The sequence below is a fragment of the Pseudomonas sp. NPDC087614 genome, from assembly GCF_044743485.1.
Taxonomy (GTDB): Bacteria; Pseudomonadota; Gammaproteobacteria; order Pseudomonadales; family Pseudomonadaceae; genus Aquipseudomonas; species Aquipseudomonas baetica_A.
The window spans coordinates 1-113333 of the sequence record NZ_JBIUWN010000003.1; the positions used below are offsets into that span (position 1 = coordinate 1).

A 113333-nucleotide genomic window follows, 5' to 3' on the forward strand; every position below is an offset into this window, starting at 1 on the left:
GCATCATGGCGTGCTGGCTCCTGAAAGAGATCGGGAGCACAGCATCCAGAATCAAATGGCGGCTTTGAATGTGGGGTTCGTGGATCGGTTACAGTGGTCGCGATATGGACGCCTTGCCGACCTCTATATACCACGGCCCAGAACCGCTCATCCCTACCCAGAAGAACGCTTCGCGTCACGTACCTGAGGCAGGAGCCGTATGCGGTAGTTCCGCACGTACGGATCTGTGCGGGGGGTGGCAGGTAACTGCCATCCCTACCGCGACCAATCCAATCCCCCGCAGGCCACTGAAAACATTTGCCGTGGGCATGGCAGGGGAGCAATTTTTAATTGGACCGGTCTAGATTGGACTGGTAGGAGCAGTTTTTTGAGCTGCTGACGACCATTGCGCTCATATCTCACTAACTGACGTTGTTGAGTTTAACTGCAATGCGTTTACCATTTTTAGTAATGACCAGAATCTAGAGCTCCCCACTCGGAGCTAATTCGTGAACAAAGCTACGAGCAGCAATAAGGTCAGCGGCTGTGTCAACCTCCGCAAGGTTCAGCAGCTTCCCCTCAAGCGGTAGTTGTTCAATTAGTCGTTCGAATACATAACCCGACGCGTCAACTAGTAAATTGGCTGGTCCACTTACAACGTTAGCCCATTCGAAGATACTGTTTTGACTTCGGGAAAATGAATTGATCGTAAGTTCATCTTTGTTGTCTTGACACTCTGCAAAAACAGCGTTTTCGCTTTTGGCGTCAGTTAGGCCCACCAGTATTTCTTTGTTTGCTGCCGATTGCAGAAAGCTGCTCAAGCTCACCGGCGAAATCAATAGATCGCCATCAAGATAGATAACTTTTCCGGATACATTTGCTGCCCCCTTCGCGAAACTATAAGCGGTGTTGGTAGTTCGGTAGTCTTGATTTCTTACCAGTACTACATCGCGGTGGTGTTGAGCACAATACTCGATGACCATCTCCTCTCGATACCCGACTACAACATTAATCAGGCTAACGTGTGGGCGTAGCATATCAATCAGCCTGGTTAATATGGTTTTGCCCTCTATCTCGATCATGCACTTTGGCATGCCGAGACCAATTCTGGTGCCCATGCCTGCTGCTGCAATTACAGCGCACGTAACATTTTGCATAACGTAGCCCCTTCATGGACAATATATTGAGATGCATTTTTTGCCGCGGTAGAGGGAGTATGAACACCACCAAAAGCAATTGAAATATCAGCGGTCGATAACATGGGGGCGTCATTAGCACCATCGCCAACTGCGATAATGCGGTTGTAGCCCATGGCACGGATTCTAACTATTGCGGAAGCTTTGTTTAGTACCTTCTTGATATTGATGGTGTCATTTTCGTATATGCCTTCTGAAGAGATTACATTGCATCCACACAGGTCCAATATTGGCTGAATCCAGATATCAAGGTTTCCGGTGACAATAAAAGTATCGTCTTTGTTTTCCTGTATGAAAGACAATATTTCGTTGTCAATTGGAATCTCTTTGGCAATACTTCGAATTCGTGAAGGTTTAACCCGGCTCAGAATTAAACAGCGTAAGCGAAATGACGCCTCGAATGAAATCAAGCCATCCATGGTTGCCCGGGTTAATGTTGCAATTTCATCGGCGACACCCAGTTCGGAGGCGATGCAAGGGAGGATTTCGGTGCTTGTGACTGTTCCGTCGAGGTCAAAGCAAAAGGCTGTCTTCATTGGTTAACACTTCTCCCACAAAAACCATTTTTGCTTGGTTTCAGTTCGATTGTTCAACGTGGCATCTGGGTAGACATCATTTGCGTCCACCTGAGCAAATGTATTACCAAATACGGTTTTTATAAGTGAGAGTAGCTCTTGTTCGGTTCTGTAAATTGCGCTGTATTGTTGATCCATATCATCGGAGAAGTGTTCCAGAAGTGTGAGTCTATTTTCCAGCGCTATGGGTTCTCGGAACATTATGCGGGAGCCAGTTGCAACGAGGTCCGCATAACCACGCAGAGCATCTAGAATTTCATCATCATTCAAGTAGATGAAGACGCCAAACGAAAGGATGTGAGTGAAGGGCTGGTCTGCGCCAATTTTATCTTTTGAAAGGGCATCTATCGGGCAAACTGCGAACTGGGCGTTGTTGTGATCGCCAAATCGTTCTACTGCAACTTTGATCAGGCCAGGGCTGACATCTACTCCAAAATATGAAGCGCATTGAGGAATCAATATTTCCGCCCAGCGACCCGTGCCACAACCGGCATCCAGGATTCGACTAGAGTTGTCTACTTTCATCAGCGGCAGGAGGAGAGCTTTTTCAGCAGCATCCCGTCGTTCAGCTAGATCGGCGTTCTTGTCCTGATAAATCACTGCGCGAGTTGGACCTAGTGTGTTGACTTTTTCTGCGCGCTTCTCAAAAAACTCCAGCACAGAAGTTTTGTCAATTTTTGGTTTTTTATCTTCAGATTTTGTGTAAATTCTTGCCATGTCGAGTTCACTGTGTCGGGACAGGGTTGGCTTTATCTTGCGTATTTTACAAGTCGCAAGGCTTCATAATAAATAATTTGTTTGTCAGGTTTCTTTCTTTAACTTCTGTGATTGTTATTTCCCTTTGAACTGCAAAGCCAGCTCTTCGAAACAGTATCTTGTAATCTTCAATTGATCTGTACTTTGCCAAATACCCTGATTGATCCTCAGCGTTTTGCTCATTTGCCGTTGAAATGGTGTCAATCATCAATAGGTCGCCGGCAGTTTTGGAGAGTTCCCGTAGTTTTTGCAAGAAAAAAATAAACTTGGAGTCATCAATAATGCAGCTGGTAACCCCCATGCAAGATACAACATCAAACTTTTCAAATGGGACGATACAGTCGATTTCTTGTTGGATGAAGACAACGTTGTTCGCTTCTGCATTCAATGCGTTTTCCCTCGCCTTCTCGATAAGTTCCGGCGAGATGTCATACGCCTGGATGCGTTTTACGTATTTGGCGAGTTGCAGGGTAAATTTTCCATCTCCGCAGCCAATGTCAATTGCACTGATGGGTGAGCCGAGTTTTGGTAGTTCTTCATCAAGGACTACTGCTTTCTTTTCATAATAATCGGGGGGGGCCAAATACGTCGTAGTAGCGTTTTCCCAGTATTCTTCGGAGCGTTGCTGGAGGGTAGATTTTTCATCGCGCAGTCGAGGGAACCAAGTGTCTCCAGTGGTTAAACTGCTGACGATGTCTCGACAAATGTTGGCGCCAATATTATCTTCTAGGCCAAACAGATATTCTGATTTAATTGAATCTCTTTCTGCTTTACGCGAGTCCGTATCGTTTTTTATGATGTCAACAAAATCAGTGATATCACGATTCGACGTCGCTCTATATAGCGATTTAGTCACTGCTTCATCGTCGTTCATCCCCAAACCATCAGGGTGATGCAGATACAATAGGGGTTTTCCCGTTGGCAGGTATTCAAGTAAAAATGAACCAACATCGGACATCAACGCATCGGACAAAGAAAACGCAGGGTGATAATCTGAACTTTCGTCCAGCGCAATGTTTTTGCTATTCTTGATTTTTTCTCTGAACTGAGTCTCACCTGTTTCATCCCACAAACCATTTTGCACCATGGATTTGAAAAACAGGGGGTGAGGTCGCAATAACAGAAAAATATCTTGTTGTTGCGCAAACGTTGAAAATATAACGTCATTGTAGATTCGGTAAGTTGACCAAGATGGGATCTCGGTCACGGAAAAATGCGGAGTCCACAAAATAACCTTGCGGCCATCAATTTTGTTTGTTGTTTCTTCTGGGAGTGATTGATCCAAGTTGTAATTAATCTGATCAAATTTAGGATGCCCTGTAACCACGACGTGACTGTTGCCAGACCGACAGTACTTTGCGAACATTTTTTTATGGCGTTCCGAGCGTGCGAAGATTCTCCACGCTATTCTATGAATAGGCAGGTCGAACTGTGCTGTCAGATTCCAGGCGCCTCCCCCCATTTCTAGTCCGTATGGTACGTAAGCGACTCTCGAACCTGCTCGGGTGAGATTTTCTGACCTCAAAAAATCAGGTCTGGTTTCATCGTACGGATTTTGTAGGAAAACGACATGTGGGCGGAAATTTTCAAGATTCAGCGCTTCAGCAGTACAAAAAGGAACGCCAGCTTCTATCAAACACCTTCTCATATTATCCATAGTGACAGCAGATGATGAGTAGGGGTGCAAAAAGGGTGATAAAACAACCTTCGCAACAAATGCAGGGTCATTTTTCATGGCTTGCCAGATACTTCTCCAGCTTGCCCAAATCGATGGATGTTGAGCAACAAACAGCACTTTTATGGCTGTGCCCGGTTGAAAGCTGTAAAGTACATCTGGCTGATCGGACTGCACCGTCGCTATCTGCATTACCTCTACCTCATTCTGTGCTGTTTCATGCTCGACGTTAATAGGTGTATCAATAGTTTTCGGGGTACCTTCTTCTGTTGAAAGTGGCTCTTCAACTGTTGCGGCTAGCTCTTGAAATGTTGTTTCGACGGGCTTATAGCGTAAAGCATTGGCTATTCTTCGTATGCCAGTGTGTCCGAGAAAAATATTTCGAGCGGAATTAAAACGCTTATAAAGTCCATTCATGTTTTTTCTTTTTGATTGTTTAAGCAGGTTGTTAATCTGGCTGTGCCAGCATTTTTCGAAATTACGGTATTTTCAATCTCGGACAACGTAGGCATTTTGGCCGACTTTTCGTTTTCCAGTCAATCAACTGGGTGCAATGGGAAGTGCTCGATCAACCTGCGTCACATTCCCATTCGTCTGCAGGAAGCCACAAGCGCGTATTTTCTGTCCATCAATCCCGTCGGCATCGATAAAACTGGCCTTGGCATCCTTATTTGCGCTGTCATGTATACAACTCACCCGATCCATCAACCGATTTTGAACTCATTACAGGTTCGGGAGGGCAAACGGCATGGCCGGCTGCCGCAACGGCTTTTTTCTGTGCGACGGGACGTTTTCAATGATGCAAGCGAGATTTACCGCGTTGTTTAGCTCTGTCAGCAGCGTATTCAAGCGTCCCCATGAACGGCAGATAGCCTGGGCGGATAAAGCAAGACTTTGGGTCAGGAGTAAGGTCACGTTGCGGAGTTTTTCCGTTAAAATCATCATTTTTCTCTTCCTCTAGGTGATTTTTCTGTGACGAGCATCCTGACCTACGTACAATGAATTTTGCCGATTAACCAAGGGAGTAGGCGGGATTGGTAAAGGGATATATGGCTAAATTGCGAGCGTTTTTGTTGGCACTGCCACGTCGACAGAAGCGGATGATTCAGGTTCTTACAGACGTACTGCTCGTCTGGGCAGCACTGTGGCTCGCATTTATTGTGCGCCTCGGCATTGACGATTTGTACAACCCTGTCCTGGTGCATTTCTGGCTTTTTATCTGCGCGCCGGTTATCGCTATCCCTCTCTTTATACGCTTTGGCATGTACCGTGCTGTTATGCGTTATTTTGGTAATGATGCACTCATCGCCATCATCAAGGCCGTCAGCCTTTCGTCGTTGATCCTGGCACTTGTCGTCTACTGGTACAGCAACCACGAAGCCGTCGTCCCTCGGTCCATCATCTTCAATTACTGGTGGCTAAGCCTCGTCATCATCGGTGGTCTGCGCCTCTGCATGCGGCAATACTTCATGGGCGATTGGTTCACTGCGGCGCAGCACATGCTGTTTACCAGTCGCGATGATGGTCTGACCAAGGTCGCTATCTACGGTGCCGGTGTCGCGGGCAACCAATTGGTCGCAGCACTGCGCATGGGCCGAGTCATGCGTCCTGTAGCATTTATTGATGATGATCCGAGCATCGCGGATCGCTCGATTGCCGGGTTGCAAGTCTTCAAACCCAAACACATCCAACAGATGATCGACGTAACTGGCGCGCAGGAAATTCTCCTGGCTCTGCCGTCATCTACACGCGCACGTCGTAGGGAAATTCTCACAATGTTGGAGCGTTTTCCGCTCCACATCCGTAGCGTTCCAAACTTCACCGATCTGGCCAGCGGCCGGGTCAAGGTCGAAGACATCCAGGAAGTGGATATCGCCGACCTCCTGGGACGCGACTCGGTCCCAGCGCAACCGGACCTGCTCGAACGTTGTATCAAAGGCAAGACAGTCATGGTCACGGGCGCTGGCGGATCGATTGGTGCGGAACTGTGCCGGCAGATCTTTTCGCTTGGCCCTATCACGCTTTTGCTGTTCGAGCACAGTGAATTCAACCTCTACAGCATTCTGTCGGAGTTGGAGCAGCGCGCCAGCAGGAAGTCGGTTCCTGTTCGTCTGCTTCCTATCCTTGGCTCGATCCGCCACCAAGACAAACTTCTGGACGTGATGAAGACCTGGGGCGTGGACACCGTCTACCACGCTGCCGCTTATAAACACGTCCCAATGGTCGAGCACAACATTGCCGAAGGCGTGCTTAACAACGTCATTGGCACGCTCAACACTGCTCAGGCTGCGTTGCAGTCGGGTGTGTCCAACTTTGTGTTGATCTCCACCGATAAGGCCGTACGCCCCACGAATGTCATGGGCAGTACTAAGCGTTTGGCCGAGTTGACCCTGCAGGCGCTCAGTCATGAGATTGCACCGGTGCTGTTCGGCGATAATGCCAATGTGTCTCGGGTCAACAAGACCCGTTTCACTATGGTGCGCTTTGGCAATGTGTTGGGTTCTTCCGGTTCAGTGATCCCGCTGTTCCACAGCCAGATCAAATCCGGTGGTCCGTTGACGGTCACGCATCCGAAAATCACGCGCTATTTCATGACCATCCCCGAAGCCGCGCAACTGGTGATCCAGGCGGGTTCCATGGGGCAGGGCGGTGATGTGTTTGTCCTGGACATGGGCGAGCCGGTGAAGATTGTCGAGCTGGCGGAGAAGATGATTCACCTGTCGGGCTTGAGCGTGCGTTCGGAGAAGAATTTGCATGGGGATATCTCCATCGAGTTCACCGGGCTACGTCCCGGTGAGAAGCTTTATGAGGAGTTGCTGATCGGCGACAACGTGGCAGCGACCCAACATCCGATGATCATGACGGCCAACGAAGATTATCTGTCGTGGGATGTGCTCAAGGGGTGTTTGTCGGAGTTGCTGTTGGCCGTCGATCAGGACGATTACGCTCGCGTCCGCCAACTCCTGCGCGAAACCGTCAGCGGCTACACCCCCGACGGCGAAATCGTCGACTGGATCTACCAACAACGTCGCCTCGAGCCCTGATTGTTTCACATCCTGTAACGCACGCATTTTTGACATGGCTCCACCATGACCTAAGTTTGGAGAGCAGCTTCGGAAAAGCTGCTTTCTAAAACGATGATGGAGCGTCACTTATGCGTACCGGTTACTTCTATTCCATGATATTCGCGCTGCTCACCAGTGGTTCGATTGCAGCGATTGCTGCACCGATTGTACCTTCGGAGGCCACTAAGACGCCGATCGTGATGGACGCGGCGGTATCTTCCCAGAGCGCAAAAATCGATCTCAATGAAGCCGACTCGGCGACGCTGCAAAAAGAACTTGCGGGAGTCGGCGAGGCCAAGGCCAAGGCGATTGTTGCATATCGCGAAACAAATGGGCCGTTCGCGTCAGTGGATGAGTTGTTGGAAGTGAAGGGGATCGGCAAGGCGATTCTGGATCGCAATCGCGACAAGCTGGAAGTGAACTAAGCTGATTGTTCAACGCCAAGGGGCCGGTCATTGACCGGCCTTTTTGTTTTTCTGTTCGCGGGTTTGGCAGGGAAGGCGAAGGGGACGCTCGTCGGATAGCAAAAAATTACGGCTATCATATTAGTGTTGGATTATGCCTATAATAATTTCCGTGCGATCTGCATCATCAAGATCCGGATGGCGATCCCTCAAGCATCTCAGGAGTACTGTCATGAATTCTGTAGCAACCCAAGGTACGGCTCTGGTCACTGGCGCTTCGTCCGGTATCGGTGCGATTTACGCTGAGCGGTTGGCAGCACGCGGGTTCGATTTGTTGTTGGTCGCCCGTGATCAGGAGCGGCTGGAGAGCTCCGCCAACCAATTGCGCGAGGCCCATGGCGTTCAGGTGGAAGTGCTCAAGGCGGATCTGACACAGAAAGATGATGTGCTCAAACTTGAGCAGCGCCTGCGCAGTGATTCAAGCATCACCCTTTTGGTCAACAACGCTGGTGTTGCTGCCGACGGTCTTTTGGCCAATGCCGATCTGGATAAGCTGGAGCGTTTGATCCAGCTCAATATCACCACGGTCACCCGACTGGCCTCCGCCGCTGCCGCAAGTTTTGCCAAGGCAGGTCGCGGCACGATCATCAACATCGCCTCGGTGGTGGCGCTGTTTCCTGAGCGCTTCAATGCCACTTACAGCGCCAGCAAGGCTTACGTGTTGAGCCTGACCCAATCGCTGAATGCCGAACTCGACGGCACCGGGGTCAAGGTGCAAGCGGTACTGCCCGGGGTTACCCGCACGGAAATCTGGGAACGCTCGGGTATTGACGCCAGCGGCATCCCGGCAGAAATGGTGATGGAGGCCGGCGAAATGGTCGATGCCGCGCTGGCAGGTCTGGATCAGGGCGAACTCATCACCATCCCTTCGTTGCCGGATGCGGGCGAATGGCAGGCGTTTGTGGCCGCGCGTCATGTGATGGCACCGAACCTGTCGCGCAGTTCGGCAGCGAGTCGTTACAAGTAAGCTTTTCTGAATCGGTCAGAGGTACACGCGGTATGAATCAGCGTCGAGTAGTCGTCACGGGCATGGGCCTGGTTTCACCTTTGGGCAGCGGAGTCGAAGTTGTCTGGCAGCGCCTGCTGGCCGGGCGTTCGGGATTGCGCAGCTTGCCAGAAGCGATGGTCGCTGATTTGCCGGCAAAAATCGGTGGGGCTGTGCCGTCTCTGGAGGATGACGCCGAGGCCGGGTTCGATCCGGATCGCGCCACGCCCCCCAAGGAACAGAAGAAGATGGACCGCTTCATCATGTTCGCCATGGAGGCTGCACGGCAGGCATTGGAGCAGGCCGGTTGGCATCCGGCGGAGGAAAAGGATCAGGAGCGCACCGCGACCATTATCGGTTCCGGTGTCGGCGGATTCGGTGCCATTGCCGACGCGGTACGCACAACCGACAGTCGTGGCCCGCGCCGGCTGTCGCCGTTCACCATTCCTTCGTTTCTGGTCAATCTGGCTGCCGGTCATGTATCGATCCAGCATGGTTTGAAAGGTCCATTGGGCGCTCCGGTGACAGCGTGCGCCGCCGGAGTTCAAGCGATTGGTGACGCCGCTCGATTGATCCGAGCCGGTGAGGCCGATATTGCCGTTTGCGGCGGGGCAGAGGCGGCGATTGATCGGGTCAGCCTTGCGGGTTTCGCAGCGGCGCGGGCGTTGTCCAGTGGCTATAACGACACACCTGAACGCGCCTCACGTCCATTTGATAGCGGTCGTGATGGTTTTGTCATGGGTGAGGGGGCCGGACTGCTGGTGATCGAGTCTCTGGAACACGCCTTGGCTCGCGGCGCGAAACCCTTGGCCGAACTGGTCGGTTACGGCACGACTGCCGATGCTTATCATCTGACGGCCGGGCCTGAAGATGGCAGTGGTGCGCGGAGGGCGATGGCGTTGGCAATGGCTCAGGCTGGCGTCACGCCCGATCAGATCCAGCATCTGAACGCTCACGCTACCTCCACGCCGGTCGGCGATCTAGGCGAGTTGGCAGCAATCAAAGCGCTGTTCGGTGTGCAGAATAAAATCGCCGTGACCTCGACCAAATCCGCCACGGGCCATTTGCTGGGCGCTGCGGGCGGGCTTGAAGCGATCTTCACGCTGTTGGCCATTCGTGATCAAGTGGTACCGCCCACCCTCAACTTCGACAATCCCGATCCTGCCAGCGAAGGGGTCGACATCGTCCATGGTCAGGCGCGCTCGATGCCGATCGAGTATGCATTGTCCAACGGGTTTGGCTTTGGTGGGGTGAATGCGAGCGTGCTGTTCAAACGCTGGCAGGGCTAATGTCGTCGGGAAACCAATGAAAAAGGTGGCTGGACCTCTGCGTCCATCAAACCGGCAGACAGGTTCAGTGCAGAGCTGAAAAACCAACCCCGCCGATTCAGGCGGGGTTTTTCGTTCATCGATCCTGCGCGTCCTTGATGTCCGCTTCGGCATTGCGCTGCGCAACACGTTTACTCTCTTCATCGGTCAGTTCGACCTTGTTGGCGGTGTCGCGCAACATCATCAATCCGCCAACGATCGAGCCGATTGCAACCACCAGAATCAACCAGGCATACCAAGGCATAACGGCTCTCCTTAAGGGCAGATCGACAGGCGAGGATTTCGCCGTGCGATGCTGCATACCACATTGGAGCGAAGCGACTTCGCAGTGGTTCCATTCTAGGCCTGTTATGCCCGGCGTACCCGAAGTCCCTTAATGCCCGGTCAACATCGCATCGGCCGGTGCGTTGGCCCGCAACTGTCCGGTGAGCAGGAAGTAGCCGAAACCCACCGCCATAAAGCCGAGGAAAATCAGTCCGATCAGCGCGTTGAACCACGCCATGGCCACCAGGCACACCACCGCGAGCACCAGTGCGATCATTGGCACCAGCGGATAGCATGGCGCGCGAAAGGTGCGCTCCAGATTCGGCTCGGATTTACGCAACTTGAACAGGCTAAGCATGCTCATGATGTACATCACGATGGCGCCGAACACGGCCATGGTGATCATCGCCGCCGTGAGGGTCATGCCGCCGAGGTTGATCAGGCCATCGCTGTAGATCGCGGCGATGCCAATGATGCCGCCGACAATGATGGCGCGGTGCGGGGTCTGGAAACGCGACAGTTTGGCTAGTGAAGCAGGCAGATAACCGGCGCGGGCGAGGGCGAAGAACTGGCGCGAATAGCCAAGAATGATCCCGTGGAAACTCGCCACCAACCCGAACAGGCCAATCCACACCAGCATATGCAGCCAACCGGAATTGTCGCCGACCACCGCTTTCATCGCTTGCGGCAGCGGGTCGTTGATGTTCGCCAGCGTGCGCCAGTCACCCACGCCACCCGCGAAGAACATCACGCCCATGGCCAATAACACCAGGGTCAGAATGCCGCTGATGTAGGCCTTGGGAATCGTGCGTTTCGGGTCCTTGGCTTCTTCGGCAGCCATGGCGGCGCCTTCGATGGCGAGGAAGAACCAGATCGCGAACGGGATGGCAGCGAACATGCCGGCAATGGCGGGCGCACCAAACACATCCGAACCGGCCCAGCCATTGAGCGCGAAATTACTGAAGCTGAACGCCGGCGCGACCACGCCCATGAACACCAGCAATTCGGCCACTGCCAGTACACAAACAATCAGCTCGAACGTTGCCGCCAGTTTCACGCCGAGAATGTTCAGGCCCATAAACACAATGTACGCGCCAACCGCCGCGTGTTTCGGATCGAGCGCCGGAAACTGCACATTCAGATAAGCGCCAATCGCCAAGGCGATCGCCGGCGGCGCGAAGACGAATTCGATCAGCGTGGCCAGCCCGGCGATCAGCCCTCCTTTCTCACCGAATGCCCGGCGACTGTAAGCAAACGGTCCGCCCGCGTGAGGGATTGCGGTAGTGAGTTCGGTGAAGCTGAAGATAAAGCAGGTGTACATGGTGGCGACCATGAACGAGGTCACCAGAAAGCCCAGCGTACCGGCCACGCCCCAGCCGTAACTCCAGCCGAAGTATTCGCCGGAAATCACCAGCCCGACGGCAATGCCCCACAGGTGCAAGGTGCCCAGCGTGGGTTTGAGTTGTGTGTTCATGTGCATGCTCCCTGAACGGTTTGTAAAGCTCGGGGGAGGGTGTGTGCAGTGGGCGTGCCAGTCTTTGAGAACAGGTCGTAATGGGCTGAAAGCTGTCGTATCGGGGATGTTCGCTGCTCGATGGGCGCATTTTTGTGCGCCAGTTGGGTGCGATGGTGGCTGTGCTGCCGTCTTCGCGAGCAAGCCCGCTCCCACAGGGGGGCGCGAAGGGGCCGGCCCTGCTGGTGCAAAAACCACCTGTAACGCCCGCATAAACCCACTCTTTACGCTTTCTTTATGCCCAGCCAACCCCCTCGCTCTCGTTCCTTTACAGCCTCCTTTCCGACAATGCCTGCACACACGGCAATACGCCGTAACACGGAGATCTTCCATGAGCGTTCTGGACGGGGTGTCACTGTTTTTGGCAGTGGGGCTGTTCACTTATCTGTTGGTTGCGCTGTTGCGCGCGGATCGGAACTAGGAGCGGCTATGCACAGTTATGACTATTGGCTGATCCTCGCGTTTTTCGCGGTGGTCTTGCTGCCGGCGCCGTTTCTCGGGCGCTTCTACTACAAAGTGATGGAAGGCCAGCGCACCTGGTTGACGCCGATTCTTGGCCCGGTCGAGCGCGGTTGCTATCGCGTCGCCGGGGTCGATCCGCAGGCTGAACAGAGCTGGCAGAAGTACGCGCTGGCGCTGCTGGCGTTCAACCTGGCCGGTTTCCTTGTGCTGTTCTCGCTCCTGTTGTTCCAGGATCATCTGCCGCTGAACCCGCTGAACCCGCAGAACCTGCCGGGCATGGAATGGACACAAGCGTTCAACACCGCGGTCAGTTTCATGACCAATACCAACTGGCAGTCCTACAGCGGCGAAGCGTCTCTGAGCTACCTGAGTCAGATGGTTGGCCTGACCGTGCAGAACTTCGTCAGCGCCGCGACCGGCCTGGCCGTGCTGGTGGCGCTGTGCCGTGGTATCGGTCGCAAGTCGGCGAAAACCCTCGGCAACTTCTGGGTCGACATGACCCGCGCCACCCTCTACGGCCTGCTGCCGCTGTGCCTGCTGCTGGCACTGTTTCTGGTCTGGCAGGGCGTGCCGCAGACCTTCGCGCATTATGTGAATGCGGTGACGATGCAGGGCGTTGATCAAGTGATCCCGCTCGGCCCGGCCGCCAGCCAGATTGCGATCAAGCAACTGGGCACCAACGGTGGCGGTTTCTTCGGCGTCAACTCGGCGCACCCGTTCGAGAACCCGAGCGCCTGGAGCAATTTGTTCGAGGTGTCTTCGATCATTTTGATTCCGGCAGCGCTGGTCTTTACCTTCGGCCACTACGTCAAAGACCTGCGTCAGAGCCGCGCGATCATCGCCTGCATGCTCGCTCTGTTTCTGATCGGCGGCGCGACTTCGTTGTGGGCCGAGTACCAACCCAATTCGGCGCTGAACAACGTCGCCGTCGAACAGACCGCACCACTGGAAGGCAAGGAAGCGCGCTTTGGCACCACCGCCACGGTGCTGTGGTCGGTAACCACCACCGCCGCGTCGAACGGTTCGGTCAACGGTATGCATGACAGCCTCAGTCCGCTCAGCGGCATGGTTGCGCTGGTCAACATGATGGTCGGCGAAGTGATCTTCGGCGGTGTCGGTGCGGGTCTCTACGGCATGTTGCTCAACGTGCTGATCGCGGTGTTCCTCGCCGGCCTGATGATTGGCCGCACACCGGAATATCTGGGCAAGAAACTCCAGGCGCGCGAAGTGCAGTTGTTGGTGGTCACGTTGCTGGTGATGCCGATTGGCGTGCTGGTGCTCGGTGCGATTGCCGCGAGCCTGCCAGGTCCGGTGGCCGCAGTGACGAACCCCGGGCCACACGGTTTCAGCCAGTTGCTCTACGCCTACACCTCGGCCAGCGCGAACAACGGTTCGGCGTTCGCCGGCTTCGGTGCCAACACCCCGTATCACAACCTGATGCTGGGCTTTGGCATGTTGCTCGGCCGCTTCGGTTACATCCTCCCGGTGCTGGCACTGGCTGGCAGCCTGGCGATGAAGAAGACCGCACCGATTAGCCAGAACAGCTTCCCGACTCATGGCCCGCTGTTCGTGACCCTGTTGACCGTGACCATTTTGCTGGTGGGCGGCCTGACCTTCTTGCCGACCCTCGCATTGGGCCCAATCGCCGAACATTTGAGCATGGCTGCCTTTGGTATAGGGAGCTGAGGAGTCAATGATGAATATGCCCGCAATCAAACCCGTTGCCGTCAAAGCACCGGAACAAGCGAAAACCGCGATCTCGGCCCTGTGGCGCCCGGCGCTGGTGCAAGCTTTCGTCAAGCTCGACCCTCGGCAGTTGGCGCGTTCGCCGGTGATGCTGGTGGTCGAACTGACCGCCATTTTCACCACCGTGCTGTGCTTCATTCCAGACAGTCAGGTGCCGACCTTCGTTGCCGCGCAGATCGCCCTGTGGCTGTGGTTCACCGTGCTGTTCGCCAACTTCGCCGAAGCCTTGGCTGAAGGTCGCGGCAAGGCCCGCGCCGACAGCCTCAAGGCCGGCAGCGAAGGCCTCAGCGCCCGGCGCAAACAGGCCGATGGCAGCTTTCAGGTCGTCCCGGCCACCAGCCTGCGCAAAGGCGATGTGGTGCGCGTCGATGCGGGGGAGATGATCCCCGGCGACGGCGAAGTCATCGAAGGGATCGCCGCGGTCAACGAAGCGGCAATTACCGGTGAATCGGCCCCGGTGATTCGCGAGTCCGGCGGCGACCGCTCAGCCGTCACCGGCAACACTCGCCTGGTGTCCGACTGGCTGCTGGTGGAGATCACCGCCAACCCCGGTGAATCGACCCTCGACCGCATGATCGCACTGGTCGAAGGCGCCAAGCGCCAGAAGACGCCGAACGAAGTGGCGTTGGACATCCTGCTGATCGGCCTCACCCTGATCTTCCTGTTGGTGGTGGTGACCCTACAGCCGTTCGCTCACTTCGCCCACGGCAGCCTGCCACTGGTGTTCCTGGTGGCGCTGCTGGTCACCTTGATTCCGACCACCATCGGCGGTTTGCTCTCGGCCATCGGTATCGCCGGGATGGATCGTCTGGTGCGGTTGAACGTGATCGCCAAGTCTGGCCGTGCAGTCGAAGCGGCAGGCGATGTGCATGTGCTGCTGCTCGACAAGACCGGTACCATCACCTTCGGCAACCGTCGTTGCAGCGCGGTGTATGCAGCGCCAGGCGTCAGTGCTCGCGATCTGGCTGAGGGCGCTTTGTTTGCCTCGCTGGCGGACGAAACCGCCGAAGGCAAGTCCATCGTTGAGTACCTGCGTGGTCTGCATCCGCAGCCTGAGCCGGCGCCGGAAACCCTGACCGCCGTGCCGTTCAGCGCCGAAACCCGCTTGTCCGGTGTCGATTATCAGGGCCGCGTGTATCGCAAAGGTGCGGTCGATTCGCTGCTGAGTTTCCTCGGGCAACCACGCGCCGATCTGGCCCCGGCCCTGTCGCGGGAAATCGACAGGATCGCCCAGAGCGGCGGTACGCCGTTGCTGGTTTGCGTCGACGGCAGGCTGCTTGGCGCGATCCATCTCAAGGACGTGGTCAAGCCGGGCATTCGCGAGCGCTTTGCCGAGCTGCGCAAACTGGGGATTCGCACGGTCATGGTTACCGGTGATAACCCGCTGACCGCTGCGGCCATCGCGGCTGAAGCGGGCGTTGATGACGTGCTCGCCGAAGCCACCCCGGAGAAGAAACTCGCGCGTATCCGCCTTGAGCAGAACGACGGTCGTCTGGTCGCGATGTGCGGCGACGGCGCCAACGACGCCCCGGCGCTGGCCCAGGCTGACGTCGGCATGGCGATGAACGACGGCACGCAAGCCGCACGCGAAGCAGCCAACATGGTCGATCTCGACAGCGACCCGACCAAGCTCTTGGACGTGGTGCAGATCGGCAAGGAATTGCTGGTGACACGCGGTGCGCTGACGACCTTTTCCATCGCCAATGACGTGGCCAAGTACTTCGCGATCCTGCCGGCGCTGTTCGCCTCGATCTACCCGCAACTGGGCGTGCTGAACATCATGCACCTGACCAGCCCGCAGAGCGCGATTCTGTCGGCCATTGTGTTTAACGCCTTGATCATTGTGGTGCTGATTCCGCTGGCCTTGCGTGGCGTACGCGTGCAGGCGGCGAGTGCGGCGGCGTTGCTGCGGCGCAATCTGTTGATCTATGGATTGGGCGGGATTGTGGTGCCGTTCGTGGCGATCAAAGCCATCGACATGCTGTTGACGGCGCTGCATCTGGTTTGACCCCTTGGCCAGCAGGCAGGCTCCCGCCTGTGCGATGCATTCCCTGTGGGAGCCCGTCCGCTGGCGATGAGGTCAACGTGTTCCACCTGACTTAACGCGGTATCTGCTGTTTGAATTCGAGGAATTTGAAATGTCCACAATGATACGTCCGGCCCTGAGCCTGCTGGTGCTGATGACCCTGGTTACCGGCGTTGCCTATCCGCTGGTGGTGACCGGTGTCGCGCACGTTGCGTTCCCCGATCAGGCCAACGGCAGTCTGGTGCACGATGCCGATGGCAAGGTGCGCGGCTCGTCACTGATCGCCCAGGATTTCGTCGGTGATGCCTGGTTCCATCCACGTCCTTCGGCGGGCGCGTTTGCGACCGTGTCCAGCAGCGCCAGCAACCTCGCGCCGAGCAATCCGGCGCTGGCCACGCGGGTGATCGACGACGCCAACAAACTGCAAGTTCCAGGGCAAGGCCCGGTGCCGCTGGCGCTGCTGACCACCTCCGGCAGCGGCCTCGATCCGCACTTGCCACCGGCGGCAATTGCCTATCAACTGGCGCGTGTCGCGGCAGCCCGCAACCTGCCGGTAGCGACCGTGCAGCAACTGCTCGATGCCCATATCGAACAGCCGCTGGTGGGGCCGCCGGTGGTGAACGTGCTGGAACTGAACATGGCGTTGGAAAAACTCTGAACCGGCGGCGCGGCCCTTCGCGAGCAGGCCACAACTGGCAACACATAAACATCTTACTGAAGAGATCAAGCATGAGCGACTCCGGCCGCGCCGACGCGCTGTTAGCAGACCTGCCTCGCGACGGCCGTGGCCGGCTCAAGGTTTTCCTCGGCGCCGCCCCCGGCGTTGGCAAGACCTACGCCATGCTCCAGGCCGCCCACACCCAACTGCGCCAAGGCGTGAAAGTCATTGCCGGTGTCGTCGAGACCCACGGTCGCGCTGAAACCGAAGCGCTACTCGGCGGCCTGCCGCAGCAACCGTTGGTGCGCTCGGAATACCGTGGCGTGATGCTCGAAGAAATGGACCTCGATGGCCTGCTTGCGGCCAAACCGAAACTGGTGCTGGTCGATGAACTGGCCCACAGCAACGCCCCCGGCAGCCGTCATACCAAACGCTGGCAAGACATCCAGGAACTGCTCGCCGCCGGCATCGACGTGTTCACCACGGTCAACGTCCAGCATCTGGAAAGCCTTAACGATCAGGTGCGCGGCATCACCGGCGTGCAGGTGCGTGAAACCTTGCCGGACTGGGTGCTGCAAGAGGCCTACGAACTGCTGCTGATCGACTTGCCGCCGCGTGAGTTGCTCGAGCGTCTGCGCGAAGGCAAGGTCTACGTGCCGGAGCAGGCGCGGGCCGCCATCGATGCCTTTTTCACCCAGACCAACCTCACCGCGTTGCGCGAATTGGCCATGCAAACCGCGGCGGCGCAAGTCGATAACGATCTTGCCCAAGGCTATCGCCAACTCGGCCAGGCCGCCCCGGCGGTTCGCGGTCGTTTGCTGGTGGGCGTCGATGGCGATACGCAGGCCGAACGCTTGGTGCGTCACGCCAGTCGGGTCGCGCAACGTCGGCATTTGCCGTGGAGTCTGGTGCACATCGACAACGGCGGTGTGCGCGACGAGCAATCGCGCTTGCGCCTGCAAAGTGCTCAGCAATTGGCCGAACGTCTGGGCGGTGAAGTGGTGTTGCTGCGTGCCGGTGAGGTGGCGAAAACCCTGATCCAGCATGCCGCCGAACGGCGTGCGAGTCTGTTGCTGGTTGGCCAGTCCCGCCCGCGTCTGCGTCGTCGTTTATTCGGGGGAGGGCTGGCCGCACGGTTGTTGCGTCAGGCCCCTGGCCTGGAAATCAACGTCCTCGACAGCGATCAGCAACAGCATCAACCACGCTTGCGATCAGCGCCGACATGGGTCTGGTTCGACTATGCGCTGGCGCTGTTGGCGACGGTGTTGGCCAGTGCCTTGGCGTGGGCGGTGTCGAGTGTGTTGGCGCTGCCGAACATCTCGCTGGTGTTCCTCGCGGCGGTGTTGTTGGTGGCAGTGCGCAGCAGCCTTGGCCCGGCGCTGGCCTGTGCGGCGCTGTCGTTTCTGACCTATGACTTTCTATTCATACCGCCGAATTTCTCTTTCAGTATTCAGCGTGAAGAAGACGTGCTGACGTTGCTGTTCTTCCTGCTGATGGCGGCGCTCACCGGCAACCTCGCGGCGCGTCAGCGTCGACAGTTGCAGGCGTTGCGCGACACGCAGGAAGAGACCAGCGAGCTGCTCGACCTGTCGCGCAAACTGACCGCCGCCACCGATCGCCAAGCGGTGGTTAACGCCGCCGCGCAGCACCTCAATGGCTGGAGCGATTTGCAACTGTGCCTGCTCAATCGCGACGGGCAGGGCGTCTGGACAGTCGAAACCGGCGCCCCGCTCGAATTGACCGAGTCCGAACGCGCTGCCGCCGATTGGGCCTGGCAGCACGATCAACCGGCCGGCATGGGCACCGGCACCCTGCCGCTCGGGCGTTGGTGGTGGTGGCCGCTTTCCGTCGAGGACGGCCCCTTGGCGTTGCTCGGTGTCTGTGCCAAAGAAGGCCAAACGTTGAGCGGGCAGCGGCGGCGCTTGCTGACGGCGTTGAGTCAACCGCTGGCGCAAGCGTTGGCCCGGGCGCAATTGGCCGATGATCTTGAAGCGGCGCGCTTGCACGGCGAAACCGAACAATTGCGCAGCGCCTTGCTGGCCTCGGTGTCCCACGACCTGCGCACGCCGCTGACGTCCATGCGCGGCAGCATCGACAGCCTGCTGGCGCTGGGCGAAGCGATCCCGCTGGAGGATCGCCGCGAACTGCTCGAAGGCACCCGCGATGAAGCCGAACGCCTCGACCGCTACATCCAGAACCTGCTGGACATGACGCGTCTGGGCCATGGTGCGTTGAAGCTGGCGCGGGATTGGGTGTCGCCGGCCGACATCGTCGGCAGTTCGCTCAATCGTCTGCGCGCCGTGCTGGCGCCGTTGCAGGTCAGCACCGATGTGCCGTCCGAGTTGCCGCTGCTGTTTGTGCATGCCGCGCTGATCGAGCAGGCACTGGTCAATGTGCTGGAAAACGCCGCACGGTTCTCGCCAAGCCACGGTCGCTTGCAACTGAGTGCGGGAGCGAATGACGACGAGATTTTCTTCTCGGTCAGCGATGAAGGGCCGGGTATTCCCGAAGACGAGCGGGCGAAGATTTTCGACATGTTCTACACCGCCGCCCGCGGTGATCGGGGCGGGCAGGGCACCGGTCTGGGGTTGGCGATTTGTCAGGGCATGGTCGGCGCTCACGGCGGGCGCATCAGCGTTGCCGACGGTATCGACGGACGCGGCACCTGCATCACCTTGCACCTGCCGTTGCAGACGCAACCGGGGATGGACAGTGAAGCCTGAATCCGACTGCGCTACTCTCTTGCCAATCCTTTGTGTTGATGTGAATTCATGAGCCAGACCGCGACCATTTTGGTCATCGACGACGAACCGCAGATCCGCAAATTCCTGCGCATCAGCCTGGCTTCCCAAGGCTACAAAGTGCTGGAGGCCGGCACCGGCGCCGAGGGGTTGGCGCAGGCGGCGCTGAACAAACCCGATCTGCTGGTGCTCGACCTCGGCCTGCCGGACATGGACGGCCAGCAAGTGCTGTGCGAGTTTCGTGAGTGGGCGACGACGCCGGTGCTGGTGCTGTCGGTGCGCGCCAGTGAAGGGCAGAAAGTCCAGGCGTTGGATGGTGGCGCCAATGACTACGTGACCAAGCCGTTCGGCATTCAGGAGTTTCTCGCCCGGGTGCGTGCATTGTTGCGTCAGGCGCCAGCGGGAGAGGTGCAGCAGGCCGCGCTGAGTTTCGGCCCGCTGACGGTGGATCTGGCCTACCGGCGCGTATTGCTCGACGGCGTCGAAGTGGCGCTGACCCGCAAGGAATACGCAGTGCTGGCGCAACTGGCGCGGCATCCGGGGCGGGTGATCACCCAGCAGCAATTGCTCAAGGACATCTGGGGGCCGACGCATACCGAGGACAGTCATTATCTGCGGATTGTCGTTGGGCATTTACGCCAGAAACTGGCAGATGATCCGACGCGGCCGCGGTTTATTGTGACGGAGGCGGGGGTGGGTTATCGGTTGCTGGAGCCGGAGGGCTCAATTGCTAGTGAAGGTTGCTGAGTAAAAGCTGAGCGTATTCTCCCCTATGCCATTCATCGGGACTGTCATTTCTATCAGGTGCCAATTGTCCATTGCCGGTTGTAGGTTCTTCTTGTCGAACTCGCCACACTCAAACAGTGTGCGAATCGGTGATGAACTCAATCAGCGTAAAGCGGAGCACCTATGGACGGCCTAAAAAAATTTGAAATGGATGAATCTGATGCTTCCATAACAGGATCAGCTCATTCTTTGCAGGCTCATTCTGGTTTGATGCCTCAAGCATCTCCGGATACGATTTTTCAGCGCAAGCCTACCGGCGGCAAAGAACCGTACACCTACAAGGTTCGCGATCCACGCATTGCACATGTTGATGATCAGGGGCTTGTCACCGCACTCAGTTCGGGTCAGGTCAGAGTGACGGCTTCAGATGCGACAGGGCAGGAGAAAAGCTACGTATTGAGCATTCCTAACGGTTATCGCTATTTCTCTTTTGGCGCGGGGCGATTGAGCAACTTACAAAGCGATGCGAACCGCGAAAGAGTCAGGTTGGCAGATATCAATGAGTTGAGGATTCTTTATCAGCGCTTTGGCTATGCGTGGCCGTTGAACGATGGGCAGTTCTGGTCGACGACGGGATCTGCTGATAAGCCAGAGCCTGCGCCTCCATATCCCATTGAAACGGGGAACAATGTGTACACGAAAAACATGAAAACCGGTGTCGAGCAGACAAATGACACGGGTCATGTTTTTGATTCCCTGGGCAGAAACCTGTAACGGTTTGCTTTCGGTGAGTGAACGCTGTTCAGGGAGCTGGTAACCAGGCCCCTGAACCATGCATTGCAGCTGCGTCGGTGCGCTCATCCCTGCTCGCTGTCATATCGATCCAGCGTATCCCGAGCAATTTCTCTGCCCAGTGCGATCAACTCCGGCGCTTTGTAGAACTCGAAAAACCGGCAAACCCGCTTCGGTACGTTGATCAGGATATCCGGTGGGTACCCGGCGATCTTGTACTGCGCCAGCGAGGTCTGCATCACCTCGAAGCTCTGGTTGATCAAGTCCAGCAATGATGCCGGTCCGACGTTATCGATGATGAACGAGCCAGTTGCGGATTTCGGTGCGCCTTCGCGTTCGGGCGCGGCAGCGGGTTGTTGGGCTTCGGGTTCGGCACCTTCGAGCCACGGATTGATGTCCGCCGCTTCGGCCCTCAGGGCTTCCTGTTCCAGGCGCAGTAATTGTTCGGCCTGGGTGCGACGGAACGGCATCTTCGAACCCAGCGAACTGATCAAACTGTCGAAGCGCGAGCGAAACGCCGGCGGACGCTGGATCACCGGCAGTTTGTAATGCCCCTGGTTGGTCGAGTTGAGATTGACCGCGATGATCAGATCACAGTGGCTGGACACCACCGGCACGATCGGCAGCGGATTGAGAATCCCGCCATCCACCAGCATGCGGTTGCCCTGCATCACTGGAGTGAACAGGCTGGGAATCGCCGCTGAGGCACGCATGGCCTGGTGCAGGCAGCCTTCCTGGAACCAGATTTCCTGTTGATTGGTGAGGTCGGCGGCGACGGCGGTGTAGGGGATGCGCAGGTCTTCGATGTTGATTTCGCCGACGATCTTGCGGATCTGGCCGAAGACTTTCTCGCCACGAATCGCTCCCAGGCGAAAACTCACGTCCACGAGCCGCAGCACGTCGAGGTAATCCAGCCTTTCGATCCAGTTGCGATATTCGTCGAGTTTGCCGGCGGCGTAGATACCGCCGACCACGGCCCCCATCGAACATCCGGCAATGCAGGCGATTTCGTAGCCGCGCTTTTCGATTTCTTCAATGACGCCGATATGGGCATAGCCCCGGGCACCACCGGAGCCCAGCACGAGTGCGACACGCTTTTTCATCAAACTTCCTCCCGACAAGTGGCCACAATGCACTCATCGAGCGGGCGGCTCAATCGCCAGGGTCGTTCAGTGCGCCGGGAGCGTCGTTTTTTGCGGCGGCGTGTTCCTCTGGCGCTATTCTCTTTACCCGCGCGGTTTCATATGCAGGTCAGGCACTTTTTCGCGGCCTGACCGTCTTAACTGCACGACTGTTGACCTAACCTTGAGGTGTGAGTGATGAAAGCCTGGATCTGTGTGCCGTTGATTGCATTGGCATTGGCATTGGCATTGGCCGGTTGCGCCGGTAAAACCGCTTACCGCGACAGTTGCGGCAGCCAACTCGACACCGCTTGGCATGAGCTGGACCTGGCCAAGGCTGAAGGCTTTGCCGGTACCGTCAGTTACTCCAAAGCCTTGTCGCTCCTGACAGCCGCCAAGACCCAGCAACAATTCGAGGGTTTCGAGGGTTGCAGCAAGAAAGCCGAGAAGGCGCGTTTCTATATTCGCGAATCCCGTGCCGGACGCTAAGCTGCTGACATAGCGCAGGGAGGCGGTTTTGCCATGTCGGCAGACGCTTCCCCCGAGCCATTTGAATCAGGAGCAAGTGATGTCAGCGTTGGTTGACCGGTTGGTGGCCCATGTTCTGAGCCTGGAAGTGCGACTGCTGGCCTGTCAGGCGCGGTTGACTGCCCGGACCGACCCCGAGGCGTTGCACGATTTGCGCACGACGGTGCGCCGCTTGCGCAGCCTGTTGCGGCCCTTGCGTGGCTTGCCGGGTGTGGAGCAACTTGAGGGCGCCGCTTCGGCCGTCGGTCAATTGACCACGCCGTGGCGTGACCGTGAGGTGCTGGCGGCGTACTTGCTCCAGCACGATCAACCCGAAGCCGCGCAACGGCGCATGGCAAAGATGGCCGAGGCCTATCCGACGCTGGCGGCGAGCAGCGAGGTGGCTTCGCTGTTGATGATTCTCGACGCGTTCCCGCGTTTTCTGCGTGCGTCCCAGCGTCAGGGGTTGCTCAAGGGGCTGGAAAAACGCATCGAAAAACGCCTCGGCAAGCAATGGAAAAAACTCGATGAGGCGCTGCACGATCCGGCCCACGACCGTCATCGCCTGCGCTTGCTGATCAAGCGTGTGCGTTATGGCATCGAGGCCTACCCTGAACTGGACCGTTTGCCGCAAGCGGCGCTGGCGCGCTTGAAGTCGGCGCAAGGCGCCTTGGGCGATTGGCACGATTGCTGGCAGTGGCTGGCAAAAGCCGAACAGGAAGCGGATCTGCAGCCCTGCGTCGCGACGTGGCGGGCGACCATGATCAAAGCCGAGAGCAAGGCCGATCGCGTACTCGAAAAACTCAGTTCAACCTGCTTCAAATAATCCTCAAACCTGCCTGCATCCACTGTCACTGTGTGGGCGGGCTTCATCCTGTCCGAGATGTCAGTCTATTTGACCGGAATAGACGCTGCGGCGCTCTGCCTGGCTGGTTAAGATCCCTGCATTCACTTTTCGTTTTCTGAGGTTGCCATGCGCTTTTGCGATTTGCTCGAAGCGGTCCGCCGCGAACCGGAACTGACCATCCCTGCCGAATGGGCACAGGGCCGCGCCAGTTTCGGTGGCCTGGTGGCTGCGCTGCAATACGAAGCCATGCGCGCGAAGGTGCCTGCCGATCGCCCGGTGCGTTCGCTGGCGATCACGTTTGCCGGTCCGGTCGAGCCCGAAGTCCCGGTGACTTTTCAAGTCGATGTGCTGCGTGAAGGCAAAGCCGTCAGCCAGGTGTTGGGCCGGGCCATGCAGAACGGTCAGGTGGTGACGCTGGTGCAAGGCAGCTTCGGCGCCTCGCGAGCGTCGGAAGTGGCCGTGCCAGCCCTTCCTGCCCCCGAGATGAAGCCTTTGGACGACTGCCAGGAACTGCCGTACATCAAAGGTGTGACCCCTGAGTTCATGCGCCACCTGGCGATGCGCTGGAGTGTCGGTGGCCTGCCATTCACGGGCAATACATCGCGAGACATGGGCGGTTGGGTGCGTTTGCGTGGCGATGTGAAGGACGAACCTGTCACTGAATCGCACATTCTGGCGCTGGTGGACGCATGGCCGCCGTCATTGTTACCGCACCTGAAGAAAGTGGCGGCGGGCAGTACGCTGACCTGGACCGTCGAATTCGTGCAGCCGTTGCGCGATGTAAGCACGCTGGACTGGTGCAAATATCGGGTGGAAACCGAGTACGCCGCCGACGGTTACGGGCATGCCGCCGCCAAGCTCTGGAGTGCTGAAGGGGAACTGATCGCGATGAGCCGCCAGACCGTCACGATTTTTGCCTGAAGCCCGCAACGCGGGCTTACGCCTCCAGGTTGTGGTTACGGCGCTGCAAACCCAGTGCCGCAACGACGCCAACCACGCCAATGGCCACGTTGGCCAGGCTCAAGCTGAACACCCCGGACACGATCAAAAGAAACGCAACGATAAACAAAGGTACGGCAATCAGTTGCAGCGCCTGGTGGGTCGATTGCTGCTGATTGGTCGGGTACACGCGCCATTGCCACGCGGGAAGGTTGGGATGACGTTTGCCCATGTTGACTACTCCTCGATCCATGTTGAACACATGGGTTGAAGCATAGGCCGGAGTGGGAAGGTCGGCGAATCAAGCTTGGCTATGGACGCGATAGGGACGACGCCGGGATGCGATGTTGGCCGATCTGACGCCTTCGCGAGCAAACCCGCTCCCGCAGGGAACTGTGTCGTTCACAAGTTCAATGTGGAAGCGAGCTTGCTCGCGAAGAGGCCCTCAGAGTTTCAACTGCCCAATCGCCTTGCTCAGCTCTCCAGCCAGTTTCGCCAGCTCATTACTGGTCGTCGCTGAATCCACGGTCTGCTGCACGGTGTTTTCGGTCACATCACGGATACTCACCACCGCGCGATTCATGTCCTCGGCCACTTGGCTCTGTTGCTCCGCCGCCACGGCGATCTGCGTATTGCTTTCACGCATCTGTGCCACTGCGCCGGTGATATGCGCCAATGCTTCGCCAGCCTCCTGCGCTTGCTGCACACAGTCGTCGGCCTTGTACGAACTCTCCTGCATGAAATCCACCGCATCGCGCGTGCCGGCCTGCAAAGCGCAAACCATGGTGGTGATCTCGTCGGTCGAGGTCTGCACCCGTTTGGCGAGGTTGCGAACTTCATCGGCCACCACGGCAAAACCACGGCCCATTTCGCCGGCCCGTGCAGCCTCAATGGCGGCGTTGAGCGCCAGCAAATTGGTTTGCTCGGCGATGCTGTGAATCACGCTGACCACGCCGTTGATCTTTTGACTGTCCTCGGCCAGGCGCTGGATCATCTCGGCGGTCTGTTGTACACCGCTGGACAGGCCGGCAATCGAATGCTGCACCCGTGCAACCACTTGCTGACCGCTACCAGCCAGGCCGTCGGCGGTCTGCGACAGATCGCGAGTGGCGCCCGCGTGCTGGGCGATGTGATAAACCGTGGCAGTCATCTCGTTGATCGCGGTGGCCGCCTGATCGGTTTCGCTTTGCTGGCCGAGCATGCCGTGGCGCACTTCGTTCATGCTCGACGCCAGACGCGCAGCGCCGACATCCAGTTGCTGCGCAGTGTTGGCAACGGTGGTGACGACGCGCTGATAACCGGCCTGCATCGCGTTGAACGCGTTGGTCATCTGCCCGACCTCATCCTTTCCGGCCAGCGGTACACGGGCTGAAAGATCGCCGCTTTTTTCAACGTGCAACATCACGTCTTTCAACGTGTTGAGCTGGCTGAGCAGGAAGCGGATCAACAACTGCGAAGCGCCGAGCATCGCCAGCATCAGGATGAACACCGCCACGGCATAGTTGGCGAAGCGCTCGCCGAACACTTGCGTCAGGCTTGGGCCGTAGGCGATGACTGCTACTTGCTGGCCGTCGGCACGGCTGAACACTTCGGCGCCCATCAGCGGGTTGTCGCCGAACAGTGGCAGGTGGTTGATCTCGTTCCAGCCGTTGTTGTCGGTGATCTCCAGCAGCGGTTGATCGTGGAGGCGTGGCGCCTCCCCGCGTTTGAAGGTCAGCACTTGATCGGCCTGGGGCAGCGCCTGCCCGGCCGGCCAGGCCTTGAGCAAGTGCGCCTGGGCTTGCGCCGACGCTTGTGACGCGAGACTGCGGGCCTGTTGTTCGAGCTGTACGGCGTACAACACCAGCAACAGGGTGGTGACGAAGGCGACCGCGTTGACCGCCCAGAATTTGTATTTCAGCGAGATATTGCTAAGCCAGGCACCCATGGAGGTTTTCTCTGATAGCGGAAACAGCATTGGCAAGGTGCCAGCATTGTGCCGCTATGCAGCTCTGGAAATCTTGATGTGTGTCAACAGCCGATGCTGTCCGGCTGTGCTCGCAAAAGCGTTGTGTCAGTCGCTATTTATTTATCTGACTCAGCGCTCTCGCGAGCAAGCCCGCTCCCACAATGGTTGTTGTGTGTGTCAGGGGAGGGAGGGGAGGTTGAAGAATGCCCGGGCACAAGCGGTCGAATGCGCGGCGAGGTCTTCCTCGGTTTCACCCCGGTGCAACGCCACTTCGCGCAGCACTTCGGTCAGGTACGCCGGTTCATTGCGGCCATTCTTCGGTTTCGGGCGCAGGGTGCGCGGTAACAAGTAAGGCGCATCGCTTTCCAGCATCAGCCGGCCGCGCTTGATCTCTTTGACTAATGGATGCAAGTGCGTGCCCCGGCGCTCGTCGCAAATCCAGCCCGTGATGCCAATATGCAGATCCAGATCGAGGTAGCTGTACAACGCCTTCTGCTCGCCGGTAAAGCAATGCACCACGGCCGCAGGAAGTTGATCGCGGAAGTCCTTGAGTATCTCCAGCAGGCGCACACTGGCGTCGCGCTCATGCAGGAACACCGGCAATTGCAGCTCAACGGCCATTGCCAGATGTTCTTCGAGGACTTTTTCCTGTTGGGTGCGCGGTGAGAAATCGCGGTTGAAATCCAGTCCGCATTCGCCCACGGCGACCACGTTGGCTTCTTTGAGCAGGCTGCGCAGGCGCCGGGCGCTGTCGGCATTCCAGTCACTGGCTGAGTGCGGGTGAATCCCGGCCGTTGCAAACAGCCGTTGCCCACTGTCATCCAGTTGCTGGCACAGTTCCAGTGCCTGTTCGCTCCCCTCGACACTGGTGCCGGTCAGCACCAGTTGGCTGACCCCGGCGGTGTAGGCGCGGTCGAGTACGGCCTGGTGTTTGTCGGCGAAACTTGGGTTGGTCAGGTTGACGCCGATATCGATGAGTTGCATGGTTGCTACCTCGGGCCGAAGGCCGGAAAGCATACCAGAGCTGTAGATTCATCATAAAAGCCAAGAACTACAACGGCTTATGACTGTCTGTTGAGGCCGCTAGACGGCTTGTGTTGGTATGGTGGCCACTACTGTGCCACTCTCTCGCACTTTGCCAGCGCTCCTGGCGCTCTGTTTTCGTCGGCGATTTTGCCTCTCAGCGGTGAAATCGCCCCGTATTCTTTCCGGAGAGTGGATGATTCGTCCCTCGGTTTTGCTGCTGTTGTGTGGATCGTTACTGCTGCCGATGGCGGCGGTAGCGCGCCTGCCCGGGCCGCTGCAAGCCGTGCCGGCCGCCAAGGTGCGTGACTTGTCCGAGATTCGCGGCAGTCGCGTGCTGCGGGTGCTGGTCAACCAGAGTCGTAACAGCTCCGGCGAAGTCCAGGGGCAGGCCATCGGCGTCGAATACCATCGCCTGCGCGCCTTCGAGCAATACCTCAACGGCCATGCGCGTGACGGCCAGGAAATCACCCTCAAGATCATTCCCAAAGCCAAGGATCAACTGCTCGGTGCCTTGCAGCGCGGTGAGGGTGATCTGGTGGCGCCCGGTGAATTGCTTGATTTGCAAGCCGGCCGTGCGGTCGCCAGCAGTGAGCCGATAGCCAGCGACGTGCCGCTGGTGCTGGTCGGCATCAAGGGCGAGCGGCGCTACACCAGGCTTGAGCAACTCGCCGGCAAAACCCTCGCCTTGCCCACCGGCAGTGCGGCCGGGGAAGCGGTCAGCCAACTCAATCAGAAGCTGGCGCTGCATAAGCTGGCGCCGATCAAGATTGAATGGGTCGATCCGACACTGGCGGTCGAGGATGTACTGGAAATGGTCCAGGGCGGCATCTTTCACCTGACCATCGTCGAGCAACCGATTGCCGAGCGCTGGGGCAAGATCCTGCCCAAGCTGCGTGTTGAGCGGCAACTGAGGATCGGCGATCCCGGCGAGGAATACTGGTTCGTGCGCCGGGATGCATCGATGCTGCGGGCGAGCATTGATCGCTTCCTCAGCGGTTACAAGAAGCCGTCGAACGAAGATGTAGCGTTTCTGCGCATCTATCGCCGTCTGTATAAAGTCCACTATCCATTGGCCAAGGCCGACCGTCAGCGTCTGGAGAAACTGCGCCCCGTGCTGCAAAAGCATGCCACGGCGCAGAACATGGACTGGCTGAACCTGGCAGCGTTGGCATTCAAAGAGTCGCGCTTGCAGCCCAGTGCCCGCAGCGGCAGTGGCCCGACCGGGCTGATGCAGATCACCCCGTCCGCAGCGCGGCGGGTCGGTGTGAACAATATTCAGAATCTCGATGCGAATGTGCAGGCTGGGGCCAAATACCTGGCGATGATCCGCCGCAAGTTCTTCGCCAGCCCCAAGCTCAATGAGCGCGAGCGCATGGCGTTCACGCTGGCGGCTTACAACATCGGGCCGGAGCGGGTCCAGGGTATGCGTGCCGAGGCCCGGCGGCGGGGGCTAAATCCTGATCAGTGGTTCTTCCAGGTCGAGCGCATTGCCATGGAGCAGGTGGGAATGGGGCCGGTCAGCTATGTTAATAGCGTGAACAAGTATTACTTGGCCTTCGACCGGGAGCGGGAATCATTGGAGCTCGGTGGGCCGAAAGTTGTCTCACGCAAATAATCTAATAATTCGATTGTTATGGCGAAATATTTGCGCTTTTAACATAGAATTTACTGATTAATATAGCGGCCAATCCACACACACTTCTCGCAAAACAAGGAATGCCCCATGAGCTCTCTGATCAATAAGGTTCTGTTCACCCGCGCAGGCTACGGCTTGACCCTTCTGCGCATCGCTGTCGGCGTGATCTTCGCTGCCCACGGCTCGCAGAAACTCTTCGGTCTGTTCGGCGGTTACGGTCTGGCTGGCACTGCGCAGTACATGGAAAGCCTGGGTCTGACGCCTGGGTATGTGATGGCCACGCTGGCCGGCGGTACCGAGTTCTTCGCCGGTCTGGCCTTGATCATCGGCCTGCTGGTTCGTCCGGCGGCGCTGGGCCTGACGTTCCTGTCGCTGGTTGCGATCTTCACCGTGCACATCAGCAACGGTCTGTTCATGGCCAACAACGGTTACGAGTTCGCTCTGGCGTTGCTCGGTGGCAGCCTTGCCGTTCTGATCGAAGGTGCTGGCAAGCTCTCGGTGGATCGCGCCATCGCCGGTTGAGCGCTCTGACTCACGCCTAAGGCTCGCATTGTGCGAGCCTTTTTTGTTGCGGCTGATTCTTGACACTGATCGGTCACGTTCTCTAGGATGCTGCTCATGCGCCGATTTAAACAGCTACTTGCGGGGCGCCAGGTGACTACAACAGTTGCCGTCAGAAGCCGGAACAGGGCTTCGAAATACCGCTAAAGCGCTGGTTCGGTGTTGCCTCTCACCTGCCACGCAGACTTTTGAGGCAGAGACACGACACGATGAATGCACTACGCCCTCCAGCACGTCCCGCGCCGATCACGGCACATATCACCCAACGCAATCCAAAAATCCTGCTTGGCGGCAAACATCAGCCGACGCTGTTGCGTTATCTCGATGGCTGGCCACGTCGCAGCGGCGGCCCCGCCGCGTTCCTGATCCAGTTTGTCGAGGACGGCGAGTCGCTGGCACGGTTTGCCACTGACAGTTTTGATCTGGCCGTGATTCAGGCGCCGAGCCAGGAAGACGTGCCGCACATGATCACGCAACTGGTTCGCGTCGCACGGCAAGGCTTGATTACCCGTCGCTAGGGTTTTCAGGGGTAGTCGATGGCCACGATGTACACGAACTGTTCGCCAGTCGGTGTCTGTACCCGCACTTCTGCGTCGAGCGCCTTGCCGATCAGGGCGCGGGCCAGCGGCGAGTCGATGCTGATCAGGCCCAGTTTCAAATCCAGTTCATCCGGGCCGACGATGCGGTAGCGCGATGGCTTGCCGTCTTCGTCTTCGATGGTCACCCAGGCGCCGAAGTAGACCTTGTTCGGGTCGCTGGGCTTTTCGCTGACAACCTTCAACGCTTCCAGCCGTTTGGTGAGGAAGCGCACACGGCTGTCGATCTCGCGCAGCATCTTTTTGCCGTAGGTGTATTCAGCGTTCTCCGAGCGATCACCCTGAGCCGCCGCCTCGCTGACCGACTGCGTGACCTGTGGACGGCGCACATGCCACAGTTCATGGAATTCAGCGCGCATCCGCGCTTCACCTTCGGGGGTAATCAGCGCGGTGCCGGCGGTACGGGGAGGGCGATAACGGCTCATGGCAATTTCTTGTGAGTTAGACGGCTGGAGTCTATCAACCCTCGCGCAACACTGTCAGCGGACTTGCGTTGAGTGCCCGACGTGTACCGAAGACGCCCGCGCCCCCGATCAGCGCCGCGCCAATCAGCGGTAGCACCAGCAGCCACGGGTGCGGATGCCACGGCAGATCGAAGGCGTATCGATACAGCACCAGGCTCACCGCTTCCGAACCAATGGCCGCGAGCAGTCCGCTGACCGCGCCGAGCAAACCGAACTCAATGCGACGTGCCTTGATCAGCAACTGCCGCTCCGCGCCCAGTGCTCTTAGCAATGCACCTTGGCGAATACGCTCATCCAGCGTTGCCTGCAACCCGGAAAACAGCACTGCCATTCCCGCCGCCAACACAAACAACAACACGTACTCCACAGCCAGCGTGACCTGGGCGAGAATGCTGCGCAGTTGTTCGAGCAGGGCTTCGACCTGAAGAATGGTCACAGCCGGGAAGGCCCGCGACAGATCGACGATCTGCTGGTCGTGTCCAAGCGCCAGATAGAAGCTGGTCAGGTAGGTCGCCGGCAAATCCTTCAATGTGCCAGGCTGGAAGATCATGAAGAAGTTCGGCTGGAAATTGTCCCAGTTGATCTCGCGCAGGCTGGTGACCTTCGCTTCTCGATTGACCCCGCCAACGCTGAACACCATGTGATCGCCGAGTTTGAGCTTGAGGCTCTCGGCGACCTTGCCTTCCACCGACACCCCGGGAACATCGTCAGAGGGCTGTTCAGTCCACCACGACCCGGCGGTGAGCTTATTGCCGGGCGGCAAGTCGGCGGCCCAGGTCAGGCTCAAGTCGCGTTGAATGGCGCGGTCGCCAGCAGAGTCCTTGCTGACGATCTGCTGCACCGCTTCGCCATTGATGCTGATCAGGCGCCCCGGCACCACCGGATACAGCGGCGCCGCTTGCGCTGACACGTTGATCAGGTGATCGGTAAAGGCCTGTTTGTCGGCTGGCAAAATGTTCAGGGCAAAATAGTTGGGGGCATTTTTCGGCAGTTGATTTTGCCAGGTGTCGAGCAGTTCGCCGCGCAGCAGGGCGATCAAGGCCATGGACAGCAGGATCAGCCCGAATGCCAGCGATTGGCCGGCTGCTGCGAGCGGATGACGCAGCAATTGACCCAGGCCCAGACGCCACGGCAAAGAAGCACGGGCGAGCATGCGCCGCAGGCTTTTGAGCAACAACAGAAGCAAGCCACCCAACACCAATGCGGCGACCACGCCACCGCCGAGCAAGGCAAACGTCAGCAACAGATCAAGGCTCAGGCGCCACATGATCAGGCCCAGCGCGCCGAGCGCCGCGCCATAGACCATCCAGGTGCTCGACGGGATCGGGAGCATGTCGCGGCGCAAGACTCGCAACGGCGGCACTCGTCCCAACGCCGCCAGTGGCGGCAGCGCGAACCCGGCCAGTGCCACCAGCCCGGTCGCGATCCCGGCAAGGGCCGGAAACAGGCCACCTGGCGGAACATCACTCGGCAGCAGATCATGCAACAGCGCGAACAAGCCCAGTTGCGCCAGCCAACCGAGTAACGCACCACTGAGGGCGGCGAACAGCCCAAGTGCCGTCAGTTGAATACTGAACAGCAACATGGTTTCCTGTCGCGACAAGCCGAGGCAGCGCAGTAATGCACTGGCATCGAAACGGCGACTGGCAAAACGGTTTGCCGACAACGCCACCGCCACGCCAGCCAGCAGCACCGCGACCAGGCTGGCCATGTTCAGATAGCGCTCGGCCTTGCCCAGCGCGCCGCCAATCTGCCGATTGCCGTCGCGGGCATCTTGAATCCGCTGATTCGCTGCCAGCCCTGGCTTGATCAGTTGTCGATAGGTTTGCAGTGCTTGCGGTTCGCCGCGCCACAGTTCGCGATAGCTCACTCGGCTACCGGGCTGCACCACGCCGGTCGCGGCGAGATCGTCGAGGTTGATCAGCACGCGTGGCGTCAGGCTATAAAAGTTACCGGCTCTGTCCGGTTCGTAAGTCAGTACCCGTGTCAGCTTCAGGGGCTTCATGCCGACGTCGATGCTGTCGCCGATCTTCAGGTCCAGCGCGGTCAGCAGGCGTGACTCGACCCAGGCTTCGCCGGGCTGGGGTTCGCCTCCGGGCTCTTCAGTTGCGAAGGGGGCCGGGGCGCTTTTCAGTTCACCGCGTAATGGATAGGCGCCGTCTACCGCTTTGATGCTCGACAACTGAATGCCGTTGTCGGTCGCGATGACACTGGAAAATTCCACGACCTGCGCGTGATCAAGGCGTAATTCGGTGCCGATTCTGATTTGTTCCTGACGGGCCGGTGAGCTGCCTTCCAGTACCAGGTCGGCGCCGAGAAACTCGGTAGCGCGCAGCATCATGGCGCCATTGAGGCGGGCACCGAAATAGCCGATGGCGGTACTTGCCGCTACGGCGACCACCAAGGCGAAGAACAACACCCGCAGTTCTCCGGCGCGGGCATCGCGCATGAGTTGACGGATGGCGAGACTCAACAGACGCAACAGCGGCAGGCGTGCCATCAAGGCTCCAGAGGGGCGACCAACAGCCCGGCTTCAAGTCGGATCAGGCGCCGGCATCGATGGGCCAGGCGTTCGTCGTGGGTCACCAGCACCAGTGTGGTGCCGCGCTCCTTGTTCAATTCGAACAGCAAATCGCTGATGCGCTCGCCGGTGTGGCTGTCGAGGTTGCCGGTGGGTTCGTCAGCGAACAGCACGTCAGGCTCGGCGGCAAAGGCTCGGGCAATCGCCACGCGCTGTTGTTCGCCGCCCGAGAGCTGGCGCGGCGAGTGAGTCAGACGCTGGCCGAGGCCGACCCGTTGCAGCAATTCAGTGGCGCGCTCGCGGGCATCTTTACGGCCATCAAGCTCAAGCGGCAGCATGACGTTTTCCAGCGCGTTGAGACTGTCGAGCAATTGAAACGATTGAAAGACGAAACCCACATGTTCGGCACGCACCCGAGCGCGCTGGTCTTCGTCTAGATTACCCAGACTCTGGCCGGCGAGGGTGACTTCGCCGCGGCTCGGTAAATCGAGACCGGCAAGCAGGCCGAGGAGGGTGGATTTGCCGGAACCGGACGCGCCGACGATGGCCAGGCTGTCGCCCTTGTTCAGTTCCAGGCTGAGTTCGTGCAGGATAGTCAGTTCACCTTCCGCGCTGGGAACCACTTTGCTGAGGTTCTTCGCGGTGAGAATGCTGCGCCCATGGAGAATCCGATGCGTGTGTGGTTTTTGAGTGCTGGCCTGGCCTTGATGTGCATGGCCCAGAACGCAGCGGCGGGTACTGTCCTGATCGTTGGGGATAGTATCAGCGCCGGTTTCGGGCTGGATACCCGCTTGGGATGGGTCTCGTTGCTCGAGCAACGGCTCAAACAGGAGGGTTTCGACGACAAAGTAGTGAATGCCTCCATCAGTGGTGACACCAGTGCCGGAGGCCAGGCGCGGCTGCCCGCGCTGCTTGCAGAGCATAAGCCCGACCTGGTGATCCTCGAACTGGGTGGCAACGATGGCTTGCGCGGAATGCCGCCAATTCAATTGCAACAAAATCTTGCTTCGATGATCGACAGCTCCCGCCAGAGCGGTGCCAAGGTGCTGTTGCTCGGCATGCAACTGCCGCCCAATTATGGCAAGCGTTACACCGACGCTTTTGCCCAGGTGTACGGCAAACTCGCCGACGCAAAAAAGATCCCGCTGGTACCGTTTTTCCTCGACGGCGTGGGCGGTCATCCAGACTTGATGCAGGCTGATGGTTTGCACCCGGCAGTCGGGGCTCAGGGCAAGTTGCTGGAAAATGTCTGGCCTACGCTAAAACCGTTGTTATGAGGCTTTTCTAGCGGCAGGCTTTCGGCTAATGTGGCGCCCCCTTATTCGGAGCCCCCAATGCCACGTTCTGCCTGGTCTCTTTTTGCCTACCAACTGATCGAGCCTGACGAACAGCTGGATCTGTTCGCCTGCCAGGAAGTGCGGGTGCATCTGGTGACCCGTCAACTGGAACTCGGTGGTTCTGCGGATCGGACCCTGTGTGGCAGCCTGCTACCGGCGCAGCCGCGCTGGTCGAGCGTAGATCGTCGGGTGTTTCAGGATCAGCGCCTGTGCTCGCTGTGCCGGGCGATTCTGGAGTCGCAGAAGCGCGGCACCTCACCTATCTGGCCTGAGTTGCGCTTCGAACTCTAAAATCTTGAGTCAATAGGTTGACCGCGTCTTGAGAGCCAGCCTCCTCGCCGCAGGTCTTGTGGCTCCCCGAATTCCCGAGGTGCGGTGTACAATCGCGCGCTCATACCCTTGTTGATCATGCGAAGGATGTTCCGGATGTTGCCGCGCTTTCCTGCCGTCGCCCGCTGCCTGTCTCTTGCCGCCCTGTGTGTGGCCGGTCCCGTTGCTGCATTGGAGTTTCCCCTGCCACCGCCTGGTGAAGACATCATTGGTCAGGTGCAGGTGATCAAAGCCAAGTACGAAGACACTTTCGCTGATCTGGGCACCGCCTACGATCTGGGCTATTCGGAAATGCTCGCGGCCAACCCGGGCGTCGATGCCTGGTTGCCCGGCGCCGGCACCGAGATCGTTCTGCCAACCCGTTTCATTCTGCCGCCGGGTCCGCGTGAAGGCATTGTCATCAATCTGGCCGAATACCGTCTCTACTATTACCCGAAAGGCCGGAACGTGGTGTACACGTTCCCGCTGGGGATCGGTCGTGAGGGCTGGGGTTCGCCAATCGCGCACACATCGATCATTGCCAAGACGCCGAACCCGACCTGGACGCCTCCAGCCTCGATCAAGGCTGAACACGCTGCTGATGGTGATCCGCTGCCCAACGTGGTGCCGGCCGGTCCGGACAACCCGCTGGGACCTTTCAAATTCACCCTCGGCACGCCGGGCTATCTGATCCACGGATCGAACAAGAAATTCGGCATCGGCATGCGTACCAGTCACGGCTGTTTCCGCATGTTCAACAACAACGTGCTTGAGATGGCCAGCATGGTGCCGGTCGGTACCTCGGTGCGTATCCTCAATGAGGCCTACAAGTTCGGGAGCAGTGGCGGCAAGGTTTACCTTGAGGCGCACACGCCGATCGACGACAAGGGCGATCCGTCGGTGGTCGACAAGCACACAGCGGTGATCAACGCGATGCTCAAGCGTGATGACATTACTAACAACCTGCGCGTGAACTGGGATGTGGTGCGTGATGTGGTAGCGGCCGAGGATGGTCTGCCAACCGAAATCGGTACGCCAAACACGTCGGCGCCGATTGTTTCGAACACGCCGATCGACCCGCTGCAGTAAGGTCGGATCCGAACCCGTCGAGCCTTGAGGCATCGACGGGTTTTTTATTGCCAGGACAAAAGTACCGGCAATAAAAAAGCCGACCCAAAAAATGGGTCGGCTTGATAATAATCCCGAAGGACTATTACTTGCGGCTAGCCTTGTCGAGCATGCGCAGAGCGCGCTCGTTAGCTTCGTCAGCAGTCTGTTGTGCTTTTTGAGCAGCAGCCAGAGCTTCATCAGCTTTACGGTAAGCTTCGTCTGCACGAGCCTGGGAGCGAGCAGCTGCGTCTTCAGTAGCGGTCAGACGTGCTTCGGTTTCTTTCGATACGCTGCTGCTACAGGTAGCCAGAACTGCGGCAAGAGCCAGAGCAGAGAATTTCAGAACGTTGTTCATCGTGTTCCCCTTCAAGGACTTTCAATTAAGTGGCTGTCTCCTCGGATTGAGGAAATAGCCGGCGTACATACTACCCATTACTTGTAGTAAGTAAACTGACGTAGCGCAAGAAGCAAAAAAAATTGTAGGCGCTGATTCTTTTTCGAGCAACTTTTAACTGCCCTGTATAAAAAACATCCAGCTACAGGCCCCGCGCTGAGCGAGTCAATGAGAAAAAGTTCCCGTTGTCATGTGCTGTTTTTGCAGAGTTGTCTAAAGTCTTTCTAGATGAATTCGTCCATACTTTTGTTCCGATTCTGCGTGCTGCTTCGCTTATCTTTGTTCATGTTGAGGTGACTTTATAAAAGGCGGCACGTCTTAAGTCTCAACATCCGGCAATGTTCAGGTGAGCGGCCCGGGAGATATCGTCTCCAGGCCATCCCTGCGTCCATCGGAGCAGCCCCCCCCGTCAAGCCGCTTGATGACGAGCGTACCTTGAGCATTTTTGCCAATGGTGCCTACTATTTACAGGTGCTCGATTGCGTGGGATCGGTGTGGCTCTTCTCGTTGTCCATCAGGCACGGGGTGGCGTAGATGTTCCTTCGCCGGAAAAACATCGGTAAGGTAGGGGTCAAAATTCAAGACCCGCGAGGAGTAGTGATGAGCGAGGCGTTGTCCATCCACCATGACCAGGCTGGTCATCAGTTCGAGACCAATGTGGACGGTCATCGTGCCTACCTGACCTACATGGATCTGGGTAAACAGACCCTGGATATCTATCGCACGTTTGTGCCCAACGCCCTGCGTGGCCGTGGCATTGCCGCAGCGCTGACAGAAAGCGCGTTGCAATACGCCGAGGAAATGGGCTACACGGTGATCCCGTCGTGCTCCTACGTCGAGCGCTACATGGAGCGTCATCAGCGCCGCGCTGCGAAAATCTGAACAGCACACACAAAAACGCCGGGCAATGAATGCCCGGCGTTTTTTTATGCCTGTAAAACGCGGATCAACTGCGCTCGCGTTTGGGCAACACATCCTTGAGCTTGGCGTGCATGCTGCGCAGGGTGCTCTCGGTGGCGGACCAGTCGATGCAGGCATCGGTGATCGACACGCCGTATTGCAGGTCGGCGAGGTCTTTTGGAATCGCCTGGCAGCCCCAATTCAGATGACTCTCGACCATCAGACCGATAATCGACTGGTTGCCTTCGAGGATCTGGTTGGCCACGTTCTCCATCACCAGCGGTTGCAGGGCCGGATCCTTGTTGGAGTTGGCGTGGCTGCAATCGACCATGATGTTCGGCTTGATCTTGGCCTTGTTCAGCGCCTGCTCGCACAGGGCGACGCTGACCGAATCGTAGTTCGGCTTGCCGTTGCCGCCGCGCAATACCACATGACCGTAGGCGTTGCCTTTGGTGGTGACGATCGATACGCCACCTTCCTGGTTGATTCCGAGGAAACGATGCGGGCTGGACACCGACTGCAGGGCGTTGATCGCTACCGTCAGGCCGCCGTCTGTGCCGTTCTTGAAGCCGACGGCCGAAGACAGGCCCGAAGCCATTTCACGGTGCGTCTGGGATTCGGTGGTGCGCGCGCCGATAGCCGACCAACTGATCAGGTCCTGCAGATATTGCGGGGAGATCGGGTCGAGGGCTTCGGTGGCAGTCGGCAGGCCTTTCTCGGCCAGATCCAGCAGCAATTGACGACCGATGTGCAGACCGTCCTGGATCTTGAACGAGTCGTCCAGATACGGATCGTTGATCAGGCCTTTCCAGCCGACGGTGGTGCGCGGTTTTTCGAAATACACGCGCATGACCAGGTACAAGGTGTCGCAGACTTCCTCGGCCAGCACCTTCAGGCGTTCGGCGTATTCGTGGGCAGCCTTGATGTCGTGGATCGAGCACGGACCGATCACTACGAACAGGCGGTGGTCGGTGCCATCAAGAATGTTGCGAATGACTTCGCGACCCTTGGTGACGGTGCGCAGGGCCGCGTCGCTCAGAGGGATATCACGCTTGAGCTGATCAGGAGTGATCAGGGTCTCGTTAGAGGCGACGTTTAGGTCGTTGATCGGTAAATCAGCCATCGTTTACTCGTCAGGTCACGGGTGCCGGCCGCCAGCGATCCCCGCGCGGCGGAACACAGCAGATTTAAGCGCGTCGGGGAGCGGAACCTTAGCGCGTTAGACGCCTGCTCGACAATGGGCACGTCACTGTTTAAAACAGAGCCTAATCCAGCAATGGCTGCGCGAAAGCCTTGCGAACGCTGTCGTGGGAGAACTCGTCGGCATGTTGCTCGACCCAGTGCAGGGCCAACGCCTGAATATCCTGCAGGGCATCGTGAGCATCGTTTATTCGGCAATAGCGTTCGATCTGACACACTTGCTCACCCATTCGCGCACTGAACAGCGCCTGTTCATCGGTGAAGGCGATGCCCACCAGATACCCCTTTTTACGCCGCAGACACCACGCCACATAGCCCGGATAACAGATATCGGCATTGAGCGTCGGCATGCGGATTTGCAGCGCCGTGCCATGGCGCCAGGCGCGGTGATAATTGCAAGCGATCCCGCCGAGGCTGATAGTGTGCAGCTGTTGTCTGGAAATACACTCAGGCTTGAGCAAGGTTAATTCAACCGGCACTTCGTCCGGATGAGGAATGAAACGTCCCATGAGCACAGACTCCCTGTGTCGGCCATTTGACATTGTTTCCCCCAGTATAGTGGTCGAATCGCAGCTGACCGATTTCGACGCTGACCAGCGGCTGTTGGCGATGAACGGCGTTTCGCTGGTGATTTTTACCAGCGTCGGTTGCGCCAGTTGCCGCTATGCCCGTGAGGTCTTGCCCGGTTTGGATCTGACGGTGGATCGCTTGTGCTGGATCGACGCCGGCGAAAACGGTGGCCTGGTGGCGCGGTATCAGGTCTTTCATTTGCCGGCGCTGTTTGTCGTGCGTGACGGCGAGTTCTTTGGGGCATTGCACACGCGCCTGACGGTCGATGCGCTCAACGAGGCATTGGCGCAGGCCTTGGTTCGAATAGCAGAGGAGTTGCCATAAATGGGGACAATCAGCAAACCGGTGGTGGGGATTATCGGCACCGGCGCAATAGGTGGTTTCTACGGTTTGATGTTGGCGCGCGCTGGGTTCGATGTGCATTTTCTGTTGCGCAGCGAGTTCTCGTCGGTCGCCGAACGGGGCTTGCACGTTAACAGTGCGGTGCATGGCCCGCTGACGTTGAGCCCTGTGCAGGCTTATTCTTCGGCCCAGGACATGCCGCCGTGTGACTGGTTGTTGGTCGGCGCCAAGACCACCAGCAATGTGGGTCTTGCCCCCTCGATCATTCAAGCCTCGAAGCCCGGCGCGAAAGTGCTGCTATTGCAGAATGGTCTGGACGTCGAGGACAGCCTGCGTGAACAGTTGCCCGATTCGCTGCACCTGCTCGGAGGTCTGTGCCTTATCTGTGTACACCGCGAAGGGCCTGGGCAAATAACCCATCAAGCTTTGGGTGCTGTGAATGTCGGTTACCACAGCGGCCCGGCCATCGATGATGCCGGACGCATGGCGATTGTCGAAGAGGGCTGCACTTTGTTCCGCGCCGCGGGTATCGACTCGCAGGCGATGCCCGATCTGCAGCAGGCACGCTGGCAGAAACTGGTCTGGAATATCCCCTACAACGGTCTTTCGGTGTTGCTCGGCGCGAGTACCACGCCGCTGATGGCCGACGCCGACAGCCGCGCGTTGATCCAGGCGTTGATGACCGAAGTGGTGCAGGGGGCCAAGGCCTGTGGGCACGACATGCCGCCCGGTTACGCCGAGTACCTGTTCATGATGACCGAGAAAATGCCGGACTACTGGCCGAGCATGCACCACGACTTTTTGCACAAGCGTGCGCTGGAACTCGAGGCGATTTATGCCCGGCCACTGTCGGCCGCGAAAGCGGTGGGCTGCGAGCTGCCACGTATCGAAGCGTTGTATCGCACGTTGGGTTTTATCGACCGCCGCAACGTTTAAGTTTTTTTGTGAAAGGGCGGGTAGGCATGGCCAAGAACATCGATGACAAACTGGTGCTGGCGATTTCATCGCGCGCCTTGTTCGACCTGAGCGAGAGCCACAAGGTCTACCTGTCGAGCGGCGTTGAAGCCTATCGGCAATATCAGATCGAGCACGAAGACGAGATTCTCGCACCCGGTGATGCCTTCCCGTTGGTGGAAAAACTCCTGAGTCTTAACAGTCGCCTCGGTCGTGCTCGGGTCGAGGTGATTCTGGTGTCACGCAACAGCGCCGATACCGGCCTGCGAGTGTTCAACTCGATTCACCATTACGGTCTGGCGATTTCCCGTGCGGCGTTTGTCGGCGGGCGCAGTCCTTATCCGTATCTGAAAGCGTTCGGCTGCGATCTGTTTCTCTCCACCCATGCCGAGGATGTGCGTGCGGCACTGGATGCCGGTTTCGCCGCCGCGACGATTCTATCCGGGGGCGCCAGCCGTGCGGCCAGCGATGAGTTGCGCATCGCCTTCGACGGTGACGCGGTGATCTTTTCCGACGAGTCTGAACGCGTCTATCAGTCCGGCGGGCTGGAGGCGTTTCAAGCCAAGGAACGTGAGTCGGCCCGTGAGCCTTTGCGCGGAGGGCCGTTCAAGGGCTTTCTCGCCGCGCTCAATTTGCTGCAGCGCGAGTTCCCTGACGACGACTGCCCGATCCGCACGGCGTTGGTGACGGCGCGTTCGGCGCCGGCGCATGAACGGGTGATTCGCACGTTGCGCGAGTGGGATATCCGCCTCGACGAATCGCTGTTCCTCGGCGGCCTGACCAAGTCGGCGTTTCTTGAGGCCTTTGCTGCCGATGTGTTCTTTGATGATCAGACCGGCCATTGCGAACTGGCCCGCGAAGTCGTCGCTACTGGCCACGTGCCTCATGGCATCAGCAACGAACCGTCGATCTAAAGCCCCGGTGCTTCAAGACGTTGCGTCACACGTCGTACTCGCCAAGGCACTGCTAAGCTGAATCAAATCTGCGCCATGTTGGCTTGCGAGGGGGTCATATGATTCGTTCGATGCTGTATGCCACTGACCTCGGTCTGTACGCACCGTTAGTGATGCAGCACGCCTTGGCTTTGGCGCGAACGTTCGATGCCGACCTGTACGTCGTGCATGCGGTGGAGCCGATGGGGTTGTTTGCCGAATCGGTGTTGCAGAGTTATCTCGACGAGCAGGCTTTGAACGAATTCCACAGCCAGGGTTTGAAAACAGTCATCGCCAATATCGAGCAGCGGGTACTGGAAAGTTTTCGCGAAGAACTGGGGGACGAGGGCGAGCTGGATCTGCAGCGCATTCGAGCGGTGCGCGTGCTGCAGGGCGATCCGTCGCAGGTGATTCTTGATCAGGTACAGAAACTCTCTGTCGATTTGCTGATCGTAGGAAGTCACAGCCACGGGGTGGGCGCGGAAACGCCGTTGGGGCGCACGGCCGCTCGAGTCCTGCAATTGGCCAAGGTGCCGGTGTATCTGGTGCCACTGGTGGAGCGTCGGCGGCGGGAGGATCGCTAAAGCAGGAATAATGGCGCTTTGATAAAAAAGTTCTAGATTTATTATTCGAACCATTAATATAGTTATATATCGTCGCTGATGCCCGTGGCGTCTACCTGCTTTGAGGGATACATATGAAGCTTCAACAATTGCGCTACATCTGGGAAGTGGCGCACCACGACCTCAACGTTTCCGCTACAGCCCAAAGCCTCTACACCTCGCAACCGGGCATCAGTAAACAAATCCGTCTGCTGGAAGACGAACTCGGCGTCGAAGTGTTTGCCCGCAGCGGCAAGCACCTGACCCGCGTCACGCCAGCCGGCGAGCGCATCATCACCACCGCCGGCGAGATTCTGCGCAAAGTCGAAAGCATCAAGCAGATCGCCCAGGAATTCTCCAACGAGAAGAAAGGCACCCTGTCGATCGCCACGACTCACACCCAGGCGCGTTATGCACTACCGCCGGTGATCAGCAATTTCATCAAGCAATACCCGGACGTGGCGCTGCACATGCACCAGGGTTCGCCGATGCAGATCGCCGAAATGGCTGCTGACGGCACCGTCGACTTCGCTATTGCCACCGAAGCGCTGGAGTTGTTCGGCGATCTGGTGATGATGCCGTGCTACCGCTGGAACCGCTGCGTGGTGGTGCCGCAGGGCCACCCGCTGACCAAGCTGCCGAAGCTGACCCTCGAAGCGCTGGCTGAATACCCGATCGTGACTTATGTGTTCGGTTTTACGGGACGTTCGAAGCTCGACGAAGCCTTCAGCCATCGTGGCCTGTCACCGAAAGTGGTATTCACCGCCGCCGACGCCGACGTGATCAAAACCTACGTGCGCCTGGGGCTGGGCGTAGGCATCGTGGCGAAGATGGCGGTCGACACCAAACTCGACAACGACTTGGTGGTGCTCGATGCCAGCGAGCTGTTCGAATCGAGCGTGACCAAGATCGGTTTCCGTCGTGGTACTTTCCTGCGCGGGTTCATGTGCGACTTCATCGAGAAGTTCGCGCCACACCTGACCCGCGAAGTGATGGCCAAAGCTATCCAGTGTCACAACAAGCAAGAACTGGAAGATCTGTTCGACGGTGTCGAACTGCCCGTTCACTAAGCGCCCGCCTCAGAGCACCTCGGTGACAGTGAACTGTTGCCGGGTGCCCGCCACCAGAATCTCGACCTCATCACCTTCCAGCTTGCCTAGCAGGCTTTTGCCCAGTGGCGAGCGTGGGGTAATGACGGTAATTGGCTGACCCACCACATCGACTTTCAGGCCAGCCGCATCCGGGGCCAGAAACAGCCACTGCTCGCGCCCCTTTTCATCTTCCAGGCCGAGCAGGGCGCCCACTTCTATACCTCGGTTTTCGTCGTGCGCGCGCAGCGTCAGGTTCTGGCACAGCGCCAGTGACTGGCGAATTTCCTCGACCCGTTTCGCTTGCCCTGCCGCCAGATACGATGCCTCAAGCCCGAGGGTGTCGTACTTGTTTTCGGCGATGTTTTCTTCGTGGGTGGCGGTTTCGTAAGCGGTTTGCGCAGCGCGTTCGGCGATGTCGAGGTCGATGCGCAGTTTGTCGAGAATCAATTGGTGGACAGTGTGCTTGTTCATGATCAATCGCAGAATTGTAAAACGTTGGCGCGGCTTTTTTCGCTTGGCGCGGTCTGGTCCTGTTGCAGCCAGAACTGGCATTTCGGGTTTGACTGGTTGCGGCCGCTGCTGCGTGCCTGATCAAGGCGATTTTGCTGCTCGTTCTTGCGCAGGTTTTCTTCGTACTGCTCAAACAGCGGACTCTGCGGTGCAATGTCCGGTTGTGTCCGGACGGCTGGCGGGTTGGCCAATTGCTGTACAGCCTGGGCGACCGGCGCCAGTTGTTCGTTGAACAGAACGCGTGAAGCCAGCCAGCACGTCAGCGCAATGGCAAGAAAACCCAGCCATATGCCCAGGGCAATGCTGCCGGTCAAATGCAGCACGCTCAGTTGAACCGGCAAGGGGCGACGCGGGTTAGGACGGTAGGGCATGGCTGCCTCCTGGCGGATGGGTGCGGGCAAGTGGTGATTGTCGCACGAAGATTAATCGCCGTCGGCTCTTCTGCATGAGGTCATTTATGCGGACAATCGGTGTTTTGCCAACGGGAGTCTTGAATGCCGGAACCGAAAACCCGCTGGGATATTTTTTGCACCGTGGTCGATAACTACGGCGACATTGGCGTGACCTGGCGCCTGGCCCGGCAACTGGTGGCCGAGCATTCGCTGACAGTGCGGTTGTGGGTCGATGACTTGCGCGCATTCGAACGCATTTGTCCGCAAGTCGATATCAACGCCGCGCAACAATGGCAGCAAGGTGTGGAGGTGCGACACTGGCCAGGCGAATGGTTAGAGACGGACGCCGCTGATGTGGTGATCGCCGCGTTCGCCTGCCAACTGCCGAGTGATTACATGAGCGCCATGGCCGAGCGGGAACAACCGCCGTTGTGGATGAACCTCGACTATCTCAGCGCCGAAGACTGGGTCGTGGGTTGCCACGGCCTGCCATCGGTGAAGTATAAGTCGGTGCAGAAGATATTCTTCTTTCCGGGATTCCGTCCAGGAACGGGCGGATTGTTGCGTGAGCGAGGTTTACTCGAACGGCGTCGGCAGTTTCAGCAAGATCCCCAAGTGCAGCGAGAATTCCTGCACGGTCTTGGGATCGACCGCGCGCCTGAAGCTCAGCTGATTTCGCTGTTTGCCTATGAGAACGCCGGTTTGGCCAGTTGGCTCGATGTGCTGGCAACCGATGCAAAGCCAACCCATCTGCTGGTGCCTGAAGGTCGGATACTCGGCGACGTCGCGCGATGGCTTGGGATGGAAAATCTCGACGTCGGGGCGATTCATATTCGTCAATCGCTGACGGTGCAGGTGCTGCCGTTCGTCCGCCAGGATCAATACGATCATCTGCTCTGGTGCTGCGATTTCAATGCGGTGCGCGGGGAAGACTCGTTCGTGCGGGCGCAATGGGCGGGGCGGCCGATGCTCTGGCACATTTATCAGCAGGACGAAGACATCCATCTGGGCAAGCTCGATGCCTTCCTCGCGCTCTACACAAAAGGCCTGTCACCGGCCGCTGCCGAGGCGATGAGCGGTCTCTGGCGAGCCTGGAGCGCCGGTCAGCCGATCGGCGAACACTGGCTCACGGCCCGTCATCATTGGCCAGAACTGCAGAAAAATGCCGAAGCGTGGTGTCTGGAACAAGGCTTGCAGGCCGATCTTGCCGCGGCGCTGGTACAGTTTTACCTAAATTGGATATGATACGCGGCCTAGATTTTTGTAAATCCCATCCAAATTCGGATATTCGCAATGAAAACTGGTAAAGAACTGAAACCCGGTACCGTGATCCGTCTCGAAAACGATCCTTGGCTGGTTCAGAAAGCTGAATTCACCAAGTCGGGCCGTAACAGCGCGATCATGAAGACCAAGCTGAAAAACCTGCTGACCGGTTACAAGACCGAGATCGTTTACAGCGCCGACGACAAACTGGACGACGTAATCCTCGACCGCAAAGAAGCGACCCTATCCTTCATCAGCGGCGACACCTACACGTTCATGGACACCACTGACTACACCATGTACGAGCTGAACGCTGAAGACATCGAAGCCGTTCTGCCTTTCGTTGAAGAAGGCATGACCGATGTTTGCGAAGCGATCTTCTTCGAAGAGCGTCTGGTTTCCGTAGAGCTGCCGACCACCATCGTGCGCGTAGTTGACTACACCGAAGGTTCGGCTCGTGGCGACACTTCCGGCAAAGTCATGAAGCCAGCCAAACTGAGCAACGGTACCGAGCTGCAAGTTGCCGACTTCATCGAAATCGGTGACAAGATCGAGATCGACACCCGCGAAGGCGGTTCCTACAAAGGCCGTGCCAAATAAGCACTGCTTTTTGCGGAAAGAAAAAACCCGACCATTGAGTCGGGTTTTTTTGTGCCTGCGATTTGTGCTGTTGCTCATCCTCTGTGGGAGCGGGCTTGCTCGCGAATACGTTGTTGCATCCAGTGAAGGGTTGACTGACAGGACGCCTTCGCGAACGAGCCCGCTCCCACAGGTTTTTGCGTTTATCTCAAACGGTGGTGTGCAAACGTACATCAACATTGCCACGGGTGGCGTTGGAGTACGGGCAGACTTTGTGCGCCGCTTCGACCAGGCTTTGCGCGTCGGCCTGATCAAGGCCCGGCAGGCTGATGTGCAAATCGATGTCCAGACCGAAACCGCCTGGGATCTGGCCGATGCCGACGTGGGCGGTGATCGAAGCGTCGTCCGGGATTTTGCGTTTGGTCTGGCTTGCGACGAATTTCAGCGCGCCGATGAAGCAGGCCGAGTAACCGGCGGCGAACAGTTGCTCAGGGTTGGTCGCTGCGCCACCGGCACCGCCGAGTTCTTTCGGGGTTGCGAGTTTGACGTCGAGGATGTTGTCGCTGGAGATTGCGCGACCATCACGGCCACCGGTGGAAGTTGCGATTGCAGTGTAGAGAGTTTGCATGGTGTGAGCCTCGTTCAGTGTCGTTTTTTGCGCTAACTGTTTGCGCGCTAAGTAAGTGCGAGATGAATGTAGCTCGCCAATATTTTGCGCACAAGATAAATTTTCAAAAAATGTCGGTCCTGACGTGTGAACAGTCCACTAATCGTCAAAAGTGCATGATCTGAAAGGAATTTTTGAGTTGGCGCAGAAACATTGTGGACGCGGGATTGCTCGCGAAGGCGTGGTGTCTGTCAACGAACAGGAATTTGACACCCCGCTTTCGCACGCAGCCCGCTCCCTCATGGGGGGAGGTAATGGATTCAGGTGAGGCTGTCGTGCAGATGGCTGCGAAGTGCCTGCAACTCAGCTTGCAGATTCTGCAGGCGCTCCAGGGTGAAACCGCTGGCGCCTAGAATGCATTGCGGAACTGTTCTGGCTTGTTCCTTCAGTGCCCGGCCCTGTGCGGTCAATTCGACAATCACCACGCGTTCGTCTTCACGGCTGCGGGTGCGGCTGAGCAAGCCTTCGCCTTCCAGGCGTTTGAGCAATGGCGTCAACGAACCCGGATCCGTCAGCAGTCGTGTGCTGATTTCTCCGACAGTCAGACCGTCCTTCTCCCACAGCACCATCATCGCCAGATACTGCGGATAGGTCAGGCCCAGCGCTTGCAGCATCGGTTTGTAGACCTTGGTCATCATCAGTGAGGTCGAGTGCAGGGCGAAGCACGCCTGATTGTCCAGCAGCAGGTCTTCGCAGGTGTCGCGTTCGGATGTCATGTCAAAGCCTTGATCGGTGATGGTCATGAATCTAGCGTCCGAATGTTTAATGCGCCAGATAATTCTCCAGTTCTAGTGGCGGCCCAGATCACGCAGGAGTGCCAGATCCCACGGCGGTACGGGGCTGAATCGGGTCTTGAGGTATTCCAGCAACAAATGACTGCGCGAATGGGTTTGCCGTTCCATGCGCAACGCGTAGATGCCCGCGGATTCCGGCGCAGGCAGGCCGTGCTCGCAGAACAGCGGCAGCAACTCGCCGCGCAACAGGTACTCGCTGGCGAGCCAGGTTGGCAGGTGCGCAATCCCCAGCCCGGCCAAGGCGCCACACACCAGTGCCTCGGCGTTGTTGGCGCTCATGCGAATGCGTGCGGGACGATGCAGTTGCATCTTCCCGTCTGCCTCGAAACGCCAGGCAAAGGGCGGGGCGAGACCTTCCCAGTCCAGACCGTCGTGTTCACTCAATTGCGCGGGATGGTCTGGCACGCCTCGGCGTTTGAGATAGTCAGGGCTGGCGCAGGCAATGCGCACTATGCTTGCCAGCGGAGTGGCCACCAGCCGTGTGTCGGCCAGTTGTCCGGCCCGCAGCACCAGATCCACTTTGCCCAGGTTCGAACCGCTCATATCGACGAAGCTGTCGATCAGGTGCAACTGCACATCCAGCCCGGGATACAGAACGAGGAAGTCAGCAATGACCGGTGCCAAGTGTCGCCGCCCGAACGCGGCCGGGGCGTCGATGCGAATCAAGCCTTCCGGCGCACTGCTCAGGGAAACGGCTTCGGCGCGGGCCAGTTGCAGTTCGGCGACGATCCGTCGCGCCCGTTCGGCAAAGGCCAGGCCTGCGGGGGTGGCGCGCACGGCGTGTGTGCTGCGGATGAACAACTGGCTGCCGACCGCGCTTTCAAGGCTGTCGATGCGTCGAGCGACTGCCGAAGGCGTCAGTGGATGAAGACGTGAAGCGGCGGAAAAACTGCCGCTTTCCAGCACATCGAGAAACAGCCCGAGTTGATCTGTCAATTGATTGGGATTCATATCGGTTCAACGCTTTTGCGAAATCGGCATAGCCATTGTGCGTTGCTGTGCGTTTCCCTGCCAGCCGCGACTGCGTAGGATGAATCGCCTGACGTAAGAGGAATTTAGCTGTGATGGACTTCTTGTTGTACCTGCTGTTCGGCGCGGCCCTCGGCACACTCGGTGGCATCTTCGGCATCGGTGGCGGCCTGATTGCCATTCCTTTGCTGGGCGTGTGGTTCGGGCTCGACCAGCAGATTGCCCAAGGCACCGCGCTGGTGATGGTGGTGCCGAACGTGATGCTGGCGCTGTGGCGTTACCATCAGCGCAATCGCATCGAACTGCGGCATGCGTTGCCGCTGGCCGTCATGGGCTTCTGTTTTGCCTGGATCGGCTCGATCTGGGCGGTGGGCATCGATGCACAGACGATGCGCATCGGTTTTGTCGCCTTTCTGGTCGTTTTGTCCGTCTATAACCTGGTGCGCATACTAGGCGCGCGGCCAGCGACGACACCCCGGATGCGTTATTCCTGGCCATGGCTGGGTGTACTTGGTGCGGCGTCCGGAACCATGGGCGGGTTGTTTGGTGTCGGCGGAGCCGTGGTGGCGACGCCGGTGCTGACCAGCGTGTTCGGAGCCACTCAGGTGGTTGCTCAAGGCCTGTCGCTGGCGCTGGCGTTGCCGAGCACTGGCGTCACCCTGGTCACCTACGCGGTGCATCACGAAGTTGACTGGATGATCGGCCTGCCACTGGCCATCGGCGGTCTGGCGAGCATCAGTTGGGGTGTGAAAGTTGCCCACGCGATGCCGGAAAAAATTCTGCGTGGGCTGTTCTGCGGCTTTCTGGTGCTGTGTGCGGTGATGCTCGCGATTAAAGTTTGAAGCCGTCGACGATGTGTTCGGCCAGGCACTCGGTAATCGGCGAAGGTTTGTTCAGGTTGCGGATCAGCATGATGCTCGCCTCGGGCAGCAGCGGCAGGTTTTCGTCGGCACCGAGAATACGCATGTCCGGGGTGATCAGGCTTTCCAGTTGGGCGGTGATCGCCAGACCCGCGCTCACCACCGCCATCAGCGCCGACAGGCTGGTGCTGTTGTAGGCGATGCGGTAATCGCGGCCCATTGCGTCCAGCGCATTGCATGCCCACAAGCGACAGAAACAATCACTGTTGAACATCGCCAAAGGCAACGGCGTCTGTTCGTGGGCGCTGAAGTTTTGCGCCTCGGCCCAGACGAAGCGCTCCTTGCGCAGCAGTTGACCAATCTCGTTGCCCGGCTCGCGGGTCACGATCGACAGGTCCAGGTCGGTGCGCTGCAATAGCTGTCTGGTCGATTCGCAATGCACTTCGATCTGGATCAGCGGATAGAACTGCGCAAACCGCGACAGGATTCCCGGCAGAAAGCGCATCACGTAATCATCCGGCGTACCGATGCGCACGGTGCCGACCATGTGCGGCTCGCGCAAGGTGTTGAACACTTCGCTATGCAGTTTGAGGATGCGCCGCGCGTAACCGAGCAGAACCTGACCTTCTGCAGTCAGTCGCACCTGACGGCCATCACGCTCGAACAGTTGGCGCTGCAACACGTCTTCTTCCAGCCGCTTCATTTGCATGCTCACCGCTGATTGCGTGCGGTTGACCATCTCCCCAGCGCGGGTGAAACCGCCCTGATCGGCAATCGCGACAAAGGTGCGCAGGACATCGGTATCGATACTGGGGTAGGCCGACAATTGATGAATCTCCGTGATGAATGCCATCAGAAACATTCGTTGGATTGATCTTAGCGCCAGCGCGAGACTGGGGCCATCCACAACGGAGGGCAATACGATGAAAGGTCAAAAAGTCTATGTAAGCGATGAAAGAGTTCCTGTTCATCTCATCTCGGATCTGCTGCACAAGTTTAGTCGCTGGTACGAGCTTCACCGCGAACGCGAGTTGCTCGCCAGTCTGAGTGACGAAGCGCTGAAAGACATCGGCGTCAGTCGCGCCGACGTCGAACATGAGTCGGTGCGGCCATTCTGGGACGATCCGATGCACAAATGATCAGGGCATTACTACACAAACCACTTTCAGGTGAGGTAGGTTGCGAGCAGACAAGGAGATGCTCATGCCCGCGACACTGTCCTTTTCCCTTAAACAGGCTCGACGTCTGGCGCTGGCTGCCCAAGGGTTCAACGGGCGCCAGCCGCCGACCGTCAAGGCATCGCACCTTAACCGGCTGATCGAACGGCTGGGCCTTTTGCAGATCGACTCTGTCAATGCCGTGGTGCGCTCGCACTATCTGCCGCTGTTCTCCCGTCTCGGTTCCTATTCTTCTGACTTGCTCGACCAGGCGGCCTGGAGTTCGGGACGGCGTCGCACGTTGTTCGAATATTGGGGGCATGAGGCATCGTTGCTGCCGCTGTCGATGTATCCGTTATTGGCGTGGCGGATGCAGCGCGCCAAACGTGGCGAAGGCATCTATCAGCAGTTGGCGAAGTTCGGTCGCGAGCAGCAGGGCACGATTCGTCGGGTGTTGGCGTCTGTTGAAGCACAGGGTGCTTTGGGGGCCGGCAGTCTGTCGACCCGCGAAGACAAGGCTGGGCCTTGGTGGGACTGGAGTGCGGAGAAGCATGCGCTGGAATGGTTGTTCGCCGCTGGCGAAGTGACAGTGGCGGGGCGGCGCGGATTTGAGCGTTTGTATGATTTGCCCGAGCGGGTAATGCCGGCGTCGATCCTGCAGCAGACCCTGCCTGATGAGGCCCAGGCGCAGCGCGGATTATTGCTGCATGCCGCTGAAGCACTGGGCGTCGGCACGGAAAAAGATCTGCGTGACTACTTTCGTTTGAATCCGGCGGATGCCCGTCCGCGTCTTGCCGAACTGGTTGAGGCCGGACAGTTGCTCACCTGTGAAGTGGCCGGTTGGCGGCCAATCGCCTATTGCCTGCCGGAGCCGAAAGTCCCGCGCAAGGTAGCGGCCAGCGCGCTGTTATCACCGTTCGATTCGTTGATCTGGGAGCGTAGTCGCACCGAGCGTCTGTTCGATTTCCGCTATCGACTGGAGATCTACACGCCTCAGGACAAACGGGTTTACGGGTACTACGTGTTGCCGTTTCTACACAACGAACGGATTGCTGCGCGGGTCGATCTGCGTTCCGAGCGGGCATCGGGGCGATTGGCGGTGCAGGCGGTACACGAGGAGGCGGCGGGGCTGGATGACGAGGGGATGCTGGCGCTGGCGGTGAACTTACGGCGGATGGCGCATTGGCTGGGGTTGGAGAGGGTGCAGCTTAATTGTCAGCGCGAGAGTGCAGGGCGGTTGCGGGTGGCATTGGCGCAAATTGATGTTGATTGATTGGGCCTTTTCGCGAGCAAGCCCACACTGGATTGGTGTTGTTCACTAAACCAGTGTGGGAGCGGGCTTGCTCGCGAATGCGACCTGTCAGACGCTAGATGCCTGACTGATTCAACGGCGAACCTGCTTCAGCGTCTCGGCAATCAAAAACGCCAGTTCCAGCGACTGATCGGCATTCATCCGCGGGTCACAGTGCGTGTGATAACGATCCGACAAGCCATCTTCAGTGATCGGCCGCGCCCCGCCAATGCACTCGGTGACATTCTGCCCGGTCATCTCGATATGAATCCCGCCGGCATAAGTGCCTTCGGCTTCGTGTACCTGGAAGAACTGTTTCACCTCGCCGAGGATCTGCGCAAAATCACGGGTCTTGTAGCCGCTGCTGGCCTTGATCGTGTTGCCGTGCATCGGGTCGCAACTCCATAGCACCTGCTTGCCTTCGCGCTGCACCGCACGGATCAGTGCTGGCAGGTGATCGCCAACCTTGTTCGCGCCCATTCGCGCGATCAGGTTCAGGCGACCCGGATCGTTGTCCGGGTTGAGCACGTCGATCAGGCGGATCAAATCGTCGGGGTCCATGCTCGGGCCGACTTTCACCCCGATCGGGTTGTTCACACCGCGCAGGAATTCGACGTGAGCGCCGTCGAGCTGACGGGTGCGGTCGCCGATCCACAGCATGTGCGCCGAGCAATCGTAGTAATCGTTGGTCAGGCTGTCACGACGCACGAAGGCTTCTTCGTAGTTCAGCAGCAATGCTTCATGGGCGGTGAAGAAACTGGTTTCGCGCAATTGCGGCGAGCTGTCCATGCCGCAAGCGCGCATGAAGGCCAGGGTTTCATCGATGCGGCCAGCGAGGTGGCTGTACTTCTCGGCCAGCGCCGAGTTGGCGATGAAATCGAGATTCCATTTGTGCACTTGATGCAGGTCGGCAAAACCGCCCTGGGCGAAGGCGCGCAACAGGTTCAGGGTCGCGGTGGACTGGTGATAGGACTGCAGCAGGCGTTCCGGGTCCGGCACACGGCTTTTTTCGTCAAAACCGATGCCGTTGACGATGTCGCCACGGTAGGCCGGCAGGGTCACGCCGCTGATGGTTTCGTCGTTGGCTGAGCGCGGCTTGGCAAACTGGCCGGCCATGCGCCCGACCTTGACCACCGGGCAACCCGCGGCGAAGGTCATGACGATGGCCATTTGCAGCAACACTTTAAACGTGTCGCGAATTTTCGCCGCGGAAAATTCGGCAAAGCTTTCGGCGCAGTCACCGCCCTGCAGCAGGAACGCCCGCCCCTGAGTCACCTCGGCAAACTGACGACGCAGTTCGCGTGCTTCGCCGGCAAACACCAGTGGCGGATAGCTGGCCAGCGTCTGCTCGACCTGGCGCAAGTGCGCGGCGTCGGGGTATTGGGGTTGTTGCTGGATCGGCAGGGCACGCCAGCTTTCAGGGCTCCAGGGTTGGTTCATCACGGTCTCTAAGGTTCTGCGCACGGAAGGCCATGGTATCAGCAAATTAGTGCGTGACCTGTTCCTGCCCCTTCGCCGACAATCGCCGCTTTGCCACGGCGCCAAAGCGGTGCCATCGCGTCACCGCGCCCGGTGACCATCAGGAGACGAAATGACTGAGGAGCGCGTCGAGCATCTGCTCGCCGAAGTACAGGATGAGTTCGGCGTGATTCGCGTGCTGGAAGTGGCGGATTACCGCTTTCTCGAATTCGGCGATGCAATCGAGCAGAGCTGTGTGTTCACCGCTGATCCGAGCTGGCTGGAATACGACTACACCCGGGCGATGCTGATTGGCGCGTTGTGCCATGAGCGCCCGGAGAGTGCGCTGTTCCTCGGACTGGGCGCCGGTACGCTGACTCAGGCCTGCCTCAGGTTCCTGCCTCTGGAGGATGTCGAAGCGATTGAGCTGCGTCCCGATGTGCCGCGTCTGGCCGTTGAATACCTTGGGCTGGATGATGATCCGCGTCTGTACATTCGCGTTGGCGATGCGCTCGAGTTGCTGCCAACCGCCGAGCCGGCGGATCTGATTTTTGTCGACCTCTATACCGATGTCGGGCCGGGCGTCGGGCACCTTGCCTGGCGTTTCCTGGGTGACTGTCAGAAGCGTCTGAATCCGGGCGGCTGGCTGGTGATCAATCAGTGGGCCACCGATGACGGCAAGCCGCTGGGTGCGGCGTTGTTGCGCGGGCTCTATCACCGGCATTACTGGGAGTTGCCGGTGAAGGAGGGCAATGTAATTCTGATTGTCCCGGCGGATCTCGATCAGGCACTGGACATGCAGGCGCTGACGGCCCGGGCCGAAGCACTGGCGCCGCAGTTGGGGTATTCGTTGCAGTCGTTGATCAAAGCCATTCGTCCGGCGACTTGAGTCTTCAGTGCTGACCCCTTCGCGAGCAAGCCCGCTCCCACACTTGAAATGCATTCCAAATGTGTGAGCGGGCTTGCTCGCGAAGAGGGCCTGAAGAGCACCACATTTCTCAGATCCCTTTGAAGATGCCCGGGCGCCGTTCAACCAGCGACTTGATACCTTCCTTGGCATCATCACTACTCAGCAACTTTTTCACCAGCGTCGGCAACCCCTGCGCCGCCGCCGTCTCACCTTCATTGCGCGCCTGTCGCGCCGATTGCAACGTCGCCTGTACCCCCAACGGCGCCTGTCGGGCAATCCGCTCAGCCAGTTCAATCGCCCGTGGCAGCAGATCTTCGCTGGCCATCACTTCCTGCACCAACCCCAGCCTTAATGCGTCGTGGGCATCAAACTCATCCCCGGTCAGCAACCAGCGCATCGCATTGCCCCAGCCGGCCACCTGATGAAAACGTAAAGTCGCGCCACCAAAAGGAAAGATCCCACGCTGAACTTCCATTTGCGCGAAGCGGGTATTGCTCGCACACAGGTTGATATCCGCTGCCAGCATCAACTCGATACCAATGGTCAGGCAGTAGCCCTGCGCTGCAACAATCACCGGTTTGCTCACCCGTGGCCCGACGAAAACGCCCCAGGGATCGCAACCGCCGGTCGGAACCTGCCAGCCTTGCGCAAGGGCGGCGCTCGCATCCACCAGGTCCAGACCGGCGGTAAAGTGTTCGCCATGCCCGAACACCACCGCTACCCGCGCCTCGCTATCCGCCTCGAACTCGCCGTAGGCCAGGCTCAGCTCATTGAGCAGGTCGAGGTCGAACGCATTGCGCTTGGCCGCTCGGTCGAGGCCGATCAGGTGGACATGACCACGACGTTCTCGGCTGACGCGGCCGGGGCAGGGCTGGTTCATGGCTAAATCCTCAGGCAGGAAGGGCGGGGCAGCGACGGTATGCCGCACATCGGTGAATCGTTTTAGCGTCATCACCCGTAGGGCCGGGCCTTTGAAAAATAGACCTTGGCGCGATTATCCGCAAAACCCCATTACACAGCGGTGACGCACGGATTCAGGCGATAAAAAAAGCTCCCTTTTTGGGCAAAATCCGGTATAGTGCGCGCCGGCCTTTAACCAGGCCGCGTTTAGGTAGCGCAATTTCCCGAAGTCAGCTTCGGCTGCACGTCCGCATTGCGGGCTCTTCCCGGACGATTCTTTTTCTCATTCATTCGTTTTCGCAAATCCCCGCCGACAAAGCTGCCAGGGCGACTCTTGAGTCTCAACACGGCATGCGCAGCTTTGGAGCATGGGTCTTTGCGGATGCACTTAGAGGCAGACCCATGACCCAGGAAACCGGCGGATTCGCCGCTTTTAATCTTAATCCGAATATTCTTGCAGCCGTCGCAGCGACCGGCTACGAAGAGCCTTCGGCGATTCAGCAGCAATCGATCCCGATCATCATGGCCGGCCAGGACATGATTGGCCAGGCGCAAACCGGTACCGGTAAAACCGCCGCGTTCGCACTGCCTATTCTGCACCGCATCGATCCTGCCAAGCGCGAACCGCAAGCCCTGATCCTGGCGCCAACCCGAGAGTTGGCGCTGCAAGTAGCAACCGCTTTTGAAACCTACGCCAAGCAAATGCCAGGCGTCACCGTTGTCGCCGTTTACGGCGGCGCGCCGATGGGCCCGCAACTGAAAGCAATCCGTAACGGCGCACAGATCGTTGTCGCCACTCCGGGCCGTCTGTGCGACCACCTGCGTCGCGACGAGAAAGTGCTGTCGACCGTGAACCACCTGGTTCTCGACGAAGCTGACGAAATGTTGAAACTGGGCTTCATGGATGACCTGGAAGTCATCTTCAAGGCTCTGCCAGCGACCCGTCAGACCGTTTTGTTCTCGGCTACCCTGCCGCAGTCGATCCGCGCCATTGCCGAACGCCACCTGCGCGATCCGCAACACGTCAAGATCCAGACCAAGACCCAAACCGTTACCGCGATCGAACAGGCTCACCTGTTGGTTCACGCTGACCAGAAGACTTCGGCCGTTCTCAGCTTGCTGGAAGTGGAAGATTTCGACGCTCTGATCATGTTCGTGCGCACCAAGCAAGCGACCCTGGATCTGGCCAGTGCCCTCGACGCCAAAGGCTACAAAGCCGCTGCGCTGAACGGTGACATCGCCCAGAACCAGCGTGAGCGCGTTATCGACTCGCTCAAGGATGGCCGTCTGGACATCGTTGTTGCGACCGACGTTGCTGCTCGTGGTCTGGACGTTCCGCGCATCACTCACGTTTTCAACGTGGACATGCCGTACGATCCAGAGTCCTACGTTCACCGTATCGGCCGTACGGGTCGTGCCGGTCGCGAAGGTCGCGCACTGCTGCTGGTGACTCCGCGTGAGCGTCGCATGCTGCAAGTGATCGAGCGTGTAACCGGTCAGAAAGTGGCTGAAGTACGTCTGCCGGACGCTCAGGCTGTTCTCGATGCGCGCATCAAGAAGCTGACCAACAGCCTCTCGCCGCTGGTGGCTGATGCCGAGTCGACTCACGGTGAACTGCTGGATCGTCTGACTGCCGATATCGGCTGCACGCCGCGTGCTCTGGCTGCTGCTCTGCTGCGCAAGGCCACCAATGGCCAAGCGCTGAACCTGGCTGCAATCGAGAAGGAGCGTCCACTGGTGCCGAACAATGCACCGCGTGGCGACCGTCCTGAGCGCACCGGTGATCGTCCAGATCGTGGTGACCGCGAGCGTCGCGCGCCAATGCCTTTGGGCGAAGGCCGTGCTCGTTGCCGTACCGCGCTGGGTGCGCGTGACGGTATCGCTGCGAAGAACCTGCTGGGCGCTATCCTCAATGAAGGTGGTCTGGCCCGTGAAGCGATCGGTCGCATCCAGGTGCGTGACAGCTTCAGCCTCGTCGAGCTGCCGGAAGATGGTCTGGACAAACTCCTGACCAAACTGAAGGACACTCGCGTTGCCGGTAAGCAGCTGAAACTGCGTCGCTACCGCGAAGATTGATCCGCTCCTGGCTGATTGATCGAACATAAAAAATCCCCGACTGGTTCGGGGATTTTTTTTGCCTGTTTTCTGGATTCACATCAATCCATGTGGGAGCGAGCGTTCTCGCGAAAGCGTCAGCCGAAACGATATATATCCATCCCCAACGCCCCCATCGTGAACCCCTTGTGCGCCACACTGAACTCGCCTCCGGCACCTCGCGCAAAATACAGCGGCAGCAAATGCTCATCACTCGGATGGCTTCGCACCGCGTTGGGCGCCTGCTGACGGTAGTCGTGCAGCGCAGCCTCATCGTTGGCTGCAAGTTTGTCGATCATCCAGTCACGGAAGGCCTTGGCCCATGGCTCGACACTTTCCGCACCGGCATGCCAGTCCAGCTCACGCAGGTTGTGAGTGATGCTGCCAGAGCCGATCAGCAGAATCCCTCGTTCGCGCAGGCTTGCCAGCGCACGGCCGACGCGTGTTTGCAGTGCCGGACCGCCGCGACTCGGTAACGAAACTTGCACCACTGGAATATTTGCCTCGGGATACATCAGGGACAGCGGCACCCAGACGCCGTGATCGAACGGGCGCTGTGGATCGAGGCGCGCGGGTAGGCCTTTAATGGTCAGCAGATCGGCGACCTCGGCAGCCAGTTGCGGATTGCCCAGCGCCGGGTACTGCACTTCAAACAGGGCGCGCGGGAAACCGCCGAAGTCATGCAATGTCTCGGGTTGCGGATGGCTGCTGACCAGCAATTCGTGACTCTCCCAGTGTGCGGAGACAATCACGATGGCTTCGGGCCTGGGCAATTCGGCGGCCAGTCGTGCGAGGGCTGGGCCGCTGGCGCCGGGCTCCAGCGCGAGCATGGGCGATCCATGGGAGATAAACAGGCTGGGAAGCATGGACGGGTTCCTGAGCGGTAAGATGGGCCATCTTCAGTCAGTTCATTGATCTAAATCTAATATAAGTTTTAACGCTTTTTGATCGATTTTTTAGGAGCGACACATGCAGCCTGATTTTTGGCACAAGAAGTGGGCATCTGACCAGATCGGCTTTCATCAGCCTGAGGTGAACCCCCATTTGCAGCGGCACTGGCCGGATCTGTCGATCCCTGTATCGGCCCGCGTACTGGTGCCACTGTGTGGGAAAAGTCTGGATTTGCTGTGGCTGGCCGGGCGTGGCCACAAGGTTTTAGGGGTTGAGCTGTCGGAAAAAGCTGTCGAGGATTTTTTCAGCGAGCAGCGGGTGTCCCCGCAAATCAGCGAGAGGGGCGTATTCAAGGTATATCGCGCTGGATCTATCGAGCTTTGGTGTGGTGATTTCTTTGCACTGAAAGCGGACGATGTCGCCGATTGCGCAGCGCTGTACGACCGGGCAGCGATGATCGCGCTCCCGTCACCGATGCGTGAGCAGTATGCGGCGCACCTTCAGCAGATCTTGCCGCAGGGCTTGCAAGGATTGTTGATTACGCTGGATTACGATCAGTCACAGATGTCCGGGCCGCCGTTCGCGGTGTTGGACGATGAGGTGCAGCGGTTGCTGGGCGGCGGTTGGCAGGTGCAAGTGCTCGAACAGCAGGATGTGCTGGGGGAGAGCTGGAAGTTCTTGCAGGCGGGCGTGACGCGGTTGGAGGAGAGGGTTTACCGTATTTCCGGTCATTAGTTGTTTTTCGGCAGTACTGACGTTATCGCTGACTTGCCAGCGATGACGTCAGCCAGAGCAGCCCATGACTCGAAGCAATAAAAAAGACCCGCATCACTGTGGGCCTTCTTTTTTTACGTGAGCTGGATCAACCGCGACGACGCAAAGCGTCGATACGCTCTTCCAGAGGCGGGTGGCTCATGAACATGCGGGCGAAGCCCTGCTTGATACCACCGTTGATGCCAAACGCACTCAGGGTGTCCGGCATGTGTACCGGCAGGCCCTGTTCGGCACGCAGGCGTTGCAGTGCACCGATCATCGCGCTGGTACCGGCCAGACGTGCACCGGCTTCGTCGGCGCGGAATTCGCGTTTGCGCGAGAACCACATGACGATCGCACTGGCCAGGATGCCCAGTACCAGTTCGGCGAAGATGGTGGCCACGTAGTAGGCAATGCCCCGGCCTTCTTCGTTCTTGAAAAAGAACTTGTCGACGAAGTTGCCGATGATCCGCGCGAAGAACATCACGAAAGTGTTTACCACGCCCTGGATCAGCGCCAGGGTCACCATGTCGCCATTGGCAACGTGGCCGATTTCGTGAGCCAGCACGGCTTTCACTTCATCGGGCGAAAAACGCTCGAGCAGGCCCTGACTGACGGCGACCAGTGCGTCGTTCTTGTTCCAGCCAGTGGCGAACGCGTTTGCTTCGTAAGCGGGGAAAATACCGACTTCGGGCATCTTGATCCCGGCTTCGCGGGACAATTGCTCGACGGTTTGCAGCAGCCATTGCTCATGCCGTGTGCGTGGCTGGCTGATGATCTGGGTGCCGGTGCTCATCTTCGCCATCCACTTGGAGATGAACAGCGAGAACAGAGAGCCGGCGAAACCAAAGACTGCACAGAAAACCAGCAGCTGACTGAGGTCGAGATCAACCCCGTTGGCCGCCATGAACCCGTTGAAGCCAAAAAGGCTCAGGGTGATGCTGGCTATCAGCACGACCGCCAGGTTAGTGGCCAAAAACAGCAGGATGCGCATCATGGTTGTAGAAATCTCCTCAAGCTAAAGATGTAGCGTAGTGCGGGGTATATAAGGTGCTGCACCGGGCTATTCAACCGGGTGACTATTTCAAACTGTGTCCTACAGCGATTTCTTCGGCGCACGCCCCGTTTCCCACAACCGACACTGATACGGACGACACGCAGCCGCGACCCGTCGCCATGGCGTCAGGCGTATATGGCGGGTACGAATCGCAAGTGTAGAGGGCGTGTGGAGGAGGGGAGCGCAGAAGTGTTGCTGAATCAGACAGTGCGCAACGTTCGGGCCGTTGCGCACTGCTGGCCATTTACTGGCGGTAGGACTTAAGGAAGTTGCCGATGCGGCCGATGGCCATTTCGAGTTCGTCGACTCGTGGCAGGGTGACGACACGGAAGTGATCCGGCCACGGCCAGTTGAACGCCGTGCCCTGCACCACCAGCAACTTCTCGGAGAGCAACAGGTCAAGGACGAATTTTTCGTCGTTGTGGATCGGGCAGACCTTCGGGTCGATCCGTGGGAACGCGTAAAGCGCACCCATCGGTTTGACGCAGCTCACACCCGGGATATCGTTGAGCAGTTCCCAGGTACGGTTGCGCTGTTCCAGCAGGCGACCTTGCGGCAGTACCAGATCATTGATGCTCTGATAGCCGCCCAATGCGGTCTGGATCGCATGTTGGCTCGGCACGTTCGCACACAGACGCATGTTGGCCAGCATGTCGATGCCTTCGATGTAACTCTGGGCGTTGTGTTTCGGTCCGGAAATCGCGATCCAGCCAGAACGGAAGCCGGCCACGCGATAGGACTTCGACAGGCCGTTGAAGGTCAGGCACAGCAGATCCGGGGCCAGGGACGCGGTGCAGATGTGCACGGCGTCGTCGTACAGAATCTTGTCGTAGATTTCGTCGGAGAACACCACCAGGTTGTGCTGACGGGCCAGTTCCAGCATGCCCAGCAATACTTCCTTCGAATACACCGCGCCGGTCGGGTTGTTCGGGTTGATGATCACCATGGCCTTGGTGTTCGGGGTTATCTTGGCCTTGATGTCGGCCAGGTCCGGGAACCAGTCGGCACCTTCGTCGCACAGGTAGTGCACCGCGTTGCCGCCGGCCAGGCTCACGGCAGCGGTCCACAGCGGATAGTCTGGCGCCGGCACCAGCACTTCGTCGCCGTTGTTGAGCAGCGCCTGCAGCGACATCACGATCAACTCGGAAACGCCGTTACCCAGGTAGATGTCTTCGATGCCGACACCCTCGACCTGCTTTTGCTGGTAGTACTGCATCACAGCCTTGCGCGCGCTGAACAGGCCTTTGGAATCGCTGTAGCCTTGCGCGGTTGGCAGATTGCGGATCACATCCTGAAGGATTTCGTCCGGCGCTTCGAAACCGAACGGCGCCGGGTTGCCGATGTTCAGCTTGAGGATGCGCTGGCCTTCCTCTTCCAGTCGTTTGGCGTGCTTGAGCACCGGGCCGCGAATGTCGTAGCAGACGTTGGCGAGCTTGTTCGATTTGCTGAACTGCATGGCGATGTGATCCCGAAAATGAACGATCCAGACGGCGGATGGACAACCGTGCTGGGATTCCTGCGTCTTCGTACAGGCGAATGTCTTGAGGCATGGTGCCCAGAATCCGTTTGAATGCGCCCGGTCTGGCTGCCAGACTGGCGTGTGACGAGGCGCAATCATACGTGCCGCCCGATCCGTGGAAAAGGTACAGATCGGGCTTTTTCAGCCGCTGAGGTGTGATGATGGAAAAGTTGGAAAAAACCCTGGAAGAATGGAAAGCCATGCTTGATCCGCAGCAGTACGAGGTTTGCCGCCTCAGTGCGACCGAGCGACCGTTCTCCGGCAAGTACAACGCCACCAAAACTGATGGTGTTTACCACTGCGTCTGCTGTAACGAGCCATTGTTCGACTCCACGACCAAATTTGATTCCGGTTGCGGCTGGCCGAGCTTCTACGCGCCAATCGGCGAAGGTGCCATGACCGAAATCCGCGATATCAGCCACGGCATGATTCGTACCGAAGTGAAATGCGCGTGCTGTGATGCGCATTTGGGGCACGTCTTTCCGGACGGTCCGCCCCCGACTGGTTTGCGCTATTGCATCAATTCGGTGTGCTTGAATCTGGAGCCCCGGGAGTAGGTGTTTGGGCGGCCCAAGGGTCGCTCTTCGAATAATTAAATTGTGTGCAATTAAATTGTTCGCTATTTTTGCGGCTTCTTCCTGATTTCAGAGCGCGCCCCATGAGCGACAACCTGCTGAATATCCCTTGCACCACCATCAAGGGCGAACAAAAGACCCTGGCCGATTTCGCCGGTAAAGCGGTGTTGGTGGTCAACACTGCCAGCAAGTGCGGCTTCACCCCACAGTACAAGGGGCTGGAGGAACTGTGGCAGACCTACAAGGACCAAGGCCTGGTAGTTCTGGGCTTTCCATGCAATCAATTCGGCAAGCAGGAGCCGGGCAATGAGGGCGCGATCAGTGAGTTCTGCGAACTGAATTTCGGTGTCAGCTTCCCGCTGTTCAAAAAGATCGAAGTCAACGGCGCAGGCGCCCACCCACTGTTTGTGCAATTGAAGAAGCGCGCTCCGGGTGTACTCGGTTCTCAGGGCATCAAGTGGAACTTCACCAAGTTCCTGATTGGCAAAGATGGCCAGTTGGTCAAGCGCTTTGCGCCGGCCACCAAGCCGCAGGATCTGAGCCGCGAGATCGAAGCCTTGCTCAAATGAACAGCCTGTCCGTCGATTCGCTGAACCTCGACAGTCAGTTGTGCTTCAAGCTGTATGCGGCTTCTCGTGCGGTGATCCGCGCCTACAAGCCGATGCTCGATCAGCTTGGCCTGACCTACCCGCAATACCTGGCGATGCTGGTGTTGTGGGAATGGCTGGACAGCGCGCCAGAGCAACCGACGGTCAAGGCACTTGGCGAGCGACTGGCGCTGGATTCCGGCACCTTGACCCCATTGCTCAAGCGGCTGGAGCAATTTCAACTGGTACAGCGCCAGCGCTCTGTGCTCGATGAGCGTGAGGTGCATCTGAGTTTGACGGCGGCGGGGCAGGCGCTACGCGAGGAGGTCGGGCCACTGAAGGCCCGTCTGCTGTGCGACAGCGGTGTGGATCTGGACCGATTGAATGGCTTGCGCGACGGACTCGATCACTTGCTGGGTCAGATCAAAGCGCTGGCGTAGTCGTGATCCATTGGTCCAGCAATGCCGCCAGCTCTTCGCGGCGAAACGGCTTGGCCAGGTAGTCACTCATGCCCGCCGCCCGACAGCGTTCACGCTCCTCGGACATAGCGTTGGCGGTCAACGCGACAATCGGCAGGTTTGGCCAGCGTCCGCTCTGGCGAATCTGTCGGCTCGCTTCATAACCGTCCATCACGGGCATGTTGCAGTCCATCAGCACCAGATCGAATTCCTGATACTCCAACTGATCCAGCGCTTCGGCGCCATGGGCAGCCACCACGACATCACAGCCAAGTTTGCCGAGCATGCCTTTGGCCACCAGTTGATTGACCGGGTTGTCCTCGACCAGTAGCACACGCCCACGTCTGACGGGGGGCGAAGTTTCGAGTTGTGCATCGTTGATGGTGGCGACCTCCGGGTTCAAGGTGCGCCGCAGATTCTGATAGAGCGCGTTACGCGCCAGTGGTCGGGCCTGTTGTTGCAGCGGGGCGAGGGCTGCCGCTTCTTCGCTGGGCAGGAAACTGCCGTAGGCGGTCACCAGCAGGATCGGAGCGGTGAGTGTCGGACGCAGCCCGAACAGGCACTCGGGGCAGTCAGTGATCAGTACATCGGGCGACAGCCCCAGCAGCGAGTCGTCCATAGTGCGTTGTTCGTACGCAAGGCCCCAGACCGGCAGCAGATTTTTCAACAACTCTGCCAAGCCGCTGCTGGCGGCGGTAATGGCGAGGACTTTGCCATGCAGAAGCGCCGGAGCCAGTGCTCGGGTATGGCAGGGCAGCGGTAGCTCGGCGCAGAACTGGCTGCCGAAACCGGTCTCGGAAGTGATACTCAGGCGTCCCTGCATGGCTTCGCAGAGGTTGTAAGTCAGCGCCAATCCCAGTCCGGTGCCGCCGTACTGGCGGGTAATGCCGGCACCCGCCTGAGTGAACGGCTGGAAGATCTTCACCTGTGCATCCTGTGCGATACCGATACCGGTGTCGCAGACTTCGATACGCACGCCATCCTTGTAGGTCGACAATCGCACATCCACCCGCCCGAAGCGGGTAAATTTCAGGGCGTTGGACAGCAGGTTGCTGACGATCTGCCGGACCCGGGTCGGATCGCCCAGCACCAGTGCGGGGAAGTGCGGATCAATCAGGCAGGTCAGCTCGACGCTCGGCGCCGCGTTCTGCGACAGCAGGTTGGCGGTGTCCTCGATCAATGAGCCGAGGTCGAACGGGATGTGCTCGAGCTCCAGTTGTCCTGCATCGAATTTAGACAGGTCGAGAATATCGTTGAGCAACTCCACCAGCACTTTGCCCGAGTCGTGGGCGATCGATAGCTGTTGTTGTTGCTCGGCATTCAGCGGTCCGTCGAGTGAAAGCGCGATCATCCCCAGCAGACCGTTGAGTGGCGTGCGGATCTCATGGCTCATGTTGGCCAGGAACGCCGACCGTGCTTCGGCCATCTCCAGCGCCGTGCTGCGGGCGACTTCGAGCTCCTGATTGGACTGGCTGAGCCGGGTATTGATCGCTTTGAGTTCGGCGGTCCGCGTCGAGACGATGTCTTCCAGTTGGCCGAGGTATTCGGTCAGACGGTTTTCGGCGTTGCGCCGCTGCTGGATCTCGGTGGCGATGTTCTCGAATTGCTGATTGGCGACTTTGACCAGTACGCCGATTTCATCGTTGGCATGCCCGGCCGGGCATTCCAGCGTGGCCGCTTCGGCGCTGCGAGGGTCACGTCCGCTGAGCTCGCGAATGACGCGAACCAGCGGTTTGGTCAGCATCACGTAAAACAGCGCCAGCAGAATGCCGGTCAGGATCAGGCTGCGCGCGAATCCATTGAGCAGTGTGACCTCGGCCCGGCGCAGGAAGCGGCTGCCGTACGTGTAGGTGTCGACTTCAAGACTCAGGATCCCCAGCGATTCGTTGGGCAGGTGATCCAGATACAGGCGATCTTCGAATTGACGCTTGGCGCCGAAGAGGAAATCGCTGATCACCCGATAGCCGTTTTGCAGCTCCGGGCGTTTGACACTGGCCAGCTCCGTATTGTTGTTGTCGATCAGTTGCGCAGAAATGATTGCCGGAGAGCGCAGCAGGCCCAAGGCGAGTTCCTGGGCCAGTTCGGCATCGATGTTGTAGGCAATGCGTGATGCCGGGTTATGGCTGATCTCCAGCAAAGACAGGATTTCACGGTTGATGGCGGCGTCTTCACTGGCATAATCGATGCCGATTTGCAGTAGGCTGAGCAGCGTGCCGAGAATGAACCCGACCAGCACAGTAAGCCGGGCTTGTTTGTATGACAGCCGGTGAGTGAATTTGATATCCATGGGGTGTTGAACCACTTCCGTTTCCCTTCGCTGCTCAAGCATAGTCGATCATGTACGGATACCGAGGTTCCCGAATCGCCTTGTAACAAGGCTCGGCGCGGGAGTTTTGATCTGAGTGTCGTCGCTGGATCGCCATCATCACTGTGAAAGGGCCCGAGGAGAAGACGTGGATTCCCGATTGAATGCTTTTCTTGAACGTGCCGAGTCTGTTCTGGCGCGGATCGAACCGTTGTTGCCGGTGCCTCGTCCTGTCATCGACTGGGGGACTTGCCTGGCTGCGCGCTGGCAGCGTGACGGACGCAGCGGTTTTCTGCTGCCGCTGGAGGTCAGCCTCGACATGCGGCTGTCCGACCTGATCGGTGTTGACCGTCAGCTTGAGCAACTGGGGCGCAACACCCGGCAATTCCTCGACGGCATGCCGGCCAACCACGCTTTGCTCTGGGGCTCGCGCGGCACCGGCAAATCCTCGCTGGTCCGGGCGTTGCTCGCCGAGCACGCCAAGGCCGGCCTGCGCCTGATCGAGATCGAGCGCGACCATCTGGCCGACTTGCCGCGCGTGGTCGAGCAGATTGCCAAACTGCCGCAACGTTTTGTGCTGTTCTGCGATGACTTGTCGTTCGAATCCGGTGAAGGTGATTACCGCATTCTCAAAAGCGTGCTTGACGGCTCGCTGGAGCAGGCGCCGGACAACGTCTTGCTGTACGCCACGTCCAATCGCCGTCACCTGGTGCCGGAGAAGGAAAGCGACAACGAAAACTGGACACGCGTCGACGGCGAACTGCACCCCAGTGAAGCGGTGGAGGACAAGATCGCGCTGTCGGATCGTTTCGGTCTGTGGCTGTCGTTTTATCCGTTTACCCAAGAACACTTCCTGAATGTTGTCGAGCACTGGATCGGCCAGTTGGCCGCCAAGGCTGGCCTGAGCTGGCAGCGCGACGAAGCACTGGACATCCTTGCCGTGCGTTGGGCCACCGGCCGCGGCAATCGCAACGGACGTTGCGCGTACCAATTCGCCCGTTATTGGGTGGGACTGAAATTGTTGGAGCACAAGGCATGATTGATTTGCAACAAAGCGGCCAGGGCCTCGAAGGCTATGGCATGTTGGCCGCGCAACTGGAGTCGCTGCTGGCCGATGAGCGCGATTTTATCGCCAACGCTGCGCAGTTTTCCGCGTTCCTGTTCAACCAGCTCGAGGATCTGAACTGGGCGGGTTTCTACCTCAATCGCCACGAAGAGTTGGTGCTCGGCCCGTTTCAGGGCCAGATCGCATGCGTGCGTATTGCGTTCGGGCGCGGTGTCTGCGGTGCTGCGGCGGCAACCTTGCAGACCCAGCGGGTTGAAGACGTTCACGCGTTTCCCGGTCATATCGCCTGCGACAGCGCCTCGAACAGTGAACTGGTCGTGCCGCTGGTCAAGGAGGGGCGCCTGATCGGTGTTCTTGACCTCGACAGCCCGAAGCTTGCGCGATTTGGCGCCACCGATCAGACGGGTATCGAGCAACTGGCGGCGATCTTCCTGCGCCTGACCGACTGCTGATCACGCGCCAAGGCCGGCCTTTTGCAACAGGCTGGCCGTATCCACTGAATCAATCTGGTGGGGGGCGAGAAAACGTTCGGCGTACTGCATGTACACGCCGTCGTTGATGAACAATCCAAACAACTGCGCATCGATGTGCGCCTCGCGGCACATGGTAGCCATGATCCCCAGAGCCTCGCTCAAGGACTTGGCTTTCTTGTAGGGACGATCGGCCGCAGTGAGTGCCTCGAAAATATCGGCGATCGCCATCATTCTTGCTGGCAGGCTCATCTCTTCGCGCTTAAGGCGTTTCGGGTAACCGGTGCCGTCCATTTTTTCATGATGGCCACCCGCGATTTCGGCAATGCTGTCGAGGTGGCCGGGGAAGGGCAGGTGACTGAGCATCATGATCGTCTGCACCATGTGGTGATTGATGATGTAGCGCTCTTCGCGGGTCAGGGTTCCGCGCACGATGCTCAGGTTGTACAGCTCGCCGCGATTGTATTTGTAGCGCGGTACATCCAGCTTGAAGCCCCACGGATTGTCGTCCGCAATCAACTCGTTTGCGTCGCGTTCAAGTAAATGTTCGGGTTTGTCCGCCAGCAACTTTTCGTGTGCTGGCAAACTCTGCACTGGTGTTTTCGCCTGACGCTTGTTTTCTTCCCATGACACGCCCAAACGGTCATCCAGCGTCCGCACCCATGTGCGTTGGGACAGATCATGCAGGCGCTGCAGATCCGCTTCGGCCATCGCTTCACTGCCCAGGTTGCAGCGGGCCACAAAGGCAAAGTCTTCGTCCAGTGCGTACAGGGTTGCATCGCGTCGTTCGGCCAGTGAGGTTTCGTCTCCACCCAGGGCTAGGGCCTGCCAGTAAATGATCCAGGCATCGCGCTTGAGCACTTCGAAACGGGTGCGGATTTCGTGGATGCGGTCGTTGAGGGTTTCCAGTTTGGTGGCCTTGTCGACCACGTATTCCGGCGTCGTGACCTTGCCGCAGTCGTGCAGCCACGCGGCAATGTGCAAGGCTTCCCATTCATCCTCGGTGGGTTGATAGGCCTTGAAGGCGGGCGCCTGGCTCGCCGCAGCGGCCTGGGCGAGCATCAGGGTCAGCTCTGGCACTCGTTGACAATGCCCGCCGGTATAGGGGCTCTTGGCGTCAATGGCCCCGGCGAGTAACTGAATGAATGCATCGAGCAGTTGTTTCTGTCTGGCTTGCAGGCGTTGGCTCTCGATACTCACAGCCGCGGCACCGGAGACTGCCTGCAGGAAGGCAATGCGGTCGGGCCGCAGTTTTTCGAGGTCGGCCGGGGTGCCGCTGTCGTTGATCAGCAGGATCAGCAGCCCGATGGTTTCGTTATGGCGGTTGTGCAGGCGGATGCCGATCAGATGGATGCGCGGCGAGGCCATTGCCAGCAAGACTTTCTGCAGATCCCCGGCCTGATCGACACCCATGTTGCTCACCACATTGTCGGTGCTGACCAATTGTTCAAACCATGCAGGGCCTTGGCTCTCGTGCAGGTCGTGCCCCTGAATATCGAACGCCTCCAACGCTTGAGGTGTGCCATTGATCACCAGCCCGTAAGGCTCCATGCGGCTGTCATCGTTTTCACGCAGATAGATCAGCCCTGCCTGAGCCTGGGCGATCTGCACCGTTTCGAACAGTACCCGTTGCAGCAGCGGTGCGAACCGGGTTTCGGCCCCCAGGGTGTCGGTTATCCGGAAGAAACTTGCCAGGGTATCTTTCATTCGGGCCATCGACACGCTCAATTGGTCGACTTCAAGTACCGGAGAGCGCCGGGCCAGTGGAAAGTTGAAATCGAAACTGCGGATCGCGTCCGCTTCCTTTACCAGCGCATGCAGCGGTTTGACCAGAATACGCGAGATCACCCAACCCAATGGCAGGCACAACAACAAGGTGCCCAGGGTGATCAACGCACCTTGCCAGCGCATGCGATAGGCATCGACCAACAGTTCGTCTTCCGGCACGAGCAACGCCAATTGCAAACCTTTCGGGCCGCCTTCCTGAATGCTGCTGCGTGCGACGATCCATTGCCGGCCGTTCGCTTCCAGTCGATTGCCCGTGTGTGCACCAGACAGCAGCGCATGGAGGCTGGGGCTCAAGTCGGCCGCCCTGGACAGATGCGCGGTGCGGTCATCGACGATCAGGCGGCTGCTATCGGGATAAGCCACGGCATTGCCGTTGGCATCGAACAGGACAATTTCGGTAGAAGGCGTGACGACATGCTTGCTCAAGGTGGCAGACAGGGCGGCCAATGTCAGGTCGGCGCCAATCACCGCATTCTCGCCACTGCGTCGGGCCAGCGTGGTGCCGACATTGTGGGTGGAGAAAAACACATAGGGTTGGGTGGTGATCTGCTCGGTTTGCTGGCGGGCGTCGACGAACCAGGCGCGGCTGCGCGGATCGTAGGCGTCTTCGGTATTGTCCTGGCGGCTGATTGGCGTCAGGGCGAGGTCGAAGAACAGCGATTGCGAATGCATCTTGCCCTGCGGGTCATGCTCGATGCTCCAGACCTGATACGCCGCCGCTTCCGGTGCCTTGAGCAATGTCTTCAAGGCAGCGGTGCGTAGCGGGCGGACCATGAAAAAGTCGCCATTGGCATAACCCAGATAGAGCGAGGCCAGGTTCGGGTTGTCCGTGAGCGACTGGCTGAACGGTCTGAGCAGCGGCAAGCGTTGATCAAGACGCATGGCCTGTGTGGCGGGATTGTCCGCCAGCAGGCTCAACAGGTGCCGGATTGGCTGATAGGTCGCGGACATGTCCAGGCGCACGTCCTGCTCGATCCTGTTGAACAGTTTTTCACTGCTCGACAGGATGATCTGTGTCGTCTGGCGATAATTGAACAGTCCCAGCACCACGCCCGTGAGCAACAGCAGAAACGTGAACATGACACTGATGTGCACGTGCAGCGGGAACCGGCGTTGTTGCGGGCGCAGTGGGCTGGGCATTTCCGGTTCTCCTTGATGGTTAACTCACTGCTCAGCGCCAAGCATAGTTAAGGCACGCTCATTGTGCCTTGATCGGACAATGCTAATTGTTGTTGCAAGGCTTGCTCCAGTTCGAGTATTGCCCGGTTGCTCGCCTCGCAACGGCGGGCGATCTCGTCCGTTGCCAATGCCTGTGCGCAGGCCTGTTCAAGGGCATCGCAGCATTCGATTACGCGTGTTGCCTGAGCGATGCGCGCGGCGCCTTTGATCTTGTGAGCGACCACGGCCAAGGCTCCGGGATTGTCTTGCGGCGACAACGCGAGCAGTTCCTGTCGGTCGAGACGGCTGCTTTTGAGCAGTTCAACCAGCAGCCGCCGAGCCTGTGCAGGATTGCCGCCGGTCAACATGTTCAGACTTTGCAGGTTGAATGCTGGCGAGGGTGAAACCGGGACGATGCCATCGAGCCACTGGCTGAGCAGACTCAGGCTCAGGGGTTTGAACAGGCAATCGTTCATGCCGGCCTGTTTGCAACGTTGTATTTCCTCGGGTTGTGCATTGGCGGTGAAACCCAGCACGGTGCAGGGTGGGCAGCGGCTCTGCAGCTCTTGCTGGCGAATGGCGCGGGTCAGTTCATAGCCATTCATCAAGGGCATGTTGCAGTCGACAATCACCAGGTCGAACCGGCCATCCTTCCACACTTCAAGTCCGCAGCGACCGTTCTCGGCGATGCTGAAGTGATGACCGAGGAACTCCAGTTGCTGACACATCAACAAGCGGTTGGCAGGGTGATCGTCCACCACAAGTACGCGCAGGGGCGCCAGCGAAGTTTTGACAGGGGGTTCACTTCGGGCCGAACTCACCAGGGCCGGCAAGGTTTCCAGCGGCAAGGAAATGCATACCTGGGTGCCGATCCCGGGCTGGCTGCTCAATTGCAGTTGTCCGCCCATCATTTCGCACAGATTGCGACTGATGACCAGGCCCAGACCCGCGCCGCTTCTGGCCTGCTGATGGCTGTTCTGCGCCTGGGCAAAGGGTGCGAACAAACGCTGCTGATCCTCGGCACTGATACCGACGCCGCTGTCCTGTACGGTCAGTTGCATCAGCGCACGAGCCGGCACCTCCGTGCTCATGAGGTCAAGAGTGATCCTGATATGTCCGCGCTCGGTGAACTTGATGGCGTTGCTGATCAGGTTGGACAGCACTTGCTTGAAGCGCAGTGGGTCCAGCTGCACGTCGACCGCCAGATCCGGCGGATTGAAGATGATTTGCAGGGCCAGATTTTTCTGCCGGGCGAGGCCGTCGAAAATTCTGGCGACAGACGCCACCGTGTCGACCAGATTGACCCGTTCCGGACAAAGGCTCAGGCGTCCGGATTCGATCCGTGCGATGTCGAGAATGTCGCCGATCAAGCCCAACAGATCCTTGGCTGAATGGTAGGCAGTGTCGATCGATGAACGGTCCGGATGCTGTTGATCCATGCGTTTGAGCGTCAGCTCGAGCATACCGATCACAGCATTCATCGGTGTGCGGATCTCGTGACTCATGGTGGCAAGAAAAGTGCTCTTGGCACGGTTCGCCTCATCTGCCTGCTCTTTGGCGGTGCGCAACTCGTCGAACAGTTGGCGACGCTCGCTGATGTCGATCCAGCCACCGATGATGCCTTTCACTTCGCCGCTGGAGTCGCGATACGGGATGATCCAGTGATAGATCGTCAGCCGGCGGTTACCGATGTGCAGGGGACGATCCAGTAACTGGGGAATGCCTTCGTTCACTACACGCTGATAATCGGCTTGAAACGCCTGCGCTTCGAAGGCGTTGCTCAGAGTGCCTTGCATGACGCTTTTGCCGATAACATCCTCGCGTCTGGCATTGAATACTTCGAGGTAGCTGTCGTTGCAGCTTTGCAACAGACCTTTGCGGTCGCGAACGTAGATCGGGTGTGGTGTGCCGTTGACCAGTGAGCTCATGAACTCGAACTGGTCGCTCAAGGCTCGCTCGGCTGCCTGGCGCTGTTTGATCTGGTGTCGCATGTAGGCGTTCCAGGCCAGCAGGAGCAGCAGGACCAGGCAGGCTCCTGTGATCACTTGATAGAACAGGCGCTGATAGTTGCGCCAGATGTTCTGCGAGGCGCTGGAGTAACCGCGCCACCGGCCGTTGATCACGCCGAGTTCTTCGGGGGCAATGCTCAACAACGCTTTGTTGATGATCGAACCCAGTTCCTTGTTATCACGGGCAGTTGCCAGGGAGAACGCTGCCTGACCGGTGCCGATGGTGGTGGTGATTTGCAACGCGCGTTCGAAGATCCGCGAAGAAATGAAGTAGTTGGCGATCACCAATGAATTCACCGCGCCGTCAACGTGACCTTCGGCCAGTAGCGAGACGGCGCTGAATGTATCTTCTGTTTCGATCAACTGGATACGTGGGAACTCGCGTCGCAAATACTCGACCATCGGATTGCCTTGGGCAATCGCCAGTCGCTTGTCTTTGAGCTGACCCAGATTGGTCGGGCTGTCAGCGCTTTTGCGAGTCAGCAAGACGTAAGAGTTTTCCAGATAGGGCCGACTGAAGTTCAGGGTTTTTTCCCTCTCGGCAGTTGGCAGCAGTGCAGCTATGAGATCGGCCTTATGGCTGTCGATCTGTTTGATCATCTGTGCGTCGTTACGGCTGCGATGGATCTCGAAGCGCAAGCCGGTGCGCAGGCGGATCAGTTCGAGAAGGTCTGCGCTGATTCCTCGAAAATTGCCGTCGCCGTCGAAGAAGGTCAGCGGCGCGTATGCTTCATTCACCACCACACTCACCACGGGATGCTGTTTGAGCCATGTTTCTTCGCGTCTGGTCAATTGCAGCTTCTGATCGGTGAGGAGCAGGTCGCTGCCGGCGCTCCAGCGTTTGGCGATGTTGTCCCGTTCGCTGCGTGGAACCGCTTTGAGCACGGCGTCGATGATGCCCAGCAATTGCGGATTGTTACGCCGTACGGCGAAGCTGAATCCGAGGGCTTCCTGCTTGCCGAAATTAGCCATGCGGACGTTGTTCAGGTGGCCCTTGTTGATCATGTAATGGGTGGAAAGCGTGTCACCGATAAATACATCGGCCTGATCGAATGCGACGGCGTTGATCGCGTTTTGATAGGAGGGATAACAGGTAATGAGCGCTTTGGGATAAAGCATCTTGACGTCAGGGGGCGGCAGGTAGTGATACACCATGCTCAGTCGCAGGCCTGCCAGGCCTTCGGTCAGGGAGCGGTTTTCGTCTTCGCGGGTAACGAGCACTGGCTGATCAATTGCGTACGGTTCGGATAGCGCGATGTCGGCATTACTGGCTTCGAACCCGTTCGCCGTACCCAGCAGGTCAACCTGGCCGTCGATGAGCGCGTGAATCGCGGCCTCTCGGGAGGGAAAGCGTTTGACCCGGATCGGCAAACCGATGGTTTGACTGAGAAGCCCTGCATAGTCGGCGGTCAGCCCCTCGTAATCGCGACCGCTGGCGGTCATGTCGAAGGGGGGGTAATCGGGGGCAGAGGTGCCCAGTATCAGCTCGCTACGGGTTTGCAGCCACTGTCGTTGAGACTGTTCGAGTGCCACTGGCACCGATTCGCTCGCCGAGCGGCTGAGCAAGTTATAGTCCGGTGAATCAAAAGGCATGGCGAACACATTGCTGCTCAAGAACAGACCGGCACTCAACGCAATTAAATAGTCTTTTAAACGACTGGGCATGCTGGCTCTCACACGAGTGCGTTACGTTTGGCCATCTCGATAAGCTCTACAAGGGATTTGGCTTTGAGTTTCTGCATAAGGCGTTTTTTGTAGGTGCTGACGGTTTTATTGCTGAGAAACATGCCTTTGGCTATTTCCTTGTTGGTGCGCCCTTGGGCAAACAGTTGCAATACCATCAACTCGCGATCGTTGACGGACTTGAAGAGTTCCAGTTCTGTATAACGAATATCGTCGCTGCGAACCGGGTTCAACGCTTGGCTGGGGAAATAGTTGTAACCGGAAAGTACCGCCTTTATAGCACTGACCAACTCGCTCAGGTCTTCCTGTTTACATACATAGCCCGACGCACCGGATTGCATGCAGCGAATTCCGAATAAAGTCGGGCATTGCGCGGTCAGTACCAGGGTTTTCAACGGAGAACTCATGGCGTTGAATCGCGCCAGTACCTCCAGGCCGTCGAGTTTTGGGATGCTGATGTCGAGAATGATCAGGTCGGGCATGCACTCTCGCACCATCTGCATGGCATCGACCCCATTATCGGTCTCTCCGACAACCTTATAACCTTCATGTTCCAGCAGCATGCGAACGGCGAGACGGATGACCGGGTGATCGTCGACAATAAAAACGGAGTTCATAATCAAATCCCATACAAGCACCAATAAAGCGCGCACCTTAGCCCAGATAGATGAAGGCTCGCATGAACTGACTTGGCTTCAGTCGCGATATCGGATTATTCCTACAATTAATGAGGAAAGGTACTACGGTCGAACTAGGTTTGGCGTAAGGATGTACAGGGAATGCAGTGGCTTATAGTTCGGCTTGAATGTTTTACAAGTGTTGGTTGTTAATGGTTTTTTATAGGTGTTTAAGTGTGCTGGTTCGTCGCTTGTTTGTTTTTGTTTGTTTTGCCGTTACGTCGCGCCATAGAACTGCTGAGTGTGCCCGTGTCATAAGGGATTGAGCAGAGAAAGTGATTGCCCGACATTCGGTCGGCTAAATGCCGACCGAATGAGGCTGAATCAGCGACTGGAGCGACCGGTCATTTCCAGCGCCATGTCGCTGGCGTAGCTGTCGGTCATGCCGGCAATGAAATCGATCATGCGTAAAAATGACGTGTGCAACGAACCTTGCGAATCCGGTGCGTTATTGCCCAGCAAATCGAGAATACGTCGACTCTTGAACGACGGCGTGCGCCCGTTGTGTTGTTCCAGTGCAGCACCGCAGAACGAGTTGAGCAGAATCTCCAGCGTCGTGTAGGCGCCGATTTCGTGCAGGGTTTTGCGTTTGTCCTGAAAGATCTTCTTGCGGGCAATGTCCTTGGCGTTCAATACACAGCGCTTGGCCGGGCCGTGCATGTGCTCGACCAGATCGCCGTGCAACGTGCCGGCAAGCAGTGCGTCCTGTTGCTCGACAAAGGCCCGCGCCGCCGCGTTGGTCAAATGTTCGATGGCCTTGCCACGCAGGATTGCCAGTTTGCGTCGACGTGAATCCTGCGGGCCAAGCTGACGATAGGTTTCGGGCAGATCATCGCCCACCAGTCCGAGCAGCAGCGATTCGACTTCGGCGTATTCCAGCAACTCCATCTCAAGACCGTCCTCGAGGTCGATCAGGGCATAGCAGATGTCGTCGGCGGCTTCCATCAGGTACACCAACGGATGGCGCGCCCAGCGCTGGTCTTCCAGTTGCGGCAGTCCGAGCTTTTGAGCGATCTGTTCGAGCAGCGGCAGCTCGCTCTGATAGCAACCGAATTTGTGTTTTTTGTATCCCAGGGAGTCAGCGTGACGGGCTGTCCATGGGTATTTCAGATACGTGCCAAGCGTGGCGTAGGTCAGGCGGGTGCCGCCGTCGAACTGATGGTACTCAAGCTGCGTGAGCACCCGGAAACCCTGGGCATTGCCTTCGAAATTGAGGAAATCGGCGCGTTCGGCTTCACTCATGCCATCAAGCCAGCCACGCCCGGCCGCCTGTTGAAACCAGTGGCGAATGGCATCTTCACCTGAATGGCCGAATGGCGGGTTGCCGATGTCGTGAGCCAGACAAGCCGATTGCACGACCATCCCCAGGTCGGCGGGATCACACCAATCGGGAAGGGCATTGCGCAGGGTTTCTCCGACGCGCATGCCCAACGAGCGGCCGACGCAACTGACTTCCAGTGAATGGGTCAGGCGCGTGTGGATGTGATCGTTGCTCGACACCGGATGCACTTGGGTCTTGCGACCCAGGCGGCGGAAGGCGCCGGAGAAAATGATGCGGTCATGGTCTTTATGGAAAGGGCTGCGGCCGAGCTCTTGCGGGCTGTGCAGGGGCTTTCCGAGGCGTTCGCGGTTGAGCAGGGTGTGCCAATCCAAGGCTGATTCTCTCCGTCTGGTGACTGAATTGCCCTAGCTTCCCGGTTCACGGCGGCACCTGCAAGCGGAACTACAGCCCCGCCGCATCGATGTCGATCAACAATAACCGTTCGCCGTTGTCGAAAAACTGTCCGGCCGTCAGGCAATACTGGTTGCTGGTAGCGTCGCGGTAGGTGTTGGAGAGGGTCAGGCGCCGCTCCTCCCAGCCTTCGGCGAGTAAATGGTAGAAATACGGGCGCCATGACCAGTTGTGCCCCAGATACCGGTTATCAGCGCCCCAGCCGTTGTTGCGCCATTCCAGATTGGGGGTCAGTTGCGTGCCATGACGGTCGCATTGATAAAACCGCAGCAGCCATGGGAAGGCTTCCAGTTGTGGCAATGCACTGAGTGGCGCGTGAGCCTGAGCCCAGTGTTGCAGGATTGCCATCAATTCACTGAGTTGCTTGCGCATCTGCATCAACCGTGAGCGTTCGGCGAGTTTCTGATGAACGTACCGCTGGCGTAGCTCGGCAAAACGCTGCACAAAAGCGTCTGTCGGATAGAAGGCTTCCTGGGCCCGGGCGAACAGAAAACCCTGCACGTAACGGGAACCGCACTCGAGGGCGAAATTCAGTTGGGCTTCGGTCTCGACACCTTCGGCGATGATCCAGCAGCCGGTTTTCTCGGCCATTTGTGCAAGCGCTTTCACCACATCACTGCTCGGGCCGCCTAGGGCGGCGGCCTGAAATAAACGCATGTCGAGTTTGAGGATATCCGGTTGCAACGCCAGTACTCGATCAAGTTGCGAATAACCGGCGCCAAAGTCATCGATGGCAATTCGCGCACCGGCCTGGCGATAACGCGCGACCACTTCGGCAAGGCGCTCACCATTGCCCCCCAATTCGGTGATTTCGAACACGATACGTTGCGGATCAACATCATGTCGTGCCAGTTGTTTACGGCTGGGTAGCGCTTGATCGGAGCGCAGTCGACTGATCCAGCGCGGCGACATGTTCAGGCTGAGAAACCAGTCAGCCGGAGCTTCATGCAAGCGACTCAGGGCGTTGTCACGAATCTGCCGATCAAGGCGGCGCAGTGCGATGGCAGGCGTGCGGCTGTCGGCGAACAATGGCCCGACCGAGGTCAGTTGACCGTCAGCCTGACGCAGGCGTCCTAACGCTTCGACGCCTGCTATGCGTCCGGTGGCCGTGTCGATGAAAGGCTGAAAGCAGGCGAGCGGTTGCCCGTCGATCACGGGGCCTCCTTAGTCGTTCTTGTTCTGGCTGGACCCCGTCGACCGGGTAGGCGCGAGAGGATTGAACCTCCGGATACAGGAGGTTCATCTCGCGGCTATTGCAAGAATGTAGCCAGATGCGTCCGTTCAGCGTTTGCCAGAACCCTGCATGACCAGTTTGATCAGCGGCCCAAGGCTGGTGCCCAGACGAATCAATCGGGTCAGCCCCCCGACGCCGCCGCTTTTCGCGCCTTTGCCGGTAATAAAGCCCAGCAGTGTGACAGCCGCCACGCCCCACAGCGGCGCGTGCTTGATGCCCAAGCCACCCTGCAGGTTTTGTGTCATGCCGCGCATCCGCTGCAGGGGCTGCATCACCTGACCCGCTTCATGGCGGATTTCCTGCCGGTGCATTTCCATGCGAAGGCGGATAAGCGCTTTGCGCATTTCCCGGCGTGAGCTGTTCTGTGGAAGTTCATGCAGGCTCATGGCAGCAGGCGCTCCCGGTCATTGGCCAGCTCTTCGAGCGTGCCGTGGAAGGGCGAGGATTCATCGAAGATCGCAGCCTTGAGGCGCAACCCACAGAAGATCGCCGCCAGGGTGTAGAACACGCACAGGCCGATGATCGCCGGGAGACGGTAGGTATCCCAGAACACAATCAACACCAATGTCGACAAACCGACCAGCAACAGCAGGGCAAACACCAACGCCAGGCCTGCAAAGAGCAACAGGCTGACGGTGCGTGCTTTCTGCTCTTGCAATTCGATGCCGAACAGCTCGACATGACTGTGCAACAAGCCAAGGACGGCAGCGCCCAAACGCCGCGTGGAGGAGGCGGTGCCCGCAGTCGGGCCGGATTCACCGATCGACATGATCAGCGCCGAGTGGCCAGCAGGCCGATCAGGAAGCCGACGCCTGCCGCGATACCAACGGACTGCCAAGGGTTGGCCGACACGTAATCTTCGGTGGCAGTGACAGCGGCCTGACCACGATCACGCAGAGTGTCTTCGGTCAGTTTCAGGGTTTCCCTTGCACGCAGCAGACTGTCGTGGATCTGATCTCGCAGTTCATCGGCCTGATCGCCTGCCAGACTGGCGGTGTGCTCGAGCAAACGTTCGGTGTCGGCGACTAATGTCTGGAAGTCGTTGATCAGGATTTCTTGAGCAGTCTTTGCCTTGATGCTGGCCATGGTGGATCTCCGTAGGTGGCGTCTGAATCGTTCGAGTATGAGCCTTGCGCGAAGGTTCAGTACAAATGACTGGTACAACTTTTGCTGTGTCGTGGTGCGTCGCCCGGCTGTCGTGCGCGGTTGCTGGGCACGCAAGCAGGAAAACCTTAACTCAAACAATCCATGTTCGTGTCAGGACATCGACCTCGTGCGCCAAAGTGGTTCATCGGCCCCTGGGGTTCATGACAGTTTGGTCGCAACTTGGTGCATGAAATGCCCGCACGAACTGCTTTGGTGCCTTTTTAAGCCCTCAGGTCTGCCTCTTTATGGAAAATCTGCAAAGCGCTGTGGACACGCTGGTTCACAGCTCCAATACGTTGTTCATTCTGATCGGTGCGGTGATGGTGCTGGCAATGCACGCCGGTTTCGCTTTTCTGGAGGTCGGTACGGTCCGCCAGAAAAACCAGGTCAACGCATTGTCGAAAATTCTCAGCGATTTCGCCGTCTCGACCCTGGCCTATTTCTTTATAGGTTATTGGATTTCCTACGGCGTGACCTTCATGCAACCGGCGGCGGTGTTGAGCGCCGATCATGGTTATGGGCTGGTGAAGTTTTTCTTCCTGCTGACTTTTGCGGCGGCGATCCCGGCAATCATTTCCGGCGGCATTGCCGAGCGAGCACGCTTTGTTCCGCAATTGTGCGCTACGGCGCTGATCGTGGCGTTCATCTATCCGTTTTTCGAGGGCATGGTCTGGAACGGCAACTATGGCCTGCAAGCCTGGCTGACGGCGCGGTTCGGTGCGGCTTTCCATGACTTTGCCGGTTCTGTGGTGGTACATGCCATGGGCGGCTGGCTGGCGCTGGCGGCGGTGTTGCTGCTCGGCCCGCGTAATGGGCGTTATCGCGAAGGACGTCTGGTGGCCTTCGCGCCGTCGAGCATCCCGTTTCTGGCCTTGGGCTCGTGGATCCTGATTGTTGGCTGGTTCGGCTTTAACGTGATGAGCGCGCAAACGCTGCAAGGGGTCAGTGGTCTGGTGGCTGTCAATTCGTTGATGGCGATGGTCGGTGGCACCATGACGGCACTGATCGTCGGACGCAATGACCCGGGTTTTCTGCATAACGGCCCGTTGGCCGGGTTGGTGGCGATCTGCGCAGGCTCTGATCTGATGCATCCGGTCGGTGCGCTGATAACCGGGGCCATTGCCGGTGCACTGTTTGTCTGGTGCTTTACCGCTGCGCAGGTCAAATGGCGCATCGACGATGTGTTGGGAGTGTGGCCATTGCACGGTTTGTGCGGCGTCTGGGGTGGGATTGCCTGCGGGATTTTCGGCCAGACAGCGCTCGGCGGTCTCGGTGGCGTGAGTCTGATCAGCCAATTGATTGGCTCGGCGCTCGGCGTTGCGGTGGCGCTGATCGGTGGTTTCGCCGTGTACGGTGTGATCAAGGCGTTGCATGGGCTGCGCCTGAGTCAGGAACAAGAGTATTACGGCGCCGACCTGTCATTGCACAAGATCGGCGCGGTGAGTCAGGACTAAGTTTCCTCATGGTCGGCACCGGGGTAAAAACCGTGCAGCAGGCGATAGCGATCAATGCGTACCAGATCGACTTTTTCCTGTACCTGATGCGCCGGCAAACCGAGCATGATCAAGGCGTGCGAGGCCAGCATCAGGCTCGATTCCAACAGTTCCGGCACCACTTCGGTGGCGCCGGCGGCTTTCAATTCGGCCCATTGACTGTCGTCGCGGGTGCGCACCAGAATCGGTACATGTGCGTTGAGCCGGCGGGCTTCCTTGAGGATGCGCAGGGCGACATCGCTCTGATCCACCGCAATCACCAGCAGCCTTGCGCGAAGCAGGCCGACGGCAGTCAGGAGATCTGCGCGTGAGCAATCGCCATAATGCACGTCACTTTCTCCGGATGCGGCTTCCTGTACCCGCACCGGGTCGTTATCCAGAGCAATGTAGGGTTGCTTCGCATTGCACATGAAGCGGCCGATCGATTGGCCGACGCGGCCGTATCCACAAATAACCACATGCTTGTCGAGTTCGGCGTTGAGCGCGCTGATCTCCTCGATCTGTGCTTCCTGGTTGGGTTTGCGATGCAGGGCCGCAGCGATGCGTGGAGCGGCCCGCAGCAACAATGGTGTCAGTAGCATCGAGCAGAAGGTTGCCGCGAGCAGCAGCGCCCCCAATTCGTCGGGCATCATGCTGTTTTGTTGCATCTGCGCCATCAGCGCGAAACAGAATTCGCCGCCCTGTGCCAGGGCCAGACCGCTGCGCCAGGCGGTTTCACTGTCACTGCCGCGCCACTTCACCAGAAGCGCCACAACGATGCCCTTGATGACCATCAATCCGAGTGTGAGGCCGAGAATCAACAGGCTGTGGCTGACGAACAATTGCAGATCGATCAGCATGCCGATGCTGACGAAAAATACCCCGAGCAGAATGTCGCGAAAGGGCCGGATATCAGCCTCGATCTGATGCCGGTAGTGGCTTTCACCCAGCAGCATGCCGGCGAGGAAGGCGCCAAGTGCAGGGGACAGACCCAGCAGGTGAGTCAGCCATGCAGTCAGTAGCACAATTACCAGCGCCAACAGCACAAACAACTCTGCCGAGCGTGAAGCAGCCACTTCATGGAACAGCCGAGGCAACAACCAGCGACTGGCGAACAGCAGGCCGACAAACAGCACCCCGGTTTTCGCCAGGGTCAGCGGCAATGCCCAATACCATGCTTGATCGCTGCTGCCGGCGAACACCGGCACCAGCGTCAGCAGCAAAACGGCGACAACGTCCTGAAACAGTAAAACGCCAATGGCATTCTGGCCGTGACTGCTGAATACCTCGCCGAGGCTGCCCAGCTCTTTGGTCACGATCGCCGTGGACGACAATGACAGTCCGGCGCCGAGCAACAGCGCTGGAGTCATCGGCATGCCCAGCAGCATCAGCAGCAGCCCCAGCAGCGCTGCGCTGATAAGCACCTGCTGGCTGCCCAGGCGAAACACCACCTGGCGCAACGCGATCATCTTCGACAGGGAAAACTCCAGGCCCAGCGAAAACAGCAGAAACACGACGCCCAGTTCGGCCACGTCTGGCAGGTGTTCACTCTCGTTGACCCAGTCGAATGCGCTCGGCCCGACCAGCAGCCCCACGCACAGGTAACCCAGCACCGGCGGTAGCCGCAGACGACGGAACAGGGCAATCACCACGAGGGACGAGGCGAGGATGATCAGCAGGTTGGCAAACACTAGGCACTCCGATGTCAGGCTCTGGCTTCTCAAGCGTAGAGGCAAAAAGAGCGGAAGCATCGCGTAATTGGTTATTGCGTGAACTGATATGAGTCAGGGTTTTGCGAGGGAAACGCCAAAGAGGCGCTGAAGCCTTTGGGCGGTGGTGGCTCGACGGGTTTCCAGGGGAGGCCTAGAATAAATTCATTAAATTTTGGTTGAGCAACCATGCCTCCTGAATGTCAGTTGTTCGGCACCCTGGGGTGTCATTTGTGTGAAGTCGCTGAAGCCCAATTGATGCCTTTTGTCGAGCACGGCCTGCTTGTCGAACTGGTGGATATCGCTGAGGACGAGCGCTGGTTTGAGGCCTATAGCCTGCGGATTCCGGTGCTGCGCCGAGTCGACACCGGTGCGGAACTGGGCTGGCCGTTCAGTGCCGATGAGGTCGCGGCGTTCCTTGGTTGAGGAGCTTTACCGGATTATCCCGCTGGTCGCCGATGCGAATCCACCCCTTGGCACTTCACGGTTTATTCGGTTACTGTATGGGCATACAGTAATTGGGTCAGAGGGACGAACCGTGGTCAATGTCGAACAGTTGAAGAACAGCGTGAACCGTATGTCGGTTGACGTGGTGCGCGAGGCCGTTCTCGAATTGCGCCTTGACGGACTGGTCACGGAAGGCAAGACGCCATTCAACAAATTGCATTTCAACACGTGTTTTGCCGAGATCGAAGCCCTGTTTCAGCGTGCCGGTTACCACAAGCAATTGGATGTGGTTGGCTATCAGGGTTTGCTCTATGCCTTGTATGACCCGGGTCGCTGGGAGGCTGTCGATGTGTTGCGCTGGCTCAAGGAGTTCACCGAGGCGGCGGCACTCAAGTCGATTCCCGCCTGAGGATTCTGCGCTAGGTTCGCTTCTCTCATTGCGGGATAATGCCAGCCTGCATTGAGGGTCCGAATTTTCGTATGTCCACATCAACATTCTCTGCTGCGCAAAATCAGGCCAGCACGCTTTATCTGCCGCCCGGTAAGTGGCCGACCGTACTCGATTGTCTGTGCGAGCACTTCAGTGCCATTGGTCGCGAGCAATGGCTGGACCGAATCGCCCGGGGGCGGGTACTCGATGGTCAGGGGCAGCCAATAGCGGTGGACCTGCCCTACAAGGAAGGCTTGCGGATTCACTACTTTCGCGAGGTGCCGGACGAAAAGCCGATCCCGGTGGTCGAGTCGATTCTCTATGCCGATGAGCACTTGGTGGTGGCTGACAAACCTCACTTCCTGCCTGTCACGCCGGCCGGCGAGTATGTCGAGCAAACCTTGCTGCGCCGGCTGATCCGGCGTCTGGATAATCCCCATCTGGTGCCATTGCACCGTATCGACCGGCATACGGCGGGGCTGGTGATTTTTTCTGCCAATCCACAAACCCGCTCGGCGTATCAGTCGCTATTTCCGACGCGGCAGATCGACAAACGCTACGAAGCCATTGCTCCTGCCTTGCCCGAACTGAGCTTCCCGTTGGTGCATAAGAGCCGCCTGATCGAGGGGGAACCGTTTTTCCGCATGCAGGAGGGGCCGGGAGTCAGTAACACTGAAACGGCTGTCGAGGTTCGGGAGAAGAATGGCAATCTCTGGCGCTACGGCCTGTATCCAGTGACCGGCAAGAAGCATCAACTGCGTGTCCACATGACCGCGCTGGGGGCAAGTATCTGCAACGATCCGTTTTACCCGGATGCGCTGAAAGACGTTGAGGACGACTATGCCAATCCGCTGAAACTCTTGGCGCAAGGACTTCGTTTTATCGACCCGGTAACAGGTGAGGAGCGCGAGTTCGAGAGTCGTATCACCCTGCAATGGTGACGCCGTGCGCACTTTTTGAGTGTCCATGAAAAAGCCCGCATGAAAATGCGGGCTTTTCTGTATCCGTTGTCGACGTAGAGCTTAAAGCTCTTTAACGGTACGAACCTGATCCTTGTTGATGCGAGTTTCTTTACCGTCCAGCTGTTTGAACTCGTAGAAACCTGAATCTTCGTCGTATTGCGGGGTGTCGACGGCCTGGATTTCGCGACCGTCATTCAAGGTGATCACTGTAGGCGAGGAGCAACCGGCGAGGGTAGCGAGGCCCAGTGCGAGCATGAAAGTGGCGAGGGTCCGTTGAGTCATTAGTGTGTCTCCGAATGGGAATTCTTTTGGTTACTGAGCTTGAGACGTACGCAAGACGTCAGAGTTCCTTCGATAATGTCAGTCTGACACGGTGTTGTGTGAATTTAACAGGTCGGGGGTGTTCAGGTTAGCCAGTCGCGGGTCGTTGTCGGGGCATTGCAGGGCATTGGCGCCCAAGCTGCGCATCACTCGGCCGGGGCTGCGTTCACCGGCGTTCCAGGCGTCTTCGAAGGCCGGTAAAAGGGCGGCCGGAATCACGCAGAGCAAAGGTTCCCAGTGCTTGCCGTGGCGCAACATTAAAGGTTTGTCAGGATGCCGGTTGGCGGTTTCGCGCATGTCGTGCAGCAGCGCTGCGTCGATACTCGGAACATCACATGGCAATACCAGCAGGTGAGGATGGCGCGCGGCTTTCAGGCCCGCACGAATGCCCGCCAATGGTCCTGGAAAGTCGCTCTCGTCATCGATCACCAATTGATCGGCGAACAGCGCATAACGCTCGCGATTGCGATTGCAGGAGATGATCAGGTCGTCAGTCAGTGGGCGAGTCTTGCGCTGCAAATGTGCGATCAGCGGGTCGCCCCTCCACTCCACCAGACCTTTGTCCTGACCGCCCATGCGCTGGCCGCGTCCGCCTGCCAGAAGGAGAATGGAGCAGGGCGGCAGTTGCGTCTTCAAAGTCATGGCTGCTCTCCAGAGGGGCGGCAAAAAAAGGGGGCGCTGTGATATAACACCGGGCTGTTTCCCCTACAACTGGACGAGCCTATGAAAGCCAAGGCTGATGTACCTTTCGTGCCGCTCAATATTGCGGTTCTGACTGTCAGCGATACCCGAACCCTGGAAACCGACACCTCAGGTCAGGTCTTCGTCGACCGCTTGACTGCAGCTGGCCACGTTCTGGCCGAGCGTGTCTTGCTTAAAGATGACCTCTACAAAATTCGAGCGCAAGTCGCCCACTGGATCGCCGATGATGTCGTGCAGGTTGTGCTGATCACCGGTGGCACCGGTTTCACGGGGCGTGACAGCACGCCGGAAGCCGTGGCGTGCTTGCTCGACAAGCAAGTGGATGGGTTTGGCGAGTTGTTCCGGCAGATATCGGTGGCCGATATCGGCACCTCTACCGTGCAGTCCCGTGCGCTGGCCGGCCTGGCGAATGGCACACTGGTTTGCTGCTTGCCGGGTTCGACCAACGCCGTGCGCACGGGCTGGGATGGCATTCTTGGCGAGCAATTGGACGCTCGCCACCGCCCGTGCAATTTCGTGCCTCATCTGAAAAAGGCGATGCCTTGTGAGTCCCGTGGGTAAGCCGGGCAAGACGGGCTCGCTGATGCCGGTCGAGGAAGCGCTGGCGCGTTTGCTGGATATGGCCGAGGCCTCGCCAATCGTCGAGCATGAGTATTTGCCACTGGCGCTGGTCGAAGGTCGGGTGCTGGCCGAAGATTTGATTTCGCCCCTCGATCTGCCACCTTGGCCCAATAGCGCCATGGATGGATATGCCCTGAACCTGGCCGACTGGACCGGCGAACCTCTGCCAGTCAGTCAAAAGGTGTTTGCCGGGCAGTCTCCCGAAGCTCTGAAACCCGGTACCTGTGCGCGCATCTTTACGGGAGCGCCGGTACCGTCTGGGGCTGATTGCGTAGAAATGCAGGAAAACGCTGACGTTCAGACTGATGGAACCGTACGCTTCATCGAACCGATGAAGATCGGCCAGAACATTCGCCCACAAGGTCAGGAAACAACGGTCGGTGAGTTGATCCTGTCGGCCGGAACCCGGCTTGGCCCGATTGAGCAAGGTTTGGCTGCTTCGCTGGGCTGCGCCGGTCTGACGGTTGTGCGCAAGGTTCGGGTGGCGGTGATTTCCACTGGCGACGAATTGGTCGAGCCGGGTCAACCGCTGGGGCCAGGGCAGATCTACAACAGTAATCGGGTGCTGCTGTGCAGCTGGTTACAGCGTCTGGGCTGTGAAGTGATCGACGCAGGCATTCTTCCGGATGATCTGGCTGCCACCCGCGCTCGCTTGGGTGAGTTGCAGGATGTTGATCTGATTCTTTCCACCGGAGGCGTTTCGGTGGGAGAGGCTGATTTTCTGGGTGTCGCTTTGCGAGAAGAGGGCGAACTGGGCCTTTGGAAACTGGCAATCAAGCCCGGAAAGCCGCTGACATTTGGCCATTTCCGCAATGTGCCCGTTATCGGGTTGCCCGGTAACCCGGCTTCGACGTTGGTGACTTTCGCGCTGCTGGCTCGGCCTTACCTGATGAGGCGCCAAGGCGTGCGGGATGTCGGCCCCCTGAAGTTCAAGGTGCCAGCAGGCTTTGTCTGGCCTGTTGCCGGCAATCGGCGTGAATACTTGCGGGGGCGTCTTGAACAGGGGAGGGCGACTATCTACCGCAACCAGAGCTCAGGTGTGTTGCGCAGCGCCGCGTGGGCAGACGGATTGGTTGAAGTATTGGAGGGGGGCACTCTGCTCGAAGGAGACGAGGTCGTCTTCATTCCGCTGAGTGATCTCCTGGGCTGAACCCTGCTTCGCAAATGCAGGCGTCGACTGATCCTGTCGACGCCTGCAATGTTTCGTTCGGTCAATGGCTGATCAGTGCAACAAGCTGGTCGAATCGGCTATTGGCCACCCAACCCAACAGACTCAGCACTACGGCTGTTGCGCCCGCCGAGTAGGCGAGACGGTGTTTGATCGTTCTGACGTCACTTCGGACTTCGTCCATGTCCCGTCGAATGTATTTGAGGTGGGTTTCCAACTCGGTCACACGAGGTTCCATATCTGTTTCTCCAGTGGTCTTGGTGCTGCTTTTGAAATCGGACTTGTGACTCGCGCGACATTCGGCGAGAGGGGCAACCGGACTCACTGGCATTCTGGCTTCATGGCTTGACATGGACATATCCACTTGCTGTTTCAAATGTACGCCAGCGACCTTCTTCATCTTTCGAGCTATTAAAAAACCTTGGGGAGTTTCCACTCATTACATGCACATCCTTGTGTTGTCGGATTGATGATTGATACCGCCGGCACACGGTGACCCAACTGTTCTGTGTGGTCAATTGAGCCGATTCCGCATGTTTCGTAAGAAAAAGTACCGCTGTGTAGGACGCTTCGGCCGGCAATTGAATTAATTGTCATTGCTGTGGCTCTTTTGCGCGACACGGCGGTCAACATGTTTCAATCGATTCAATTCAGGGAGTGACGCTATGAGTGAACGCCGGGCGCTGTTGGTTCTGCATGGCAAGCAGGCACTCAACGAGGCCGTTCGCACCGCGGTAGAGAACAAGCGCAAGCAAGGCTGGGAGTTGGCGGTACGCCTGACCTGGGAAGCGGGGGATGCCCAGCGATGGGTCGAGCAAGCGTTGGCGGACGGGTACACGAAAATTATTGCTGGCGGCGGAGACGGCACGTTGCGCGATATCGCCGAAACCCTTGCGGCGCATCCAGGCAAAGCCAGTCTGGTGCTATTGCCTTTGGGAACTGCCAACGACTTTTCCCGCGCAGCAGGGATCCCGCTGGAGCCGGCCAATGCGCTTGAACTTCTTGATGTACCGCCGTGTGACATTGATCTGGGGGAAGTGGGCGGGCAGGTCTTCCTGAATATGGCTACCGGCGGTTTCGGCAGTCAGGTTACGGCCAATACTTCAGAAGAGCTGAAAAAAGTATTGGGTGGTGCAGCCTATCTGTTCACCGGTTTGTCGCGGTTCAGTGAGCTGCATGCTGCTTATGGTGAGCTGCAAGGGCCGGATTTCCATTGGAGCGGCGAGTTGCTGGCATTGGGGATCGGCAACGGGCGTCAGGCGGGTGGCGGGCATGTATTGTGTCCGCAGGCGCTTGCCGATGACGGTTTGCTTGATATCAGCATCTTGCCCGCACCACAGGAGTTGGCCGGCACCTTGAAGTCGCTGCTCAGCGATGGTTTCGGTATCGACAACATGTTTGTCAGAACCCGATTGCCTTGGGTCGAAATCAAGGTCGCTGAAGGGCTGTACATCAATCTTGATGGTGAGCCGCTGGAAGGCAGCAGCATGCGGTTCGAGGCGCGGCCAGCGGCGTTGCAGGTTCACCTGCCGAGGAGTTCGCCGCTATTGACCATCAAGCCGTCAGTCAGTCGTCCAGACTGATGATCTGTTCGCGCACGGCGAACAGTACAAGGCCCGCCACGTCGTAGATTTGCAGGCGTTTCATGATCTGCGAACGGTGGGTCTCTACAGTCTTGATGCTCAAACCCAGGCCATTGGCGATTTCCCGGGTGGATTTGCCGCGTACGATCAAACGCAGGATTTCCAGCTGTCGGGCAGTCAGGTTGTGCGAGTCGGCGGTTTCCGGTTGCTGCTTCTGATTGCGGGTCAGCGCCTGGTTGATCACGGTGTGGGCGATGGCCGGACTCAAGTAACGCTCGTTGTTGCGCAAGGCTTCCAGGGCGTGCTCGAGTTCGGTGGCTGTGGTGTCCTTGAGCAGGTAGCCGTGGGCACCGGACTCCAGTGCCTGCATGATCAGCGCAGGGTCGGTGTGCATCGACAGGATCAGCACTTTGCTCTGCGCACGCACGCGCTTTAACCGTTGCAAAGCTTCCAGCCCGCCGGTTTCTTTCATGGAAATATCCAGCAGCACGATATCGGGACTCAGTTGCTCGACCATTTCGAGCAATTGCGAGCCGTCATTGGCCTCGCCAATCACCGCGTAACCGGGAATATCCAGCACCAGAGCGCGCACGCCGGCCCTGATCAGCGAGTGGTCATCCACCAGAAGTAAGTTGCAAGTCAACGCATAACCTTATTCGTACTGGCCCGTTCGAGTGCACGGGGGGCCCAGGGGAAAAGTGCTTCGATTCGAGTGCCTTTGCCGGGCTCACTGATAACGTTCAGGGTGCCACCCAATTGCTCGATCCGTTCGGCCATCCCGGCCATGCCTCGCTGTCCTTCACGACCTGGATTGGCGGCAGGGGCAAATCCCCGTCCGTCATCGCTGATCAGCAACGTCAGGCCCTTTGGCAGGCGTTGCACGCGTATCACCAGATTTTTCGCCTGCGCGTGACGCAGGATATTGGTCACCGCCTCCTGGGTGATGCGAAAGGCGGCGACCGCCATTTCTTCCGGGATGCCGTTAAGGCGCTGCTGGCAATCGAGGCTCCAGTGCACGCTTGTATGAGTCAATGTCTTGAGCAGATGTGCTCTCAGGCTGGCTTCAAGGCCAAGGCTGGTCAATTGGCGAGGATTGAGAATGGCCGAAACATCGCGCACCTTGTTGAGCGTTTCCTCAAGGGTTTCGCACAGTGCGGTGCATTGGTCCTGCAAGTCTTCCGGCATCCGCCGTTTGAGCCAGTCGCTCTGCAGCTTGGCGGCGGTCAGCAATTGGCCGATATCATCGTGCAGCTCGCGGCTAAGGCGGTGGCGCTCGTTTTCCTGGACTTCGAGCAGGCGGTCGGCGAGCTCCTGCGGCTGGAATTTGATTGATTTGCGTGACAGCCGATATTGCACCCAGACACAGGTGGTAGCCGCGACGTCAAGCAACAACAGGCCGAGGCCAATGTGTGCGGAAAAGCCATAGGTCAACAGGCTGCCAAGTGTGGCCGCGACACAAAGGATGAGTGTGAACCGGCGGGCGTTTTCCCGAGAGGGTGGCCATGTGGTGATTGACTTGAGACTGGCGTACATAACGGATGGAGCCAATGGATGTTCGCTGCGGGTAGACCGGCCGGTGGCTGGCGGGTCTCTGTCTGAAAATGCTGTCAATTATGTTATTGATTTCAACGCGGTTCAGTGATCGTATTTGGCTGCCAACTTCGCTGGAGTGCCTATAGGTGGAGTCACTGTGCCATTAACTTGAGAGCAACTAATGGGCGGCATAATACCACTTAAGATACCGTTGGTCGCGCTTGCTATATATGTCCGAGGAGTCAGGAATATGTGTGGTGTCGGGCACAATTGCCATAATGGGAAAAGTCAATCTATTGTGTTCAATAGATATCTGCGTGCCTGAAGTTGAGTTTCAACACACAGGTAAACCCTGAGCCCGGCCGGAAATATCCATGGCTGTCAGGTGTGATGATTTAATTCGATTTGTCGCTGACAGGCATGAACTATTCAATCACGACATTTGGCGGCCTCTTCAGTCATGGCGTGCGCCGGATCAGGCCTGTCGCTCCGAAAAGGCCAGGAGGGGCAAACGTTTGGCGGTGGGGGCTGGCTGAAACCGAGTTTGACCGACTTGAAAGGCGAAGGCATCGATCAGCGAGGCCTGTTCACTTTTATCGAGGCTCAGTTGTCCGGTGCTCTGATCGACCAGTTCAAGTTGCCAGGCCATCAGCGTGAAGCAATCTTTCAAGGCAACCAGGGCCTGTTCGTGCAGGTCGACGTGGTCCTGCACCGGGTTGAGCAAGTCGTAAATGTGCCGGGAGAACTCGGAAATAGCCTCAAGCGCCAGGGCCTCAGCCCTGCTTGCAAGCTTGAGCAGCGTGCTGAGCATGCAGTCGATGGCGTCCTTGTCGTTGCTGATCAGTTGTAGATGGCTGAGACATTCTTCGGACTTGGCCAGGAGCGTTTCGGCCTCGACCAGAAATTCGGGGAAGCGTTGCGCCCACTCTTTACGGTCGATCGGCATGCTTATCTCCACAACGTCATGTCTGGTGAGGGAGTGCCGTGTGTGACGACGATCATGAATCGTCGGGAGATCGCGCCCAGACGTGCAGGTGCACAGACTGAGAGGTTCCAGAGGGGTTGTTGCCACTGAACTGCGATCGCACACAATAGCCTGACTCCGTTCATGCAATGAGAATGGCGTCACATTAATGGCTATTGGATATTGCGAATATCAGGTTGATCCTGATTGTTACTAGGGGAATCCCTTAGGCGCGGGAACCTACAGTGCAAACCGAGGTCGCGCCGCAAAGAATGTAGCAGATGAAAATCACGGCGCCAGTAAAGCATGATGTTAATGTGACATCAATGGTGCGTTATGGCATTTTGATGGTGAATTTTGCGGGAATCAAGATTCGTCATAGACCGCCGATAACCCCTTTTAGTGAATTCATCAGAACAAGCCCAGGAGTCATTGATGGCCGGCATTCTCGACACGGTAGACCAACGCACGCAACTGGTGGGTGAGAATCGCCTGGAAATTCTCATGTTCCGGCTGGCCGGGCGCCAATTGTTCGCGATCAACGTGTTCAAGGTTCAGGAAGTGCTGCAACTGCCAAAGCTGACCCTGATGCCTCAGCGTCACCCGTTCGTCTGCGGCGTGGTCAACCTGCGTGGGCAGACGTTGCCGGTGATCGACCTGTCGCAAGCAATCGGTATGCGTCCACTGGTACCTGGTCCGAACAGCACCATCATCGTTACCGAGTACAACCGTTCGGTGCAGGCATTCCTCGTTGGTGGTGTGGATCGCATCGTCAACATGAACTGGGAAGCCATTCTGCCGCCGCCGACCAGTGCTGGCCGTCAACACTATCTGACGGCGATCAGCAAAGTCGACGATCAACTGGTGGAAATCATCGATGTCGAGAAAGTGCTTGCCGAGATCGTCCCGTACAACGCCAAGGTCTCGCGTGACAAACTCGACGATCCGGTGCTGGAACGCGCCCGTGATCGCGAAGTCCTGTTGGTGGACGACTCCAACGTGGCGCTCTCGCAATTGCGTGACACCCTCGGCCAGCTCGGCGTGAAAATGCACATTGCCAGCGATGGTCTGAAGGCACTGAACATGCTCAAGGCTTGGGCGGATACCGGCGTGAACATGACGGACAAACTGCTGATGGTATTCACCGATGCGGAAATGCCGGAGATGGACGGCTATCGCCTGACCACCGAAATTCGTAACGATCCACGTCTGCGTGGTCTGTATGTGGTGTTGCACACCTCGTTGTCCGGCAGTTTCAACGAATCGATGGTGAAGAAGGTTGGCTGCGACAATTTCCTCTCCAAGTTCCAGCCGGACAAGCTGGTCGACGTGGTACGCCAGCGTCTGATGCTCGACGAAGTGCCAGCGTGATGGATCTGTTCGAAGGCTGACCTCTCGTCAGCCTTTGATTCGCGGGTGAAGCTCGTATAGGGTGGCGTTTTTGCCCACAAGGGAGTTGGCCATGCTGCGTCTGAGCGCGCTTTATCGTTACCCGTTGAAATCCGGCAAGGCCGAGGTTCTGCAAGGGATCAGCCTGGACAAGCTGGGACTGGAGGGCGATCGACGCTGGATGTTGGTCGACGAAGCCAGCGGCCGTTTCCTGACCCAACGCGCCGAAGCGAAAATGAGCCAGCTGTCCGCGCTTTGGAATGCTCAGGGTGGTCTCACCTTGAGCGCGCCTGAGCATGCTTCAATCGACATCACCTTGCCTGCCAGCGATGCGCAGTTACGTGGCGTGACCATCTGGCGCGACACGTTGCGTGTGCCGGATGCCGGTGACGAAGCGGCAAATTGGGTCAGCGAATTCATCGGTAAACCGACTCGTCTGGTGCAAGTACCGCTGGACCGGGCACGCACGACTCAGGCCGGTTTTGGCAAGGACGACGACCAAGTCGCCTTCGCCGATGGTTTTCCACTGTTGCTGATCGGTGAAGCCTCGTTGCAACACCTGTCGAAACAGGTCGGGCGGCCGTTGGAAATGCTGCGTTTCCGGCCGAATCTGGTGATCGAAGGCAGCGAGGCGTACGCCGAAGACAGCTGGAAGCGTATCCGTATCGGCGATGTCGAATTGCGCGTGGTCAAGTCATGCTCGCGTTGCATTCTGACCACGATTGATCCGCAGACCGGCGAGCGCAGCGCTGATCGTGAACCGCTGGCGACCCTGCAGAAAACCCGTGCCCAGGCCGACGGTGCGATGTTCGGTCAGAATCTGGTCAACGACGGCAATGGTCGTCTGGACGTCGGGATGGCGGTAGAAATTCTCGAGTAATCGATGCCAGAACGAAAAATGCCCGTGTCCTTGGACACGGGCATTTTTTTATCGCGCAGGAACCCGCTGGGTTTAGCCGCGGTATTCGCACAGGTAAGCGGTGTCGACCGCGACTTTCAGCTGGAATTTGCTGTTGGCCGGCACGTTGAACTGGCTTCCGGCGGCGAAGGTTTCCCAGTTGTTGCTGTCCGGCAGTTTGACGGTCAGTGCGCCAGACACTACGTGCATGATTTCACGCTGGCTGGTGCCGAATTCGTATTCGCCCGGGGCCATGACGCCGATGGTCGCCGGACCTTCAGCGGTGCCAAAGGCGATCGACTTGACGGTGCCGTCGAAGTACTCGTTGACTTTAAACATGGGCGATTCCTCGAAAAGGGCTAAAAAGTGAGGCGGCCAGTATGCACAAGGCTTTTAACGCCGTCACGCCCCTAAAGCGGCAGAACCAGCGGCAGCAGGCGCGCGGTGTTGCGTGCATCCTCCAGCGCTCGGTGTTGCTGACCACTGAACTGCATCCCGGCCAGTTGCAGCGCACCATTGAGGCCCAGCGGCCGCTCCAGGCGCCGGGCCTTGGCGAAGCGTTGCTTGAGGTTCATGTGCGGCACCCGGCTTAAGGCGCTGTCGAATTGCAGCCGCTGCCATTCCTGAAGTAGTTGTTTGCGGTCGTAATCGCCCCAGCTCACCCAGCCTTCGAGGCGCGTCTGATGCTGACCGAGCCAGCGTTCGAAGGCCGGCCAAACCTCGGTCAACGGCAGCGCCGCGTCGATATTGGCTTGAGTGATGTGTGTGAGTTCGCGACAGAACGGCGTCAGCAAGGGCCGTCGCGTCGGTTTGACGAAGCGCTGGAAGTGATCCTGCTCGCGTCCGGTACGATCAACCAGCGTGGCGCCGATCTCGATAATTTCCATTTCGGTGACCGGCCAGCCACCCTCGTCGGTGGTGGCTTCCAGATCTATGACCAGCCAGTGAGGCATCGCAGGGTTCCTGATTTCCGAGTCCTGATTCATCAGAGCGTAGTCAAACCCTGCGTTTGCGCCTGGCGACTCACTCCACTTGCAACAGGATCTGACGATTTTTTACCTGATCGCCGACCTTGACCTGCACCCGCTTGAGCACGCCGTCAATGCCGGCCTTGAGCGGGTGCTCCATTTTCATTGCCTCCAGCACCACCAGCAACTGACCTTTGCTGACCGCGCTGCCTTCGCTGGCCAGTACGTCGACGATGGCGCCGTCCATCGGTGCTTTTAGCGTGCCGGAGTTGACGCTGGTCTGACTGCCGATGACCGCGTGAGTTCGATTCTCAAGGTGCAGGTTGCCGGGATGGGTGAACAGCCAGAGTCGCTCAGCATTGAGCCGATAGGCGTGTCGCTGGCGCAAACCGTCGATCTCCAGCGTCAACGCCAGCGGCGTGTGGTCGATGATTTTGAGTTCCAGGGTCTGTTGCGCCACTAGCACCTGGAAGGTGTTTTGCCCGCGCGGGAGTAGTTGCAGCATCCAGTCCTGCGAATCGAGCCCGAGGCGATAGTGCAGCGGCACATTGGCATTGTTGCGCCAACCCGCCAATGCCGTGCGGTGGAGGCGGGCGCTTGAGTGGTAGAACAGCACCGCGGCGATTGCCAGTTGTTCGGTACTGGGCACGTAGCTGTGCAGGCTTTCGTGATCCGAAAAGTGCTGGGCAATGAACGCCGTGCTGAACGCACCCCTGACAAATTGCGCCTGCTGCAGCAGGCTGACCAGCAAACGCTGATTGCTTTGCACACCCAGCAACACCGTGTCCTGCACGGCACGCAACAGTTTGCGCCGCGCCTCTTCGCGGGTGGCACCGTGGGCAATCAGTTTGCCGAGCATCGGGTCGTAGAACGGGCTGATCGTTTGACCTTCGAGCAGGCCATGATCGATGCGTGCGCCGTGCAAAAGCGCCGGCTCCCAGGCTTCAATGCGCCCGGTTTGGGGCACAAAGTCCTGTGCCGGGTCTTCGGCATAGAGCCGCACTTCCATGGCATGGCCATTGAGTTGCACCTGATCCTGAGTCAACGGCAGTGGCTGTCCTTCGGCGACCAACAGTTGCCAGGCGACCAGGTCCAGCCCGGTAACCAACTCAGTCACCGGGTGCTCCACTTGCAGGCGCGTGTTCATTTCCAGGAAGTAGAATTGCCCGCGGGCATCGAGCAGAAACTCCACGGTACCGGCGCCAACGTAGTTCACTGCACGTCCGGCCTTGAGCGCGGCCTCACCCATGGCCTGGCGCAGTTCGGCGGTCATCACCGGGCAGGGTGCTTCTTCGATGACTTTCTGATGACGACGCTGGATCGAGCAGTCGCGTTCGCCAAGGTAGATAAGGTTGCCGTGCTGATCGCCGAACAGTTGCACTTCAACGTGGCGCGGTTCGATCAGCGCTTGTTCGAGGATCAATTCGTCACTGCCGAATCCGTTCAACGCTTCCGAACGTGCGGTACGCAATTGCGCCGGCAATTGCGACGCGTTGTGCACCAGACGCATGCCGCGTCCGCCTCCGCCTGCGCTGGCTTTGATCATCAATGGATAGCCGATGCGTTCGGCTTCGCGCAGCAATGTGCTGTCGTCCTGTTCTGCACCTTGGTAGCCGGCGATGCACGGCACGCCAGCTTCGAGCATGGCGATTTTCGACAGACGTTTGCTGCCCATCAGTTCGATGGCGTCGGCACTTGGTCCGATGAAGGTCAAACCAGCCTGTTCGCAGGCGCGGGCGAATGCGGCGTTTTCCGAAAGAAAACCATAGCCGGGGTGGACGGCATCGGCGCCGCTGCGGCGGGCGGCATCGAGAATGGCCGGGATGTTCAGGTAGGACTGCTGCACTGGCGCCGCACCGATGGGCACGGCTTGATCAGCCATTTTTACGTGCAGCGCATCGGCGTCGGCTTCACTGAACACCGCGACGGTGCGATAGCCCAGGGCCTGTGCGGTGCGCTGGATACGGCAGGCGATTTCACCGCGGTTGGCGATCAGGATTTTCTGAATGGCGGACATGGGCTGTTCCCTCGAAAGTTGCGGTGTATGTGCTGGCCTGCTCGCGAAGCTTTTAGGTGGCCCACCCGGGTTTGCGTTTTTGCATGAACGCCATGGTGCCCTCGATGCCTTCAGCACTCGTCACCGCTTCGCTGAACCACTGCGCCGCTTCATCGAGTAATTCACTTGACGGTTGCCCGGCACTGGCCAGCAGCAATTTCTTCGTCGCAGCATTCGCCTCCGGCGCGCAACACAGGACATGCTGCAGCACCTCGTCCAGGCGCTCGGCCAGTGCCTGCGCATCCTGCTCGACAAAATGCACCAGCCCCAAACGGCGTGCCTGATGGCCGTCGAAACGTGCTGCTGTCAGCGCCAGTCGACGGGTTTCAGTCAGGCCGATGCGTTGCAATACAAACGGTGCGATCTGCGAGGGGATCAGGCCCAGGCTGGTTTCCGGCAAACCGAATTGCGCTTGGTGATCGGCAATCGCGATATCGCTGACACACGCCAGTCCGAAACCGCCGCCCATCACGGCGCCTTGCAGCACGCAAATCAGCACTTGCGGCGCGTGTTGTGCTTCTTCCAGCAATGCCCCGAACGCACGGTTCAAGTGGCGGTAGGCATCTGCACCCTGAGTGCGGGCGTTGGCCATGTCCTTGATGTCGCCGCCTGCACAAAAATGTCCACCGGCCCCACTGAGCACCAAGGCTCGAATGGCACGCTCATCGCGAACCGCCGCCAGCACCGCGCGCAGTTCGGCGACCATCTGCAGGCTCATTGCATTGCGGCTTTGCGGGCGATTGAGGGTGACGTGCAGTACGCCGCCGTGCCGCTCCAATAGCAGTGTCTGGCAATCGGGCAGGGGGCTCATCTCTTTTTCCCCGGCAGGATGCCCATCAGTTTGCAGATGATCCCCAGCATGATTTCGTCGGCGCCGCCGCCAATCGACACCAGCCGCACATCGCGGTAAGCGCGGGCCACCGGGTTATCCCACATGAAACCCATGCCGCCCCAATATTGCAGGCAACTGTCGCTGACTTCGCGACCCAGACGCCCGGCCTTGAGCTTGGCCATCGAGGCCAGGCGCGTGACGTCCTGGCCTTTGATGTATTGCTCGGTGGCCTGATAGACCAGTGCCCGCAGGCATTCGATTTCGGTCTGCAATTCGGCGAGGCGAAAGTGGATAACCTGATTGTCGATCAGGGCGTTGCCGAAGGTTTTGCGCTCCTTGCAGTACTCGATGGTGCTGTCGACGCAGTATTCCAGGCCCTTGAGCATGTTCGCCGCGCCGAACAGACGTTCTTCCTGAAACTGCAGCATCTGCATCATGAAGCCGGCGCCTTCATGGCCGATGCGGTTGCGCTGCGGGATGCGCACGTTGTCGAAAAACACCTGAGCGGTTTCCGAGCTGCGCATACCGAGTTTGTCCAGATGCGAACTGAGACTGATCCCGGGTGTGTTCATCGGCACCATGATCAGCGACTTGTTGATGTGCGGCTTGTCGTCGGAGGTATTGGCCAGCAGACAGATGAAATCAGCGCTTGGCGAGTTGGTGATCCACATTTTGCTGCCGTTGATCACGTAGTCGTCGCCATCCTTGCGGGCGTTGGTTTTCAGCCCGGCGACGTCGGAGCCAGCGCCCACTTCCGAGACACCGATACAGCCGACCTGCTCGCCGCTGATGGCCGGGCGCAGGAATGCTTCACGCAGTTCATCGGAGCCGAAGCGGGCCAGCGCCGGGGTGCACATGTCGGTCTGCACGCCGATCGACATCGGAATGCCACCGCAGTGAATGGTGCCGAACTCTTCGGCGGCGACAATCGAATAGCTGTAATCAAGGCCCATGCCGCCGAATTTTTCCGGTTTGGAAATCCCCAGCAAGCCCAGATCGCCTGCCTTGCGGAAAATGTCGTGGATCGGAAAGCGTCCGGCCTTTTCCCATTCGTCGACATGTGGATTGATCTCGTGCTCGACGAATTGGCGGACAGTGCGGCGCAGCGCTTCGTGTTCCGGGGTGAAGATCATTTTTATTGTTCTCCGTAAGATCCGTGGCGATCAGAACCGGCTGACGCCGAAGCTGTTGGGTTGCAGGGCGCGGAGGTCGGCTTCGTGGCAAATATCCAGCAAGTAGCCCAGCAGGGTGCGCGTATCGCGGGGGTCGATCAGCCCGTCGTCCCACAGATTGGCGCTGCCGTAGAGAGCGGTGGATTGGCTGTCGAGTTTCTGCGCGGTGGCCTGTTCGAGCATGTCGAGCATTTTCGGATCAGGCGTCAGGCCGTCCTTGAGCTGCTTGGCTTGGGTGACGATGCGCAGGACTTTACCCGCCTGAGCCCCACCCATCACGGCCGTGCGGCTGTTGGGCCAGGCGAAAATGAAGCGCGGATCGAGACCGCGCCCGCACATCGCGTAGTTGCCGGCGCCGTAGGAGCCGCCCACGACAATCGTCAGTTTAGGCACCCTGGCATTGGCCACGGCTTGAATGAGTTTCGAGCCGTGTTTGATCACGCCTTGCTGCTCCGACTCGGTGCCGACCATGAAGCCTGTGGTGTTGTGGAAGAACAGCAGCGGTGTCTGGCTCTGATCGCACAGTTGAATGAATTGCGCCGCTTTGCTCGCGCCGTTGGGGGTGATCGGGCCGTTGTTGCCGATGAACCCGCAGGCGCGCCCCTGAATTTTCAATTGGCCGCAAAGGGTTTGCTGATCGAATTCGCCTTTGAATTCGAGGAAGCAGGATTCGTCAGCGATGCGCGCGATGATTTCGCGCACGTCGTAGGGCTTTTTCGGGTCGTCCGGTATCAGCCCCAGCAACTCGTCGATGGGGTAGAGCGGCTCTTTATATTGCGGTTCCGGCAACCACGGCAGTTGCTCGTTCCACGGCAGCATGCGCAGGATTTCGCGCACCTGGCGTACCCCGTCGGCATCGTTTTCGGCCAGGTATTCGGCAGTCCCGGCAACTTGCGCGTGCATCTCGGCGCCGCCCAATTCTTCATCCGTGGCCACCTCGCCTGTGGCGGCTTTAAGCAAAGGGGGGCCGGCAAGAAACAGCTTGGCCTTGCCGCGCACCACCACCACGTAATCCGACAACCCCGGTTGGTATGCGCCGCCAGCCGTCGCCGAGCCGTGTACGACGGTAATCTGCGGTAAACCCATGGCCGACATCCGCGCCTGATTGGCAAAACTGCGTGCGCCTTCGACGAAAATCTCCGCGGCATAATTGAGGTTGGCGCCACCGCTTTCGGCGAGGGTGATGACCGGCAGTTTGTTCTCCTGAGCGATCTGTTGCAGGCGCAGGGATTTTTTCAGACCGCTGGGTGAGATCGTGCCGCCCTTGATCGCACTGTTGTTCGCCACCACCAGGGCACGAATGCCAGACACGTAACCGATGCCGGCAATCAAGCCGCCACCGGCCGCGCTGCCATCCTTGTCATCGTGCAGTTTGTAACCGGCAAGGCTGGCGAGTTCGAGAAACGGCGCGCCGGGGTCGAGCAGCAGGTTCAGGCGTTCTCGGGGCAGCAGTTGGCCGCGCTTGTCGAATTTCGGCTTGGCTTCGGCGGCCTTGTTCAACAGGTTCTGTTCCAGTTGCTGGACGTGTTCGATGGCGGCGAGCATTGCTGCGCGGTTGCGGGCGAATGCCTCGCTGTGCGGGTCGAGTTGGGACTGGATCTGCGCCATGGCTTACTCCTTGTCCTGCAAAACGTCGGGAAGGTAAGCGCGGTGGAAACCGTTGAATGAGTCACTGTGGGTCGCCTTGTGCAACGGCCATGCACGGCAGCCGATGCTGGCGGCACCATCGATTTTCAGCGTGCTGCCACTGATGAATGCCGCTGCCGGGCTTAGCAGAAACACAATCGCCGCGCTGACTTCCGATTCGGTGCCGATGCGCTTGAGCGGCACATGTTCACGCAGGGTCGGGATCACCGCTTTGAACGCCCCTTCGTAGGTGTCCATGCCACTGGAGGCGATCCAGCCCGGCGCGACCGCGTTGACTCGCACCCCGGCGTATCCCCACTCGAAGGCGGCAGTTTTGGTGAAGTTGTCCATGCCTGAACGCGCGGCGCCCGAGTGGCCCATGCCGGGCATGCCGCCCCACATGTCGGCGAGCATGTTGACGATGTTGCCACCGTGTTTGCTCATCGACTGGTTGAACACTTCCCGGGCCATCAGGAAACCGCCGACCAGATTGGTGCGTAGCACGGTTTCGAAACCTTTCTGATTGATCGACGCCAGCGGTGACGGGTACTGACCGCCGGCATTGTTGACCAAACCGTGGATCGGCCCGTGCTCGGCGATCAGCACCTTGACCAATTCCTTCACCGCCTCTTCATCGCGAATATCGCAAGCCTTGCAGTGTGCACGGCCACCGTCCTCGGCGATTTCGGCGGCCACCTTCTGCAGCTTTTCAGGTTTGCGTCCGACCAGCAGCACCTTGGCACCGAGCGCCGCCAGTTCATGGGCGGTGCAGCGACCGATGCCGCTGCCGCCGCCAGTGACGATGATGGTTTGGCCGCTGAACAGATCGGCTCTGAAAATCGACGCGTAAGCCATGCAAACAATCCTCTAGTCGAGCTGTTCGGCGATGCTCTGCGGCACCGGGATCTGGATTTCCAGCAGTTGCTGGGCGAAGGCTTTGCCTTGCGGATCGATACGCAGACTGGCCACGCCACCGCCGCCGAGAGCGTTTTCCAGGAGAAAATTCAAACTGTGGGTGCCCGGCAGGTACCAGCGTTCGACCCGACCGTGGAGCGGGTCGAGGACGTGGCTCATCCAGTCGACGATGACCGCTGGGGTCAGCGCTTCAGCGATCCATGGCAGGTATTCAGGCTTGCGCGGCATCACACCGATGTTGCTGTGGTTGCCCTTGTCGCCAGAGCGCGCCACGGCGAGTTTCACCAACGCGACGCTGGCGTCGGCGCGGCCCTCAGGTTTTGGTGGTTGATCGGCGATGGGCAGGTTCTGGCTGTCGAGAGCAATCAATGCGGGCAGGGCGCAGGGGTGTCGCTCACCGGCCTGGTCGATTTGCAGGGTGCAGGCACTTTTATCGATCAGGAACGAGAACAGACGAATGACCGGGTACACCGTCGGCCGGCCACCGACGATGCCGGTGAGCCCCGGCGCCATGCCCGTGGCAGCCTGGGCGATCTCCCGGGAGAACAGGATCAGCGCTTGCTTGTTCGGATGGCGTACAGCCAGTTTGATCACCACCTCTCGCGTGTCGCGACGCTGGCCATGGGGGCCATAAGTGGCTTCACTGCCGAGCAGTTCGAGGCTGGTTTCGCTGTAGGGCATCCAGCCACGCTGGCTGAACATCTGCGCAGTCTTGTCGATAATGGCCTGACCGACGCGGCGTGCCTTTGCCACCGCGTCAATGCCGGCGATCAGGCAACTGGCGGTGCAGCGAAAACCGTCCGGGTACGTGGCACTGACTTTGTATTTGTCACTGGGCGGCAGGCCTTTGGCACCCTGTACATGCACCCCGTTTTTGCCCTGCTGCTGTAGTTTGACCTGACTGAAATTGCAGACCACATCGGGCAACAGATACGCCTGTGGATCGCCGATTTCATAGAGCAACTGTTCGCCGACGGTCAGCGGCGTGACCAGTCCGCCGGAGCCCTCGGGCTTGCTGACGATGAATTGGCTGTCGGCGCTGACCTCTACGATCGGGAAGCCGATGTGCTCGTAATCCGGAACATCGCGCCAATCGGTGAAATTACCGCCGGTACATTGCGCACCGCATTCGATGATATGCCCGGCCAGCGCGGCTTGGGCGAGTTTGTCGTAGTCATGCCACGACCAGCCGAACTCGTGCACCAGCGCTGCACTGACCACGGCACTGTCGACCACCCGCCCGGTGATGACGATGTCGGCGCCCAGGCGCAGTGCCTCGACAATGCCCGGTGCGCCGAGGTAGGCGTTGGTCGACACGCACATCGGTGGCAGCGGGGCGCCGGTGAACATCTCGGTGATGCCTTGGCCGGTGAGTGACTTGAGTTGCGGTTGCAGGTCATCGCCCAGCAGCACGGCGATTTTCAGCGCAGTGCCAGCCTTGTCACAGGCGGCTTGCAGGGCGGCGGCGCAAGCCAGCGGGTTGACCCCGCCGGCATTACTGATGACACGGATTTTCTGCTCGGCCAGTTGCGGCAGTAGCGGCGTCAGCACGTCGATGAAGTCGCTGGCGAATCCGGTCTGTGGGTCTTTCATGCGTGCGCCAGCCATGATCGACAGGGTGATCTCGGCCAGGTAATCGAACACCAGATAATCCAGGCGTCCTCCTGCCACAAGCTGAGCGGCGGCGGTCGACGTGTCACCCCAGAAGGCACTGGCGCATCCGATGCGGACGGTGGTTGGCATTTTTATCTCCGACTCAGGAACCTGCGACAGAAGTGTCTGGAGGCTACCAAGCAAGCGCTTGGTTTGTAAACACTTGAAACTATCTTCTGCCCGAGCGCTTGCTTGGTCGTCGCCAGCGGCTTAAATTGCGCGCAACCCTGCGGTTTCAGGGGGCAACAGACTGATCGACTGTAGGAGAGAACGGGTGGACGAGCAAAAAGCCCTCAGGGTCATGCGCGAATTGGTCGATGCAGGCCAGTTGACCGACCCGGACAGCGCTCGCGGCAAACTGCTGCAGGTGGCGGCTCATCTGTTCCGCAATAAAGGCTATGAACGCACCACGGTGCGCGATCTGGCCGGCGCGGTGGGGATTCAGTCGGGCAGCATTTTTCATCACTTCAAAAGCAAAGATGAAATTCTCCGTGCCGTGATGGAAGAAACCATTCGTTACAACACCGCGTTGATGCGCGCAGCGCTCGCCGAAGCGACCAGCGTGCGTGAGCGGGTGTTGGCGCTGATCCGTTGCGAGTTGCAGTCGATCATGGGCGGCAGCGGCGAAGCGATGGCGGTGCTGGTCTATGAATGGCGCTCTTTGTCCGAGGAAGGTCAGGCCAAGGTTCTCGCGTTGCGCGATGTCTATGAAGACATCTGGCTGCAAGTGCTCGGTGAGGCCAAGGACGCCGGGTTTATCCGCGGCGATGTTTTTATTACCCGACGTTTCCTCACTGGCGCACTGTCCTGGACGACCACTTGGTTTCGCGCGGGTGGCAGTTTGAGCCTTGATCAGTTGGCGGATGAAGCCCTGATTCTGGTCCTCGAAGAGCGTTGAGGCGCTTTCTATCCGTCCGGGAAACTGGCTAACTGGGCAAAACCGCCTAGCTTGAATGCATTGATCGATATTTTTTCGGGGAGTGGGGTGTTTTGAAGTTTTCGCCAATTCGGACAGTCGCGGGGTTAGCGCTCGCAGTGCTGGCTGCACTATGGGTATTGCCCGCTCAGGCAGCGCAATTGGTTCGGGTCGGCGCGGCGCATTTTCCGCCTTACACCGTTCGCCCGGAAAACGGTGCCGATACCGGTCTGTTACCCCAGTTGGTTGAGGCGCTTAATCGCCTGCAAAGCGACTATCAGTTCGTGCTTGTGCCGACGTCGATTCCCCGACGTTTCGGAGATTTCAAGCAAGGCCGGATCGACATGGCAATCTTCGAGAACCCTGATTGGGGCTGGAAGGAGATTCCCCACACCGACGTCGACATGGGCCTTGAAGATGCCGAGATCTTCGTCGCGCAGCGCGAGGAGGGTCGCCAGCAGAACTACTTTGCCGACCTCACCGGCAAACGCCTGGCGTTGTTCAGTGGTTATCACTACGAATTTGCCAACTTCAACGCCGACCAAAAATTCCTCACGCAGCATTTCAACGCCACGCTAACCTATTCCCACGACAGCAACCTGCTGATGGTGCTGCGCGGGCGGGCGGATATCGCGCTGGTGACCCGCTCCTATTTGAGTGATTACCTGCTGCGTAACGAAAAGGTGCGCGATGAGTTGTTGGTGTCGCAACGCATTGATCAGGTCTATCACCACTACGCCATTCTTCGCCCGACCGCGCCGATCAGTGGCGAAGCGTTCGGCAAGCTGCTACAAGGTTTGCGCGACAACGGCGAGATGCTGAAGATTTTCCAGCCGTACCAGATTGCCGTGGTGCCAGTGCCTCATCGCTGAGCACCTTTTCAGCGCCGTACCGTTCGTCGTTTCATGCCCCTTACCTGTCAGGTCTGACAGTAGACGGTTCGGCATGGCAATGTTCAGATGACTTTCAGGCGCCAGACCTCAGACCGGGGATCAGGCATTGACCGGAAAGGAGTTCTGCCATGTCCGAGCCGACCTATATAAATGTTTTTCGCGTGCCCGCTCCCGTCGTCGATCAAGCCGTCGACAACATTCTCACGATCAATCCCGGCAACCCGTCCAGTATTGACGTCAGGGTGTCCTCTTGGCCATTTATGTCGCTAGGTCAATCCGTGTCCTTGCACGTCTGTGGCCAGAGCGGCAAAGATGAAGTTTTTCTTTTTTCTGTCGCCGATCAAGAGCCCCTGACGCGCGGTGAACTTGAGGAAACCATGTGGGTTCGATCGATCCCCGGATCGTTTCTGGCAGGGTTGAAGGACCGGAGTCATTTGGTGTTTGTATTTCGCGTGGCCCTAGACGGTGGCTGCTGCGCAGAGCCGTTGCTGTTCCCGACCTTGAGTCTGGAAGTGCAGGTGCCAGTGCAATACGAGGATTTGACGGTGTTTGCCGAGGGCGAGACGGCGCCGTGGAATGGTTGGAATAAAGGTTCGGCAGGGCAGGCTGCGCGTGACTGGATCGTCGCCCTGGATGGTGAGGAGTACGTTCTACGCAACGCAACCACCACTAATTTGTCGGCGGGCACTGTTCTGGTGAAAGACTTCGCCGACCTGGAAGCAGGCCGTCAATATGAGTTCGGTATAAAGGTGCATCGTACCAATACGTCGTATACAGCGCCGAAGCTTTCGCTGGTGGTCGGGTCGGACGTTGTGGCCGAACCTACGGAGTTCCCCGGGATGGCGTGGGAAACCCTTGCCGGTACGTTTACGGCTCACACGCCAGACCTTCCGTTGAGCATTGTCAGCCATGTCGCCACGGGGTATGGCAACGACTACGCGATCAGTCGGATCTGGGTCAAGTCGATCTAGTCATTCATCAAGGTGAGTGACTGATGTGGCCCGTTGAATAGACAGACTAAATTGTTGCTCTTGGCTCACGTTCCATCGTTTAACTGTCAACGATTACCGTGAGCCCGACCCATGTCCAATCTGAATGACCTGACTGCCCTGGCCTTGCCATCGGGCAGCCAATTGGTAGCCGATGCAACCGAAAGCCGTCTGAGCCTGAGTCTGGACGGGCAACCGTTGATTCGCCTGCGTCTGGATCGCGAGGCCAAGGGGCCGATCCAGATCGATGAGCGTTTTGCCCTGCCGCCAGGCCAGGCGCTGTGGGCTGCCTGTTACTGGCTGTTCGCGCGGGACCCGCAGTGCCAGCAATTGACTTGGCAACTGGATCAGCCACCGACGCAGGCCTTGCTCAGCGGTTTGCTGGTGAGCACCGACGTGGCGGGTGAATACCGCTGCGAACGCACGCTGTTCTGGCAACTGCCGCAACCGTGGCTCGGCGCTTCGCTGACTGGCAGCTATCCGCAGCAAATGGTTGTCAGCGCTGGCAAGCGCCATCCGTTGCGACCGGTGAAGCCGCGCGGCGAGGTTTATCGGCGTTTTGATGCGCGTCTGGACGCTTGGATTTCCCTGCGTACCGTCGAAATCGAAGCAGACCTGCCGCGCTTCAATCGCTGGCAGAACAGTCCGCGGGTGGCCAGTTTCTGGCAGGAAGAGGGCAGCCTTGAACAGCATCGCGACTACCTGAGCAAGCTTGACACCGACCCGCACACCCTGACCCTGATCGGTTGTTTCGATGATCAGCCGTTTGCCTATTTCGAAGCCTATTGGGCCAAGGAGGATCGCATTGCACCGTTCTGCGACGCGGACAATTACGATCGCGGCATTCACATGCTGGTAGGGGAGGAAGATCACCGTGGCCCGCACAAAGTGGCGAGTTGGTTATCGGCGCTGGTGCATTACCTGTTTCTCGATGATCCGCGCACTCAACGGGTGGTCGCTGAACCCCGTGCAGACAACGCGAAGATGATCGGCCATATGCAGAACCAGTGCTTTCATTGCGAGAAAGAGTTCGACTTCCCGCACAAACGCGCAGCGCTGATGATTCTGGGGCGTGAGCGGTTTTTTGATCGGTGCACATTGGCTTGATGATCGGGCCTCAGGATCTGAGTGATCCAGAGGCCGCCTTCGTGAGCAGGCTCGCGTCCACATGGGTTTGATGAACAAGACAAATCCAGTATGGAAGCTAGCCTGCTCGCGATTGGGAGCGCTGAAAACTCTGCGGGTTAGCGACGACCCACCGCCACGGCATCCCGACGACTGCCCGAGACCTTGCGGCAGTGCACCAGCGCATCACGAATCATGAAGTTGACCAGGGTCGGCGAAACGCCGAGTTCCTTGGCGATGTCCTTTTGCGGCACACCGTGCAAGCGGTACATCTCGAACGCATAGCGAGTGCGGCTGGGCAGCTCGGTCAGGGCGTCGGCGATGTGTTCCAGGGTCGAGAAGTTGATGTGCGAGATTTCTGGCGAAGCACCCTGAATGACTACGTTCAGCCCTTCCTCTTCAGGGCCGGAATACTTCTGCTCCAACGCCTGTTTGCGGTAGTGATCGATGGCCAGGTTGCGCACGATCTGGAACAGGTAGCTCAGTTGAGCCTTGATCGACGAGGTGATCTGTGGCGCCGATTGCAGTCGGAAAAACGCATCCTGCACCACGTCTTCGGCCCGCGATCGGCAGCCGGTAATGCGCGCTGCAATTTTGACCAGAATCAGTCGGTTGTCGACAAAGGCCTGAAGTAGCGGTGAATCGCACCTGCCTGTGGATACTTGTTCCGTCATGGAAATCACCTTGCTGCCAATAGGTTAGTGGGGCGCCTGGGGGAGGGGCGCCCTACACATCGAGCGACAAATTATGTTGAATGATAATGATTGTCAATTGAGAAAGAGAATTAATGATCCATGAGGGTGCGGTCTGGGAGGTGCGACACGCCGCCGCACCCCGGCGCCATTGGCTAGCCCGCTTGGCGACTAATTATTTCAAGACGTCGTCCGTTCTCATTGGTGAATGGTTGTGGGGTCACCACCCCGGCCAGACAGTATTCCCATGCCTTGCGTGGTCGGCGTAGACCGCGCCCTGCATGCCCTCGAAGGGCGTGACGCAGCAACCCGATTCCACTAGCAAGCCGAATTCAGGCAGGACACCCAATGACCGACGCGTTCGAACTCCCCAGCACCCTGGTCCACGCCCTCCAGCGCCGCGCGGCCCTGACGCCGGATCGACTGGCCTTGCGTTTTCTCGCCGAAAACGAAGAGCAGGCTGTGGTGCTCAGTTATCGCGAACTCGATCAGCGTGCACGCAGCATTGCTGGCGCGTTGCAGGCCGAAGCCGGGTTCGGTGATCGTGCGGTGCTGCTGTTTCCCAGCGGCCCGGATTACGTCGCGGCGTTCTTTGGTTGTCTGTACGCGGGGGTGATCGCGGTACCGGCCTATCCACCGGAGTCTGCCCGTCGTCACCATCAGGCGCGATTGCTGTCGATCATCGCCGACGCCGAACCGCGTCTGTTGCTGACCAGTGCAGATCTGCGTGACGCCTTGCAGCAGATCGAAGGGGCGCCGCCGTTGCTGTGCGTCGACACCCTCGACAACGCTCTGGCCGAGCGTTGGGTTGAACCGACCCTGTCGCCGGATCACATCGCCTTCCTGCAATACACCTCCGGCTCCACCGCGTTGCCCAAAGGCGTGCAAGTCAGCCACGGCAATCTGGTGGCCAACGAATTGCTGATCCGCCACGGTTTTGGTATCGACGTGAACCCCGACGACGTGATCGTCAGTTGGCTGCCGCTGTACCACGACATGGGGCTGATTGGCGGTTTGCTCCAGCCGATTTTCAGTGGTGTGCCGTGCATCCTGATGTCGCCGGCGTACTTCCTCGGCCGGCCGTTGCGCTGGCTTGAAGCGATCAGCCAATACGGCGGCACCATCAGCGGCGGGCCGGATTTCGCTTACCGCTTGTGCAGCGAACGGGTCAGCGAATCGGCGCTTGAGCGTCTCGACCTGAGCCGCTGGCGTGTGGCGTATTCCGGCTCCGAGCCGATCCGCCTCGACACCCTGCAACGTTTCGCCGAAAAGTTCACCGTGTGCGGTTTCAGTGAAGACAGTTTCATGGCCTCGTACGGCCTGGCCGAAGCCACACTGTTTGTCGCCGGCACACCGCGCGGCACGGGCATTGCTGCACTGCGCGTGGACGACCAGGCGCTGGCACAAAACCGCGCCGAGCCGGGTGACGGCAGCCCGATCATGAGTTGTGGCATCAGTCAGCCGGAACATGCGGTGCTGATCGTCGACCCCGCCCGTCTTGAAGCACTTGCCGATAACGCCGTCGGTGAAGTCTGGGCGGCCGGCCCGAGCATTGCTCAGGGCTATTGGCGCAACCCCGAGGCCAGTGCCAAGACCTTCGTTCAGCACGCCGGTCGCACCTGGCTGCGCACGGGTGACCTGGGTTTCAGCCGCGACGGTGAGCTGTTCATCACCGGTCGTTTGAAAGACATGCTGATCGTGCGCGGTCACAACCTGTATCCGCAGGACATTGAGCAAATCGTCGAGCGCGAAGTGGAAGTGGTGCGCAAGGGGCGCGTGGCCGCGTTTGCGATCAGCCAGGATGGCGAAGAGGGCATCGGCATTGCCGCAGAAATCAGCCGCAGCGTGCAGAAAATCCTGGCGCCCGAAGCGCTGATCAACGCGATTCGCCAAGCGGTGGCCGAGGCTTGTCAGCAAGCACCGAGCGTGGTGGTGCTGCTCAATCCGGGCGCGTTGCCGAAGACGTCCAGCGGCAAACTTCAGCGCTCAGCCTGCCGCCTTCGCCTGGCCGATGGCAGCCTCGACAGCTACGCGCTGTTCCCTTCGGCTGCTGCCTCCAGCACCGACCCGGCCGTGCCAACCACTGACCTGCAAGCCCTGATCGGCAACATCTGGGCCGAGCAATTGAACGTCAAACAGGTCAACAACGACGATCACTTCTTCCTGCTCGGCGGTAACTCCATCGCCGCCACCCAAGTGATCGCCCGTGTTCGCGAAGCACTCGGCCTGGAACTGAACCTGCGCCTGCTGTTTGAAGCGCCGACCCTGTCTGCTTTTGCCGCCGCCGTGGCGCAACAGCAAGAAGATGGCGGCCACGCTCAGGGCGCAATCGCCGTTGTGCCGCGCACTGAGCCGATGGCGCAATCGCTGGCACAAAATCGTTTGTGGATCACCTGGCAACTGGACCCGCAAAGCAGCGCTTACACCATTCCCGGTGCCTTGCGTTTGCGCGGTGAGCTGGACGAAGACGCCTTGCGCCGCAGCTTTGAGCAACTGATCGAACGCCACGAATCCCTGCGCACGCGCTTCTTCGAACGTGACGGCGTGGCCCTGCAGCAAGTCGATGCGACGGCTCAATTCAACCTGCAACGGATCGACATCAGCGATCTGCCATTGCATGCGCGTGAAACCCGTGCGCAACAAATCCGCGAGGACGAAGCGCGCACTCCCTTTGATCTGCAAAAAGGTCCGTTGCTGTGGGTGAAGCTGATTCGTCTCGATGACGAAGACCACCAACTGCTGGTGACGATGCATCACATCATCGCTGATGGCTGGTCGCTGAACGTGCTGATCGATGAGTTCTCGCGCCTGTATGCCGCCGCCTCCCAAGGTGCTACCGCCCGTCTCGCGTCGTTGCCTACTCAGTACGCCGACTACGGCAGTTGGCAGCGTCAATGGCTGGCGCAAGGCGAGGGCGAGCGGCAACTGGCGTACTGGAAAGCGCAGTTGGGCGATGAGCATCCGACCTTGGCACTGGCCACCGATCATCCGCGCTCGGCTCAGCAACTTCATAGCGCCGCACGACACACGGTGCGTCTGAGCGTCAGCCTCAGCGAAGCGATCCGCAACACCGCGCAGGCGCACGAAGCGACGCCGTTCATGCTGCTGCTCTCGGCCTTCCAGAGTCTGTTGCACCGCTACAGCGGCCAGCGTGATATTCGCATCGGCGTGCCCAATGCCAACCGTCCGCGCCTGGAAACCCAGGGTCTGATTGGCTTCTTCATCAACACCCAAGTGCTGCGCGCGGAAGTCGATTCGCGCTCGTCGTTTGTCCAATTGCTGGCCCAGACCCGCCACGCCGTACTCGGTGCCCAGGCCCATCAGGATCTGCCGTTCGAACAACTGCTCGAAGCCTTCCCGCAGGCCCGTGAGCAAGGCCTGTTCCAGGTCATGTTCAACCACCAGCAACGCGATCTGAGTGCGCTCAAACGTCTGCCGGGTCTGCTCGCCGAGGAACTGCCGTGGCACAGCCGCGAAGCCAAGTTCGACCTGCAACTGCACAGCGAAGAAGACCGCAACGGGCGCCTGACCCTGTCCTTCGACTACGCCAATGAGCTGTTTGACGCCGCGACCATCGAGCGTCTGGCCGAGCATTTCAGCAACGTGTTGCGTGAGGTCTGTGAACGTCCGCAACAAGCCATCGGCGACCTGCAACTGTTGGCTGCCGCCGAGCACGATCAACAGCAACAGTGGAGCATTGCGCCGTGTACTGCGGCGCAACAATGGCTGCCGGAACTGCTCAATGAACAGGCACGCCAGACCCCCGAGCGCAGCGCACTGGTCTGGGACGGCGGCAGCCTCGACTTCGCCGAATTGCACACACAAGCCAACCGCCTTGCGCATTACCTGCGCGATAAAGGCGTTGGCCCGGATGTCTGCGTGGCCATCGCCGCCGAGCGTTCGCCGCAACTGTTGATCGGCCTGCTGGCGATCATCAAGGCAGGCGGCGCCTACGTGCCGCTGGACCCGGATTATCCGGCCGATCGTTTGGCCTACATGCTCAGCGACAGCGGCGTTGAACTGCTGCTGACCCAGACCGCACTGCTCGACCGCTTGCCGGCCAGCGAGGGTGTCAGCGTCATCGCCATGGACGCGCTGCATTTGGAAAACTGGCCAAGCCAGGCACCGGGTCTGTGCCTGCACGGCGACAACCTTGCCTACGTGATTTACACCTCCGGTTCCACCGGCCAACCCAAAGGCGTCGGCAACACCCACGCGGCGCTCGCTGAACGTTTGCAGTGGATGCAGAACAGCTATCGCCTCAACGAAACCGACGTGCTGATGCACAAAGCGCCGATCAGTTTCGACGTGTCGGTGTGGGAGTGCTTCTGGCCGCTGATCACCGGTGCCCGTTTGCTGATCGCCGGCCCCGGCGAGCACCGCGATCCGCATCGCATCGCCCAACTGGTCCAGCAGTACGGCGTGACCACGCTGCACTTCGTGCCGCCGCTGCTGGCGTTGTTTATCGACGAGCCACTCAGCGCCGAGTGCACCAGCCTGCGCCGGGTCTTCTCTGGCGGTGAAGCCTTGCCGGCGGAGCTGCGCAACCGCGTGCTCGCGCAATGGCCGGCGGTGCAACTGCACAACCGTTATGGCCCGACCGAAACCGCGATCAACGTCACCCATTGGCATTGCACCCGCGCCGATGGCGAGCGCTCGCCGATTGGCCGACCGCTGGGCAATGTGGTCTGCCGTGTGCTCGACGCCGATCTCAATCCAGTACCGGCCGGTGTACCCGGTGAACTGTGCATCAGCGGTAGCGGTCTGGCCCGTGGTTATCTCGCCCGCCCGGCACTGACCGCCGAACGTTTCGTGGCCGATCCATTGGGCGAGCAGGGCGCGCGGCTGTACCGCACTGGCGACCGCGCTCGCTGGACGTCGGATGGAGTGATCGAATACCTCGGCCGTCTCGATCAGCAGGTCAAACTGCGCGGTTTTCGCGTAGAACCGGAAGAAATCGAAGCGCGTCTGCTCGCTCAGGACGGCGTTGCCCAAGCCGTGGTGCAGGTGCGCGAGACCGCCGCCGGTGCGCAACTGATTGGCTATTTCACGGCCCTTGATGGCCGCGAAAATCAGGACGCGCAGATCATTCGCCTGAAAACCGCATTGGCCGCCGAACTGCCGCAATACATGGTTCCGGCACAACTGATGCGACTGGACGAAATGCCCCTGAGCCCAAGCGGCAAACTCGATCGCCGCGCCTTGCCAGCGCCGCAATGGCAAGTGCGCGAACACGTCGAACCGGTCTCTGCGCTTGAGCAACAGATCGCCGGCATTTGGCGCGAAGTGCTCTGTCTGGCGAAAATCGGTCTGCGCGACGATTTCTTCGCCCTCGGCGGCCACTCGTTGCTGGCCACGCAAATCATCTCGCGTACTCGTCAGGCCTGCGACGTCGAACTGCCGTTGCGCGCCTTGTTCGAACACAGCGAACTCGGCGACTTCGCCGAGCAGATTCGCCTGATCCAGGTCAGTGGCCGCACCAACCGACAACCGCCGATTGCTGAAGTTGATCGCCGTCAGTCGGTGCCGCTGTCCTACTCACAGCAACGCATGTGGTTCCTCTGGCAAATGGAACCGGACAGCCCGGCGTACAACGTCGGCGGCATGGCTCGCCTGCGGGGCGTGTTGCATGTCGAGCATTTCGAGGCGGCATTGCAGGCGCTGATCCTGCGCCACGAAACCCTGCGCACCACGTTCCCCAGCGTCGACGGCGTGGCCCGTCAGCAAGTGCATGCCCAAACCGGTGTACGCATGGGCTGGAAGGATTTCTCCCAACTCGCCGCTGAGGTGCGTGAGCAAAACGTCCAGCTACTGGCCGACGCAGAGGCGCACCTGCCGTTCGACCTGGAAACCGGTCCGTTGCTGCGCGCCTGCCTGGTCAAGACTGCCGATCAGGAACATTACTTCGTCCTGACCCTGCACCACATTGTCACCGAAGGCTGGGCGATGGACATCTTTGCCCGCGAACTCAGCGCGTTGTACGAGGCGTTCGTCGATGACCGCGATTCGCCGCTCGAGCCGCTGCCGGTGCAATACCTCGACTACAGCGTCTGGCAGCGCGACTGGCTGGAGTCCGGCGAGCGTCAGCGCCAGCTCGACTACTGGACGGCGCAATTGGGCCGCGAACACCCGCTGCTGGAATTGCCGGGCGACCGTCCGCGCCCGCCAGTGCAAAGCCATCAGGGTGAACTGTTTCGCTTCGATCTGAGCGACGGTCTCGCCGCACGGGTTCGGGCGTTCAATGCGCAAAACGGTCTGACCCTGTTCATGACCATGACCGCCGCCCTCGCCACGCTGCTCTACCGCTACAGCGGCCAGACCGATCTGCGCATCGGCGCGCCGGTTGCCAACCGTATTCGTCCGGAAAGCGAAGGGCTGATCGGTGCGTTCCTCAACACGCAGGTGCTGCGGTGCCAGCTCGACGGGCAGATGTCGGTCGGCGAGTTGTTCGACCAGGTTCGCCATACGGTGATCGAAGGCCAGTCGCATCAGGACCTGCCGTTCGATCATCTGGTCGAGGCCTTGCAGCCACCGCGCAGCGCCGCGTACAACCCGCTGTTCCAGGTGATGTGCAACGTGCAGCGCTGGGAGTTCCAACAGAGCCGCACGCTCGCCGGCATGACTGTCGAGTACCTGGCCAACGATGCACGGGCGACCAAGTTCGACCTCAATCTGGAAGTCACCGACCTGGACCATCGCCTCGGTTGCTGCCTGACCTACAGCACGGATTTGTTCGATGAGCCGACCATCGCACGCATGGCCAGACATTGGTGCAACCTGCTCGAAGCACTGATCGCCGATCCGCAACAACGCCTCAGCGAACTGCCGCTACTCGATCAACCTGAACGCCAGCGATTGCTCGACAGCCTCGGCGTGGAACCGGGCGAGCATCGCCTTGATCAGTGCATCCATCACCTGTTCGCCGAAAAGGCTTTGGCGCGAAAAGACGCACCGGCCCTGACTTTCGCCGGACAGACCCTGAGCTACAGCGAACTCGATGCCCGCGCCAATCGTCTGGCCTGGGCGCTGCGTGAGCGCGGCGTCGGGCCGCAAGTGCGGGTTGGTCTGGCGCTGGAGCGTTCGCTGGAAATGGTCATCGGCCTGCTGGCGATCCTCAAGGCCGGCGGCGCTTATGTGCCGCTGGACCCGGAATACCCGCTCGATCGTCTGCATTACATGATCGAAGACAGCCGCATCGGGCTGCTGCTCAGTGACCGCGCCCTGTTCAAAGCCCTGGGCTCATTGCCGTCGAGCGTGGCGCGCTGGTGCCTGGAGGATGATCGCGCCGCACTGGCCGATTACCCGGCCACCGAGCTGCCCTTCATTAGCCTGCCGCAACATCAGGCGTACCTGATTTACACCTCGGGCTCGACCGGCAAACCGAAAGGCGTAGTGGTCAGTCACGGTGAAATTGCCATGCACTGCCTTGCGGTGATCGAGCGTTTTGGCATGCGTGCGGATGACTGCGAGCTGCACTTCTATTCGAT

General features: G+C 58.8%; 105 protein-coding genes and 2 pseudogenes (1 of these 107 running past the window's edge). 54 read left to right on the forward strand and 53 right to left on the reverse strand.

Going from position 1 to position 113333, the window contains the following annotated elements; genetic code table 11:
* Nucleotides 1–187, forward strand: a pseudogene (locus ACIOWA_RS01645) (hypothetical protein); the annotation flags it as partial.
* A 274-nt stretch (nt 188–461) separates the two neighbouring features.
* On the opposite strand, the gene ACIOWA_RS01650 reads toward ACIOWA_RS01645, so the two are convergent.
* The 5 genes from ACIOWA_RS01650 to ACIOWA_RS01670 form a co-directional block, all read right to left on the reverse strand.
* Entirely contained in the window at nt 462–1136 is a 675-nt protein-coding gene (locus ACIOWA_RS01650) for an NTP transferase domain-containing protein (protein WP_401157842.1), read from the reverse strand.
* Nucleotides 1112–1711 (reverse strand): HAD-IB family phosphatase, encoded by a 600-nt coding sequence (locus ACIOWA_RS01655; RefSeq protein WP_401157844.1) that lies wholly within the window; start codon nt 1709–1711, stop codon nt 1112–1114. The genes ACIOWA_RS01650 and ACIOWA_RS01655 overlap by 25 nt, the downstream gene beginning before the upstream one ends.
* A gap of 3 nt (nt 1712–1714) precedes the next feature.
* A complete protein-coding gene (locus tag ACIOWA_RS01660; RefSeq protein ID WP_401157846.1) occupies nt 1715–2467 on the reverse strand; it encodes a class I SAM-dependent methyltransferase in 753 nt (250 codons plus the stop codon).
* 46 nt (nt 2468–2513) lie between these two features.
* Entirely contained in the window at nt 2514–4598 is a 2085-nt protein-coding gene (locus tag ACIOWA_RS01665) for a methyltransferase domain-containing protein (RefSeq protein WP_401157848.1), read from the reverse strand.
* Nucleotides 4599–4904: 306 nt separating this feature from the next.
* Nucleotides 4905–5126 (reverse strand): hypothetical protein, encoded by a 222-nt coding sequence (locus tag ACIOWA_RS01670; RefSeq protein WP_401157850.1) that lies wholly within the window; start codon nt 5124–5126, stop codon nt 4905–4907.
* A 104-nt stretch (nt 5127–5230) separates the two neighbouring features.
* On the opposite strand from ACIOWA_RS01670, the gene ACIOWA_RS01675 reads away from it, so the two are divergent.
* The 4 genes from ACIOWA_RS01675 (at nt 5231) to fabF (ending at nt 9984) form a co-directional block, all read left to right on the forward strand.
* Nucleotides 5231–7225 carry a polysaccharide biosynthesis protein gene (locus ACIOWA_RS01675; RefSeq protein ID WP_401157852.1) on the forward strand — a complete coding sequence of 665 codons (1995 nt, stop codon included), beginning with the start codon at nt 5231–5233 and terminating at the stop codon, nt 7223–7225.
* Between the two features lie 110 nt (nt 7226–7335).
* Nucleotides 7336–7671 carry a ComEA family DNA-binding protein gene (locus ACIOWA_RS01680; RefSeq protein ID WP_401157854.1) on the forward strand — a complete coding sequence of 112 codons (336 nt, stop codon included), beginning with the start codon at nt 7336–7338 and terminating at the stop codon, nt 7669–7671.
* A 211-nt stretch (nt 7672–7882) separates the two neighbouring features.
* Nucleotides 7883–8677 carry an SDR family NAD(P)-dependent oxidoreductase gene (locus ACIOWA_RS01685; protein ID WP_401157856.1) on the forward strand — a complete coding sequence of 265 codons (795 nt, stop codon included), beginning with the start codon at nt 7883–7885 and terminating at the stop codon, nt 8675–8677.
* Between the two features lie 32 nt (nt 8678–8709).
* A complete protein-coding gene (gene fabF / locus ACIOWA_RS01690) occupies nt 8710–9984 on the forward strand; it encodes a beta-ketoacyl-ACP synthase II (RefSeq protein WP_401157857.1) in 1275 nt (424 codons plus the stop codon).
* A 115-nt stretch (nt 9985–10099) separates the two neighbouring features.
* On the opposite strand, the gene ACIOWA_RS01695 is transcribed toward fabF, so the two are convergent.
* Both ACIOWA_RS01695 and eat read right to left on the reverse strand, forming a co-directional pair.
* On the reverse strand, nt 10100–10267 hold the full coding sequence (locus tag ACIOWA_RS01695) for a DUF2897 family protein (RefSeq protein WP_401157859.1): 168 nt from the start codon (nt 10265–10267) through the stop codon (nt 10100–10102).
* Between the two features lie 129 nt (nt 10268–10396).
* A complete protein-coding gene (eat, locus tag ACIOWA_RS01700) occupies nt 10397–11761 on the reverse strand; it encodes an ethanolamine permease (RefSeq protein ID WP_339431164.1) in 1365 nt (454 codons plus the stop codon).
* Nucleotides 11762–12131: 370 nt separating this feature from the next.
* Here eat and kdpF point away from each other — a divergent pair, with 370 nt between their 5' ends.
* The 7 genes from kdpF (at nt 12132) to ACIOWA_RS01735 (ending at nt 20933) form a co-directional block, all read left to right on the forward strand.
* On the forward strand, nt 12132–12221 hold the full coding sequence (kdpF, locus tag ACIOWA_RS01705; protein ID WP_221729235.1) for a K(+)-transporting ATPase subunit F: 90 nt from the start codon (nt 12132–12134) through the stop codon (nt 12219–12221).
* Nucleotides 12222–12229: 8 nt separating this feature from the next.
* Nucleotides 12230–13948, forward strand: coding sequence for a potassium-transporting ATPase subunit KdpA (kdpA, locus tag ACIOWA_RS01710; protein ID WP_401157861.1), 1719 nt, complete (start codon nt 12230–12232; stop codon nt 13946–13948).
* 10 nt (nt 13949–13958) lie between these two features.
* Nucleotides 13959–16016 (forward strand): potassium-transporting ATPase subunit KdpB, encoded by a 2058-nt coding sequence (kdpB, locus tag ACIOWA_RS01715; protein ID WP_401157863.1) that lies wholly within the window; start codon nt 13959–13961, stop codon nt 16014–16016.
* Nucleotides 16017–16146: 130 nt separating this feature from the next.
* Nucleotides 16147–16692: a potassium-transporting ATPase subunit KdpC gene (gene kdpC / locus ACIOWA_RS01720; RefSeq protein ID WP_401157865.1), complete on the forward strand. Its 546-nt coding sequence runs from the start codon at nt 16147–16149 to the stop codon at nt 16690–16692.
* 71 nt (nt 16693–16763) lie between these two features.
* Nucleotides 16764–19415, forward strand: a complete 2652-nt coding sequence (locus ACIOWA_RS01725) for a sensor histidine kinase KdpD (RefSeq protein WP_339431168.1) — start codon at nt 16764–16766, stop codon at nt 19413–19415.
* 48 nt (nt 19416–19463) lie between these two features.
* Nucleotides 19464–20180 (forward strand): response regulator, encoded by a 717-nt coding sequence (locus ACIOWA_RS01730; protein WP_339431169.1) that lies wholly within the window; start codon nt 19464–19466, stop codon nt 20178–20180.
* A gap of 162 nt (nt 20181–20342) precedes the next feature.
* Nucleotides 20343–20933, forward strand: a complete 591-nt coding sequence (locus ACIOWA_RS01735; RefSeq protein ID WP_401157868.1) for an Ig-like domain-containing protein — start codon at nt 20343–20345, stop codon at nt 20931–20933.
* 83 nt (nt 20934–21016) lie between these two features.
* Here ACIOWA_RS01735 and ACIOWA_RS01740 read toward each other — a convergent pair whose 3' ends face one another.
* Entirely contained in the window at nt 21017–22054 is a 1038-nt protein-coding gene (locus ACIOWA_RS01740; protein ID WP_339431171.1) for a patatin-like phospholipase family protein, read from the reverse strand.
* A gap of 216 nt (nt 22055–22270) precedes the next feature.
* On the opposite strand from ACIOWA_RS01740, the gene ACIOWA_RS01745 reads away from it, so the two are divergent.
* The 3 genes from ACIOWA_RS01745 (at nt 22271) to ACIOWA_RS01755 (ending at nt 24347) form a co-directional block, all read left to right on the forward strand.
* Complete coding sequence (locus ACIOWA_RS01745) at nt 22271–22561, forward strand: hypothetical protein (protein WP_339464812.1); 291 nt, start codon at nt 22271–22273, stop codon at nt 22559–22561.
* Between the two features lie 79 nt (nt 22562–22640).
* Nucleotides 22641–23405 carry a CHAD domain-containing protein gene (locus ACIOWA_RS01750; protein WP_339431172.1) on the forward strand — a complete coding sequence of 255 codons (765 nt, stop codon included), beginning with the start codon at nt 22641–22643 and terminating at the stop codon, nt 23403–23405.
* Between the two features lie 147 nt (nt 23406–23552).
* Nucleotides 23553–24347, forward strand: coding sequence for an acyl-CoA thioesterase (locus ACIOWA_RS01755; protein ID WP_401157871.1), 795 nt, complete (start codon nt 23553–23555; stop codon nt 24345–24347).
* A 19-nt stretch (nt 24348–24366) separates the two neighbouring features.
* Here the strand turns inward: ACIOWA_RS01755 and ACIOWA_RS01760 are convergent.
* The 3 genes and pseudogenes from ACIOWA_RS01760 to ACIOWA_RS01770 all read right to left on the reverse strand — a co-directional run.
* Nucleotides 24367–24597: pseudogene (locus tag ACIOWA_RS01760) on the reverse strand (terminase); the annotation flags it as partial.
* 213 nt (nt 24598–24810) lie between these two features.
* Nucleotides 24811–26292 carry a methyl-accepting chemotaxis protein gene (locus ACIOWA_RS01765; RefSeq protein ID WP_401157873.1) on the reverse strand — a complete coding sequence of 494 codons (1482 nt, stop codon included), beginning with the start codon at nt 26290–26292 and terminating at the stop codon, nt 24811–24813.
* A gap of 198 nt (nt 26293–26490) precedes the next feature.
* Nucleotides 26491–27297, reverse strand: coding sequence for a TatD family hydrolase (locus ACIOWA_RS01770; protein ID WP_339431175.1), 807 nt, complete (start codon nt 27295–27297; stop codon nt 26491–26493).
* A gap of 235 nt (nt 27298–27532) precedes the next feature.
* Here ACIOWA_RS01770 and ACIOWA_RS01775 point away from each other — a divergent pair, with 235 nt between their 5' ends.
* The 3 genes from ACIOWA_RS01775 to ACIOWA_RS01785 all read left to right on the forward strand — a co-directional run bounded on the left by ACIOWA_RS01775 (nt 27533) and on the right by ACIOWA_RS01785 (nt 30054).
* The gene (locus ACIOWA_RS01775) at nt 27533–28954 is read left to right on the forward strand and encodes a transglycosylase SLT domain-containing protein (protein WP_401157875.1); all 1422 of its coding nucleotides are present in this window, start codon (nt 27533–27535) and stop codon (nt 28952–28954) included.
* Nucleotides 28955–29062: 108 nt separating this feature from the next.
* Complete coding sequence (locus ACIOWA_RS01780) at nt 29063–29497, forward strand: DoxX family protein (protein WP_221729222.1); 435 nt, start codon at nt 29063–29065, stop codon at nt 29495–29497.
* Nucleotides 29498–29745: 248 nt separating this feature from the next.
* On the forward strand, nt 29746–30054 hold the full coding sequence (locus ACIOWA_RS01785) for a class I SAM-dependent methyltransferase (RefSeq protein ID WP_339431177.1): 309 nt from the start codon (nt 29746–29748) through the stop codon (nt 30052–30054).
* A 5-nt stretch (nt 30055–30059) separates the two neighbouring features.
* Here the strand turns inward: ACIOWA_RS01785 and greB are convergent, their stop codons facing one another.
* Genes greB through ACIOWA_RS01800 form a run of 3 tightly spaced genes read right to left on the reverse strand, consistent with a single transcriptional unit; the run spans nt 30060 to nt 33785 of the window.
* Nucleotides 30060–30557, reverse strand: a complete 498-nt coding sequence (greB, locus tag ACIOWA_RS01790; RefSeq protein WP_339431178.1) for a transcription elongation factor GreB — start codon at nt 30555–30557, stop codon at nt 30060–30062.
* Nucleotides 30558–30591: 34 nt separating this feature from the next.
* A complete protein-coding gene (locus ACIOWA_RS01795; protein ID WP_401157877.1) occupies nt 30592–33096 on the reverse strand; it encodes an ABC transporter permease in 2505 nt (834 codons plus the stop codon).
* Nucleotides 33096–33785, reverse strand: a complete 690-nt coding sequence (locus ACIOWA_RS01800) for an ABC transporter ATP-binding protein (protein ID WP_401157955.1) — start codon at nt 33783–33785, stop codon at nt 33096–33098. The genes ACIOWA_RS01795 and ACIOWA_RS01800 overlap by 1 nt, the downstream gene beginning before the upstream one ends.
* A gap of 3 nt (nt 33786–33788) precedes the next feature.
* Here ACIOWA_RS01800 and ACIOWA_RS01805 point away from each other — a divergent pair, with 3 nt between their 5' ends.
* From ACIOWA_RS01805 to ACIOWA_RS01815, 3 genes are all read left to right on the forward strand, one after another.
* Complete coding sequence (locus ACIOWA_RS01805; protein ID WP_339431181.1) at nt 33789–34394, forward strand: arylesterase; 606 nt, start codon at nt 33789–33791, stop codon at nt 34392–34394.
* Between the two features lie 57 nt (nt 34395–34451).
* The gene (locus tag ACIOWA_RS01810; RefSeq protein WP_007955656.1) at nt 34452–34745 is read left to right on the forward strand and encodes a hypothetical protein; all 294 of its coding nucleotides are present in this window, start codon (nt 34452–34454) and stop codon (nt 34743–34745) included.
* Between the two features lie 135 nt (nt 34746–34880).
* A complete protein-coding gene (locus ACIOWA_RS01815; protein ID WP_339431182.1) occupies nt 34881–35852 on the forward strand; it encodes a L,D-transpeptidase family protein in 972 nt (323 codons plus the stop codon).
* A gap of 124 nt (nt 35853–35976) precedes the next feature.
* Here ACIOWA_RS01815 and ACIOWA_RS01820 read toward each other — a convergent pair whose 3' ends face one another.
* A complete protein-coding gene (locus tag ACIOWA_RS01820; protein ID WP_401157879.1) occupies nt 35977–36228 on the reverse strand; it encodes an Lpp/OprI family alanine-zipper lipoprotein in 252 nt (83 codons plus the stop codon).
* A gap of 639 nt (nt 36229–36867) precedes the next feature.
* On the opposite strand from ACIOWA_RS01820, the gene ACIOWA_RS01825 reads away from it, so the two are divergent.
* Entirely contained in the window at nt 36868–37149 is a 282-nt protein-coding gene (locus ACIOWA_RS01825) for a GNAT family N-acetyltransferase (RefSeq protein ID WP_003226804.1), read from the forward strand.
* Between the two features lie 64 nt (nt 37150–37213).
* On the opposite strand, the gene ACIOWA_RS01830 is transcribed toward ACIOWA_RS01825, so the two are convergent.
* The gene (locus ACIOWA_RS01830; RefSeq protein WP_339431183.1) at nt 37214–38290 is read right to left on the reverse strand and encodes a 3-deoxy-7-phosphoheptulonate synthase; all 1077 of its coding nucleotides are present in this window, start codon (nt 38288–38290) and stop codon (nt 37214–37216) included.
* A 142-nt stretch (nt 38291–38432) separates the two neighbouring features.
* The gene (locus ACIOWA_RS01835) at nt 38433–38876 is read right to left on the reverse strand and encodes a PilZ domain-containing protein (protein WP_339431184.1); all 444 of its coding nucleotides are present in this window, start codon (nt 38874–38876) and stop codon (nt 38433–38435) included.
* On the opposite strand from ACIOWA_RS01835, the gene ACIOWA_RS01840 reads away from it, so the two are divergent.
* The 5 genes from ACIOWA_RS01840 to cysB all read left to right on the forward strand — a co-directional run bounded on the left by ACIOWA_RS01840 (nt 38875) and on the right by cysB (nt 42837).
* A complete protein-coding gene (locus ACIOWA_RS01840; protein WP_339431185.1) occupies nt 38875–39261 on the forward strand; it encodes a thioredoxin family protein in 387 nt (128 codons plus the stop codon). The genes ACIOWA_RS01835 and ACIOWA_RS01840 overlap by 2 nt on opposite strands.
* Nucleotides 39262–40215 carry a putative 2-dehydropantoate 2-reductase gene (locus tag ACIOWA_RS01845; RefSeq protein WP_401157882.1) on the forward strand — a complete coding sequence of 318 codons (954 nt, stop codon included), beginning with the start codon at nt 39262–39264 and terminating at the stop codon, nt 40213–40215.
* 26 nt (nt 40216–40241) lie between these two features.
* A complete protein-coding gene (locus tag ACIOWA_RS01850; protein WP_339431187.1) occupies nt 40242–41147 on the forward strand; it encodes a 5'-nucleotidase in 906 nt (301 codons plus the stop codon).
* A 98-nt stretch (nt 41148–41245) separates the two neighbouring features.
* Nucleotides 41246–41749 carry a universal stress protein gene (locus ACIOWA_RS01855; RefSeq protein ID WP_221729210.1) on the forward strand — a complete coding sequence of 168 codons (504 nt, stop codon included), beginning with the start codon at nt 41246–41248 and terminating at the stop codon, nt 41747–41749.
* Between the two features lie 113 nt (nt 41750–41862).
* Nucleotides 41863–42837, forward strand: coding sequence for an HTH-type transcriptional regulator CysB (cysB, locus tag ACIOWA_RS01860; protein ID WP_221729209.1), 975 nt, complete (start codon nt 41863–41865; stop codon nt 42835–42837).
* A gap of 9 nt (nt 42838–42846) precedes the next feature.
* Here the strand turns inward: cysB and ACIOWA_RS01865 are convergent, their stop codons facing one another.
* Entirely contained in the window at nt 42847–43329 is a 483-nt protein-coding gene (locus ACIOWA_RS01865; RefSeq protein ID WP_221729208.1) for a GreA/GreB family elongation factor, read from the reverse strand.
* Nucleotides 43330–43331: 2 nt separating this feature from the next.
* Nucleotides 43332–43739, reverse strand: a complete 408-nt coding sequence (locus ACIOWA_RS01870) for a hypothetical protein (protein ID WP_401157885.1) — start codon at nt 43737–43739, stop codon at nt 43332–43334.
* A 123-nt stretch (nt 43740–43862) separates the two neighbouring features.
* Between ACIOWA_RS01870 and earP the strand changes: the two genes are divergently transcribed.
* Complete coding sequence (gene earP / locus ACIOWA_RS01875) at nt 43863–45005, forward strand: elongation factor P maturation arginine rhamnosyltransferase EarP (RefSeq protein WP_401157886.1); 1143 nt, start codon at nt 43863–43865, stop codon at nt 45003–45005.
* A gap of 48 nt (nt 45006–45053) precedes the next feature.
* Nucleotides 45054–45623, forward strand: a complete 570-nt coding sequence (locus tag ACIOWA_RS01880; RefSeq protein WP_028619992.1) for an elongation factor P — start codon at nt 45054–45056, stop codon at nt 45621–45623.
* Nucleotides 45624–45810: 187 nt separating this feature from the next.
* On the opposite strand, the gene ACIOWA_RS01885 is transcribed toward ACIOWA_RS01880, so the two are convergent.
* The 3 genes from ACIOWA_RS01885 to ACIOWA_RS01895 form a co-directional block, all read right to left on the reverse strand.
* Nucleotides 45811–46230, reverse strand: a complete 420-nt coding sequence (locus ACIOWA_RS01885) for an organic hydroperoxide resistance protein (protein WP_401157888.1) — start codon at nt 46228–46230, stop codon at nt 45811–45813.
* A 299-nt stretch (nt 46231–46529) separates the two neighbouring features.
* Entirely contained in the window at nt 46530–46985 is a 456-nt protein-coding gene (locus ACIOWA_RS01890; RefSeq protein WP_339431272.1) for a MarR family transcriptional regulator, read from the reverse strand.
* A 72-nt stretch (nt 46986–47057) separates the two neighbouring features.
* Nucleotides 47058–48014: a LysR family transcriptional regulator gene (locus tag ACIOWA_RS01895; protein ID WP_401157890.1), complete on the reverse strand. Its 957-nt coding sequence runs from the start codon at nt 48012–48014 to the stop codon at nt 47058–47060.
* A 110-nt stretch (nt 48015–48124) separates the two neighbouring features.
* Here ACIOWA_RS01895 and ACIOWA_RS01900 point away from each other — a divergent pair, with 110 nt between their 5' ends.
* Nucleotides 48125–48874, forward strand: a complete 750-nt coding sequence (locus ACIOWA_RS01900) for a sulfite exporter TauE/SafE family protein (protein ID WP_339431193.1) — start codon at nt 48125–48127, stop codon at nt 48872–48874.
* On the opposite strand, the gene ACIOWA_RS01905 is transcribed toward ACIOWA_RS01900, so the two are convergent.
* Entirely contained in the window at nt 48864–49718 is an 855-nt protein-coding gene (locus tag ACIOWA_RS01905) for a LysR substrate-binding domain-containing protein (protein ID WP_339431273.1), read from the reverse strand. The genes ACIOWA_RS01900 and ACIOWA_RS01905 overlap by 11 nt on opposite strands.
* Before the next feature lie 97 nt (nt 49719–49815).
* Here ACIOWA_RS01905 and ACIOWA_RS01910 point away from each other — a divergent pair, with 97 nt between their 5' ends.
* Together ACIOWA_RS01910 and ACIOWA_RS01915 are read left to right on the forward strand one after the other, a co-directional pair.
* Nucleotides 49816–50031 carry a DUF1127 domain-containing protein gene (locus tag ACIOWA_RS01910; protein WP_339431194.1) on the forward strand — a complete coding sequence of 72 codons (216 nt, stop codon included), beginning with the start codon at nt 49816–49818 and terminating at the stop codon, nt 50029–50031.
* A gap of 64 nt (nt 50032–50095) precedes the next feature.
* Complete coding sequence (locus ACIOWA_RS01915) at nt 50096–51322, forward strand: winged helix-turn-helix domain-containing protein (RefSeq protein ID WP_401157892.1); 1227 nt, start codon at nt 50096–50098, stop codon at nt 51320–51322.
* Between the two features lie 111 nt (nt 51323–51433).
* Here ACIOWA_RS01915 and ACIOWA_RS01920 read toward each other — a convergent pair whose 3' ends face one another.
* Entirely contained in the window at nt 51434–52780 is a 1347-nt protein-coding gene (locus ACIOWA_RS01920) for a class II 3-deoxy-7-phosphoheptulonate synthase (protein WP_401157894.1), read from the reverse strand.
* Nucleotides 52781–52931: 151 nt separating this feature from the next.
* Between ACIOWA_RS01920 and ACIOWA_RS01925 the strand changes: the two genes are divergently transcribed.
* Nucleotides 52932–53687 (forward strand): spermidine synthase, encoded by a 756-nt coding sequence (locus ACIOWA_RS01925; RefSeq protein ID WP_339431197.1) that lies wholly within the window; start codon nt 52932–52934, stop codon nt 53685–53687.
* Between the two features lie 109 nt (nt 53688–53796).
* Here the strand turns inward: ACIOWA_RS01925 and ACIOWA_RS01930 are convergent, their stop codons facing one another.
* A complete protein-coding gene (locus ACIOWA_RS01930) occupies nt 53797–54588 on the reverse strand; it encodes a crotonase/enoyl-CoA hydratase family protein (RefSeq protein WP_401157896.1) in 792 nt (263 codons plus the stop codon).
* Nucleotides 54589–55010: 422 nt separating this feature from the next.
* Here ACIOWA_RS01930 and ACIOWA_RS01935 point away from each other — a divergent pair, with 422 nt between their 5' ends.
* Nucleotides 55011–56684, forward strand: coding sequence for a DEAD/DEAH box helicase (locus ACIOWA_RS01935; RefSeq protein WP_008088238.1), 1674 nt, complete (start codon nt 55011–55013; stop codon nt 56682–56684).
* 116 nt (nt 56685–56800) lie between these two features.
* On the opposite strand, the gene ACIOWA_RS01940 is transcribed toward ACIOWA_RS01935, so the two are convergent.
* Nucleotides 56801–57568 (reverse strand): DODA-type extradiol aromatic ring-opening family dioxygenase, encoded by a 768-nt coding sequence (locus tag ACIOWA_RS01940; RefSeq protein WP_401157898.1) that lies wholly within the window; start codon nt 57566–57568, stop codon nt 56801–56803.
* Nucleotides 57569–57671: 103 nt separating this feature from the next.
* Between ACIOWA_RS01940 and ACIOWA_RS01945 the strand changes: the two genes are divergently transcribed.
* On the forward strand, nt 57672–58328 hold the full coding sequence (locus ACIOWA_RS01945; RefSeq protein ID WP_401157900.1) for a thiopurine S-methyltransferase: 657 nt from the start codon (nt 57672–57674) through the stop codon (nt 58326–58328).
* 127 nt (nt 58329–58455) lie between these two features.
* On the opposite strand, the gene htpX is transcribed toward ACIOWA_RS01945, so the two are convergent.
* The gene (gene htpX, locus ACIOWA_RS01950; RefSeq protein ID WP_339431201.1) at nt 58456–59343 is read right to left on the reverse strand and encodes a protease HtpX; all 888 of its coding nucleotides are present in this window, start codon (nt 59341–59343) and stop codon (nt 58456–58458) included.
* A gap of 304 nt (nt 59344–59647) precedes the next feature.
* Nucleotides 59648–60859, reverse strand: coding sequence for a pyridoxal phosphate-dependent aminotransferase (locus ACIOWA_RS01955; protein WP_042560257.1), 1212 nt, complete (start codon nt 60857–60859; stop codon nt 59648–59650).
* A 224-nt stretch (nt 60860–61083) separates the two neighbouring features.
* Between ACIOWA_RS01955 and msrB the strand changes: the two genes are divergently transcribed.
* The 3 genes from msrB to ACIOWA_RS01970 all read left to right on the forward strand — a co-directional run bounded on the left by msrB (nt 61084) and on the right by ACIOWA_RS01970 (nt 62524).
* Nucleotides 61084–61479, forward strand: a complete 396-nt coding sequence (gene msrB / locus ACIOWA_RS01960) for a peptide-methionine (R)-S-oxide reductase MsrB (protein WP_339431202.1) — start codon at nt 61084–61086, stop codon at nt 61477–61479.
* 101 nt (nt 61480–61580) lie between these two features.
* A complete protein-coding gene (locus tag ACIOWA_RS01965) occupies nt 61581–62066 on the forward strand; it encodes a glutathione peroxidase (RefSeq protein WP_034155230.1) in 486 nt (161 codons plus the stop codon).
* Nucleotides 62063–62524, forward strand: coding sequence for a MarR family winged helix-turn-helix transcriptional regulator (locus ACIOWA_RS01970; protein ID WP_401157903.1), 462 nt, complete (start codon nt 62063–62065; stop codon nt 62522–62524). Before ACIOWA_RS01965 ends, ACIOWA_RS01970 begins: the two co-directional genes overlap by 4 nt.
* On the opposite strand, the gene ACIOWA_RS01975 is transcribed toward ACIOWA_RS01970, so the two are convergent.
* On the reverse strand, nt 62508–64829 hold the full coding sequence (locus ACIOWA_RS01975; RefSeq protein ID WP_401157905.1) for a response regulator: 2322 nt from the start codon (nt 64827–64829) through the stop codon (nt 62508–62510). The two genes, ACIOWA_RS01970 and ACIOWA_RS01975, sit on opposite strands and share 17 nt — an antisense overlap.
* Nucleotides 64830–64995: 166 nt before the next feature.
* On the opposite strand from ACIOWA_RS01975, the gene ACIOWA_RS01980 reads away from it, so the two are divergent.
* Entirely contained in the window at nt 64996–65886 is an 891-nt protein-coding gene (locus ACIOWA_RS01980) for an ATP-binding protein (RefSeq protein ID WP_339431206.1), read from the forward strand.
* Complete coding sequence (locus ACIOWA_RS01985; RefSeq protein ID WP_339431207.1) at nt 65883–66365, forward strand: GAF domain-containing protein; 483 nt, start codon at nt 65883–65885, stop codon at nt 66363–66365. The genes ACIOWA_RS01980 and ACIOWA_RS01985 overlap by 4 nt, the downstream gene beginning before the upstream one ends.
* Here the strand turns inward: ACIOWA_RS01985 and ACIOWA_RS01990 are convergent, their stop codons facing one another.
* From ACIOWA_RS01990 to ACIOWA_RS02025, 8 genes are all read right to left on the reverse strand, one after another.
* Nucleotides 66366–69311 (reverse strand): HD domain-containing phosphohydrolase, encoded by a 2946-nt coding sequence (locus tag ACIOWA_RS01990; protein ID WP_401157907.1) that lies wholly within the window; start codon nt 69309–69311, stop codon nt 66366–66368.
* Nucleotides 69312–69358: 47 nt separating this feature from the next.
* A complete protein-coding gene (locus ACIOWA_RS01995) occupies nt 69359–73003 on the reverse strand; it encodes a transporter substrate-binding domain-containing protein (protein ID WP_339538618.1) in 3645 nt (1214 codons plus the stop codon).
* Between the two features lie 8 nt (nt 73004–73011).
* Complete coding sequence (locus ACIOWA_RS02000; protein WP_103304761.1) at nt 73012–73638, reverse strand: response regulator transcription factor; 627 nt, start codon at nt 73636–73638, stop codon at nt 73012–73014.
* 384 nt (nt 73639–74022) lie between these two features.
* Entirely contained in the window at nt 74023–75351 is a 1329-nt protein-coding gene (locus ACIOWA_RS02005) for a deoxyguanosinetriphosphate triphosphohydrolase (RefSeq protein WP_401157910.1), read from the reverse strand.
* A 70-nt stretch (nt 75352–75421) separates the two neighbouring features.
* Nucleotides 75422–76585 carry an EAL domain-containing protein gene (locus tag ACIOWA_RS02010; protein ID WP_401157912.1) on the reverse strand — a complete coding sequence of 388 codons (1164 nt, stop codon included), beginning with the start codon at nt 76583–76585 and terminating at the stop codon, nt 75422–75424.
* A gap of 126 nt (nt 76586–76711) precedes the next feature.
* Nucleotides 76712–77050, reverse strand: a complete 339-nt coding sequence (locus tag ACIOWA_RS02015) for a hypothetical protein (protein WP_339431213.1) — start codon at nt 77048–77050, stop codon at nt 76712–76714.
* Complete coding sequence (locus tag ACIOWA_RS02020; RefSeq protein ID WP_221729181.1) at nt 77047–77433, reverse strand: phage holin family protein; 387 nt, start codon at nt 77431–77433, stop codon at nt 77047–77049. The genes ACIOWA_RS02015 and ACIOWA_RS02020 overlap by 4 nt, the downstream gene beginning before the upstream one ends.
* A gap of 2 nt (nt 77434–77435) precedes the next feature.
* On the reverse strand, nt 77436–77750 hold the full coding sequence (locus tag ACIOWA_RS02025; RefSeq protein ID WP_339431214.1) for a DUF883 family protein: 315 nt from the start codon (nt 77748–77750) through the stop codon (nt 77436–77438).
* Between the two features lie 305 nt (nt 77751–78055).
* Here ACIOWA_RS02025 and ACIOWA_RS02030 point away from each other — a divergent pair, with 305 nt between their 5' ends.
* Nucleotides 78056–79264, forward strand: a complete 1209-nt coding sequence (locus ACIOWA_RS02030; RefSeq protein ID WP_339431215.1) for an ammonium transporter — start codon at nt 78056–78058, stop codon at nt 79262–79264.
* Here ACIOWA_RS02030 and ACIOWA_RS02035 read toward each other — a convergent pair.
* Complete coding sequence (locus ACIOWA_RS02035; RefSeq protein WP_339431216.1) at nt 79261–80973, reverse strand: monovalent cation:proton antiporter-2 (CPA2) family protein; 1713 nt, start codon at nt 80971–80973, stop codon at nt 79261–79263. The genes ACIOWA_RS02030 and ACIOWA_RS02035 overlap by 4 nt on opposite strands.
* A gap of 207 nt (nt 80974–81180) precedes the next feature.
* On the opposite strand from ACIOWA_RS02035, the gene ACIOWA_RS02040 reads away from it, so the two are divergent.
* From ACIOWA_RS02040 to ACIOWA_RS02050, 3 genes are all read left to right on the forward strand, one after another.
* The gene (locus ACIOWA_RS02040) at nt 81181–81417 is read left to right on the forward strand and encodes a glutaredoxin family protein (RefSeq protein WP_339431217.1); all 237 of its coding nucleotides are present in this window, start codon (nt 81181–81183) and stop codon (nt 81415–81417) included.
* A gap of 112 nt (nt 81418–81529) precedes the next feature.
* Nucleotides 81530–81847 (forward strand): transcriptional regulator, encoded by a 318-nt coding sequence (locus tag ACIOWA_RS02045; RefSeq protein ID WP_003226726.1) that lies wholly within the window; start codon nt 81530–81532, stop codon nt 81845–81847.
* Nucleotides 81848–81918: 71 nt separating this feature from the next.
* Nucleotides 81919–82809, forward strand: a complete 891-nt coding sequence (locus ACIOWA_RS02050) for a pseudouridine synthase (RefSeq protein ID WP_339431218.1) — start codon at nt 81919–81921, stop codon at nt 82807–82809.
* Nucleotides 82810–82890: 81 nt separating this feature from the next.
* On the opposite strand, the gene ACIOWA_RS02055 is transcribed toward ACIOWA_RS02050, so the two are convergent.
* Nucleotides 82891–83112 carry a YgdI/YgdR family lipoprotein gene (locus tag ACIOWA_RS02055; protein WP_339431219.1) on the reverse strand — a complete coding sequence of 74 codons (222 nt, stop codon included), beginning with the start codon at nt 83110–83112 and terminating at the stop codon, nt 82891–82893.
* Between the two features lie 78 nt (nt 83113–83190).
* On the reverse strand, nt 83191–83793 hold the full coding sequence (gene mobA / locus ACIOWA_RS02060; protein ID WP_339431220.1) for a molybdenum cofactor guanylyltransferase MobA: 603 nt from the start codon (nt 83791–83793) through the stop codon (nt 83191–83193).
* Nucleotides 83794–83874: 81 nt separating this feature from the next.
* Between mobA and moaB the strand changes: the two genes are divergently transcribed.
* Both moaB and glp read left to right on the forward strand, forming a co-directional pair.
* On the forward strand, nt 83875–84414 hold the full coding sequence (gene moaB, locus ACIOWA_RS02065; RefSeq protein WP_339431221.1) for a molybdenum cofactor biosynthesis protein B: 540 nt from the start codon (nt 83875–83877) through the stop codon (nt 84412–84414).
* Complete coding sequence (glp, locus tag ACIOWA_RS02070) at nt 84398–85624, forward strand: gephyrin-like molybdotransferase Glp (RefSeq protein ID WP_401157916.1); 1227 nt, start codon at nt 84398–84400, stop codon at nt 85622–85624. Before moaB ends, glp begins: the two co-directional genes overlap by 17 nt.
* 61 nt (nt 85625–85685) lie before the next feature.
* Here the strand turns inward: glp and ACIOWA_RS02075 are convergent, their stop codons facing one another.
* On the reverse strand, nt 85686–85994 hold the full coding sequence (locus ACIOWA_RS02075; RefSeq protein ID WP_339431274.1) for a hypothetical protein: 309 nt from the start codon (nt 85992–85994) through the stop codon (nt 85686–85688).
* Nucleotides 85995–86307: 313 nt separating this feature from the next.
* Here ACIOWA_RS02075 and yegS point away from each other — a divergent pair, with 313 nt between their 5' ends.
* Nucleotides 86308–87225: a lipid kinase YegS gene (yegS, locus tag ACIOWA_RS02080; protein ID WP_339431223.1), complete on the forward strand. Its 918-nt coding sequence runs from the start codon at nt 86308–86310 to the stop codon at nt 87223–87225.
* On the opposite strand, the gene ACIOWA_RS02085 is transcribed toward yegS, so the two are convergent.
* The 3 genes from ACIOWA_RS02085 to ACIOWA_RS02095 all read right to left on the reverse strand — a co-directional run bounded on the left by ACIOWA_RS02085 (nt 87209) and on the right by ACIOWA_RS02095 (nt 89704).
* Entirely contained in the window at nt 87209–87868 is a 660-nt protein-coding gene (locus tag ACIOWA_RS02085; RefSeq protein ID WP_339431224.1) for a response regulator transcription factor, read from the reverse strand. The two genes, yegS and ACIOWA_RS02085, sit on opposite strands and share 17 nt — an antisense overlap.
* On the reverse strand, nt 87865–88758 hold the full coding sequence (locus ACIOWA_RS02090; protein WP_339495701.1) for a sensor histidine kinase: 894 nt from the start codon (nt 88756–88758) through the stop codon (nt 87865–87867). Before ACIOWA_RS02090 ends, ACIOWA_RS02085 begins: the two co-directional genes overlap by 4 nt.
* Before the next feature lie 475 nt (nt 88759–89233).
* Nucleotides 89234–89704 (reverse strand): hypothetical protein, encoded by a 471-nt coding sequence (locus ACIOWA_RS02095; RefSeq protein ID WP_339431225.1) that lies wholly within the window; start codon nt 89702–89704, stop codon nt 89234–89236.
* 453 nt (nt 89705–90157) lie between these two features.
* Here ACIOWA_RS02095 and ACIOWA_RS02100 point away from each other — a divergent pair, with 453 nt between their 5' ends.
* Together ACIOWA_RS02100 and ACIOWA_RS02105 are read left to right on the forward strand one after the other, a co-directional pair.
* On the forward strand, nt 90158–91093 hold the full coding sequence (locus ACIOWA_RS02100) for a chemotaxis protein CheV (protein WP_339431226.1): 936 nt from the start codon (nt 90158–90160) through the stop codon (nt 91091–91093).
* Nucleotides 91094–91184: 91 nt separating this feature from the next.
* Nucleotides 91185–91991, forward strand: a complete 807-nt coding sequence (locus tag ACIOWA_RS02105) for an MOSC domain-containing protein (protein WP_401157919.1) — start codon at nt 91185–91187, stop codon at nt 91989–91991.
* Between the two features lie 72 nt (nt 91992–92063).
* Here ACIOWA_RS02105 and ACIOWA_RS02110 read toward each other — a convergent pair whose 3' ends face one another.
* The 8 genes from ACIOWA_RS02110 to ACIOWA_RS02145 all read right to left on the reverse strand — a co-directional run bounded on the left by ACIOWA_RS02110 (nt 92064) and on the right by ACIOWA_RS02145 (nt 101321).
* Nucleotides 92064–92348: a pyrimidine/purine nucleoside phosphorylase gene (locus ACIOWA_RS02110; protein ID WP_221729165.1), complete on the reverse strand. Its 285-nt coding sequence runs from the start codon at nt 92346–92348 to the stop codon at nt 92064–92066.
* A 71-nt stretch (nt 92349–92419) separates the two neighbouring features.
* A complete protein-coding gene (locus ACIOWA_RS02115) occupies nt 92420–92962 on the reverse strand; it encodes an exonuclease domain-containing protein (protein ID WP_339431228.1) in 543 nt (180 codons plus the stop codon).
* A 70-nt stretch (nt 92963–93032) separates the two neighbouring features.
* A complete protein-coding gene (locus ACIOWA_RS02120; protein ID WP_401157922.1) occupies nt 93033–94994 on the reverse strand; it encodes an acetyl/propionyl/methylcrotonyl-CoA carboxylase subunit alpha in 1962 nt (653 codons plus the stop codon).
* 52 nt (nt 94995–95046) lie between these two features.
* Nucleotides 95047–95844, reverse strand: coding sequence for an enoyl-CoA hydratase/isomerase family protein (locus ACIOWA_RS02125; RefSeq protein WP_401157924.1), 798 nt, complete (start codon nt 95842–95844; stop codon nt 95047–95049).
* The gene (gene atuD, locus ACIOWA_RS02130; protein ID WP_339538614.1) at nt 95841–96998 is read right to left on the reverse strand and encodes a citronellyl-CoA dehydrogenase; all 1158 of its coding nucleotides are present in this window, start codon (nt 96996–96998) and stop codon (nt 95841–95843) included. The genes ACIOWA_RS02125 and atuD overlap by 4 nt, the downstream gene beginning before the upstream one ends.
* A gap of 30 nt (nt 96999–97028) precedes the next feature.
* Nucleotides 97029–98645 carry a geranyl-CoA carboxylase subunit beta gene (gene atuC / locus ACIOWA_RS02135; RefSeq protein WP_339431232.1) on the reverse strand — a complete coding sequence of 539 codons (1617 nt, stop codon included), beginning with the start codon at nt 98643–98645 and terminating at the stop codon, nt 97029–97031.
* A 3-nt stretch (nt 98646–98648) separates the two neighbouring features.
* On the reverse strand, nt 98649–99518 hold the full coding sequence (locus ACIOWA_RS02140; RefSeq protein ID WP_339431233.1) for an SDR family oxidoreductase: 870 nt from the start codon (nt 99516–99518) through the stop codon (nt 98649–98651).
* A 12-nt stretch (nt 99519–99530) separates the two neighbouring features.
* Complete coding sequence (locus ACIOWA_RS02145) at nt 99531–101321, reverse strand: acyclic terpene utilization AtuA family protein (protein ID WP_339464784.1); 1791 nt, start codon at nt 101319–101321, stop codon at nt 99531–99533.
* Nucleotides 101322–101505: 184 nt separating this feature from the next.
* On the opposite strand from ACIOWA_RS02145, the gene ACIOWA_RS02150 reads away from it, so the two are divergent.
* The 4 genes from ACIOWA_RS02150 to ACIOWA_RS02165 all read left to right on the forward strand — a co-directional run bounded on the left by ACIOWA_RS02150 (nt 101506) and on the right by ACIOWA_RS02165 (nt 105136).
* The gene (locus tag ACIOWA_RS02150) at nt 101506–102129 is read left to right on the forward strand and encodes a TetR/AcrR family transcriptional regulator (RefSeq protein WP_221729157.1); all 624 of its coding nucleotides are present in this window, start codon (nt 101506–101508) and stop codon (nt 102127–102129) included.
* A 92-nt stretch (nt 102130–102221) separates the two neighbouring features.
* Nucleotides 102222–103019: a PhnD/SsuA/transferrin family substrate-binding protein gene (locus ACIOWA_RS02155; RefSeq protein WP_339431235.1), complete on the forward strand. Its 798-nt coding sequence runs from the start codon at nt 102222–102224 to the stop codon at nt 103017–103019.
* Nucleotides 103020–103168: 149 nt separating this feature from the next.
* Nucleotides 103169–104011, forward strand: a complete 843-nt coding sequence (locus tag ACIOWA_RS02160; RefSeq protein WP_401157927.1) for a sugar-binding protein — start codon at nt 103169–103171, stop codon at nt 104009–104011.
* A 111-nt stretch (nt 104012–104122) separates the two neighbouring features.
* Nucleotides 104123–105136: a GNAT family N-acetyltransferase gene (locus tag ACIOWA_RS02165; RefSeq protein WP_401157929.1), complete on the forward strand. Its 1014-nt coding sequence runs from the start codon at nt 104123–104125 to the stop codon at nt 105134–105136.
* 137 nt (nt 105137–105273) lie between these two features.
* Here ACIOWA_RS02165 and ACIOWA_RS02170 read toward each other — a convergent pair whose 3' ends face one another.
* A complete protein-coding gene (locus ACIOWA_RS02170) occupies nt 105274–105828 on the reverse strand; it encodes an RNA polymerase factor sigma-70 (protein ID WP_339431237.1) in 555 nt (184 codons plus the stop codon).
* 366 nt (nt 105829–106194) lie between these two features.
* Between ACIOWA_RS02170 and ACIOWA_RS02175 the strand changes: the two genes are divergently transcribed.
* Nucleotides 106195–113333, forward strand: the 5' portion of a protein-coding gene (locus ACIOWA_RS02175) for a non-ribosomal peptide synthetase (protein WP_401157931.1). The gene runs 5860 nt beyond the window's last position; 7139 of the gene's 12999 nt are visible here — the first part of the coding sequence; it begins with the start codon at nt 106195–106197; its stop codon lies off the right edge, out of view.

Excerpts from the sequence above, each read along its gene's own strand:
- ACIOWA_RS01935 (WP_008088238.1), top strand. The coding sequence starts at position 55,011 with ATGACCCAGGAAACCGGCGGATTCGCCGCTTTTAATCTTAATCCGAAT.
- earP (WP_401157886.1), top strand. The coding sequence starts at position 43,863 with ATGCCGGAACCGAAAACCCGCTGGGATATTTTTTGCACCGTGGTCGAT.
- ACIOWA_RS01730 (WP_339431169.1), top strand. The coding sequence starts at position 19,464 with ATGAGCCAGACCGCGACCATTTTGGTCATCGACGACGAACCGCAGATC.
- ACIOWA_RS01785 (WP_339431177.1), top strand. The coding sequence starts at position 29,746 with ATGAATGCACTACGCCCTCCAGCACGTCCCGCGCCGATCACGGCACAT.
- ACIOWA_RS01885 (WP_401157888.1), bottom strand. The coding sequence starts at position 46,230 with ATGCAAACTCTCTACACTGCAATCGCAACTTCCACCGGTGGCCGTGAT.
- ACIOWA_RS01680 (WP_401157854.1), top strand. The coding sequence starts at position 7,336 with ATGCGTACCGGTTACTTCTATTCCATGATATTCGCGCTGCTCACCAGT.
- ACIOWA_RS01890 (WP_339431272.1), bottom strand. The coding sequence starts at position 46,985 with ATGACATCCGAACGCGACACCTGCGAAGACCTGCTGCTGGACAATCAG.
- ACIOWA_RS01850 (WP_339431187.1), top strand. The coding sequence starts at position 40,242 with ATGGCCAAGAACATCGATGACAAACTGGTGCTGGCGATTTCATCGCGC.
- ACIOWA_RS02120 (WP_401157922.1), bottom strand. The coding sequence starts at position 94,994 with ATGTCCGCCATTCAGAAAATCCTGATCGCCAACCGCGGTGAAATCGCC.
- ACIOWA_RS01750 (WP_339431172.1), top strand. The coding sequence starts at position 22,641 with ATGTCAGCGTTGGTTGACCGGTTGGTGGCCCATGTTCTGAGCCTGGAA.
- greB (WP_339431178.1), bottom strand. The coding sequence starts at position 30,557 with ATGAGCCGTTATCGCCCTCCCCGTACCGCCGGCACCGCGCTGATTACC.
- ACIOWA_RS01825 (WP_003226804.1), top strand. The coding sequence starts at position 36,868 with ATGAGCGAGGCGTTGTCCATCCACCATGACCAGGCTGGTCATCAGTTC.
- fabF (WP_401157857.1), top strand. The coding sequence starts at position 8,710 with ATGAATCAGCGTCGAGTAGTCGTCACGGGCATGGGCCTGGTTTCACCT.
- ACIOWA_RS02110 (WP_221729165.1), bottom strand. The coding sequence starts at position 92,348 with ATGTTTAAAGTCAACGAGTACTTCGACGGCACCGTCAAGTCGATCGCC.
- ACIOWA_RS01695 (WP_401157859.1), bottom strand. The coding sequence starts at position 10,267 with ATGCCTTGGTATGCCTGGTTGATTCTGGTGGTTGCAATCGGCTCGATC.
- ACIOWA_RS01880 (WP_028619992.1), top strand. The coding sequence starts at position 45,054 with ATGAAAACTGGTAAAGAACTGAAACCCGGTACCGTGATCCGTCTCGAA.
- ACIOWA_RS01835 (WP_339431184.1), bottom strand. The coding sequence starts at position 38,876 with ATGGGACGTTTCATTCCTCATCCGGACGAAGTGCCGGTTGAATTAACC.
- ACIOWA_RS02125 (WP_401157924.1), bottom strand. The coding sequence starts at position 95,844 with ATGAGCCCCCTGCCCGATTGCCAGACACTGCTATTGGAGCGGCACGGC.
- ACIOWA_RS01775 (WP_401157875.1), top strand. The coding sequence starts at position 27,533 with ATGATTCGTCCCTCGGTTTTGCTGCTGTTGTGTGGATCGTTACTGCTG.
- ACIOWA_RS02020 (WP_221729181.1), bottom strand. The coding sequence starts at position 77,433 with ATGTCGATCGGTGAATCCGGCCCGACTGCGGGCACCGCCTCCTCCACG.
- htpX (WP_339431201.1), bottom strand. The coding sequence starts at position 59,343 with ATGATGCGCATCCTGCTGTTTTTGGCCACTAACCTGGCGGTCGTGCTG.
- ACIOWA_RS02140 (WP_339431233.1), bottom strand. The coding sequence starts at position 99,518 with ATGGCTTACGCGTCGATTTTCAGAGCCGATCTGTTCAGCGGCCAAACC.
- ACIOWA_RS01995 (WP_339538618.1), bottom strand. The coding sequence starts at position 73,003 with ATGCCCAGTCGTTTAAAAGACTATTTAATTGCGTTGAGTGCCGGTCTG.
- yegS (WP_339431223.1), top strand. The coding sequence starts at position 86,308 with ATGAGTGAACGCCGGGCGCTGTTGGTTCTGCATGGCAAGCAGGCACTC.
- ACIOWA_RS01955 (WP_042560257.1), bottom strand. The coding sequence starts at position 60,859 with ATGCAGTTCAGCAAATCGAACAAGCTCGCCAACGTCTGCTACGACATT.
- ACIOWA_RS01820 (WP_401157879.1), bottom strand. The coding sequence starts at position 36,228 with ATGAACAACGTTCTGAAATTCTCTGCTCTGGCTCTTGCCGCAGTTCTG.
- ACIOWA_RS02090 (WP_339495701.1), bottom strand. The coding sequence starts at position 88,758 with ATGTACGCCAGTCTCAAGTCAATCACCACATGGCCACCCTCTCGGGAA.
- ACIOWA_RS01725 (WP_339431168.1), top strand. The coding sequence starts at position 16,764 with ATGAGCGACTCCGGCCGCGCCGACGCGCTGTTAGCAGACCTGCCTCGC.
- ACIOWA_RS01870 (WP_401157885.1), bottom strand. The coding sequence starts at position 43,739 with ATGCCCTACCGTCCTAACCCGCGTCGCCCCTTGCCGGTTCAACTGAGC.
- ACIOWA_RS01780 (WP_221729222.1), top strand. The coding sequence starts at position 29,063 with ATGAGCTCTCTGATCAATAAGGTTCTGTTCACCCGCGCAGGCTACGGC.
- ACIOWA_RS01985 (WP_339431207.1), top strand. The coding sequence starts at position 65,883 with ATGATTGATTTGCAACAAAGCGGCCAGGGCCTCGAAGGCTATGGCATG.
- ACIOWA_RS01975 (WP_401157905.1), bottom strand. The coding sequence starts at position 64,829 with ATGGATATCAAATTCACTCACCGGCTGTCATACAAACAAGCCCGGCTT.
- kdpC (WP_401157865.1), top strand. The coding sequence starts at position 16,147 with ATGTCCACAATGATACGTCCGGCCCTGAGCCTGCTGGTGCTGATGACC.
- ACIOWA_RS01735 (WP_401157868.1), top strand. The coding sequence starts at position 20,343 with ATGGACGGCCTAAAAAAATTTGAAATGGATGAATCTGATGCTTCCATA.
- ACIOWA_RS02160 (WP_401157927.1), top strand. The coding sequence starts at position 103,169 with ATGTCCGAGCCGACCTATATAAATGTTTTTCGCGTGCCCGCTCCCGTC.
- ACIOWA_RS01855 (WP_221729210.1), top strand. The coding sequence starts at position 41,246 with ATGATTCGTTCGATGCTGTATGCCACTGACCTCGGTCTGTACGCACCG.
- ACIOWA_RS01910 (WP_339431194.1), top strand. The coding sequence starts at position 49,816 with ATGAAAGGTCAAAAAGTCTATGTAAGCGATGAAAGAGTTCCTGTTCAT.
- ACIOWA_RS02015 (WP_339431213.1), bottom strand. The coding sequence starts at position 77,050 with ATGAGCCTGCATGAACTTCCACAGAACAGCTCACGCCGGGAAATGCGC.
- ACIOWA_RS01795 (WP_401157877.1), bottom strand. The coding sequence starts at position 33,096 with ATGGCACGCCTGCCGCTGTTGCGTCTGTTGAGTCTCGCCATCCGTCAA.
- ACIOWA_RS01990 (WP_401157907.1), bottom strand. The coding sequence starts at position 69,311 with ATGCCCAGCCCACTGCGCCCGCAACAACGCCGGTTCCCGCTGCACGTG.
- ACIOWA_RS01660 (WP_401157846.1), bottom strand. The coding sequence starts at position 2,467 with ATGGCAAGAATTTACACAAAATCTGAAGATAAAAAACCAAAAATTGAC.
- ACIOWA_RS01740 (WP_339431171.1), bottom strand. The coding sequence starts at position 22,054 with ATGAAAAAGCGTGTCGCACTCGTGCTGGGCTCCGGTGGTGCCCGGGGC.
- eat (WP_339431164.1), bottom strand. The coding sequence starts at position 11,761 with ATGAACACACAACTCAAACCCACGCTGGGCACCTTGCACCTGTGGGGC.
- ACIOWA_RS01865 (WP_221729208.1), bottom strand. The coding sequence starts at position 43,329 with ATGAACAAGCACACTGTCCACCAATTGATTCTCGACAAACTGCGCATC.
- kdpF (WP_221729235.1), top strand. The coding sequence starts at position 12,132 with ATGAGCGTTCTGGACGGGGTGTCACTGTTTTTGGCAGTGGGGCTGTTC.
- ACIOWA_RS01810 (WP_007955656.1), top strand. The coding sequence starts at position 34,452 with ATGCCACGTTCTGCCTGGTCTCTTTTTGCCTACCAACTGATCGAGCCT.
- ACIOWA_RS01970 (WP_401157903.1), top strand. The coding sequence starts at position 62,063 with ATGAACAGCCTGTCCGTCGATTCGCTGAACCTCGACAGTCAGTTGTGC.
- ACIOWA_RS01755 (WP_401157871.1), top strand. The coding sequence starts at position 23,553 with ATGCGCTTTTGCGATTTGCTCGAAGCGGTCCGCCGCGAACCGGAACTG.
- ACIOWA_RS02095 (WP_339431225.1), bottom strand. The coding sequence starts at position 89,704 with ATGCCGATCGACCGTAAAGAGTGGGCGCAACGCTTCCCCGAATTTCTG.
- ACIOWA_RS02025 (WP_339431214.1), bottom strand. The coding sequence starts at position 77,750 with ATGGCCAGCATCAAGGCAAAGACTGCTCAAGAAATCCTGATCAACGAC.
- ACIOWA_RS01845 (WP_401157882.1), top strand. The coding sequence starts at position 39,262 with ATGGGGACAATCAGCAAACCGGTGGTGGGGATTATCGGCACCGGCGCA.
- kdpA (WP_401157861.1), top strand. The coding sequence starts at position 12,230 with ATGCACAGTTATGACTATTGGCTGATCCTCGCGTTTTTCGCGGTGGTC.
- ACIOWA_RS02030 (WP_339431215.1), top strand. The coding sequence starts at position 78,056 with ATGGAAAATCTGCAAAGCGCTGTGGACACGCTGGTTCACAGCTCCAAT.
- ACIOWA_RS01665 (WP_401157848.1), bottom strand. The coding sequence starts at position 4,598 with ATGAATGGACTTTATAAGCGTTTTAATTCCGCTCGAAATATTTTTCTC.
- ACIOWA_RS02100 (WP_339431226.1), top strand. The coding sequence starts at position 90,158 with ATGGCCGGCATTCTCGACACGGTAGACCAACGCACGCAACTGGTGGGT.
- ACIOWA_RS02170 (WP_339431237.1), bottom strand. The coding sequence starts at position 105,828 with ATGACGGAACAAGTATCCACAGGCAGGTGCGATTCACCGCTACTTCAG.
- ACIOWA_RS02105 (WP_401157919.1), top strand. The coding sequence starts at position 91,185 with ATGCTGCGTCTGAGCGCGCTTTATCGTTACCCGTTGAAATCCGGCAAG.
- ACIOWA_RS01940 (WP_401157898.1), bottom strand. The coding sequence starts at position 57,568 with ATGCTTCCCAGCCTGTTTATCTCCCATGGATCGCCCATGCTCGCGCTG.
- atuD (WP_339538614.1), bottom strand. The coding sequence starts at position 96,998 with ATGATCTTCACCCCGGAACACGAAGCGCTGCGCCGCACTGTCCGCCAA.
- cysB (WP_221729209.1), top strand. The coding sequence starts at position 41,863 with ATGAAGCTTCAACAATTGCGCTACATCTGGGAAGTGGCGCACCACGAC.
- ACIOWA_RS02115 (WP_339431228.1), bottom strand. The coding sequence starts at position 92,962 with ATGCCTCACTGGCTGGTCATAGATCTGGAAGCCACCACCGACGAGGGT.
- ACIOWA_RS01765 (WP_401157873.1), bottom strand. The coding sequence starts at position 26,292 with ATGGGTGCCTGGCTTAGCAATATCTCGCTGAAATACAAATTCTGGGCG.
- ACIOWA_RS01965 (WP_034155230.1), top strand. The coding sequence starts at position 61,581 with ATGAGCGACAACCTGCTGAATATCCCTTGCACCACCATCAAGGGCGAA.
- ACIOWA_RS01915 (WP_401157892.1), top strand. The coding sequence starts at position 50,096 with ATGCCCGCGACACTGTCCTTTTCCCTTAAACAGGCTCGACGTCTGGCG.
- ACIOWA_RS02050 (WP_339431218.1), top strand. The coding sequence starts at position 81,919 with ATGTCCACATCAACATTCTCTGCTGCGCAAAATCAGGCCAGCACGCTT.
- msrB (WP_339431202.1), top strand. The coding sequence starts at position 61,084 with ATGGAAAAGTTGGAAAAAACCCTGGAAGAATGGAAAGCCATGCTTGAT.
- ACIOWA_RS01770 (WP_339431175.1), bottom strand. The coding sequence starts at position 27,297 with ATGCAACTCATCGATATCGGCGTCAACCTGACCAACCCAAGTTTCGCC.
- ACIOWA_RS02000 (WP_103304761.1), bottom strand. The coding sequence starts at position 73,638 with ATGAACTCCGTTTTTATTGTCGACGATCACCCGGTCATCCGTCTCGCC.
- ACIOWA_RS01830 (WP_339431183.1), bottom strand. The coding sequence starts at position 38,290 with ATGGCTGATTTACCGATCAACGACCTAAACGTCGCCTCTAACGAGACC.
- mobA (WP_339431220.1), bottom strand. The coding sequence starts at position 83,793 with ATGACTTTGAAGACGCAACTGCCGCCCTGCTCCATTCTCCTTCTGGCA.
- ACIOWA_RS01745 (WP_339464812.1), top strand. The coding sequence starts at position 22,271 with ATGAAAGCCTGGATCTGTGTGCCGTTGATTGCATTGGCATTGGCATTG.
- ACIOWA_RS01670 (WP_401157850.1), bottom strand. The coding sequence starts at position 5,126 with ATGATGATTTTAACGGAAAAACTCCGCAACGTGACCTTACTCCTGACC.
- ACIOWA_RS02165 (WP_401157929.1), top strand. The coding sequence starts at position 104,123 with ATGTCCAATCTGAATGACCTGACTGCCCTGGCCTTGCCATCGGGCAGC.
- ACIOWA_RS01805 (WP_339431181.1), top strand. The coding sequence starts at position 33,789 with ATGCGTGTGTGGTTTTTGAGTGCTGGCCTGGCCTTGATGTGCATGGCC.
- ACIOWA_RS01920 (WP_401157894.1), bottom strand. The coding sequence starts at position 52,780 with ATGAACCAACCCTGGAGCCCTGAAAGCTGGCGTGCCCTGCCGATCCAG.
- ACIOWA_RS01685 (WP_401157856.1), top strand. The coding sequence starts at position 7,883 with ATGAATTCTGTAGCAACCCAAGGTACGGCTCTGGTCACTGGCGCTTCG.
- ACIOWA_RS01655 (WP_401157844.1), bottom strand. The coding sequence starts at position 1,711 with ATGAAGACAGCCTTTTGCTTTGACCTCGACGGAACAGTCACAAGCACC.
- ACIOWA_RS01930 (WP_401157896.1), bottom strand. The coding sequence starts at position 54,588 with ATGAACCAGCCCTGCCCCGGCCGCGTCAGCCGAGAACGTCGTGGTCAT.
- ACIOWA_RS01895 (WP_401157890.1), bottom strand. The coding sequence starts at position 48,014 with ATGAATCCCAATCAATTGACAGATCAACTCGGGCTGTTTCTCGATGTG.
- ACIOWA_RS01925 (WP_339431197.1), top strand. The coding sequence starts at position 52,932 with ATGACTGAGGAGCGCGTCGAGCATCTGCTCGCCGAAGTACAGGATGAG.
- ACIOWA_RS02055 (WP_339431219.1), bottom strand. The coding sequence starts at position 83,112 with ATGACTCAACGGACCCTCGCCACTTTCATGCTCGCACTGGGCCTCGCT.
- ACIOWA_RS02145 (WP_339464784.1), bottom strand. The coding sequence starts at position 101,321 with ATGCCAACCACCGTCCGCATCGGATGCGCCAGTGCCTTCTGGGGTGAC.
- ACIOWA_RS01840 (WP_339431185.1), top strand. The coding sequence starts at position 38,875 with ATGAGCACAGACTCCCTGTGTCGGCCATTTGACATTGTTTCCCCCAGT.
- ACIOWA_RS02040 (WP_339431217.1), top strand. The coding sequence starts at position 81,181 with ATGCCTCCTGAATGTCAGTTGTTCGGCACCCTGGGGTGTCATTTGTGT.
- ACIOWA_RS01945 (WP_401157900.1), top strand. The coding sequence starts at position 57,672 with ATGCAGCCTGATTTTTGGCACAAGAAGTGGGCATCTGACCAGATCGGC.
- ACIOWA_RS02075 (WP_339431274.1), bottom strand. The coding sequence starts at position 85,994 with ATGTCAAGCCATGAAGCCAGAATGCCAGTGAGTCCGGTTGCCCCTCTC.
- ACIOWA_RS01675 (WP_401157852.1), top strand. The coding sequence starts at position 5,231 with ATGGCTAAATTGCGAGCGTTTTTGTTGGCACTGCCACGTCGACAGAAG.
- moaB (WP_339431221.1), top strand. The coding sequence starts at position 83,875 with ATGAAAGCCAAGGCTGATGTACCTTTCGTGCCGCTCAATATTGCGGTT.
- atuC (WP_339431232.1), bottom strand. The coding sequence starts at position 98,645 with ATGGCGCAGATCCAGTCCCAACTCGACCCGCACAGCGAGGCATTCGCC.
- ACIOWA_RS01650 (WP_401157842.1), bottom strand. The coding sequence starts at position 1,136 with ATGCAAAATGTTACGTGCGCTGTAATTGCAGCAGCAGGCATGGGCACC.
- kdpB (WP_401157863.1), top strand. The coding sequence starts at position 13,959 with ATGAATATGCCCGCAATCAAACCCGTTGCCGTCAAAGCACCGGAACAA.
- ACIOWA_RS01815 (WP_339431182.1), top strand. The coding sequence starts at position 34,881 with ATGTTGCCGCGCTTTCCTGCCGTCGCCCGCTGCCTGTCTCTTGCCGCC.